Raw genomic sequence first — 115,343 nt, forward strand, 5'->3', positions numbered from 1 at the left:
CGCCAACCTTCTTCACCACCAAATACGCCTGCACAAATTGCAGCTACTGTCGGTAATGTGAATGCTGCAGCGGCAGAACCAAAATTCCCCCAACCGCCGTATATCCCTTCTGCAGTACCTAATTCATTATGCGGAAACCATTCAGAAACAAGACGAATACCCACAACAAAACCGGCACCAATAAGACCTAAAGCAAAACGAGCAATCGCAGCTTGAGTAAATGTATCGGCCATAGCAAAGGCAAAACAAGGAATAGAACATATCGCTAACAAGCCAGTATAAATTAACCTTGGCCCATATTTGTCAGTCAACATACCAACAATGACTCGTGCGGGAATAGTGAACGCAACGTTTAAAATAAGTAGAGTTTTGACTTCTGCAGTTGTTAATCCTAACGATTCTTTCACTGCCATTAACATAGGGGCAAAGTTAAACCACACCATAAAGGTAATAAAAAAAGCAATCCAACTTAGGTGTAATATTTTCATTTTCCCTTGAAAGGAAAAGATATTGAATTTCTCTGGGGTTGCATTTGTAGTCATGGAATTTCTCGTCTCATTGTTAGTCTTGTTTTTTTTAGACATAAAAAAAGCCACCAAGACAAAGTGATTCACTTTTTCTTGGTGGCTTCTTTGCCGTACTTTCAACTTTAAACATAAACACATAGGTTTAATGCATTGAAAACTGCACCTTTAATGCCACCTATACTAAATCCATGTATAACAACAAGTTAAATTAAACATGCATCATATTTTAATCAATTATTTATAACGTATGCACAACAATGATCCAAACTCGCACTGAAAAAGCGCAGTTAATTTGTGCCAAACAGTAATTCAATATTTATTATTAATTTTTCTTGTTCTTTTATTGTTAAATGCTGAGTACACTTCATGCTTACGCTAATTTAAATACTCATACAGGATTAATAATGAGAAACGTCCTTATCATTTTGGCACACCCCAATTTGGCAAATTCCCAAATAAACCAAGCCTTATTAAATGCCGTTAACAAGAATGACAAGGTAACGATTCACGATTTGTATTCCATTTATCCTGACGGTGTTATTGATATCGACGCCGAACAACAGAAACTAACAGATGCTGATGCAGTGATATTTCAACATCCATTTTATTGGTATAGCGCCCCTGCAATCCTCAAAGAATGGCTTGATCTAGTTTTACAATTTAATTATGCCTATGGCCCAAAAGGTGAAGCATTAAAAGGTAAACAATGGTTAACCGTACTCACCACAGGTGGAAGTAAGAATGCTTATTCTACGGAAGGACATAACCGATTCACTATCAGAGAGTTATTAACTCCATTTGATCAAACTGCACATTTATGTGGAATGGAATTTTTACCTCCTTTGGTTGCTCACGGCGCTAGAAATTTAGGTAAATCCCCTGAGAGACTCAAACAATTATGCGACCAATACCAATCATTTATAACTGAGTTACAAAGTGATGATTTTGATAGTAATACCGTTAACCATTTAGAAATATTAAACCAACGTTGGGAGCAATAACATGGAACATGGAAATCTGTTATTTGATGCCTTTATCTATTTGTGTGCAGCGGTTATATCAGTACCAATTGCCAAGCGATTAGGTTTAGGTTCAGTACTCGGCTATCTAGTGGCTGGCGTATTAATTGGGCCATTTGTTCTTGGCTTTGTTGGTGACCAAACAGATGTAATGCATTTTGCTGAATTTGGCGTTGTTATGATGCTGTTTTTAGTCGGATTAGAGTTAAAACCTAGTTTACTATGGAAAATGCGCGGTCCTATTGTTGGTACTGGTGGCTTGCAAGTTTTATTAAGTACCGCTGCAATAACCTTATTTGGTATGTACTTAGGCTTAATTTGGCAGCAAGCATTAGCCATAGGTATGGTATTAGCCTTGTCTTCAACCGCTATTGTTTTACAAAGCTTACAAGAAAAAGGCTTAATGAAAACATCTGCCGGACAAAGTGCCTTTGCCGTATTGTTATTTCAAGATATTGCGGTTATTCCTATGTTAGCCATTTTGCCTTTATTAGCGGTATCTTCACCAGAACTATTAGTTAACTCTAACTCACCTCATCTTGGCGAAACTGGCTGGGTTCAAGGCCTTATTGTTGTCAGTGTTATTGCTGCCATAATATTTGGTGGTAAATATTTAATGAATCCAATTTTTGGTTTTATTGCTAAATCTAAACTTCGTGAAATTTTCACAGCGTCTGCTTTGTTATTAGTAATTGGTGTTGCCCTTGCAATGCAAGCTATTGGTTTATCACCAGCATTAGGGACGTTTATCGCAGGTGTGGTTTTAGCAGAAAGTGACTTCCGCCACGAATTAGAAAGTAATATTGAGCCGTTTAAAGGTTTACTACTTGGTTTGTTCTTTATCAGTGTTGGCGCAGGCATAAACTTTGCGCTGCTATTTGATGATCCTTTAGTAATAATCGGCCTTACCGCGGCTCTAATCGTCGGCAAGTTTTTAGTATTATTTATCTTGGCAAAAACCAACAAACTTGCCAAACCTGACGCTTGGTTATTTTCAGTTGCACTTGCTCAAGGTGGTGAATTTGCTTTTGTATTATTTGCCTTTGCAAGCACCAGCGGCGTATTACCCACTGGATTAATTGGGTTATTAACCTTAGTGGTTGCCACTTCAATGTTATTAACGCCATTAATGCTAATAGCCAATGAAAAGTACATATCGCCACGGTTTGCTACGCACAAAAAACCGCACAGAGATGCCGACGTCATCGACGAAGATAATCCAATAATTGTCATTGGATTTGGTCGCTTTGGACAATCAGTTGGTCGTTTATTATTAGCTAATAATATAAGCGCAACGGTACTTGATCATGACGCCAGCCAAATTGAAATGGTAAAAAAGTTTGGTTTTAAAGTGTATTACGGTGAAGGGGAAAGTGCCGAGCTATTACACAGTGCAGGTGCTGACACAGCCAAAGCGATTGTGGTTGCAGTGGACGACCAAGAAAGCAGCTTAAATATAGTGCACATGGTGCAAAAGCATTTCCCGCATTTAAAAATCTTAGTGCGCGCTATTAATAGATTACACGCTGTTGAGTTACACCGTTTAGGTGTGAACGACATTGAACGTGAAACCATGGCATCGGGTGCAGAACTTGGAGCAAAAGCTTTGGTAGCATTAGGTTGGCAAAGTAATATTGCTTATCGCAAGAGTCGTTTATTCAAAAAACACGATGATAAAAGTGTAATGGAACTGGCTGCTTATGATGGTGATGAAAATGAATACATCTCAAAAGCAAATGAAGCGAAACGGCTACTAGAAGAAACATTAAAACAAGATACTCATTGGCCACATGAAGCCGATGAACATGCATGGGAAAAGCCGGGAAAACTAAAATAAGGCAGGAATTATCATGGTTGGAGAAACAAACTTAACAAAACTACTGCAATCTATGTCGCCGCAGTTAATGCCAGAGCAATACGTTTTTTGTTGTGTTCAAGGAGGTTTTGCTGATTATCAAAACTTATCTCCGCTGGCTATGTTTAGAGAGACAGAAGGTCTGACTTTAGTGGTGACTAAAGCGCAAGCACAAGCAAACGGCTTTGTATTTGAGTCTGTCTTTAGTGGCATAACATTAACCGTGCATTCAAGTTTGGACGCGGTTGGTTTAACCGCAGCAGTAGCCACAAAATTAGCTGAGTACGATATTAGCGCTAACGTTATTGCAGCGTATTATCATGATCATATTTTTGTGCAGACAGAAAAAGCGGAATTGGCATTGAGGGCATTAAGAGAATTTAATGTCGCTTAATCTATGCTTTTCTTTATCGTAAGCTGGCTATTTTTGCACGCCATACATTAGACTTTGCTAATGTAGAGGTGTAACCTAAAGATAATAAATTTAAGTCTCTAATTTTACTAACTCACAACTGAGGAAATAAAGATGAATGATATCGATATAGGTATAAGTAAAGAAAATAGAACTGAGATTTCAGAAGGACTAAAAAGGCTTTTAGCTGACTCTTACACTTTGTATTTACAAACACATAACTTCCATTGGAATGTTACAGGTATGCAATTTCGTGAGTTACATTTAATGTTTGAAGAGCATTACACTGAACTTGCCCTTGCTGTAGATGAAATCGCAGAGCGTATTAGAACTCTTGATGTTCCAGCACCTGGAACTTACAAAGAATTCGCAAAATTAAGTTCAATTAAAGAAGTTGACGGTGTACCAAGTTCAGCTGAAATGGTTTCGTTATTAACCAAAGGTCATGAGCAAGTGATCAGAACTGCGCGTCAAGTTTTGAAAGTAGCTCAAGAAGCTGATGATGAATCAACTGCAGCTTTAGTGTCAGACCGTATGCGTTTGCACGAAAAAACTGCATGGATGTTACGCGCTACACAAAAACGCTAAGCACTTATTTACAGTATAAAAAAGACGACAAATGTCGTCTTTTTTTATTGTTTTCGATATATCCGTTTAAATTATTTACGCCCCAGTATTCTTAAAATACGTAGGAATAAATTGATGATATCCATATATAACGCAGCTGCACTATCAATCGCATTATCTATCGTTTTTGGTATTTGATTGGCTCTAGACCAGTCATAACCGATATAACCACAGAAAATTAACACCACAATCCAATCTAGTATTCCGTGATGAATGCCAAATACAAATATCTCAATCATTTCTACGACGATGACCAATAACAAAGCAATCGTAAGAGCGCCCGATATTTTTTGGAAAAACTTAGGATACATAGAACCTAAAAACATCATTCCCACTGTCACTAGCCCAGTAATTTTAATAGCCTCTGTTACTAAAGCAGCATCATAGTTACTCACCACCAAGTTGATAATGAAGCCAAATGGTACAACAACAAAATTGTAACCAATAAAACTAACAAGCGGTTTATTTGACTTATTAAACAGATAAATACCAAAGAAACATGAAGCAAAATAACCAATGAAAAATATCCATGGATTCACATTAGCAATAGATTGAGGTTCTATACTGGTCACCATTAACCAGTTAATAAAAAAGCCCCAACATAAGGTTAACCCGATGACAAAGTTATAAGCTGAATCACTAATTATTTGATCTGTTGTGCTGCGCCTTTCAAATACATTTGACTTCATACGACTGCCTTTTTATTTTTCTTTCTTTAGTGCTTTAGCGCACCTTTATTAATACTCTAGTGTAGCCAAGTTGGCTTACACACTTACTATGTAAAAAGTGATAGTTAATCCACTTTACAACTGTTCTAGCCCCACAGCTTTAAATTAAGCTATGGTTAGTTACTTGCCTCAACCAGTGAAACTAGCAAAACCATATCATCATACAGCTCGCCCACTATGCTTGAATTTACAAAACTAGGGGGGATATCGCCGCCCAAATCAGTATGAATAAGCATAGTGAACTTGGTAGATAATTTATCAATAGCTTCTATCGTGTATAGAACATTTGATTTAGCTCTCACCAAATCTGATTTTATAACCACTTCAGTGCTGGGACTTAAAGCTAAAGTCGTCACATTCGTTTTAGCATCGACATTAAATAACGAATGGAAAATAAAATCACGACTAGTTAACGGCCACGGCATATCAATACTGGTGTACACCAAGTTTTCATTTTCATTCACTTTTTTAACTACTTTTGATGACAAGCAGCGCGATTGCCACTTTAAACACTCACTTCCATCACCAAAGACAGAAACTACGTCAGCGAGATTTGCTGCCAAAGTTACTTCCACTTTTATTTGTAAGAAATCAGAACCCGCTTTATCTTGGCTATAAATATAAATGTGATCTTTTTGTTTTTCCAAATGCCAATTGGTCGCTGTATTTGCGTAAGTTACGCAGCTTAGCGAGCAAATAACTAACCAGGTGAGCTTGCACCAGCCTTTACATATTCTTTCACCCAGTACTTTTATATATCGGCTTTTCATCTTAATCACATCTTTGGTTAGTTTTAATTTAAGCATATTTAATCAACACCTAAACCCGTCTGTTTAGGTTGATTTTAGGCGGCATTATCATTTTCTTTACACTACGGGAAATTTGTCTGAACGCAAATAAAACAGTTAATTGAAATAGCAAAAATTAATGTATAGGATATTAAGCTAACCTCAAGATTTTAAAAGGACTTTTAATGAGTGCCTCCTCTATTTTTTCGTATCTAGCATTAGCTAGAAAAACACTAGGCTTTAGATTTCTAAATAACACGCTATTAACCTTAGGGTTATTGGTTGGCCTTGGTTATACAAGCACAGCCTATAGTGCAATAAGTATCGTTACTGAAGCTAAGTGGACGGTATTTGAAACCGACAGTTTCCGCATTCATTACACCGCAGAATATAGAGATTGGGCTATTTCAGCAGCTCACGACATGGAAGCCGCAGCTAAAACAGTGAAAGACCACCAAAACAGAGACTTAAAAATGAAAGTCGATGTTGTTGTTTTTGACCCTTTCAATGACTCTAACGGCTTTGCGATTCCATTTAGTAACAAACCAATTATGGCGCTGTTTGCCACACCTCCTCAGTCAGATTCCATCATTTCAAACTCTAGTAGCTGGCAACAATTATTAAGCTTGCATGAATATGTTCATTTGGTTCATATAGGCCAGCCTTCTCGTCAAAGTTTTAAACAATCTTTATCTAAGTATTGGGATTTATACGATATTTATAAATCGTCAGGCATGCCGCGCTGGGTAACAGAGGGTTACGCAACTTTACTTGAGTCTAAACTTACCGGCAGGGGGCGTTTATTCGATGTGCAAGTCGAAGCCATGTTATTACAATTTGCCCGTGAAGGTGCATTACCTAAATACAGTGAGTTAAGTAATACCAGCGGACGTTACCAAATAGGCAGCATGGCTTACTTAGTTGGTGTGCGTTATTTATCTTGGTTAGAAAAAAACTACTCAGAAGAAACACTAGATTCAGTATGGACACGTTTACGCGGTAAAAAAAGTCGTTCATTTAACGATGCATTTAAAGGCGTATTTTTAGAGACGCCTGAATATTTATACCAACGCTTTGTTGCTGAATTTACATTTAACGCGCTTGCAATGCAGAAGCAACTAGAACAAACCAAACCTACTAATTCTTCTATTTGGTTAAATGCCGAATACGATATGACCGCCCCAGCTTTAAGCCCAAACAACAAATACCTAGCTGTTATAGAATCAGATGAAGATAAAAGCATTGTATTAAATGTTTACCAAACGGCTGATAACAAAGAAGCTCAAGACGATTTTGAAAAAGAAAAAGTTGAACTGCTAGAAAATGATCCTGTAGATATTGGAGACAGTGCTCCAAGCGTATTTAAACGAAAAGTAGAACATACTCTGCAACAAACTAACTTCTCAGGCATAAGAAATCCAAGATGGCTAGACGATGACCATATTTTATATGGTGCAAAAACTATCGACAGCAACGGCATGCAGCATCAAGATTTATTTCAATGGCAATTAAGCACAGGTGATGTCAGCCAATTAACTCGTCATGCTAATTTACGCCGTTTTGATGTTACTCCGACGGGTAAAGTAATCGCCGAGCAAACTCGTGGAGGTTATTCAGGTTTAATCTCTTTTGAATTATCACAAATAGATGGTTCCACTCTGGGAGAGGCAGAGTTAACTAAACTGAGTGAGTTTTCATTAGCTCATATATATGACTTTCCAAGAATTAATCCAAGTGATGCCACCCAACTGGCCTATTTAAAAAGCACACATAACCAACCGTGGAGCCTTTACATTACCTCCTTGTCAAATGGCACAGATAGCGCATTAAAAGCAATGCAGGTAAACATGCCAAAGGGTTACCAATTTTTATCATTCCCAGAATGGGCAGCTGATGGCAAGTCTCTATATTTTGTTGCTGGAGTAAAAGACACATTAAAAGTTTATGAATTTACACTAGCTACAGGTCAGCTTATGGCGGTAACTCATGGGCAAACAACTGTGTCTTGGCCAATTGAGCTTGTGCAAAAACCTGAAACAGACCCAGATACAAATCAAGAGCAACAAGAAACAACACGTTTACTTAATATATCTGTGCAAAGCCGTGGGCCAGATATATTTACTCAGCCGTTAATCGCTAAAAACTTCTCTAATATCACAGAGTTTGCTGATGTAAAAACATTAAGTACAGCATCCAATAATTCAGACTCACCAATACAAATGCCAGCAGCTAAATTAAGCGCAGACACCTCAATTGGTAAAGAATATGACTACCATGTAAAAGATCAAGATATCACTTTTGTTTGGATTGGTTCTGAATCAAGTGCATCAATAGGAACGAGTGAGATTGGCATTAAAGGCAGCGACTTATTGCAAAAAACAAATTGGGATATTAATTTTCTAGCCAGTAGCAGAGGTGGATTAACCAAGGGCGTATCAGCTAATTTTACTTACAGTAGCTTGCCAGTTAAATTTTCGGCCCATGTATATGACTTTGAATTAGACGCTAGCGAACAAAAAAACTCATCTGCACTTAGTGCTGAATCTTATACCGGTTATAGTGTCAGCGCTAACCTTCCGTATTTGCTCACTCATGGCTTGTTGGCTTCATACCAAGGTGAATTAAGCGCCAGTTACAATGCACAAGAACAAACCTTAATTGAAACTACAATAACAGAGCTCCGTCATCAACAGTCTTGGTATTTAGACAAGCAAACATGGGGATTAACTCAATCTTCCGACTTTACCTATTTGGAAGGTGAGACTGATATTGCAAGCTTAACGACAACTGAACAATGGAATGGCTCTCAAGGTGCATTGTCATTTGGTGGCCATATTTTCGGTATAAAATTAACTGTCTCAGAGCAATTTGCAAAACGTAATGACAGCAGTTTAAACCTACTAAGTTTAGGTGGTGTTGAAACCAATATCATTAACGCTAAAGCCCATTCAAACTGGCTATTTTCACCCGAATTACCGTTTCATTTCCAGACAGGTAACGACTATAAAAATACAACCGTTAGCTTAAACGGGCGCTCCTCATCTTGGGAATTATATTATTCAGCCCCTGAAATGGATGATGTTAATCGCGCTAAAATCATAGGATTCAAAGACAGTGCATCAATAGATATGTTCCGCTCAGGTATCACTAATTTAGAAATTAAATACGGCATTGCCGATGTACAGCTAGATGAAGACGGCCATAAAATCCAAGCCTGGTTACTAGGACTATATCGCTTTTAAAGCTATATCCCGCTTAAATAGCGGGTTCAATTACCTTTTATTTAGCGCATAAAAAAACACAATATTTACCAGCAGAGTTTTGCTCTTGCCGGTAAATATTGTGCCTTACTCTCCTATAGCGGAGTTTATTTAAGTCTTTTAATTAAAACGTATAACCCGTCCAAATCCATAATTTATCTGTATCTACTTTACCGGCATCTTGATCGCCTGCTGTATACATAGCGTATTTAACCCCAACAGGAAAATCAGCTATTTTAGTGGTGTAAATCACATTAAGCTCAGTACCCAAATCATCAACCGTTGCAGACGCTTCATCTGCAGCATAACTATGGAAAGTAGCTGACCATTTGCCACCACCCGCTTTTCCCGCAACCGTTGCATATAAATCATTTAAACCAACACCTGGCGTACCAAGGAATTGATCTGACCAACCATTAAATTTATGTAATGTGGCCAATGGCGTTGCAAAACCTACCGCTCCATCATCAGAGCCTAATGACTCATAACCGGCTTTTACGCTAACACCACCAAATTTTGTCCCTACTTCGCCAAGCATGTAACTTGTGTCGTATTCCATACCTGCACTTTCATTGGTTTGAGTAGCAAACTCTACCGTATAAGAAATATCACTTTTAGCACCGACTAAACGAGCACCAAAGGTGTTTAGTGAATTGTCTGTGCCATTATCCGTTTCTAATAAATAACCGTAACCTGTGACCGTGCCGAACTCTGTTTTTAAAGCCGCATTTAACAAGATATCACTTGAATCTATATCTGCTGCGTCTTCGAAAATACGATTACGTTTTGTGATATAAGCCGCTGAAACTTTTAATTTTTCAGACGCATTATAAGTAGCAGATAATGCATCAAACGTTTGTTTGTCGTTACGCCAACCTACGTGACCAACAAAACGATGGTTGTCCATAGTGATCACCTGACGACCCAGCTTTACACTAACTTTATCTTGGGTATACCCGATATAAGCTTGGTCTAACTCGGTGGTTGCTGGATCAGCAATGACTGAATAACCCGTCTCACCATTTTGCGTACTGTTATAATCTTCAATTAACGCCACTGAGTTTTCTAACTCAACAAAGCCATAAAAACCACTATAAGCATTGGTTTTAAAGTTGGCTTTGGTCCTTAACGTTAACGCATTTGCATCTTCAAGCGCGTTGTCTTGAGTAACTGATTCATAACGTAAACGTAAGTCGACATTAGCTGTACCTAGGTTCGTTTCAATAGCGGCATAAGACGCCGTAGATGCCAGTACCGGAATTAATGTCGCAAGTATTTTTTTGTTCATGATTATTCCCTAATAAGTTTTGTAGTTATTCTTTTATATTTTGGTTATTACTATTATTTTTGTTTTCTATTTTGTGCATTTTTAATGCATCTATTTGTTATGTTCTTGCCACTTGGGCAATCCCTGTTTTGTATTCGTGTTAGACAACGCCAGCTTGTTTAAACTTTGCGTTGTTTTTCATATAAGAAGGTTAACACTTCTGAACGGTACTGGTTGTACTGTGTGTCCTTAGCAAGCTCTAATCTACTACGAGGTCTTTCTAAATTTACATCGAGTATCTCGCCAATAGTGGCTGCGGGGCCGTTAGTCATCATCACAATACGGTCAGATAACAACACAGCTTCATCAACATCGTGGGTTATCATGATGACCGTATTGTTTAACTCATCTTGAATTTCCATTAACGAGTCTTGCATGTGGGCGCGAGTTAACGCATCTAATGCTCCAAACGGTTCATCCATTAACAGCACTTCTGGTTGCATAGCTAATGCTCTTGCAATACCTACGCGTTGCTTCATACCGCCAGATATTTCATCTGGACGTTTGTGCATGGCGTGATCCATATGCACTAGCTTTAAGTTGTATTCAATCCAGTCTTTCATTTCTGCTGCTGACTTAGTTTTTGCAAAAACCTGTTTAACCGCCAGCTCCACATTTTGATAGGTTGTTAACCAAGGTAATAAAGAATGGTTTTGAAATACCACAGCGCGTTCAGGGCCAGGTTCGTTCACTTCTTTACCCGCTAAAATCACGCCGCCACTGGTTGCTTGATACAAGCCAGCAACCACATTTAATACGGTAGATTTACCACAGCCAGAGTGACCAATTAACGATATAAACTCGCCTTTGTTTATCTTTAAATCCACGCCTTTTAACGCGGTAAAATCACCTTTTGGGGTAGGAAACACCATATCTATGTTACTAATATCGAGTAGTAATTCGTTTTTAACAGTCATATTCATCTCCTTAATTACCGAACTTCAGAGTTTTTGTCCCAAGACAAAATACGCTGTAGTTGCATCATAGTGCGGTCTAATAAAAACCCGATTAAGCCAATAACGATAACAGCCGTCATGATCCGACTTAGAGACTCAGAGCTACCGTTTTGAAATTCATCCCAAACAAATTTTCCCAAACCTGGATTTTGTGCCAGCATTTCTGCGGCGATTAATACCATCCAAGCTATGCCTAATGACAAACGCATTCCGGTAAAAATGGCAGGAACTGAAGCAGGTAAAACAATTTTTTGAATATGCGTAAACGCAGACAATCTTAATACTTTACTCACATTCACCCAGTCACTGTTTAGTGAAGCGACACCTACAGATGTGTTAATCACCATTGGCCAAATACAACACAAGGTGACGGTGATCATGGAAACAATAAATGACTTAGCAAACATAGGATCTGTCGAGGTATAAACCGCACTCACCACCATAGTGACCAAAGGCAGCCAAGCGAGTGGGGATACAGGTTTAAATATTTGAATAATCGGGTTTATAGCTGTGTTTAACGACTTACTTAAGCCAATGGCAATACCTAATGGAATGGCAACAATAGCCGCAACTACAAAGCCACTTAACACAGTAATTAAACTAGTAATAATTTGATCAATAAAGGTTTCTTTACCTGTGTAGGCACGAGTTTTAGGCTTATACATTGGATCTTTAGCTAACCGTGCTTGGTTTCTATTTTCTTGGCGCTCATAAAAAGCGGCTTCTTTTTCTCTGCTTTCAACATGCTCATTAAATAAATTGCCTACTTGCGTCATCACTTGTGAAGGTCCAGGGAACTTACCTAGCGATGTATCTATATTATTTGCACCTACAGTCCAAAACAGTAGGAAGATTAATATACCAATTGACGGTAACGTCACTGCCTTAAAAAAGTTAACTATAAAAGGAGGTAACTGTGCTTTTATCACAGATTCATTTTTACGAGTGATAAGCCGAGCAATTAAACTAGCCATTCTTAAATCCTTATACTTAAAAAAGGTGTGAGAAAACAAAGGTGTTTTCCCACATTAAGGTTGAAGGTGAGGTTAAAGCTTATCTTTGGCTTTTAAACCAATATCAAATTTATCAATGTATTCATTCGGTTTTGTACCGTCATACACTATGTTGTCGATGAAATGAGTTTGCGGAGAACGATAACCATCTTCACCTTTTAAACTTGAAAATTCAGACGCTGGTACTAATTTATCTGCAATTAACGATTTGACCGCAGCCATATAAATATCTGGGCGATATACTTTTTTAGCAACATCTGCATACCAAGCATCCGATTTTTGTTCGCTAATTTGTCCCCAACGGCGCATTTGCGTTAAGTACCAAATAGCGTCTGAGTAATACGGATAAGTCGCGTTGTAACGGAAGAACACATTGAAGTCAGGTACTGCTCGTTTATCACCTTTTTCATATTCAAAGGTGCCAGTCATGCTGTTTGCGATAACTTCATAGTCAGCACCAACATAGTTTGACTGAGATAATATTTTTACTGCAGCAGGACGGTTAGCATTGTTGTTTTCATCCAACCACATGGCTGCACGAATAAGCGCACGAGTTAAACGAATTGTGGTATTTGGATATTTTTCAGAAAATTCTTTAGTGATACCAAATACTTTCTCTGGATTGTCTTTCCAAATTTCATAGTCAGTCACAACAGGAACACCAATTCCTTTAAATACAGCTTGTTGATTCCACGGTTCACCAACGCAATAACCATATATAGTTCCCGCTTCTAACGTGGAAGGCATTTGTGGTGGTGGAGTAACTGACAATAAGGCTTGAGCATCAATTTTTCCCGACGTATCACCTTTATGTGGAGCATAAAAACCAGGGTGAATTCCACCAGCGGCTAACCAATAACGTAATTCGTAGTTATGAGTAGAAACGGGAAACACCATGCCCATATTAAACGGCTTACCTGCATCTATATATTTTTCTACTACAGGTTTTAATGCATCAGCTTTGATTGGGTGAACGGGACGTCCGTCGGCCATTTTAGGAATGTTTGGCTTCATTTGCTCCCAAATTTCGTTGGATACCGTAATTGCATTACCATTTAAGTCCATTGAAAAGGGGGTGATGATCTCGGCTTTGGTACCGTAACCTATGGTTGCTGCAATTGGCTGGCCAGCCAACATATGCGCGCCATCCAATCTGCCGTCAATAACGCCATCTAACAGGACTTTCCAGTTAGCTTGGGCTTCAATAGTGACGTACAAACCTTCGTCTTCAAAATAACCATTTTCATAAGCGACCGCGATTGGCGCCATGTCAGTTAATTTAATAAAACCAAATTTAAGCTCTTCCTTTTCTGGATAACCTAACTCAGCACTGGCACCAAAACTGATTGATGTAGCAATTAACCCCGTTGCGACGATCATTGTCTTCATCTTACTCATTGCGCTTGTTAACGGCTTCATTGCCTTTATAAGCTTTGTTGTTTTTATTTGTGTTTCCATTGTCATGCTTCCCGTATTATTTTTATTAATGACCATCGACAAATACGTTTGCAATCAGGAGCGTTAAACAGCTAATTAAAATTATTAAGTTCCAGAAAGCAAAAAACCACCGCCCATCATTCCCTAAAGAATGTTGAAACGGTGGCTTCTTTGCCGAACTCACTTGCCTCTCCGAAAGTGAGTTACTGGCTGTGTAATTGCATTTACAATGCCATTGTAAATTTTCTGTTTAATAACATAGCATTAACTTTTATTGCTGAGTTTAAAAACACATATCGAATGATAATTGCACTATTTTAGTTTGTAACATGCACAACTTTGATACAAAATAACCTTTATAATCAACGGGTTAATTTAATTCACTTAACGAATTAACTTTACTAACTTATAAACTTATTTTTACTTGCTGGCGCAGTAATTTATTAGCTGTTAGCCAATGGCAAACTAAAACTAAAACAGGTTCCTTTGCCTAATTCGCTTTCTACTTTCAATTCTGAATTCAATAATGCCACCAGCTTTTGACTAATCGCTAAACCCAAACCTACATGGGTACTTTTATCTTCTTGGGCATTACTTGCTCTGTAACGGGCATCAAAAATATGAGCAATTTCATTACGGTTAATACCCGTTCCGGTATCTCGTATGTCTATCCGCAATTGATTTTTTTGTTCTTTTAACATGTTAACTGACAAGGTAATAACCCCATTTTCTTGAGTATGCCTAATCGCATTTTCAATTAAGTTAGTTAACACGCGTTCCAGTTTACCTATGTCAGCAAAAACTAAATAGTTAGCCACTAAAGGTTCTACTTCCAACCGAACTCCTTTTTTTGTCGCGTTAAGCTCAAATTTAGCCGTCACATCAAATAATAAATCCGCCAATGGGAAAGGTTCGTGATGAACGGTCACTTGGCCGCCATCTAAGTAAGCGAGTTCAAATATCTGGTCTATTAGTCGTTTTAAGTTATTGGCATTACGCATAGATATATCCACAAACTTTTGTCTTTCTTGCTCTGACAACTTACCGCCATGAATGGATAATGTTTCTATGTAACCTTGTAGATTAGCCAGTGGTGTTCTTAAGTCGTGGGAAAGATCAGCCAGTAAAACACGTCTGTGCTCATCAATATTTTCTAATTGCACTAACTGACTTTGCACTTGTTTTATTAATGAATTAAAGGCTGAGGCTAAAACGTTTATTTCATTGTTTGAGTCTTTGGATACACTGAAGTCTATTTCCACCTGACTAAGGTTATTTTGATCAATGGCTTTTATGGCCGTTGCCATTTTATTAAGTGGTGCAGTAAATGATTTAAACAGACCCAGCAGTAAAACAAGCAACACGCCTAAACTGGCAACAATCACAATAGAGACATCTTTTAAACTATGACTGTCTTGTACAGATTTAACGATGGAGTCGTGTATTTCACCGCCAATGATCATATACAAATAGCCTTGCAGCACTCCCTCTTTATAAACAGGAGAAGCTGAGAATATTTTTTGTTTTTCTAGATTTCTTGGGTCGTCGCCCAGCACAGGCAATTCAACCTGATTGGATAACAAAGACTGAATTGGCGCTACATTTACCAGCTCACGCTTAACTTTCCCCGGCTCAGCAGAATATGTGAGTACCTTGCCGTTTGGATCTAAATAATAGAACTCGAAACTAGGGCCTAACATCATCAAGGTATGGAATAGGTTTTTTAAGCCGTCGTAATCATAAACCCCCTCAGCCAATAAAGGATTGTCAGTCACTAAGTGCTCCGCCAGTCCCAGATGAAGTCTTTGTTCAGATTCCAACTGAGTACTTTGCTGAAGCTGACTGCTCCACAAAAATGACAAATAGAGTATGACTGAAAATGCCAATGTTAAAGACAAGGCAATACGTTGATAAAGAGATAATGACATTAGTTAATACCTTGAGAATTGAGTTTATAACCAACGCCCCAAACCGTTTGAATTATATTGGCTTGGGCAGGGTTTTGTTCTAATTTGGCACGCAAGCGATTGATATGAGAATTCACTGTATGTTCGTAACCACTGTGGTGATAACCCCATACGTTTTCCAATAACTGAGCACGGCTGAATACTTGGTCTGGGTGTTTGGCAAAATGCTTTAATAAGTCAAATTCAGTCGCGGTGAGATCCAATGTCTGGTCGGATAATTTAGCGCTGTGTTGTTGCTGATTGATGATCAATTTGCCAACAATCAATAAATCATCTTGAGGCATGACCGCAGACGGTCTTTGTTGCAGTAAGTTAGCTCTTCTTAACTGCACCCGAACTCTAGCTTGGAGTTCACGAACACTAAAAGGCTTGGTCATGTAATCATCTGCACCTAGCTCTAAACCTAATACTTGGTCGGTTTCAGAGTTTTTTGCGGTAAGCATGATAATAGCTTGTTCTGGTTTTGCCTGTCTTACCTGTCTGCATATATCTAAGCCAGACATATTAGGCAGCATAACGTCCAGTAGTAACAAGCTATAATCATTTTCCAATGCGGATTTTAGTCCCATTTGACCATCACACTGGTGCTCAGTGTTTACGCCTAATTCATCTAAGTTAACTCGAATTAGGTCCGCGATATCTTTATCGTCTTCTACAATGAGCACAGTGTCGGTCAAAAGTTTTACTCCATTCGTGTAATCACTACATAAGTTGCTGGATTATCAAATTTATGGGCTTGGGTTAACACAGAAGTAGCTAAACCATCATCCATTGATACAACACCAGAGTGCATACCAACAAAATCAACATCGTCTCTTTCAGCTTCAAATCCGGTACCACCATCAGCAGGACCAGGAATGGTTCCTTGTGCTTCACTGTTACCTTCTGTGCCAGCATCGTAAACCGATGTATAGGTAGACCAAGTGTCTCCAACAGACAATCCAGATAAATCTATATTACTAAGACCCGTAAAACCGTCATTTGTATTCACCAACATAGTGGCTAATGACAACATAGAGTCAGTTTGCTCTTCAATAGTCACAGTTAACGTCTCTGTAGCGCCCGAACCTAAAGGTGCTGAGCCACTTACACTGGCGTTAACTATTTCTAGTGCTAATAACTCTGAGTTATCACCACCTTCCGCCATTGTTTCAAGTGCCGTTGATGCCGACTCGCCAATGGTCCACAAAGAACCCGTGTCATGTAAAATAACAGCAACAGGTGATAATGGTTGTGCATTAGTAAGGTTAGTAATAGTTACTTCATAACTTACATTGACCGGAGTCACTACCTCAGGTGCTATAACTTCTTCATCTTTATCGTTGTCACTATCACAACCCGCAAGAATAAGTGAAGACATAATTGCCAGTGCTGGAATATATTTTGATTTAAAGTTTTTCATATTGCCCCCTTACTTAACGGTAACGGTAAACATAGCAACAGGGTTTAACCAACGATGAACTGTGCTGTCTAAATCACTATCGCCACCTGCCACATCCGTATCGCCAATAACACCACGATGTACATGCACCATAGTATTATCTTCAACATCAGTAACACCTAAAGCGCCCGTACCATTTGCAGCACCGGGATCAGCTGGAATTCCTGCAACACCAGGTGCGCCGCCGCCATTTAAAATTTCGTCATTAGCTTCTGTGCCAGCATCATAACCATTAAGGTAAACTGTATAAGTACCGGCTTCTGTTGGGATCATCCAGCTGTCTAGGCCAACAAAACCGTCGTTAGTTGGAAGCAACATTGAACCAACCGATAAATACATATTGGTATCAGCGGTAGAAAGCGAACCTTCTGCCGACGCGCCAGGTGCTAGTAAGCCTGCTGCTGGGTTTTCTAATACATCAGCACTTGCTGCCGTTAATGCAGTTGATAGTCCAGAAATGTCGCCACCTTCAGCCATCATTTGTAATTCGTCAGAGGCTGCGGTACCAAGTGTATAAATGCTAGCGTCACTTGTGTGAGCAGCAATAATGACAGGAGTGAAATAAATACCTTGTGTAAGGTTAGTGATTTTAACGTCTATTTCAGCAGCAAAGGCAGATTGACTAAGTAAAGCGCCACCTAAAATGGCTAGTGTTGTTGCAGTTTTTCTCATTGTTTTAGTTTTTGTGATCATGTTCTTTCTCTTGTTATTAATCTGATAACAAGAATGAACGTCAATTATCCCAAAAGTATCACAGAGGTTTCACAAAATGATAAAGAAGCCATTTCATTTGTGTAACAAGGTTTGGTTGAAATAGGAATTGGGTGAATTGGGAATTGGTTGAAAAACGTTAATCCAATTTCTATGAACTCCAGAGCTAGTAACAAGTAAAATAATCTGATACTAATAAGTCATCTGTGAAAGTGAGAACGTTTTGGGTAGAAAAATACCCCCAATCGCTCACTATTAATTGTTATGCTTTTCTACCGTAATTTTTTTACGGCAAGTCTGTATTGGTATGCTAGAATGCTTTTGTGGCCTAATAAAGTGTTATGTAAGAGAGGATAATAGAAATGTTGCAAGATTTCTCTGTAAGAGGGTTCAGAAACTTTAAGGATTGGTATAATTTTAGTCTTAGAACTAAAAAAAGCTATGAATTTAATTGTAAATCCATTGTAAATGGACTCGTAAACGATGCTGTAATTTATGGTCAGAATGGTTGTGGCAAGTCTAATTTAGGCTTAGCAATGTTAGATATAACATGTCATATTAACGATATTCCTATCATGCAATCACTTACAAAAAACTATTTAAATGGTTACATTGACGAAGAAGGTTTTGCTGAATTTAATTATAAATTTCAATTTGGAACAGATATTGTTGAGTATTTATATGGGAAATCTTCAGCTACAAATACTATTTATGAAAGATTAACCATTAATAAAGATGTTATTGTTGAAATTGACCGAAGAAAATCTAATAAACTTAATGTAAGGCTCTCTGGAACAGAAACTCTAAATCGAGACCTATCTTCCTCGACTATATCCGCAATTAAATACATAAAATCTAATTCAGTTTTAGATTTGTCTGATAAAAACTCAATAACATTTAATAAGTTTACTGAATTTGTTTCTGGGATGGTTTTCTTTAGGACATTGACTCAAAATGCAGATTATTATGGGCAACAACTTGATACAAGTAGATTATCAAAAGAAATAATAGATGCTGGAAAGTTAAGTGATTTTGAGATTTTTCTAAATGAAGCGGGAGTTGAGTGTAGTCTTGATGTTAGAGGAGAAGGAGCTGAAGAAAGAATCGTTTTTAAATATAATGACTCTTATGTCGATTTTGGTATCGCTGCTTCTACGGGAACTATGTCACTCGGAATATTCTATTTTTGGTGGCTTAAACTAGATAGCAATAAACTTTCGTTTGCATATATCGATGAATTTGATGCTTATTATCATTATTCACTTTCGAAGTTAGTAGTAAAAAAATTAATTAATGTTAATTGCCAAACATTATTGACTACACACAATTTAAGTATAATGACAAATGACCTTCTTAGACCAGATTGTTATTTTATTTTAGGTGATAAGCAATATCCATTTTATGAGCTTGTAGATAAAGATTTAAGAAAAGCTCATAACTTAGAGAAAATTTACAAAGGCTTAAAATATGAATCCAAAGAGTAATATTCTTTGTATATTTGAAGGTGAGAAAAGAGAAGTTCAATACTTTAAGACACTAAAAAATATATATTTTAGTGAATTAAGTATTCTCGTCTGCAGCTATGGGAATGATATTTATGAGTTATTTAAAGAGTTAAAAGAAGATGTAGATCTGGATATAATTGAGTTGCTTCGTGAATCTAAAAATGTTCCTGAAAATGAAAAAATATTAGAGGGATATGAAAGAGATGACTTTAGCCAAGTGTTTTTATTTTTTGACATAGAGTGTCAAGATGAACAGTTCAATACTGATAACCTTCTTTCATTAATAGATATTTTCAGCGAAGAAACTGACAATGGTAAAGTATTTATTAGTTACCCTATGATAGAAGCTATACGTGATATTCCTACGTATGAAGAGTATTTGTCTCACAAAGTAACAGTTGAAAATTGCACTGGTAAAAAATACAAATCTCTGTCCGTAAATGGGTTGCAAAAATTTAATGATCCTAGGCACAACAACAAAGCTGATTGGAATCAACTAGTAAAAATAAATGTGGAAAAAGGGAACTATATATCTCTAGGCACCAAAGGTGAATTTACTAAAATACCAGAACAAAAAGAAATAGCTGTAAAGCAAATAATTTCTATTTCAGAGGAAAATAACATATTCGTCCTTAGCTCTTATCCACTTTTTGTTTTTCATCAAAAACCTTCATATTTTTCTTTTTAATCCGAAACCTAACAAGCACTAACAGAAACAGACACTTAATTTCATATCCTTTCAGATTAAGCCCATAAAAAACCACCAAATGATTAAACATCACTGGTGGTTTTTAATATCAATTCAACAAGGTTTCACCCTTATATTTTATGCTTTGAGCACACAATTAATGCGGTAAAAATACGGTGAATTTTGCACCAGATAAACGTTCGTCTTGGCCAATCTCTAAACGCCCATCATGCCAATGTAATATACGAGTGACTATGGCTAAGCCAATACCAAAGCCTTTTACTGCGCTTCTGGTTTTGTCGCCACGGATAAAAGGTTTAAGTATATTTTCACGTTCAGATTCTGGTATTCCTGCGCCATCATCGGCAATAATAATTTCACAACCATCATCATGTTGTTTAATGGTTACTGTTACTTGTGATGTGGCATATTGCAGCGCATTTTGAATTAAGTTATTCAGTAACATTAGCAAATAACCTCTGTCTGCAAACACCTCTAATTCCGCTGTGCTAGTACTAATATCAGTGCCAATACCTGTATCAGTGCCAATATCTGTACTAGTGCCAACATCCGTAATCAGGCTGAGTGTTTTGGTATCGCTTTTTTTACTATCAAATATTTGGTTTATTAAAGGTATTAAAGAAACCTTAGATTTATCAATATTAAGCATGGCTTGGTCTAGCCGTGCGTAATTCAATAAGGTTTCCACCAACTCAATCATAGAGTCTACGTCTTTGCTGATCAGTTGTTCAAACCGCTTTCTTAGTTCTGGTTCTTCAACTTCTTGCAAGGTGTCTATACCAAAACGAATGGATGACAAAGGCGTTCTTAAGTCGTGGGAAACCGCACTGCTGAGCAGTTTGACGTCAGAAACTAAGTCATCAATACGCTGAGCCATACGGTTGAACTCAAACTCTAAGTCTCTGATGTATGATACTGATCCTAATTTAACTCGCTGCTCCAGGTTACCTTCACCAAACGCTTTTGCAGTTTTTCTGAGAATTAGTAAGCGTTTTATTAATGGGTTTAGCCATAACAGCATTAACATTAATAACGTAAAATAAAACAATCCGGTAAACAAGTATGCACTGGAACGAGGTTCGTTTACGGCATGTGAAATAGGCGCGGTAAGGACTAAACGTTGATGATGGCTGGGTAAATAAAAACTAATTTCTATGTGCTCTTTGGTTTCTAGCACTAAACGGTTTTCATCAAAGAACTGCTTTAATAATGGCTTTGGTAAAGGCATGTTATCCACCGACTGCAACGTCAGTTGGTAGTCACTAACGTTTGGCCAATTAGCTAACAATTCATCTGGTGTGTTGGAAGAGTTAATAAGCTGGCTCACATTGCCACCAAGTTGCTCCATTACGCTTACAACATCACTTTGTTTGTTGGATTTGTCGTCTATGTATTGCAAATAAATAGTGTCGAACAGCCATCCCAAACCTACAGTTGCAAATAAAATAGCGGCAAATAAAGACGCGACTAACCAGCGCATTACCAAACATCCTTAACAAACAAATAACCTTTTCCCCAAATAGTTTTAATACGGTCTATTTGGTTATCTGAGCTTTTATCGGCTGAGCTAGTTGTTGGACTGCCATTCAGTTTTTTACGTAACCGTGAAACTTGTAAGTCAATTGAACGGTCAAAGCCGTCGTATTCAAAACCACGTAAATCCGCTACCAATTGTTCCCGAGACACAACCTGACCTGCATTTTTAGCAATGAGCCACAACACATCAAACTCTTTGGTAGACAGGTTTATTTGCTCACCTGCCAAAGTGACTTGCCGAGTAGATGCATTAATTATTAGTTGATTAAAGCGCAATTCACTTTCATTTGATGGGACATTTCCCTGCGGTTCTTCACTTTGATCTACTGACGTTTGATTTTGTTTATGCAGTAAAATTTTAATACGACTTAACAAAGCGCGCGCTCGTATGGGTTTTACTAAAAAATCATCTGCACCCATTTCTAGGCCTAAGACTTCGTCGGCTTCTTCATCACGGGCGGTGATCATAATAATGGCGTTGGTAAATTCAGGACGCACGGTTTTACAAACATCCACACCGTCCATGCCCGGTAACATACCGTCTAACAAAACCAAGTCAGGATTAAGAGACTGAATAAGAGTAACGGCTTCATCACCTCTTGCGGTTTGCGTGACTTTAAACCCGCGCATAGTAAGGTATTCTGCAATCCAATCTGACAGGGACTGTTCATCTTCTACTAATAAAATATGTTGTTGATTTTCCATAAGCCCTTAACGATTTAATTACTCTTGCTAATTACTCTTGCTAATTACTTTCACTAATTACTATTACTTTCTCTATCACCGGTGACTCTTTCATACTGATAAAAGGATCCTAAAATAAGCGCCACCAGGTTGTCGGCTTGCCGCGTCTTTTGTGTACCCACGCCATTTCTAGCTTACTTTGGGCTAATCGCACATTGGTTTGTTGTTTACGTAATGTATAAATAACATTTTGCTTTGACGCAACTTCCTGCTGAAAGCTGCCTCTTGAAGTATTTGACCAACACTTTAGTGCTTTTTCCTGCCCAGAACTAAACAAACAATATTCACCAATATTTGATGTTTGCCATTGCAACTCAATATCCACATAACAAGTTTGTCCCTCTGTCATTGCAACGCACTGATCTGGTGATATTGTCATTTTTGCTGAAAATTGTTGCTCTGTTTGTTTGTTATCTGCCCATACAGAAGGGTGAGTAAATAACAGCATTAACAATATAACGGCAATGCACCAACGCCATAACTGGACTAATTGTTGGTGCTTACTTGGCTGAACCCAAACTTGTAGATCTGGTTGTAAATTAGCTTGAACAGCGACTAAGTTCATGTTCATCACCTTACAACACAAAACTTAACAATAAACCTGAGCGAGCACCTGAGTATGAATCATCGCTAGCGTCTTTATAAGTTATAGCACCTGGTAATGCGCTGTCTGACTCGCTATAGGCAAAGAATCCACCAAGCACCCAGCTTTTACTAAGAGGATATTCAAAACCAATTTCTAGGTCCTGATTCAATCTACTTTTTCGTTCAGTAAAGTCGACCGGAGCGTCCTCATAATAACTCACTACCTGCTTTGGCTGATACTGCACACCTAAGCTGCCGTAAAAACTCCAATTTCTAACTTGCCAATAACGGGTATACGATAACGATCCTGCAATGCCGTCATCTTCTTGATTTGAACGACTGTATGGACTCATATTTATTTGAAGTTGAGACGAATCCCAAAATCCCGTTAAGCGTATACCGGCACGTTTTTCTTTGGTTCTAGATTTAATGCCCTGTAAATCACGAATAGCACCTGTATCACGTTCTTTGTATAAGTCTAAGCGCCAGTTATCCGTGTTGTAAAAGTTAATCCCCCAAGATTTACCAGCATATAAACCATGAATGCGGCGTGTCGCCATGCCCGGAGACTCTATAAATAAACTCGCAATTTGGATTCGATAAGATGCATAAGTGTTTATGTCGGTAGACTCACCAGACGCTTGGTAAATATCATCTCCGCCGCTGCTAACAAAACTAAAGGCGTAATGAAAACCATCTTGTGGATTACAAATAGAGCTAGAAAATGTCCAGCAATCTCTCTCGTCTTCTTCTTCAGCGTTGTCAAAATCAACTTCTATATTGAACCTATTTTGTTTCTTCTGAACCGGTCGCTTAATGTAGAACTCGTCTGCTTCTGTAACCGCAATACTTTCAGCTTCTGACTGCTCACTTAAATTTTCATCTTCATCTACGCTAGGCAGCAAGGTATATGACGTAAAATCTTCATTGAATTTCACTTGCTGAAAATTATTAGGTTCAACAATTTTGAATACTTTATTCTTTTTGTCTTTTTTGTCATCTTCAGCATTTATTTTAGTATCAGGCTCAGTGGCGTCTGTTAACTCTTTTGTGGCTGAAGCTTCTCTAGCCTGTAACGATTGTTTTTTATCAGTCAGTTTTTTTTGCTCCAAAGGAGCATTTTCAACTAGAGTCTTTGCAATCACATTGGTTGCAAATAAACATGCTGCAATAACTAGTGAAGTATAAGTGTGTTTTAAATTAATGATTTTTTCCATGAGGTCACTCTCTATTTATATTGGACTAAACGAATAAATAGATATTAATGGGGATTGATTGAAATAGTCGTATCATGATTTTTAAGAGTGTATCAAATTGTATCAGCACAATCATTAGAGCTACATAACAGAGACACCCACTCGTATTTGACCGTGATTTAAAGTCTAACTTAGTTAACTCTTCGCATTAGATGCTTTCTTGATGGTGGAGTTTTGGTTCCTTGGCGCTAAAATGTTATAACTCTAAATTTTTAGTGAGTTTATAATATGAGTAATTTAACAAAGCGCTCAACGGTTTATTTTGAGCCAAGTACCCATCAAGCTTTAAAAATTCGCGCGGCCTCTTCTGAGACTTCTATGTCAGAGTTAATAAACGATGCTGTACGATTACTCATGTACGAAGATCAAGAAGATTTAGCAGCCATTTCAGAGCGCTCAGATGAGCTGGTAGTCATTTATGAAGATTTCATCAATAGGCTGAGAGTTGATGGAAAAATAAAATAAACATCCTACAAATTGACAGTCATTTAAGATCGGTAGAAATGGTTTACTTCATTATATTCCGGTGATTAAAAAATCCAGCGCTGCGATGATTTCGTTTCTGAATGTACTTAAGTCGCGTACTTCTTCTTTAAGGACTTTGGTCGGAACACTTGTCATTTGTTGAGTTAGAATGACAAAACTGCCTTCTTCTAACTGAATAACTGGGCATAAATGAGTTGGCGCTTTTGTATCAAGTAGTGCTAACGGTGTTAATGGAATAACCATTCTAGACTCAAGACCACTCAATAAGTCTGACTGCACATCAATTAAATACGGATATGCTCTAGACGAAGATTTATCTTTATTTATATAGAGTGAAAACTGAGCCATTAAAACTTCCTATATGAATCCGAGAATAATCCAAATTCTTCGGTTAGTTTATTGCAGGCATCTACCGCTTCTGTGTTGTTTTTAACCCACTCTTCTTTTAACTTTTTACTTACTTCTTGCTCCAATGCTTTCTCCATTGTGGCTGATAAGTTTATATTAAGCCTTTTCGCCTCTGCTAATAACTCAGTACTTAAACTTAAATTAGCTGCTTTCTTTGTTGTTTTCTGTATCTGTGCGTTTCTCATTTTATCAATCCTGCGCATGCTTTATGCGTATAACTTTAGTGCATTACAGAACATATAACAAGTTTGTAAATAATGATCTTACTTTATTCAAACAAAACATCTACCAACATTCCTAACAGAGACACCCATCTTAATTTTCACATTCCTAACAGAGACACCCATCTTAATTTTCACATTCCTAACAGAGACACCCGCTTTAATTTTTATACCCTTTTAAATTAAGCCCATAAAAAAAACCACCAAATGATTAAACGTCACTGGTGGTTTTTAGTATTCATTACAACAAGCTTGTAATTAACAAGCTATTAGCTTTGCCTTTATAGCTGCAGCGCTTCTTTTAACTCTACAACTTATGCTGCAACTTACGCCTGCAACTGAACTAAACCGTCTTGTTGGCGCACCATGTAGGTTTTTAAAATCACGCTGTCATCTTCCAAACACTTACCAGACTCTAATGAGAACTGTTGTTTATACAGTGGTGATGCCAAAACCAATTGGCCGTCAACATCGCCAATGATGCCACGTGATAACACGTTTGCTTCACCAAATGGGTCGTAGTTTTGTAGAGCAAATAATTGTTCTTCTTTCCCTACTTTAAAAATCGCGACTTGTTCACCGTTATGCAGTGCACAAACACCTGTGTTTTTATTGATATCTGATACGTTACAGATGGTTTCCCAATTTATATTACTCATATTCTTTTCCTCTACTCTTTTATCTGTAACTTAAACTTCCAATGCCGGGATCTCTTCACCTTTGGCTTTACTTTCTCTTACCGAAGGTTGCGCAATACGCGCTTTACTTTGACCACGGTCAGCTTCATACGCCAAACGATCGTCCGTTGCATCAGAGTTAATAAAGTGAGCAAAACGTTTTAGTCTTTCTGGATTGTTAAGTGTTTTCTTCCATTCACATTCGTAAGTGTCGATAACGCGGTTCATATCAGTTTCAAAGTCTTCACAAAGACCAAGTTTGTCATCAATAACCACTGATTTAAGGTAGTCTAGGCCGCCTTCCATATTATCCATCCAAACCGACGTACGTTGTAAACGGTCTGCTGTACGGCAATAGAACATAAGAATGCGGTCAATGTATTTAATTAATGTGGCGTCATCCAAATCAGAGGCGAATAAGTCACCGTGACGAGGTTTCATACCGCCGTTACCGCACACGTATAAGTTCCAACCTTTGTCCGTGGCAATAACTCCAAAATCTTTACTTTGTGCTTCAGCACATTCACGAGTACAGCCAGACACACCTAATTTAAATTTATGTGGTGAACGTAGACCTTTGTAACGCATCTCTAAATTAATCGCCATGGACACAGAATCCATCATGCCGTAACGACACCAAGTACTACCAACACAAGACTTAACGGTACGCAAAGACTTACCATAGGCGTGGCCTGTTTCAAAACCAGCTTGAATCAATTCATCCCAAATTAATGGTAATTCGTGTAATTGCGCGCCAAAGAAGTCGATACGCTGACCGCCTGTAATTTTGGTGTATAAGTCATACTTAACACCAATTTGGCCTAAGTCGATTAAACCTTGTGCTGAAATTTCACCAGCTGCAATACGTGGTACAACGGAATAAGTCCCGTCTTTTTGCATGTTACCTAGGAAGATGTCGTTAGTGTCTTGTAACTGAATATTATCATCGGACAATACGTATTCATTCCAATACGTTGCTAACATAGAGCCAACTGCAGGTTTACATGTCATGCAACCATGACCGCTGCCGTATTGCTCTAACAACTCATCAAAGGTTTTGATTTTTTTAGTGCGGATAACATCAAATAATTCTTGGCGAGTGTACTCAAAATGTTCACAAAGGTTATTATTAACCTCCATGCCCATGTTTTCTAACTCAGCATTTAATACCTGTCCAACCATGGCTGAACAGCCACCACAACCAGTACCCGCTTTGGTACATGATTTAAGCTCACTAAGCTCTGTTGCACCAGCATGAATAGCTTCTATCAAGTCACCTTTTGTTACGTCATGACAAGAACAAATTAAAGCAGAATCTGGTAGTGCAGCTACGCCAAATGCACTTGCACCGCCCTCAACTTGCGGCAATATTAATACTTCAGGAGCATCTGGCAGTTGCATTTTCTCTAACATCATAGGTAACAAAGTACCGTATGCGTCGGTGTCGCCAACAAGAACCACACCTAATAATGTTGATTTGTCAGCAGAGACGATTAAACGTTTATAAATACCTTCTGCGTCATTTATATAAGTATAGGTTTGTGCGCCTTCCGTGCGTGCATGTGCATCACCAATACTAGCAACGTCAACACCCATTAATTTAAGTTTGGTACTCATATCCGCACCAGTGAATTGTTCACTACCGCCAGTAATATGCGAAACCGCGGCTTTTGCCATGGTGTAACCAGGGGCAACTAGACCAAATATTTTGCCATCCCACAATGCACATTCGCCAATGGCGTAAATGTCTTTGTCAGAGGTAAGGCAATTGTCATCAATGGTAATACCGCCACGTTCACCAATTGCGATGTCGAACTGACGAGCAAGTTCATCCTGTGGACGAATACCAGCAGAGAATACAATCATGTCTGTTTCAATATGACTGCCATCCGCAAAGTTCATACGGTAACGACAGGTTTCACCCGCTACGATTTCTTTGGTATTTTTTTCTGTGTGAACGTGTACGCCCAAATCTTCAATTTTAGTACGTAATAAAGCACCGCCGCCTTCATCTAATTGCACCGCCATTAAGCGTGGCGCAAATTCAACAACATGGGCTTCTAGGTTTAAGTTATGTAGTGCTTTTGCACATTCAAGACCCAACAAACCGCCACCGATAACAACACCCACTTTACTGCCTTTGGCAGATGCAGTAATACGCTCTAAATCTTCAATAGTACGGTAAACCAAACAATGTTCAGCGTCGCCACCAGGAATGGGTGGAACAAATGGGAATGAACCTGTGGCTAGAATAAGTTTGTCGTAGCTTTCTACTCGGCCACTTTCTGTGGTGATAGTTTTTGCTGCTCGGTCAATAGTAGACACTTTGTCTTTGATTATGTATTTAACGCCATGTTGGTCGTAATAATCTTCCGACGTTAGCATTAAGTCATCGGCTGTTTTGCCAGAGAAATATGCCGACAGTTGAACGCGGTCATACGCTAAACGAGGTTCTTCAGAAAAAGTAATAACTTGATAGTTTTCATGATCTGGGTGATTAACCACGTTTTCAATGAATTTGTGACCAACCATACCGTTACCGACAACGATAAGTTTTAATGGTTTTACTGTTTGTAGATCTGTTGTATCTGGCATGGGGTAACCCTCAGAATAATTGAATTGAATTTATTTCAACCTGAGCAGCAATTTCAACTTTGAAATTACGAATCTTGTGGGACCACCGTCGTTGGTGTCAGAAACTTAACTGTTTCTGGCTTCTGGCGAAGCTGGCTTAACGCCTAATCTATTAAACCGCTGCATTGCACTTTTTATAAAATATGCTGATAAATAAAATATATTGATAAATAAAGTCTATTTATTAACAAAAATTGAATTAGTAAAGTACGGATTAATAGCTTTGTATTTTTTATAACTTATCTACAAGGTAGCAATATGAATACCAAACCCATGTTATTTATAATGAAAATCAAAAACTTGTTATTTTTTAATGAGTAACAAACTTAGTTACGTTAACTGCGGAAAAATAGACAAGTAAAATCAGAGGAGGGATGCACGTGTGTGGTGCACAATTTAAAAAATAATCACTAATTTGTAGCACTGAGGTTGATTCGCCTAAAAAGGCATATTCACAAACATTTATATCTTATCTTCTTTAGTTGTTGTTATAACGCCAACCATTTTCTATAGTCCCATCATTATCGTGTCTTTAAACACATGAATTAGCTTTTGGCTTCTCTTTATTTGGATCATCATGAATACATTACCTATTTTTGTTAAGTTAGAAAACAAGCCTGTTTTAGTTGTTGGCGGCGGCACCGTTGCCCTTAGAAAAATCCAAACTCTGTGTAAAACAGGCGCAAAGCTGACTGTAGTTTCTCACGAGATATGCCAAGAAGTGCAAAATTTGGCTCAAACATATTCTATAAAGTTAATCGTCGGCGATTACGATAAATCTTTGTTGCCTGACAAATGGTTAGTAATAGCCGCAACGGACGACAACGCCTTAAACAGACAAGTACAAGCCGAAGCATTAGCACAAAAAATATTTGTAAACGTGGTGGACGATCCTGAATATTGTCATTTTATAACGCCTGCGATAATTGACCGTTCGCCAATTGTAGTGGCTATTTCATCTGGTGGTGAAGCGCCAGTATTAGCGCGTTTGTGGAAAGAAAAGTTTGAGTCATTAATGCCGCAATGGACAGGCAAGTTAGCTTCATTAGCAGGTTCTTATCGCCAACAAGTAAAAGCCACCATTACCGACTTTACTTCTCGCCGTCATTTTTGGGAGCGTTTTTTCCGTGGTGATATCGCCGCCAAAGCAGGCCAACAAGATTGGGATGGCGTAACACAGTTAATAGAACAAACCCTGTCTGCGGATAACCAATTAGCAGGGTCCGTTTTTTATGTAGGCATTGGTAATAACAATCCAGAAAACCTAACATTAAAAGCCTTACAAGCCATGCAATTAGCCGACTTAATTGTGCACGACAACAAGGTTTCAAACGAAATAATAGAGCTAACACGTAAAGACAGTGACAAGGTAATACCCGCACAAAACGCTATTGTATCAACTATTCAAGACGCGTTAGACAGAGGCGAAATTGTAGTAAGGTTAGTCCACGGCTGCCCTGAAAAAAGCCTAGAAAGCCAACAAGAATTAAAACAAGCCACGTTCAACGCCACAAAAATCCAAGGCATATGTTCAGGGTGTTTGGTTTAACAAGCAGCTTGCTACATTTGTAGCATGACGCATCAGCCTAAACTAATTTATTAACGGAGAAATAATATGACAACAGTAAATATTAAACTCGATAAAGATTTAATAAATCGGGCTGATAATGTAGCAAATAAATTAAACCGAACAACAGCCAAGCAAATTGAACATTGGGCGAAAATTGGTGAAATGATGGAAGATAATCCTGATTTACCTTATGAATTTGTTAAACAAGCCATCATTGCAAAAGCAGAAAAAGAAGCTAGGAAACTAGAGGAATATAGTTTTGGCTAATATTAAGCAGGTTTTACAAACTCCTAGCTTTAAAAGGGCTGTTAAAAAGCTGCACAATAATCAAAAACTAGAACTCGACAAAGAGATTAAAAAAGCAATAACCGATCCTTTATTAGGAGAGCCTAAAAAAGGAGATCTTGCATTTATGAGGGTTTATAAGTTCAAAATGATCAAACAGCTAACACTCTTAGGTTATAGCTATGAAGACGGAGCAATAATTTTAGAGCTGGTTGCTTTAGGAACTCATGAGAACTTTTACCGCGATGTCAAAAAGCTGTTTTGAATCCCCCTATATCCAGATAAAACGTTATTTTCGCGTACTCAAAAAACTATCGTTACTTACTCCATCTTTTTAATAAAGCGTCTTTAATAAAGAGTGTTTAATAGTTTTTCATCCAGCATATTCACAGAAAAAGAATCACCTTGAGCTGATCGGCTACTATTTATTCCTCTGAATTTAGAAATTAATGCAGGGTCAGCAGAGTAAGTTTGACCATTAACAGTCATAAAATCGTCGGAAAAATAAACCTTCAATATCTTATCCAAGTTTGAAGGAGCCAACAATAATACATCTGCATTTTTCAAGTTAGTTGCTCTTTTGCGAACGCCATCTTTTAATGTGGTTGTTTTTATAAAGTCTTTTAACAACTCAAAACTCCCCCAATTACCATAAGCTATTGCTTTATTTTTTTCTTGATTCAGCCAATAGATGGCTTTGGTGTCCTCAACGGTATTACGAACGTCAACCCCTGCACTAGAAGCAAACACTCCATTTGAGAGTAAACATAAACACAAAAATAAATACTTAGTCATTGTCTAACATCCTTAGTTATTGAATAGAATTAGGGTGGCTGTCCAAGTTATCAGCATCGTCCAAGTTATCAGGAGCATTTTGCTTATCAGTTATGTCTTTATATATTAAAGACAATACGCCTATTTCTATTATTGCAACGGCTCCCCAGATTAATGCGACACCTACAGAATAAATATAGGAATCATAGCTAGGTATAAAGCTTATTATCGTATCAGTGATAACTGGCAATAGACCTACACCAACAAAAAGCTTACCTGAATAGTCATCTGAAACCTGCCAAGCACCATGAATTGATAAGCTATGATCTAGTGCAGCTGAAGGTAAAACAATCGCTAACCTAGACCAAAAAAATGCAATTATTAAGGTTGTTATCAAACCTATACCGAAAAGAATATATTCATTCTCAGTACTTTCAGTAATCCCTATTAAATACCCCCCAATAACAAGCATAATAGCGATACCAATCAATAGCATAACTAGGTTCAGCACTATAAAATTTTTAACAAAACGAAAGTCTCTTCTCGTTAGTTTAAACAATTCTTTTATCGTGGCATGTTCATTTAAAATAAACGTTCTATGAGTATGAACAATCGACTTACCTAAAATGATAAAAAAAGTGATGATGCTAATAAAAATCAGAGATACATAAGAGAATGTTAATTTTGCTGAAGGTTGTTGTATTCCAATGTTTAAGGTGTATAAAACAATGCTTATTGCTCCCAACATAATAAAGGTTGGGATAAAGTTTTTAAGGAACAATATTTTATTTTGACTAAATATATAAAAAGCCTTAATGATTATTTTTTTAATTTCCATATTTAAATTCACTCTAGTTATTTTATTTTATAAGACTCACGCAATAAGTTAGCGTCTTAAGCTTCAATTGCAATACAAAACTCAACAAGCGCTTTGGTTAATAGATTCGCCAACTCTTCATTTTTAGTAATACCGATACTATCTAATTCACTACCTAATAAAGGGATAGAAACACAGGCTTGTTCAATTATATTTCCAGACATAGTGACAAGAACCTCCCGTAGAGACTCTTGAGCATGCGATGCTCTAGGCGAGGTATTGATCAGCATAATTGGCGTATTGGGGAACTCTGCGCTACTGACTAACCAGTCAAGGGCATTTTTTAACGGGCCGCTAATACCATGAGCATATTCAGGCGTTGCCAGTATTAATCCGGCGCAGTCATTTAGAGATGACTTTAGCTTTTCTAACGCGGGAATATGTTCATTTTCACGGTCAGGATTAAATAGCGGTAACTCACTAATATCGCCTACAACTATATCTACACTTACACCTGCATTTACACCTGCACCTACATGACTAGACGCCAATGATTTTAGTGCATGTATTGCAGCGGTATTGTACGACACCTTACGAAGGCTTCCCGACAACGCCAAAATCTTTAACTTTTCCATTTACTACGTAACTTCCCAGTGGTGGCATTGAACCATTCGACTTTAACCATTAGATCATGCACAGCGATAAGTTTTATTCTTATGTGATTTTTAACAAATTATATAACCTATTACTAGGCATAAAAGTTATTTAAACATAGAGGTAGCATTGGTGAAGTTGAAGTATAGGGATTAGGTTTTTTGTTCTGCTTTTTGGCTGAATATCACTTTGGGTTTTGCCGGCAACGCAAGATTAATAGAGGAAACATTTACAGCAGAGCTTAGCGGCGTAAAAACTAATGAGCAAAATAGAAAAGTAGTTAACAGCATTAATTTCGATGGCTTAGGTAAATAGCTTTTTCCCTCAAGACCAATGGCTAACATGTCTAATGCGGTTTGGTATTCTTCTTTTTTGCTTTTATAGCGTTTCATACAGCCATCCTATTGCAATAAACCCCAGTTAGCGTGCTTTCCTTAATACCTTACTAACTGGGGCTAAATTTTCTATTTACAATATTCTGCTTTAATAAACGCTTTTACTTAAAGCTTACAGCTGTGGCGAAGCCATTCTTACAGCTCGCTCTACAGCTAGTGGCGAAGCCATTCTTACGGCTCGCTCTTGTCTTTCTTACTGCGATAATAAGCAATAGGAATAACAATCAGTGTCAGCACTGAAGACACTGCCATACCAAATATTAACGAGACCGCTAAGCCTTTAAATATTGGATCTGACAAGATAAACAAGGCACCTATCATGGCAGCGAGTGCCGTTAATATAATTGGTCTGGCACGCATTTTAGCCGAGGCAACCACTGCCTCTTTTAAATCCACACCTTGGGCTAATTGTTGCTCAATAAAGTCCACCAGCAAAATAGAGTTACGCACTATTATTCCAGCGAGTGCAATCATACCTATCATAGACGGTGCGGTAAATTTAGCGTCCATAATCCAATGTCCTGGGAATATACCAATCATAGTTAACGGAATTGGCGCCATAATAATTAACGGCAAACGGTAGTTTTTAAACTGACCAACAATTAACAAATAAATAAGTAACAAACCCACACCATAAGCTATGCCCATATCGCGGAATGTTTCATAGGTTATTTGCCATTCACCATCCCACTTTATTGCATTGGTATAAGGTTGATCTGGCGCTTGAGTATAGAATATTTCCACCTCTGGATTTTGCTCTGAAAACGAACCACCAGCTTCAAACATGCCGTACAAAGGACTGTCCGTGTCGCCAGCCATATCAGCCATAACGTAAATCACAGGACGTAAGTTTTTATGATAAATAGGTTGGTCTTGTGTGACTTGCACTATCTCAACAAATTCACTTAATGGTACTAATAACCCTTGGTCATTTGCCATTTTGGTATTCAACCAAGCCTGCATATTTGCCTTATAAGTAACATCACCAGACACAATAATTGGCGTTGGTGTATTGCCCAATCTGTCATGTAAATAGCCAATTGGCTCGACTGATAACAACTGATACAACATGCTTTGAGCTTGCGCTTTTACAATACCAAGCTGCTGCGCTCTTTGTTGATTAATCACCACTTGCCATTTAACTTGTTGCGCTGCAATTGTGGTGTCGGTATCAACTATTTCATTGGTTGTATTAAATGCATTTAACAGAGCACTTGCCGTTTGTTCTCGACTCGCCTGGTCTGGGCCATAAATCTCAGCCACAATTGGCGCTAACGTTGGTGGGCCAGAAGGCTCTTCCACCATTTTAAAGTTAGCATTAAGTTTATTGGCTATCGGCAATAACAACGAACGCATTTGTTTGGCTAAGTCATGGCTGCCTTCGTCACGATCTTTGTTGCCAACAATAGTTAACGTGATCTCACCTTGGTGCGACATAGCACGCATATAATACTGACGTACTAAACCGTTAAAGGTAATTGGCGCATTGGTGCCAGCATATAACTGATAATTCACCACGTAATCTTGTTTAGCCAACTCAGACGACATTTCTTGCAACACAGCTAACGTTGTTTCAACCGTTGTGCCCTCTGGCATATCAACGGCAATTTCCATGGTCGCCTTGTTATCAAACGGCAGCATTTTTAATAACACTAACCCAGTTACGGGCAATACCATGACGGCGATCATTAATGTCACTATGCCAACAAACAACTTCCACTGATTAGTCAGCGAGTCTTTTGCTGTAATAAATTTACTTAAGAAATTACCCGCAATACGGCCAATAACATCGGCTGACTCTTTATGCTGTGTATTTTTATCATCGACTACAGCTTTACCATCAGTATTATCGTCTTTGTGTTCGCCTTTTAATAAACGCACAGCCAACCAAGGTGTAATGGTGAAAGCAATAACCAGAGACAACAACATGCCAGTACTGGCATTAATGGGAATAGGGCTCATGTACGGCCCCATTAAACCAGACACAAACGCCATAGGTAACAAAGCCGCGATAACGGTAAAGGTAGCCAGAATAGTTGAGCCACCCACTTCATCAACCGCTTTAGGAATTAACTCAACTAACGACTCTTCAGGATGAGAGTGTTGGCGGCGATGGATATTTTCCACCACGACAATAGCGTCATCCACCAAAATACCAATTGAGAAGATGAGCGCGAACAAGGAGATCCTATTTAAGGTAAAGCCCCAAGCCCAAGAGGAAAACAAGGTAATTAATAACGTAAGGCCAACCGCCAATCCAACAATAATCGCCGCGCGTTTACCCAGAAAAAACAACACTAAAATAACTACAGCCATAGTTGCAAACAGCAGTTTTTGAATAAGTTTATTGGCTTTTTGTTGTGCGGTTAAACCGCTATTACGAGTCACACTATATTGAATATTATCGGGTATAACTTTGCCTTTTAATGCCTCTGCGGTGTCCAGCACTGCATTAGCAACATCAATCGCGTTTCTACCTTCTTGCTTGGCCACACTTAAAGTAACCCCTGAATGTAAACCTGTGCTTTCAACCGATGCTTGGCCAAAACCCATTTGTACATAACTGGTTGGTTTTATGCTGGACAAACTAATGTCAGCAATATCGCGTAAATAAACTAATTTAGTACCTTGGCTAACGCCTTGTTCAGACGAGGGCTTTGCAAAGACAACTAAGTCTTTTACATCTTGTTCATTGGTTAAAAACTGGCCTATTGCCACCACCACATCTTTATTATCAGTTTGAATAGGTAGCTCTGGTGAATGTCCACCAAATTGCTGCAAAGCACTTAACACCGCTCTAACATCAACACCAAATGCTGCTGCTTTTACCGGGTCAATTGTCACGTTTACTGCATTTTGTGCGTAGCCGGTCACTTCAATATTTCGGCTACCCTCAACACGTTGTAATACCTGGCTTACCGAAGTCGCAACCTGGCCAATTTGTGTTTGGCTAACGGAAGCATCGTCGCTCCAAAAAGTAAGACTCACAATTGGAACGTCATTTATTCCTCTTGCTCTAACCGCCGTCTGACCCACACCATATTGCTGCGGCCAATACAGCTCTGTCATCACCTGATTCCAGGTTTTCACTAACGCTTCTTGACGTTTAATACCCACGGTAAATTGCACAGTAACAACCGAACGACCTTGCATAGACACACTGTAAACGTCTTCTACACCAGCCATTTGTGACATGGCATTTTCAGCTTTTATCGAAATCTGTTGTTCTACTTCACCACTGCTTAACCCCGGAGCCGAGATAAACACATCAACCATAGTCACGTTGATTTGTGGGTCTTCTTCTTTTGGGGTAATTAAAATCGCAATTAAGCCTAAAATCACAATCATAATTGCAAACAAAGGTGTAATTGGATTGTTTAGCGATAACTTCGCAATACGTCCTGAAATGCCCATATTATTCACCTTTATTCAGATTCTGACGAAAGCAGTTTTGCACCGTTAGCCGCCACTTGTTCTCTAACCGACAAACCAGACAAAATCTCTATCACCTGATTATTTTTATCTGCCATAAACTTCTCACCCAACAGCACCTGACGTAACGCATAAGTCTCATCTAACTTTACATAAACCGCAGACAAGTCACCCTGGTTAAACACCGCACTGATTGGTACTACTAATGCAGAACGCGGGTCGGTTTTAACCGCCACTTTAATAAAACTACCTGGGCGTTGGTTAAAGTCATCTTTGTTAATATTGGCTCTTACTAAAATGGTATGGGTTTGAGTATCTAAATTTGGCGCTATGGTTAAATTGCTTAATGTTTTCCAGCTACCATTACTGGTTTGTGCCAATAACGTTTTTGTGGTTTCTACATCTTTGATCAGAGAATTTGGCACATGCACAATCAGACGGTTTTGGTTTAATGCAAACCCCGTTAACAGCGCTTGACCAAAGTTTGCAGTTTCCCCCACTTCAATATGACGCGCAGTGACCACACCAGAATATGGTGCAATAATCGTTGTATAGCTGAGTTGTTGTTTTACTTCTGAGATTTGAGCTTTCGCTAAACTAATATTGGCACTAGCAACATCTACGGCGCTAGACGCTTTGGTGATATCGTTTTGACTAACAAAGCTGTCTGCCGCCAAACCTTTTAATCTTTTAAATTCACTTTTGGCTTGTGCCTCATTTGCCTGAGCCACTTTAAGTGATGCATTCGCCTTAGCCAATTGTGCTTTTAATTCAGTGTCGTCCAGTTCAATAAGCACTTTGCCTACGGCCACCTGATCATCCACATCTACATAAATCTTTTTAACTTTGGCATTGACTTGAGCAGACACCGTTGACTCATTAATCGCCTCAACATGGCCATTTAACACAACTTTAGAATCTAATTGAATACGCTTAGCCGCAACAAATTCAATCTCTTGTGTCTGTGCTGAACTCGCTATTGCGCTGCTTGCTGTTAAAGAGCTAAGTAAACTGATAGCTAAGGTGAATAAGTGTCTAATTTTCATAATAATTCTGCTTTTAATTAAGTTACTTTGACTGCCTGCCAAAATAATAGACCAATATTGATTAAATAATAGAAGTTATAATATATTAGAAATTACTAATACACAAAATAAAAGTGACCCCAAAAGTTAACGCCATTAGGCACAAACAACAAATCACCACAAAAATCACAGCCCAAACTAGCTTCACCGCACATATTAATTTCACTGATTTTTTAATATAGGGAAAACCCTTAAATAACTAAAAAATTGTATTTAACTGCTTGAATATAATCCAAAGTCACTTAATATACGCCGCAACTAAACATTGTTTTTTACGGACAATACTTTCAATATCAATAAGGATAATCAATGACTTCTTATAAATTATACAAACCTCTATTTTTATCACTAAGCTTAGCGCTTGCAGGTTGTGGCGGCGGCGGTGACGACGATGAAACTCCTGAAGTAACAACTCCTGAAGTAACAACTCCTGAAAGCACGCTTTCAGTTGCTAACCCAATTGCTGACATAGAGTTGATTTTTGGTGAAAAATTAGAGTTCAGTATCGCAGACGACACGTGTGTTGACAGTAACGGTGCCGATATTACTTATAACTTAACTCTTAGCAATAATGTTGGTCTTTCATTAGTTGGCTCTACAATAACTAGCTTTACAAGGTTAGAGGGTGTTGCAGATGAGATTGGTGTCGTTAGTGTAACTGCTACTTGTAGCACAGCTACTGACACGTTGACGGATGCATTTACCGTTACCGTTGTTGAATCTGAATTCTCGCCAACTGTTTCATTATCATTCCCATTAGCGGTTGGTAAATATAACGAAGACTCACTTGATATGTTTGGTAACGTTGAAGCCGCTACAGGTACTACGTTAAATTCAGTAACTGTTTTTGTTGACGATGTTGAAACTGCAACCACATTAAACGCAGATAAAACGGCATGGCGTGTTAGTGATGTGACAATTGATGCCAGCTCTATAATTGATCAAAAGATCACTGTAGTGGCAGATGCAACCATAACGGCAACTAGCGCAAGTATTCAAAAATATGAAGAAGTCTCTCTGACTAATGACTTATTTAAAACGACTATCTACGAAAATATTTCTGATATCGCAGTAAATGACGCAACTGATGATATTTATGTACATTCAGATGGGAAGTACTTAAATCTTAATAAATTTAATTTAACTTCAGGATCTAACAGTGCATTCAATTACACACGTGATGCAACTTATGGAAACTCAGCCATTACAAGTATTGCAACAGACTCTGAAAACTTATATTTAAGTACTGCCACTGCAGTTACAAAAATTGATTTATCAACCAATATTGAAACTATTCTTTCTGATATTAATAACGGTACAAGTAGCTCTGCTGATCCAGAATTTATTTTTGATATCAATTTTACAGCTCTAAATGGTTTATTATATGCAGCTGATAATACTGCGAACGAAATATATACAATTGATCTTACAACAGGGGATCGTAATACTATATTTACACAACTTTCTTTACTTTCTATAAAGGTTAATTCGGCAACAAACACACTATATGCAGCTGTAAATTCTCCAATTGATGACACAACAACGATAGGTTCTTTAAATGCAACGTCAGGTGTTTATAAAGAAGACTTGGCTACAATAGATGCTAAAGGCCCAATAACTGATTTTGCAATTAATGAAGTTAATAATGAATTATTTTTTGTTGACAGTACTGGTAACCTTATAAAAGTTGCATTAGACACTAATACTCAAACTACAATCGTTACTGCTTTATTTAGTGTGGAAGCTGCTTTCAATACTACATCACCTTTAACTGGTCTTCATTACAACACTGAACGTAATGTAATCATTGCCGCAGGTAGAGATGCTGACGGTACTAACAAGCTATTAGTGATTGACCCAGTATCTGGTGATTACGCTAAAGTAGCGGCTGGTACAGTTGATGCTGATTAAGCTATAGCACTAAATGTGAGATGCTGAATAAAAGCTAGAAGCAATTTGCTACTAGCTTTTTACAAGCTATCAGTTACGAGATTTTTATTACAAAATAATAAAGCCGCTGTTTACATTAATTCAAGATAAAGTACTTAGATTGATGTAAACAGCGGCCTTTTTTTTTTACGGACAATACTTTCAATATCAATAAGGATAATCAATGACTTCTTATAAATTATACAAACCTTTATTTTTATCACTAAGCTTAGCGCTTGCAGGTTGTGGCGGCGGCGGTGACGACGATGAAACCCCTGAAGTAACAACTCCAGAAAGCGCTCTTTCAGTTGCTAACCCAATTGCTGATATAGAATTAATTTTTGGTACACCGTTAGATTTCAGTATCGCAGACGACACGTGTGTTGACAGTAACGGTGCCGATATTACTTATTCAATGAACTATAGTAATAACCTTGGTTTTACATTATCTGGCACTTCAACCACTAGCTTGACGAATTTAAAGGGGTTAGCAAACTCAACTGGTGTCGTTAATGTAACTGCTACCTGTAGCACAGCGACTGAAAGCTTAACGGATGCATTTACCGTTACCGTTGTTGAATCTGAATTCTCGCCAACTGTTTCATTATCATTCCCATTAGCGGTTGGTAAATATAACGAAGACGCTATTGATATGTTTGGTACCGTTGAAGCAGCTACGGGTACTACGTTAAATTCAGTAACTGTTTTTGTTGACGATGTTGAAACTGCAACCATATTCATATTAAACACTGCTAAAACAGCATGGCGTTTAGAAGATGTGACACTTACTGACGATTCGAAGGTCACAATAGTAGCAGATGCAACCATAACGGAAACTAGCGAAAGTATTCAACAATATGAAGAAATTTCTCTGACTAATGATTTATTTGCAACGACTATCGACGAAAATATTTCTGATATCGCAGTAAATGACGCAACTGATGATATTTATGTACATTCAGATGGGAAGTACTTAAATCTTAATAAATTTAATTTAACTTCAGGATCTAACAGTGCATTCAATTACACACGTGATGCAACTTATGGAAACTCAGCCATTACAAGTATTGCCACAGACTCTGAAAACTTATATTTAAGTACTACCGCTGCAGTTACAAAAATTGATTTATCAACCAATATTGAAACTATTCTTTCTGATATTAATAACGGTACAAGTAGCGATGCTGATCCAGAATTTATTTTTGATATCAATTTTACAGCTCTAAATGGTTTATTATATGCAGCTGATAATACTGCGAACGAAATATATACAATTGATCTTACAACAGGGGATCGTAATACTATATCTACACAACCTTCTTTACTTTCTATAAAGGTTAATTCGGCAACAAACACATTATATGCAGCTGTAAATTCTTCAGTTGATGACAGAATAAGGATAGTTTCTTTAAATGCAACGACAGGTGTTTTTATATATGAATTGGCTTTAATAGATTCTAAAGGCCCAATAGCTGATTTTGCAATTAATGAAGTTAATAATGAATTATTTTTTGTTGACAGCACAGGCAACCTTATTAAAGTTGAATTAGACACTTACACGCAAACTACAATCGTTACTGCATTATTTAGTGTAGAAAATGCTGAGACTGCTATATCACCTTTAACTGGCCTTCATTACCACACTGAACGTAATGTAATTATTGCCGCAGGTAGAGATGCTGACGGTACTAACAAATTATTAGTGATTGACCCAGTATCTGGTGATTACGCTAAAGTAGCGACTGGTACAGTTGATTAAGCTATAAGCTATAAGCTATAAGCTATAAGCTATAAGCTATAAGCTATAAGCTATAAGCTATAAAAATAGTTTTTAGCGAAAAGTACCACTTACAAGCTTTTTATTACAAAAGCATAAGGCCGCTGTTTACATTAATTCAAGATAAAGTACTTGGATTGATGTAAACAGCGGCCTTTTTTGTCTTGTTGCTTTGTTCTTTTCTCCTTTGCTTCTTTGCTCCCTTGTTCCCTTGTTCCTTTGCTCCCTTGTTCCTTTGCTTCATTGTTTTTTTATTCTTTGCCAAGAGCTAAGTGTGATTTGTTAAGTGCTTTTGTGTGCTTAATAACCTAGCCAGTCACTTTCTACAAAATCACCTCATAAAACACACTTTTATTCGCTTGCTGTAATAACGTGAAATATTAATATTTTTAGCTTATCTCTATAATCACGCAGAAGAAATACAACAATAATGGATAACCAATGACTTCTTATAAACTGTATAACACTTTACTCTTATCGCTTAGCTTAACTCTAACTGGTTGCGGAAGTGATAATGACGATGCAGAAATACCAACTGAGACTACAGCCGAAACGGTCACAGAAACAGATAACGGCACTACTCCTCCAGAAGCTACTCCAGAAACGACGACGCCTGAAGGGACGCTTTCACTGGCTAACCCAATTGCAGATATGACGTTAATAGCCGACACAGCTTTAAACTTTTCTATCCCGGAAAATACCTGTGTCCACACAACAGGCGAGAGTATTAATTACTCTATGAGCCTGGCTAATAACGCTGGCTTTACATTAACTAACTTTACACAGCTAACAGGCAAACCGACTGAATTAGGTGTGGTCACTGTAACGGTTACTTGTAGTACAACTGCTGCAACTTTCACTGATGAATTTACAATTACCGTTGTAGACTTTGAAGCAGCGCCTGCTGTTGAAATAGATGCACCTAGCTTTGCTAGAGCTAATGAAACGTTCACGTTAAAAGCAGTAGCAGAAGACGTTAATTTATCTGGCTCAATTGTCTCTTATTCATGGGAAGTAACAACTGACGAGACCATTGTTTTAATAGGTAATGACACCTCAACTGTCTCATTTACTACTCCAGACACTTCAGTACAAACAACAGCTACGCTTGAAGTAACCGTCACTGACAATGATGGCGATACCACAACACAAGCCGTTACCATTGACTTAATATCGATCAATGCTCCAGAGATATCACTGTCTTTTCCATTCTCGTTAGGTACATACAATGAAGATGAAATTGATATGTTTGGTTATGCTGGTTTCAATGACCCACATAACCCTGTTACTGTGACGACTGTGTCTCTAACAGTTGACGACACGCCTTACACAGCAACTGTTACAGACACAACATGGCGGGTTAAAGATGTAATAATTACTGACACTTCAAAAATCACAATATTAGCAACAGCATCGGATGGCTTCATTAATTATGAAGAGGTCACTCTAACCAATGAGTTATATGAAACCACTATCAACAATAATATTGCTGATATTGCAGTAAATGAATCAACGGATGAAGTGTATGTGCAAGTTAGCGGTGCAAACCCTGGAGACAATCAACTTACGCGCTTTAACTTAACTTCTGCGGTTAATAGTCTTTTCACGGTTAATCAACCAGATAATTATGCCTACAGCGACTCAGCTGCAACAAGTATCGCACTTGATTCTGAATCGGATACCTTATTCGTTAGTTACTCTAATGCTATAAGTAAAATAGACTTAAGCACTGGGAATGAAACTATTTTATCGGATGCAGACATAGGTACAAATCATTCAACTGAAACACCAAACCTTGCTATTGATCTTAGTTATGATTCCACTAGTTCATATCTATATTACGCTAACCTAAGCACTGTCATACTAGACCAGAAAATTAACTATGTTATTACCGAAGATGCCCAATACCCAGATCAAAATGGCGGCTTAGTAACTGAAGTGGTTGGCGACCGACACTGGTATTTGACAGTAAGAAAACCTACATCGATTATCACCTATGGTGATCAGATTTATTTTACATATGGTTATAGCAACTCTGATTCAGGGACTATAGGGGCATATACTAATGGTTCAACTGGTCTAACAAAAACACTCCATACAGTTGAAAGCCCTGCTAACGGTGGTAATGGAGGCGCTATTTCTGACCTGACAATAAATGGAGGTGGCGATGAACTCTACTTTATAGATGGCTCTGGTGATTTAGTTAAACTTACACTAGAGCTTTCACGCAATCCACCAGACTATGAAGAAGAATCCGCTGTAACGGCGGTAACTACAGTAGTTGAAAATTTATTTAGTGTGGAATCAATTGCTGATGACACTTCACCATTAATCGGCCTTCATTACGACACGACACGTAATGTAATTATTGCGGCTGGTAGAGATGCTGACGGTACTAACAAGCTATTAGTGATTGACCCAGTATCTGGTGATTACGCTAAAGTAGCGACTGGTACAGTTGATTAAGCTGTAAGCTATAAGCTATAAGCTATAAGCTATAAGCTATAAGCTTTTTATTACAAAATATTTATTACAAAAGCATAAGGCCGCTGTTTACATTAATTCAAGATAAAGTACTTGGATTGATGTAAACAGCGGCCTTTTTTGTCTTGTTGCTTTGTTCTTTGCCAAGTGCTATTTGTTAAGTGCAGCTGTAATAACGTGAAATATTAATATTTTTAGCTTATCTCTATAATCATTCCGAAAAAATACAATAATAATGGATAACCAATGACTTCTTATAAGCTGTATAGCACTTTACTCTTATCGCTTAGCTTAACTCTCACCGGTTGTGCAAAAAGTGGTGATGACGAAACGGTCACAGAAACTGATGGTGGCACTACTACAGAAGTTACTACGCCTGAAGCAACACTTTCAGTTGCTAACCCTATTACTGACATAGAGTTAATTTTTGGTACACCGTTAAATTTCACTGTCGCAGACAATACATGTGTTGACAGCAGTGGTGCCGATATCACTTATTCAATGAGCTTTAGTAATAACGTTGGCTTTACATTAACTAACTTTACACAGTTAACAGGTGAGGCGACTGAATTAGGAGTGGTAAATGTAACTGCTACTTGTAAAACTGATGCAGAAGAAGTTACTGATGAATTTACAATTACGGTTGTAGACCAAAAAGTGGATCCTACGGTTAACATTGAAGCGCTTACTTCTACCACGTTTAAATCTGGTGTTTCAGTCGCATTAAAAGCCATTGCTCAAGATGAAAATGTATGGGGTTCAATTGTTTCTTATGAATGGAAACAAACATCTGGAATTGCCGTTACGTTAAGTGGTACAAACACAGATGAAGTCACATTTACAGCACCAGACACTGACGACAAAGTAAAGTTAGTTTTTGCAGTTACCGTAACTGACAATGATGGCGCAACCGATACAGATACAGTAGAAATCTTTGCAAGACACCCTCTTTCACCAGATGTATCAATATCATTCCCATTAACTGTAGGTGTATATGATAAAGAAAAAGTTGATATATTTGGTAATGTTCAGGAATCAACTGGCGACAGTCTAGATACCTTTGTTGTAACTGTTGATGACGTGGAACATACACCAACGATTACTGGTAACACATGGCGCGTTGCAGATGTAACACTTACTGACACAACGGATATTAACGTACTAGCAACAAGCACTAACGGACTTACGAATTTTGATGAAGTTAATTTAGTTAACAATGATGTATATGCCACTACCATTAACAATGACATTGTTGATATTGCAGTAGATGAATCGACCGATGAAATTTATGTGCAGCTATCAGGAGATGATCCTAATGATATTAAAATTCAAAAATTCAATCTAATATCTAGTAATAATAGTACGTTAACGGTAACTCAACCTACTGAATTTGGATACACAACAGCAAGCCCAACAGGTATAACGTTTGATAGTACTTCTGGTGATTTGTTTGTTAGTCACAAAGTGGCAGTAACAAAAATAGATTTAGAAACGGGAGCACAAAGTGTTGTATCAGATTCACTAGTAGGTGACGGCACTGACTTTGGTTTCATTACAGATTTACATTACGACTCTGCCAGTGATGCTTTATTTGTGGCGGATAATAGTATTGGTCAAGGAGTAGAAATTAATAAAACAACTGGCGACCGAACATCAGTAACATTCTTTGCTGACACTTCCATATTGTCCATGACAATAGATTCAACCACCTCTGAACTCTATATGGTTCTAAACAATACGGTAGGAGAGTCTGCACGTATTTACATAGTTACAAGTAATGGGTCAAGTATTGCAGGGCAAATTTTTGCGGATTCAGACGCACCACTGACTGATCTTGCTCTGGATGAGGCTGGTAAAACAATATATTTTGTTGATGCTACTGGTGACTTAATTAAAGCTGATTTAGCGAATAGCACAAAAACCACAGTAATAAGCAATTTCTTTTCAGTAGAGAGTATTGATGATGAAACGTCACCTATGATTGGCCTTCATTACCATAGTGGACGTAATGTAATCATTGCTGCTGGTAGAGGTGTAGATGGTACTAACAAGATATTAGTGATTGACCCTGAATCTGGTGATTACGCTAAAGTAGCGACTGGTACAGTTGATTAAGCTATAAGCTATAAGCTATAAGCTGTAAGCTGTAAGCTGTAAGCTGTAAGCTGTAAGCTGTAAGCTGTAAGCTGTAAGCGTGATGTGACCTCGTAAAAGTACCACTTACAAGCTTTTTATTACAAAAGCATAAGGCCGCTGTTTACATTAATTCAAGATAAAGTACTTGGATTGATGTAAACAGCGGCCTTTTTTGTCTTGTCCCTTTTCTTCTTTTCTCCTTTGCTCCCTTGTTATTTACTTCTTTGTTTCTTTTCTTCCTTGTTTTTTTATTCTTTGCCAAGAGCTAAGTGTGATTTGTTAAGTGCTGTTGTGTGCTTAATTGTTTAGCGAGTCGCTTTCTATACGGCCATCCACTAAGTTAATGGTGCGGTCGCAAGCTGCGGATAAACGAGGGTCGTGCGTAACTAAAAGTATTGCACAACCACGTTCTTTGTTCACTTTACGAAATAGCTCAAACACTTCTGCTGCGGTTCGGGTGTCTAGGTTTCCGGTGGGTTCGTCCGCGAGTAACAAAGGCGGATCGGTAATAAGTGCTCTGGCAATAGCCACTCGCTGTTGTTGACCACCAGATAATTGACCGGGTTTACTGTTTATAAACTTTTCTAACCCCACTGCAACTAACAACTCTCGCGCTTTCTCTATCGCTAATTTATTCGGCTTACCTTGATTTAACATTAATGGCATTAGCACATTGTCTAATACGCTAAAGGCAGAAATCAGATGATGAAACTGGAATACAAAACCAATATTACTGCCACGCATTGCGGTGAGTTGGTTGTCGCTCATTGCGCTGGTAGGTTTACCTTGTAGATAGAGTTCTCCACTGGTGGGTTTATCTAACAAGCCGAGCAAGTTCAGCAAGGTACTTTTTCCCGAGCCAGACGGGCCAATTAGCGCCGCAAAGTCACTGCGGCCAATCGTTAGGTCGATACCATGTAAGACTTCTATCTCGTTGGGTTGATCAATATTGTAAGATTTACGTAACGCCTCTAGGCGCAGGACTTGTTGGGATTTATCAAACATAACGAATTGCCACCACAGGATCTAAAGCGGCTGCACGTCTTGACGGTATCGCTGCGGCTAATACGCCAGTGAATGTTGCTAATAATAAGGCCATAAACACAAGATTTCCTGACACTGGAATATAAAATAAATCAGGGCCAAAAGTATTAAACACCCAAACTAATGCGTAACTCGCTACACTGCCAAAGCCAGATCCTAATAAACCGAAGAAAGCGCCCTGAAACAGAAATATGTTTAAAATCTGCTGCTGCGTTGCGCCTGTTGCCCGTAAAATACCAATTTCTCGGGTTCGTTGTACAACACTCACAGACAAGACGCTGGCAATACCAAAGGCGACGGAAATAGCGACAAAAACGATGATCATATTGGTGGATAAACTCTGTGCGGAAAGGGCGTTCATTAACTGTGCATTGGTGACAATCCAGCTTTCGGCTTTTAATGAGGTTAATCGTGCTACTTGCGCGGCTATTTTTTCTGCGGCAAAAATATCTTCTACCGTTAAATCAATTACGGTGACACCGCCGGGTAAACTGAGCAATGACTGTGCTTGTTTTAAGTCTAAATAAACATAACGTGAATCTAGCTCACGAACACCTAATTCAAAGATGCCAGATATGTTCACCACAGTACTGTTTTGTTGGCCGGTTTCTAACCGTAATTTGCTGCCCAACTGCACGCCTAAGTCTTTGGCTAACTGGCTGCCAATTAACACATCATTAGCCCCCACGCGTAATTGACCACTAACGAGATATTGCGCGAGAGGAATAATTTTTTGATAACGCTCAAGGTCAATACCAACTAAAGCTACAGACTCTAACGCATCACCACGACGAACAAATGCAGGGCCAGATACGGTAGGTGATACTGCGGTTAATAATGGTAATTGGTCTAACGTAGCTGCAACTTGCTGCCAGTTATTAATTGAGCGTAAGCGCTGCGCTCGTTTATCTTCCAACACTAGCTGTAATGTGCCAGCTGCTACAGGGGCAATCTTGTTCACTTCATCGGGTGACAATAAACGTATATGCGCTTGCGTGCCTAAAGTGCGTTCTATGATATTGGCTTGAAGGCCTTGAATTAATGCGGTTATAAACACAATCACTGCCACGCCAACGGCGACACCAATTGTGATCATGAGCGACTGCACTCGACCTTCTCGCAAAAAACTAATGGCGATATTGGCCTCTATCCAGCGTTTGGCAAAAAAACTTATCAATTTAGTTTTACCGGTAATTCGTTTTTAGTATTCATCTCTGTATTTTTTTGAGTGAACAGTGTGTGTTGTAATTCAACACGAACCTTAGTTCCGTCAGCTAATGTAGATGACGCATCGGCCAGTACTTTATCGCCAATACTTAAGCCTGTAAGTATTTCTGACATAGCTAAACCTCGTAATCCAAGTGTTACGGTTTGACGTTTTAGCTTGCCGTCTTTGACTAATACAACCTGTGCTTTACCTCTGTTTATATTCGACAACGCATCGTTTGGCAGCACTAAAGTTTTGTCACGTCGGCCGGTTTCAATATTGACCGACACTGTCATATCTTGACGTAAAAAGTCAGGAACAGGATCAACCGTTAATTTCACTTCTACAGTGCCACTTTGAGGGTTAATACTTGGCGCTATAAAATTAATACGCGCGGCAAAAGGGTTGTCTGGGTAAGAGTCTGCAATCGCAACCGCGCTTTGATCTAATGCCAACAAAGATAAATTCCGTTCATCTAAAGGCACATGAATTTCGGTTCTACCATCAAGCGCTATGGTGAATAACACACGCCCAGGTTGAATTAAATCGCCTGGCTCTGCATTACGAGTGAGTACCGTACCCGCCACTTCTGCACGTAAAATGGTTTTAGCTAGCTGAGCCTGTAAGGCGGCGAGGCGTTCCTGCAAAACGGTTTCTTCAACATTACCAGGCGCTGCGGCTGCAACCTTTAAACTGGCAGATTCAACCGTATTACGCGCTAGGTTTTCAGCTTGTAATGCTTGTTCTAATAACTCGGCTGATATAAGTGAGCGATTGGCTAAGTCTTGGCGACGTACAACTTCACGAGTTGCTTGTTCCAACTGAATTTTTGCATTGGCTAAAGCCACTTTAGCTTGAGGACGGGTGCTTGTTTCAAGTTCAATTAACGCAGACTTTGCTTGCCTAACTTGCGCCGCAATATCATCGGCTTTGAGTACCAGTAAAATATCGCCTTTTACAACTCGGTCACCTTCCTGCACATGACGCTCAAGTACAACGCCTGTGATTTCACTACCAACTTGAGTACGCGAAACCGTAACTAATCGCCCTGTGGCAACCACAGTTTGCACCAAAGGCATGGACACAACACGATAAGCTGACAGAGTTGGTCCCTGTAACCAACGGAATAAAATAAAACCACATAACAGAATTAGAGAGGCAGTGATAACTATGGGTTTATAACGAATAGTACGCAAAAAGTTTCTCCGGATAGGATGATAAATGAGGCTAGTTCAATCTTAAGTATAAAAAGGGGGAGTGTAAAACTTAATATTTGTTAGTACTGTGTTTTATTGTTTTACATCAACCCTTCTTACAGAGACACCCACTCTAAGTTCTCTTACAGGAGTCCTCTTATAGAGACACCCACTTTAAGTTAGAAGTTATTATAGAGCTCTTACAGAGACACCCACTCAAAGTTAGAAGTTCTTATAGAGAGTTCTTACAGAGACAGCCACTTTAAGTTAGAGGTTCTGGATCAATCTTAAGTATAAAAAAGTCCTCTTACAGAGACACCCACTTTAAGTTAGAGGTTCTTATAGAGACCGGATCAATCTTAAGTATAAAAAAAGGGAGGGGGAAAACCTAATCTCTGTTTTATTGTTGTACATCAATTTAAAATGCCAACGAGCTTAAATTTGTTGGCATTTAATGGAGATCAGTTTATTTGAGTTCCGAAAGCTGTTTTTCGGCTCTTTCTGAAATGTCTCTATGTGGGCCCTGTAAACAAGATAAAACTTCTTCTGGCTTCATAGTACGACAAATAGCTTCTCTGTCAGCTCCACTTTTACAAGCCGATAATAAGAAAACAACGACAAGCGTTAAACAAAGGTATAAATTGGATTTAGACATAAACTTTATTAATCCTTTAAAACTAAAATAAGATAATACTCATCTAGAGTATTACTGTTCCCCTCTATCATCCTAGAGAAGTCCTCTTTATGTCAACGTATTTTACGTATGTGGCATTCCTTTAAATAGATATCGCATATCTTTAAATAAAAGAAACCAAAAAGTCCGAACCTTCTTATAGAGACAGCCACTTTAAGTTAAATCAATTGAATCCCCTTATAAAGACAGTCACTTTAAATTAACCGACCTACGTTTATGAGATTAAGTATGAGTTATCACTTTTATTGAGCTTACATTATGGGATTTGGATTTAACCGTGTGTATGAGTTAAGTTTTGAGGTGACTTTTAGCTGCTAGTTAAAACGTTAGATATACAGTTACCTCAGAGTATTCTGATTTAGGTTTGATGTTTTATTATGGGATATTTAAGATGTTGTTTTAAGCCAACAGCCTTTTACAACTCGATACGTTTGGTCGCCGTTTTCGTTGTTGGTTATCGCTAAAATTTTGTAATACATGCTCATGACCTACCGCACCATGAAATACCTTAGTGAATTGTTTTGTGATTATGAGCCAGTTGTCTTCATTTATGTTTAAACGCGACAGTATGTTAGGTAAGTTTTCACTTATATGGCCAGCTTTATCTTCTCGTATACATTTGCCTGTTATGTCTACCAACTCAAGGTAATCTTTTAATTCAAATGGCACTCCTTTTAATGGTTCTTTTCCTGTATCGCCGACAAAGGGCATTAATCTGTTTGGTTGTTTTTTGTTGAGCGCATACTGAATACGTTGTTTTATACTAGTAAAGTCTGAGGTTTCTGGCGTACTTGCCGCTTTTGCTCTTACTGGGTTTAAATCTACATAAGCCATGCAAGAGAGTAATGCAGCTTCATCTAGAAGCGCTTGGCTTTTAAATCGACCTTCCCAGAAATGCCCTGTACATTCATCTTCTTTGTTCGCTTCTCTGGCTATGCCTTCATTTAATACACGCATAAACCAACTTATGTTCATTAAGCGTTGTCGATATACTTGAGCGGTTCGCTCTATGGTTAACAACTCTGACTCGTTGAAGTCTGTTGATTTTATCGAAGTAGGGGGATTTGAACTTTGAGCGTTAATAAAAGATAAGTATTTTTGAGTCAATAACGTGCCTTTAAACAATTTATGCCAACGAGTTAATACTTCATCAGTTGTCCACGCGTTATTAGTTTCTTCATCAACAAACAGCACTATATGAGTATGATTACTCATTACAGAAAAGGCACAGACATCAATAGCAAAAACTTGTGTTAAAAATAGCAACCTATCTTCAACCCATTGCCTCCTGTGCTCATAGGACATACCTGTTTTTTCATCTACTCCGCATAAGAATGCTCTGCGGACACAACGAGAGATGCAGTGGTAATAAGGTGTATCTATTAAACTGATTTGGCTTTTTCTTGGTTGAGGCATAGTTAAACTCGCTTGTATTGATATGGGTACAATTGAGTTTAGTACAGGTTAAATAACTGTCAAATTGGGGTGGGTGTCTCTGTTATTCAGATGATGGAACTGGAAAACAATACTGATATTATTGCGCTACATTGCGGTAAGTTGGTTGTCTTCCATTGAGCCTGTTTTATTGTTGTACATAACGTAATAAAAAATTACCAAGCATGATCGATATATTTATAGAAATGATGCTGTATTGTTAAAGTCTTTCTTTTATATTCTTTTTTGCTAATAGTTTCATCTTCTAAATATACGAACTGTCTACATTCATTTTGTATACTCTGTTTGAATATAGGTTTAGTGAGTTCCATAAACCTATTCAGAGTTAAAGTTTGATCAACTAACTTATCAAGATTTGGAATGTCTTTAGACAGCTGCGCTACTTGCTCTTGCCAGCCAAGTTGTACATGGATATTATCGTCCCTCAAAAACAATTTAAATATATAGATTGCAGTACCAGTATCATCAAGCATACATGGCAAATGAACGGTTCCATTTTTTTCTACCTTCTTTTGCAGATATTTTATTTTGTTTCTAAGACCTTCCAACTCCTTGTTTGAGGCAATATTAGAATCTTTTTCAGTATCATTACCTTTTGCAAAAGTATTATTATACTTTTCTAGGGTGTCATTAATATATTTTACTTGATTCTCTAAATCACTTTGATCTTTCAATCTATTAATAACAAAATTTAATTCAGAAACATTTACATCATCAATAGGTGCAGAATATAAATTTAAATATAAATTACTTAGTTGTTCTGGGGTTGCTTTATCTTTGATATTAAACTCATTAAGAATTACCTGGACATCATCATTTGGTTTGAGTCTAGGGTCTTTGTTCTTATCTTCTAAGTATTTTATAGTCTCTTCTATATTTTTATTTATTATCGGCTTCGAATCTTTATTATTTGCAAGCTCATCTTTAATTACTTTTATTCTATTAATACCGTCTAATACATCTTTCAGTTGATCTACATAAGCCGGGTCCTCAACATAATTTATATTTTGTGAAGGTTTATTTTTAATTTTCTGTAGATTATCTAAGGCTTTTTGCAGATTTTCATCATTGATATCTTGATTCTTAAATTCATTTTCCTGTGCATTTTTTAAAGCTTCAATTTGTTTAGCTAAAGGCTCTTTGTCTTGTTTGAGTTGTTTTAATAACTCTTTTGTAATTGGATCATAGTCAGCCTGATTATCCGTTTTAATCGAATTTAAATTATCTATGGCTTGTTGCAGTTTTTCAGTGTTGATATCTGGATTCTTTGATGCTTTTTCCAGCTCAGTTTTTAAACCTTCTATTTGTTGATCCAAAGGTTGCTTGTCTTGGTTGAGTTGTTTTAATAACTCTTCTGTAATTGGGTCGTAGTTAGCCTGATTATCCGTTTTAATCTTATTTAAATTATCTAGGGCTTTTTGCAGTTTTTCAGTGTTGATATCTGGATTCTTTGATGCTTTTTCCAGCTCAGTTTTTAAACCTTCTATTTGTTGATCCAAAGGTTGTTTATCTTGGTTTAGTTGTTTTAATAACTCTTTTGTAATTGGGTCGTAGTTAGACTGACTATCCGTTTTAATCTTATTTAAATTATCTAAGGCTTTTTGCAGTTTTTCATCATTGATATCTGGATTCTTTGATGCTTTTTCCAGCTCAGTTTTTAAACCTTCTATTTGTTTAGCTAAAGGCTCATTATCTTGATTGAGTTGTTTTAATAACTCTTCTGTAATTGGGTCGTAGTTAGACTGACTATCCGTTTTAATCTTATTTAAATTATCTAAGGCTTTTTGCAGTTTTTCAGTGTTGATATCTGGATTCTTTGATGCTTTTTCCAGCTCAGTTTTCAAACCTTCTATTTGTGTATCCAAAGGTTGTTTATCTTGGTTAAGTTGTTTTAATAACTCTTCTGTAATTGGGTCGTAGTTAGACTGACTATCCGTTTTAATCTTATTTAAATTATCTACGGCTTTTTGCAGTTTTTCAGTGTTGATATCTGGATTATTTAATGCTTTTTCCAGCTCAGTTTTCAAACCTTCTATTTGTGTATCCAAAGGTTGTTTATCTTGGTTGAGTTGTTTTAATAACTCTTCTGTAATTGGGTCGTAGTTAGACTGACTATCCGTTTTAATCTTATTTAAATTATCTAAGGCTTTTTGCAGTTTTTCAGTGTTGATATCTGGATTCTTTGATGCTTTTTCCAGCTCAGTTTTTAAACCTTCTATTTGTGTATCCAAAGGTTGTTTATCTTGGTTGAGTTGTTTTAATAATTCTTTTGTAATTGGATCGTAGTTAGCCTGATTATCCGTTTTAATCTTATTTAAATTATCTAAGGCCTCTTTCAACTTTGAATTTCTTGATACTGCATCAAGCTCTTTCTGTAAGTTTTCAATTTGTTTAGCTAAAGGTTGTTTATCTTGTTTGAGTTGTTTTAATAACTCTTTGGTAGTTTGGTCATAGTTAGCCTGATTATCCGTTTTAATTTTATTTAAATTATCTAAGGCCTCTTTCAACTTTGAATTTCTTGATACTGCATCAAGCTCTTTCTGTAAGTTTTCAATTTGTTTAGCTAAAGGTTGTTTATCTTGGTTGAGTTGTTTTAATAACTCTTTGGTAGTTTGGTCATAGTTAGCCTGATTATCGGTTTCAATCGTATTTAAATTATCTAAGGCCTCTTTCAACTTTGAATTTCTTGATACGGTATCAAGCTCTTTTTCTAAGTTTTCAATTTGTTTAGCTAAAGGTTGTTTATCTTGGTTGAGTTGTTTTAATAACTCTTTTGTAGTTGGATCATAGTTAGCCCGATTATCGGTTTCAATCGTATTTAAATTATTTAAGGCTTTTTGCAACTTTGAATTTCTTGATACGGTATCAAGCTCTTTTTCTAAGTTTTCAATTTGTTTAGCTAAAGGTCGTTTATCTTGCTTGAGTTGTTTTAATAACTCTTTTGTATTTGGATCATAGTTAGCCTGATTATTAATTTTAATCGTATTTAAATTATCTAAGGCTTTTTGCAACTTTGAATTTCTTGATACGGTATCAAGCTCTTTTTGTAAGTTTTCAATTTGTTTGCTTAAAGGTAACTTCCCTTGTTCAAGTCTATTTAACATATCTTTTGTATTAGACTCGTACTTTCTTTGATTGTTTGTCTGAATACGATTTAAGTTGTTAATAGCTTTTTGTAACCTTGGGTTCTTTGACACTCTATTTTCACTCAATTGTTTTTTAAGTTCATTGAGTTTTCTATTGAATTCTTTGCTATCTAATTCTTTTCTTTCCAAACTGTATTTTGAATTCTTAGGAATATTTGCTAGTTTATTTTCTAACCTTTTAATTTCTAGTAATAATTTTTTATTTTTTAACGTTTGTTCTAAAAGCTCAATTTGTTTGTCAATGGGTCTATTTTTTTGATCCAATTTTTGTAGTATATCTTTTGTATTATCATCATAATCTGTAGCAAGCTTATAGTTTTTGTCCAAAAGACTATTATCAAATCTTTTTAATTCGCCATTAAGGGTATCTAATTGTTTTTGTATTGGGGCATCATGAACATCGAGTTTTTGAAGTATATATTTTACTGTTTCATTACCTTTTAACTGCTGTAATTTATTAGTTAAAGCCATTCTATTTTGGTAATTACTTTTTATTCTTTTTTCTAAAGATTGGATTTGTTGATGCAGTGGTTTGTTTTCTAATTGTAAGTTTTTCAAAGTACCGACGGTAAGTGTATGGTTTTGTAAATCTTTTAGTTGCCCATATAATTGGGTTTTATTTTTTAATAAATCTTTATAATTACCATAATCTTTCTGTTTATCAGCATTTATTACATTATTTATGATTTTATTTTCAATAAATATTGTTCCTGAATTATTGTTTTTCAGCTGATTATTTAACTTTTTGTACTTTTCAAGATTAACAAGATCATGAATTTTATTTTCTAAAACCGGATAGTTTTTACTTACAACGTCTTCTGTTATTTCTCTTTGCGATTCAACAACTTTGTTCAATTCATTTATATGCTCTGTTTTATAAGATAACTGGTATACCGTAATAACCATAAACATAGCAAATAGCACTATTATTAATTCAATAATGCTTAAGTTGAAAATTGATTTATTATTCATCTGATTCTTTTTAGTTATTTAAGACTATTTTCAATCTGAGTCCCAAAAACAGTAATAACTTTTTTTTGTTCCCACACAGCGGTTTTATACTTTTATTTATTATTTTTTATCTTCTTTAAGCTCTTCAGATATTAAAGCGGATTGTTTTTTATTTGAAGTTTCCATACTTTTAGTTATGCTCTTTATAGAATCATTGAAAGTATCGATACTCGCTTTAAAATCTTTATCGAGTAATTTGGTAAACTTTCCTAATGATCTTTCAGTTGAGACTACAAGTACTTCCATCCTCTCATCGATCATTTGAGAAAACGCTTTATTTTTTTGCATATTATCTAGCAAAATATCATTCATGATACGTATTTTATGTGAGACTGATTCATTAAGAATTTCATTGTTTACTTCTTCATTTGGTATGAAGTTAGCCAAATAAATTCTAGCAAGAAGTCCTATTATAGTAGTCACAATCGACACACCAAAATTACTTACTATATTGTCTATATTATATGAATTAGAAATCACACTGGTTAAAGAAACCAATATAGATACTAAAGTAAACATAAAACCTAAATAGTAATTACTATTCGCTAGCTGCTCTACTGATATCTGTTTCTTTATAGTGTTTAAATAAAGAGTGGTGAAAAAATACACCACCATAATTAGTATAGAAAGACTTACAGTGATTAAATATAAACCACTGTAAGCACCGTATAGGCTCAGGCAAGCTCCAAGAATAAAAGCGACTATAAATACATTTTTTATTTCGGAGAACACAGTATTACCTAACCTTCTATTCTTTTGATTATTACATTTTCACTTCCAGCTTTAGTAAAATATTCTTTCCAAAAATCTAAATATATTTTACCTAAGTATTTTTCACGTCCATTTCTACGAACAAATAGCAACTGCATCTCAACATCTTTCAATTCAGTATATACTTTATGCTGGTAATTTGAGCGCCAAAAGTTTTCTATATTATTTTTGAAAAAAGAATAATCATCAGAGTGTTGTATGAAGTCTGAGATGATTGTAAATCTAGTTTTCGTCCCTTCTGCACTTCTTTTAATAGACTGATTGTTTATCATTTGTATAGTTTCAAAAATCGGAGATTTTGCAGCTACCGTATTAGCACTATCAAATTCTGTTAAAATTTCATTTAATGGTCTAAAAAGTTTCTGTTCCCATTTTTTCTTTATCATATTGGCATTGCCAAAAAATGCATCTACATCTTCACCTTGCCCAGGATTACAAACTTTCATCAAGGGTTGAACTACATCACTTACACTGCTTGTAATAAAATGAAGTTGAAGTTGCTCATCAACCGCTAAATCAGCTACATTATTTTCAATAGCTTGTCTTATGGTTTTATGCTGAATAAGGCTATATACACCTGTGACATCTAATAATATTATATGTTTATTATACTGCCCATCTATTCGACATAACGTTTCTTTATCTCTTGGTATTATTTCAGCAGAAACAGTTACAAATGTATAAATAATCAGACCAAATAACACAGCAACCGTAGACATAATTACAACAGCTAATAAATTACCACTCTTCTTTTTACCTCTTTTACTAGAAGAGCTCTTTTTATCTCTATTTATTCTAGCCATCTATATGTTCTCACTTTCACTAGTATCATTATCTAATAATTCAGCAGAGTCTTTTAGTTCTTGCACAACTTTATTAAGATTATCTTTTGCTTCACGTTCATATACTGGCAAGTTTTCAATCGCAGATTCCAATAAAGCTGTTTTTTCTTTGTTATCAGCATATTCAAATTCTATGCGTATTGGATTGAATTCTATTTCATGCTCAAAATACTCAGGACTTGGAGTTGTTCGCATATCACTATTCATTGATCTATAACGTCGTATAGCAGCCACTGCTAGACTTTGCATTGAATTTAAATAGCCATTATATTTGTTTTCTAATTTTTGCATTACAATATGAATATCTTGTATCTCTTCATACGTATCAGTAGCTTCTAGTTTTATCATCTCTATTTTTTTATTCATATCACTTAACATTGCATTTTCATCGTCAAGCAAGATCATATTTAAAGAATCAAATTCATCTTTTATTTTGTAATATTTTTTACTAATTTCGCTATATCCAGGATATGGGTCTTTTATCTTATACAAATCGATTATCAATAGAGCAAAGAACAAAAGCCCCATAAAAACAAGTATATACGACTCAAAATCAATCAAAGCAAAAGGACTTGAACTAAAATTTAATACAGAAAAGGCATAAGCGTTGTCAAAATCTATTCTTAAAGCATCTCTATAATGCCCAACGAGAAAGTGAAAACATATAGTTGTAAAAACCATGGCTCCAGTTATAAACGTATAACCTGTCTTCTTGACGCTACTTAAGCTGGAAATATTTCGTCTTCTAATTAGAAGCACAACTAAATTGGCCACTAGCACATTAATCATTACAATAACGAAAGCTTGTATAACGCCACCTAATAAACCTAAATCGCTACCTTTAGCAAAGAAACTAGCATTTAAAATTGATTCAGCGAAAACAATGGCAATTACAAGCGCCCAGTTAAGTAGGGGCTTAGTTGAAGACTGTTCTTGTCTAATTAAATTGTGTTCAGTTTTAAAATTATACAAATCTTTCTTTGCAAGATTAAACTCACCTTGAATGATTTTTGATTCACTTGAGTTCTTACGAATATTGTATTGATACTCACTTCTAAAAACTTCAGGTATTGATTTTATCGTTTGAATACTTGAAATGGCTTTAGTAGCTTTTGTCATCATCCTTTTGAAAACTGAAAACTTGTCATAAACAAGGTCATTTGCTTGTTGTACTTCGCTTTCACAATAAGAGATAATATTTCTTTCAGTTTCATCCAAATTCATTGAGTCACTATTAGGCTTCTCCTCCATTGCAGCTTGTTTAGCTGCAGAAGAAATCCTCTGAATTTGATCCAATTCATTAATCGTTTTAAGCTTAAAATCAGCCATTGAATACTTATCTGTCATTACTACAATCTTCCTAAGTTTAATTCTTGTTTCAATTTTTTATACAATCTAATAGAAACTTGTCATACGATAAAATGAAGTGAAATAAAGTCTAAGTTTTTATTTCTTTCATTACCTTTTAGTCCATTAATATTTTTCAAGCCGTTCTAACTTGTAATCATCAATATTATGGAACCTGACAATTGATTAGTAGGAACTAGTTAACTATTTTTTAAATACACACCCACATTATTTATAACCACCTTTAACTCTTTATCTTCGGTAGTTACACTTTTTTATGTACTAAGTTCTTAGCATAAAAAATGGATGGGAATTTTTATAATATAAAGTCACCTAGCCTATTTTGGAATAATATCAAGCGGCATCATAATTGAACTTTGGTATAACTGCAATATGTTAGAAAGAGAATAAAGCTGGACATACCACGGCGGGATTATAATTTCAACTCATCCGAACAGTTACTCCGCTCTAACCTTGTCTTTCCGAGCGATAACACTTACCTGCCAGACTACCTTTAAGTTTATGATTTTAAAGTAGAACTAATGGGATCAGAGCGGTAATTTAAGTCATTCCATTTTCCATCGGCATATCCAATTCTGCTCATGATTTATTCTTACTAATTTATTTAACGGGCGTACTTTACCAGTTAATACCGATTGGTACAAGCGACTATCCAAAGAGCTAATGGGTGACTCCGTTGCTTTTATGATTTTAGATTTTAAATGAATGGCTGACCAAGTTTATTCCCTTCTTCATGAAATGTTTTTAACTTTTTATGCACATCAAAAAAAACTTGCTCAGCTGCTTCATCATCATCGCCATAGTCATCCCAAAACGTATCTGAAAATTCTATTGGCTCTAAACAAAAGGTAGCTGGCCGCGTAGTTAAATTCCACTCTAAAGGGACTCTAGAGTCTACAACACTAAAACAATTTATATAAAATTTACCCAAACTCCCATCTCTATCTATTGGAACTGCTATTGATGTAGGGTGACCATCAGTTCTAAACTCAACTCTAAAAACAATATACTCTTTATTTAATGTTAATAACGGATCTGCTCCATTTCCTTCATAACCTCTTTCTTTCACATATTTAACAATCATATCTTATCCGCCTGGTGTTACTTTAGGTTCTATTTGAAATTGCAGTTAAAGCCGAGTTCATCTAAGTGTTGTTGCAGTTTTTCATCGTCTGCTTCTGTGGCTTTAAAATCGGCTAGTACTTGGCCAAATGCGGCGCCGTGGTTACGATAATGCAAATCAAGTGTTTTCAAAACAAGTGTTCTGACCCCATTGATTGCTCGCTGGACAACATGTTGAGGTATATTGGGTAAGTTTAAACGGGGAAGCCTTGCCATCTAAATAACATCCTAATTAAATATATGGATTTAATCAAAAATAGCAGGCTATTTACTCAAATCAAATATTCTGACCCCATTGGTTCGTTAGCATTAATAAATTACTTAAGTACTTAATACGAGTGCGATAATGAGATTTCATACAAGGAGAAAGTGTATATGGATCAAGCACAGAACAACTGCGGCGCAAATCTTTTAACCAAATACGTTGTAACGCTTTAATATTTGAGTCTTTAATATTTGTTCTGACCGCTTTATATAATTGGCTCATCTGTTTGTCATAAACAGCTAACCCCTTTTTGGCACAAATTACTTTTTCTTGTGCACTTGATGCCAACTTACAATTAAAGCTAGGTTTTATTTCTATCGCAGGCATAGCTGCAATTTCTTTGATGCTTTTATTTACTAGAGTGTTTTTAGCCAAATAATAATCAAGATCGTTCCCTTTTGAATCTTTGATATTAATATCTGAACCTGCTTTTATTAACGCTTGTATAACAGGTAAAGTTGCATTTTCTGCCGCATAGGTTAATGCTGAACGGTTAAGGTATTGCACTGAAGCATACTCATCATTAGAAGAAGTTACAGAAAACAATGCTTGGTGTGGAAAGTTAGGATTTGTTTTGTCGTCTTTTTTTAATAATCGCTGGATTGCATCATAATCATTAAAGTGGGCAGCCCACATTAGCTCAGTCTTACCAAACCAATTGGTGGCAATTGAGCTCTTATAATAATCCAACGTATATAAATCTATTTCTCTTCCTATATTTTTAAGTTTTTTACGATAAGAACTAGTGGCATTATTAATACGAACTGTTTTACCAAGGAAACTATATACAGCTTGCTTTGCCATACCTTGAGCAATAAGTGGGGAGATTTTTAAGTTTTTTATATAAAAGTTACTTAAATCATATTCTGTCGCTTGCATATGCTGGCGAATAACTTGAACTTCTCTATAACTCCATGGGTCTTGTGATGCAAAATCTTTTAACATATTTTCAATGGATATATTGAAACCACAATTATGTATGTGATCATTGTTAAAGCACATTCCATCTTCATCTACCAGGGTCAACCAAGGCTTTTCAATCGCATCTTTAAAACCATTTTCGACTTTAATAAATGAACTTCCCATTGTTCCATAATAACCTGGTATATGAGTAATGCCTTCGGTCATTAAGGTTGCGTTCCCAGCATTTTCAAGTGCTTGTATTTGTGGAGATTTAAGAGGGAATGAGTAACCAAGTTTACAAACGGTTTTTAACTCACCATTATCTAATTTATATGCACCGTCTTTATCTACAGTATAAAAACCACCATTAAATTGAAAAATATTTCTTGGCGTTGATATCAAATCAAGTTCTGCATCTGGCAACATAAAAACTGCACTACTTGCTTCAATTCCTACAGGTACATCTTGATCAATGCTTTCCATATTTTGCACAATAGTCTTAAGCTCACTGTCTTCAATTATCCATACTCCATAAAAAGGGCCTCTCCAGCCTATGGTATTGATTTGCAGTACAAAGCTTTTGTTAGGTGCTGGTTTTATTGAGCTTACCGCTGTTAAACGAGATGCAGAACCATATCCTGAAAGCTTATGCTGTACACCTGTCAATGGCTGCCACTCAAACCAAGTGATATCGTCATGAATTATTGGCTTTAAAAATTTAACACGGATATCTGAGGTCTCATCTGGTGTGAATAACTTTGACTTTCCACCTTTATGAATAGGGATGTAATTTGTTTGAAAACTTGGAGTCTTTCCTTGAGCTAGTTGCCCGTTATAAGACTGTTCAAAAATGGAGCAGACAGGATCTTCATTTACCGAAAAAACAGGTTTAACATGAGAATAAGCAAAGCTAGAAAATAAACTTAATCCAATTATTAACATTTTTAATTTCATCACGACATTGCTCATATTTTGATTTGAATTCAAGTAACACACATTGATGTTTTACCCGTATTTTTTGGGTTATAACAGCTCTTGTTATAACAAGCAGCTTATAATTACCACTGCAACAATACTTTTTAAACTTTAATATTCAATAAGATAAAACCTTAACTTTCACTTTATTTTGTGATCACAAGTTCACTACTTTTCCTTGTAAGGCAGGTATATTCTGAACACATTGCTCTATCGAATTAATTAAAAACGATGCCAATTCTGTTGGTTTGGGTTTATTCGGCCACAACACATAAACTGGACGGGTAAAAATAATTGAAGATTCATATTGAAATTGTTCTTGAAAACTTTGTTGTAACTCATTTACCTCAGTCATTGGTAACAAGCCAACTCCCGCGCCAGATGTCACTAACTTACGCACTAAAGTTATGTCATTCACTATACTTTTTTGCTCGTACTGTTTTTCTATTTGGCTAAATTCAATGCCATGTAATTGCGAGTCTGAGTAAGGGACAATCAACCTATTTTTGTTACTGCAATTAATTTTAGAAACAAGACAAACCGCTACTTCTGCAATACGTTTTTGATAAAAGCTAGAGTCTTTTTGTTGACCCAAGCGCACCGCTAAATCAAACGACGTTTGGCTCAATAAAACATTACTATTAGCAGCTTCAATCACCATATTCACATTGCTTTTCTCTAGAGCAAACTTTTCAATGGCTGGATAAAGAAGCCCCATCATTAAATTTTGAGGACAGTGAAGTACAAATGAAGCACTGTCTTGTTGTCGGCTTTGTGTGACGGCTGAGTGTAAATCCAGTGTTGTTTCTGCAAGTTGATCAAATAAACCTTTACCAAAACTGGTTAGTGTGACTCCTCTAGCTGAACGAATAAATAAAGGATTTCCTAGTTGATCTTCCAGCGCTTTAATACGCTTTGACAGTGTTGGTGCACTAATATTAAGTGCCAAAGCCGTTTTTGCGTAACTGCCACGGCGTGCTACTTCAATAAATAATAGAAAATCATCCAGCATGTAAATTCCTGCAATCTTAGTGTTCTAAATCTGACATAGTCAGACGAAAGATATCCTCATAATATACAAAACGAGGAGAAAATTATGACTAAATTTGTTTTTACTGCCCTGTTTTCATGTTGTTTGTCTTGCATCATGTCGGCATGGGTTACTTACATAAATATTGGGCTTACCAATGACTTCATTAGCAGATGGGCTGTTGCTTTTATAAATGCGTGGCCAGCTGCTTTTATTGCTGCTTATTTACTTAACGCCAACGTTATGAGGGTAACGTTATTTTTAATCAATACATTTTCAAAAGGAAAAAATATAAATGATTAACATTGTTGCTTTTATTACCCCAAAACCTGAGTTTTACCAACAGTGCCGTCAAAAAATTAAAGATGTGGTACCCATTACCAGAGCCGAAGATGGTTGTATTCGTTTTGAAATATATGAAGATGACAGCACCAAACAGCTTGTCTTCGTAGAAACGTTCTCAGATCAACAAGCATTAGACGAGCATTACGCTAAACCTTACGTTTTACCAATTTTTGAATTTTATAAAGTGGCATTACAAAGAGAGCCTGAAATTCATAAATTGAGCTTAATTAGTTAGTAATTACTTAAAAAAGGTCAGTGATTAATTCACTGACCTTTTAATAAACTCAAGTAATAAGTAACCACTAACTACTTTGTAGAAACAGCTTAAAGCTTGGGTTTTCGGTTTCGTCTTTCCAGTTAAAGCCAAGTTCATCTAAGTGTTGTTGCAGTTTTTCATCGTCTGCTTTTGTGGTTTCAAAAGCGGCTAGTACTTGGCCAAATGCGGCGCCGTGGTTACGGTAATGAAATAATGTTATGTTCCAGTTTTGCCCTAACGTATTTAAAAACTTAGACAAGGCTCCTGGGTATTCTGGGAATTCAAAGCTGAATATTCGCTCATTTACCGCTTCAATTGGTTTGCCGCCGACCATGTGGCGTACGTGTAATTTTGCCAGTTCGTTGTCGGTTAAGTTGATCACCTGATAACCGGCGTTTGTGAGCTGTTGGATGATCTGATCCAATTCTTCTTGGCCGTTAGTTAACTTCACACCAACAAAAATTTGCGCTTGGCTTTTGTCTTGAAAACGATAGTTAAACTCTGTGATGGCTTTGCCGCCGATTACGTCACAAAACTCAATAAAGGCACCTTGGCGCTCTGGGATAGTCACGGCTATTACTGCTTCTTTTTTCTCGCCTAGCTCGGTTCTTTCTGCCACGTAACGTAACTTGTCAAAGTTAAGGTTAGCGCCTGACAATACACAGGATAAACGTTTACCTGTGATGCCATTTTGTTTTACGTATTTTTTTAATCCAGCCAAGCTTAATGCGCCAGCTGGCTCGGCAACTGCACGTAAATCGTCGAACAAATCTTTTATCGCCGCACACATTTCATCTGAATTGACTGTAACCACTTCATCACAATATTGTTGTGCCAGCTCAAAGGTTTTTTCACCAATGCGTTTAACTGCAACACCGTCAGCAAAAATATCAACTTGCTCTAAATCTACAGGTTTGCCCGCTTCAAGTGCCGCTTTTAAACAAGCTGCACCTTCTGGCTCTACACCAATGACGTTGATTTCTGGCTTAAGTTGTTTGATATAAACCGCCATGCCCGCAAGCAAACCACCACCGCCTACAGGAATAAAAATAGCGTCTAAGTCTCTGACTTGTTGCAATAGCTCTTTGGCTACTGTGCCTTGTCCGGCAATAACATAATGATCGTCAAATGGGTGGATGTAACTCATTGACTTCTCTGTCGCTAAGTTAAGAGCAAACTTATTGGCTTCATCAAAACTTTTGCCTACTAACACCACATTAGCACCGTGACCACGTACCGCATTTACTTTAATCTCTGGTGTGGTTTCTGGCATCACAATAGTGGCGTTTACCCCTAATGTTTTTGCTGACAAGGCTAAACCTTGTGCATGATTCCCCGCTGACGCCGCAACGACACCGCAATCCAGTTGTGCTTGGGTTAAATGCGCTAACTTGTTATAAGCACCACGGAGTTTGAAAGAATGCACGGGCTGCTCGTCTTCGCGTTTTACAAAAACGTCGTTTTGTAATCTGGCAGACATGCTTTTTAATCTATCGACATTAGTTTGAACCGCAATATCATAAATAGGAGCCAACAAAATATCGTGAACAAATCCCTGTGCTATTTTCAGTTTATTTAGTTGGTCTGTTGGTGACATAGTCATTCTCTTTTTGTCTTATTTTATAAACATTTGAGTTCATAATCTGAACTCAAATAATTCGTTATATATTGATGCTAATGCCATTTAAAACCTTGGCATTATCAAAAGCTTGGCCGCGATTAAAAGTTATCTAATAACTCTCGGTTACGCACTGCACCTTTGTCAGCACTGGTTGCTAACATTGCATAGTTTTTAAGGGCGTAGCTAATTGGACGTACACGATTAACTGGTTTCCAGGCATCTTTTCCTTTGGCTTCCATCGCTTTACGGCGAGTTGCAAGTTCAGCTTCCGATACTTGTAATGTAATTTCACGCGTAGGGATATCAATATGGATAATATCGCCTTGCTCTACTAGGGCAATAGTACCGCCACTTCCCGCTTCTGGAGATACGTGACCAATGGATAAACCAGATGTTCCGCCAGAGAAACGACCGTCAGTCAATAACGCACAAGCTTTACCTAATCCCATAGATTTTAAATAGGTCGTTGGGTACAACATTTCTTGCATACCCGGGCCGCCTTTAGGGCCTTCATAACGGATAACAACCACTTCACCGGCAACAACTTTACCATCCAAAATACCTGCAACGGCATCATCTTGGCTTTCAAATATATGCGCAGGGCCGGTAAATACTAAGTTGTCGTCAGACACACCTGCCGTTTTAACAACACAACCATCAAGGGCAATATTGCCAGAAAGTACCGCTAAGCCACCTTCTAGAGAAAACGCATTTTCAATACTACGAATACAACCGTTTTCACGGTCATCATCCAATGTATCCCAGCGGCAATCTTGACTAAAGGCTTTAGTGGTACGAATACCAGCAGGGCCTGCACGGTAGAATTTTTTAACGTCTTCGTCGTCGGTTACTTTTATATCGTACTTAGCAATCACATCTGCCAGGGTTGTACCTAATACATTTGGCACGTCGGTTTTAAGTAAACCGGCGCGAGAAAGCTCACCTAAAATAGCAATAACACCACCAGCACGATGAACATCTTCCATGTGATATTTTGGCGTTGACGGCGCAACTTTACATAATTGCGGGACTATTCTAGATAACTTGTCCATGTCTTCCATGGTGTAGTCTATGTCAGCTTCTTGTGCAGTTGCTAATAAATGTAAGATGGTATTAGTTGACCCACCCATAGCAATGTCTAAGCACATAGCATTAGAGAATGAATCTTTGTTAGCAATATTGCGCGGCAGTGCAGACTCGTCGTTATCTTGATAATAACGTTTAGTTAGCTCAACGATTTGCTTGCCCGCTTGTAAGAATAATTGTTCACGGTCAGCATGCGTTGCCAACATAGAACCATTGCCCGGAAGTGCCAAACCTAATGCTTCTGCTAAACAGTTCATTGAGTTTGCTGTGAACATACCAGAACATGAGCCACATGTTGGACAAGCAGAACGTTCTACTTGGTCTGATTGTTCGTTTGATACTTTTGGATCTGCACCTTGGATCATGGCATCAACCAAATCTAGTTTGATGATTTGATCAGAAAGCTTAGTTTTACCCGCTTCCATTGGGCCACCAGATACAAAAATAACCGGAATATTTAAGCGCATCGCTGCCATTAACATGCCCGGAGTGATTTTGTCACAGTTTGAAATACACACCATGGCATCGGCACAATGCGCATTAACCATGTATTCAACCGAGTCTGCAATTAAGTCGCGCGACGGTAAGCTATAAAGCATGCCGCTATGACCCATAGCAATACCATCATCTACTGCGATAGTATTAAATTCTTTTGCCACGCCACCAGCGTCTTCAATAGCGCCTGCCACTAATTGCCCCATATCTTTTAAATGCACATGCCCCGGTACAAACTGAGTAAACGAGTTAACGACGGCAATAATAGGTTTACCAAAATCTCCGTCTGTCATTCCGGTTGCTCGCCATAAAGCGCGAGCGCCAGCCATATTGCGACCTTGTGTAGACGTTGCTGAACGTAATTTTGGCATCCTAAAATTTCCTTTATCTAATCTTAAATTTATTATTGATCAATTTTTGAGAGGCATAAAAAAAGCCCCTGATCTCTTTGTATTTTTAATAATTTACAAAGAACAACAGAAGCTTTTATCTTTCTATTTTATGAAGACGCTTAATTACTAATATCTGCCGTTGTATAACGCCAGAACAAAGAGAAAACACGGAGTTTGCTTTAGCAAATGAGTATTTTCGATGCAGCACTGATGCTATACAGCAAAGAGTCCATAGTTATAATTGCTGATATCTGTAGCTGTATAACGCCAGAACAAAGAGAAAACACGGAGTTTGCTTTAGCAAATGAGTATTTTCGATGCCGTTATGGCGTTCTACAGCAAAGAGATAAGTAATTAAGTTATTTTACTGGCGTTAACCAGTTATGCTTATCTTCTGTTGTTCCGTTAAACAAACCAAAGAATACATCTTGGATTTGTTTAGTGATTGGTCCACGTTTGCCTGAACCAACTGGTATTCCGTCTACGCTGCGAACAGGTGTTATTTCTGCTGCAGTTCCGCACATTAATACTTCGTCCGCTAGGTACAAAGCTTCACGTGGGATATTTTGTTCTTTTACTGTGTAACCTAAATCTTTTAATAATTTGATAATAGTGTCACGGGTTAAGCCAGGTAAAATTGCCGCTGAAATTGGTGTTGTTGTTATTATGCCGTCACGGATAATAAATAAATTTTCACCAGCGCCTTCTGATACATAACCGTGGATATCAAGTGCAATACCTTCACCGTAACCGTGGCGACGAGCTTCCATAGAAATTAGTTGTGAAGACAAGTAGTTACCACCAGCTTTTGCGCCAGTAGGCATAGTATTAGCAGCTAAACGATTCCAGCTTGAAACACCGGCATCAACACCGTTTTCTAGTGCTTCTTCACCTAAGTATGCGCCCCATTCCATTGCAGCAACCATAACGTCAGTTTCTGTGTTAAATGGAACGGCTAGTCCTAAACCAATTTCGCCATAAAATGCTGCTGGGCGTAAGTATGCTGATTTAAAACCATTTTCTACTACTACGTCTTTTTGCGCTTGGTTTAGTTGCTCTGGTGTAAATGGAATTGCCATACGATAGATTTTGGCAGAATCATATAAACGGCGAGTGTGATCGTCTAAGCGGAAAATACAGGTTCCTTTATCTGGTGTATCGTAGGCACGAACACCTTCAAATACTGATGAACCATAATGAATTGCATGGCTAAGCACATGAACTTTTGCGTCTGCAAAAGGAATTAATTTACCGTTAAACCAAATTGTTTCTGCTGATGATGGAAGTGCCATTGTTATTTTTCCTCTGCGAGCCTAACCAACTGCTTGTTGTTGGGCTGAGTTGCCTATAAAGGGATTATTCATGCTAGAAAACCCCATTTCTAATAAAGTCGCCAATTTTGCCTTATCGTCGGTCAAATAGCACTGTTGAACATCAATTAACGTTTCTAAACTTTTCTTAAGAGTTGTCAGCTTTGCTTGACCTTTTACTAAAAAGTTCACTTCTGTGTCACCATTATCTAAGTCGTTTGAACTCATGTTCAGTACTTGAAAACCACGATAACGAACAATTTGTAATAGACGTTCCAACAAAATTGAATTGCTCGTACAGATTAACGATAAGTGGGCTACTGGTGTTTCGTTGTGTTTATTGTTTGTCATAATTTATTCCTAACCCACATCTTCAATTGGTTGATTCTCTGCTGATCCATTACCGATCATATCTTGATTAGCCGCACCTGGTGGTACTAAAGGCCATACATTATCTTGTGCATCAATTTTAACATGCAAGATAAACGCCCCATCAAACTCAACAAACTCTTTTATTGCTTGTTCAACTTCACTTGTCTTAGAGATCATTTTACCCGGTATATCAAACGCAGACGCTAACTTTACAAAGTCTGGATTGTCAGACAAATCGGTTTCGCTTAAACGTTTATCAAAAAACAGTTCTTGCCACTGCTTCACCATACCGAGCTTGGCATTGTCTATAAGTAAAATTTTAACGCCTAAATTAAAACGTTTAATTGTCCCTAGCTCTTGGATATTCATCATGATTGAGCCATCACCACAAACGGCGATAACTTGATCGTTTGGTCGTGCTACTTTGGCACCAACAGCAACTGGCAAACCAAATCCCATAGTACCTGCGCCGCCTGAGCTTAAATGATTTTTTGAGCTATCAAACTTCATGTGCTGTGCCACCCACATTTGGTGTTGGCCCACATCACAAGTGATCACAGTGGAACTTGGCATAACATTGGATAATTGATTTAACAAAGCCGGAGCGTATATACCTTGAGCGGGACAGTCGTACTGCCATTGATGCTGCTGTTTTAACTTGGCACATTCGTCGCGCCATGCTTGCCATTGCTGTTTATCATTAGAGTCTATTAATGAGAACTGCTGCTCTAACGCTGGCAATGCTGCTTCTAGTCCGCAAGTAATCGCTAACTCAACTTGGCGTAATTTATTTAATTCTGAGTTATCTACATCTATATGCAGTACTTTTGCTTTGGCGGCAAAGGTAGATAACTTGCCAGTAACTCGGTCATCAAAACGCGCACCTAAGGCAATCAATAAGTCACATTCTTGTACCGCTAAATTAGCAGCACCATTACCATGCATGCCTAACATTCCCATAAAGTGTGGGTAGCTAGATTTTATAGCGCCTATGCCTTTTAGCGTAGTAACGGCGGGTAATTGAGTATGTGATAACAATGCATTTAACTGCCTAGATACTTTTGCCATGTCTACGCCACCACCTATATAAAAAATAGGTTTCTTGGCATTTAAAATTAATGACTTGGCTAATTCAATTTGATCTAGCGTGATAGGTTGTACTTGCGGCGTAGGCAAATTAAGCGGCATTTGTTTAATAACGGCATTCATTTGTACGTCTTTAGGGATATCAATCAACACTGGACCTGGGCGGCCTTCATTGGCAATACGAAATGCTTGATTAATTGTATCTTCCAACTCCGACTGATCCATTACCTGAAAGCTATGTTTGCAGCTCGCTAACGACAAACCAAATACATCCACTTCTTGGAACGCATTAGTGCCCATAAGTGGTCTTGGTACTTGACCCGTAATGGCAACAACTGGAACTGAGTCTAATTTAGCATCGGCTAAAGCCGTAATTAAGTTTGTTGCACCAGGCCCTGATGTAGCAATACAGACTCCAGTTTTCCCAGTAGAACGAGCAAAACCAACAGCTGCAAAACCGGCACCTTGTTCGTGGCGGCACAAATAGTGTTTGATAGGGACATTACGTTCGTAGCTGCGGAATAGGGCATCATAGACCGGCATTATGGTTCCACCTGGATAACCAAACACCTCAGTAGCCCCTTGCTTATAAAGGGTATCTATAATTAAATCTGCGCCTATTTTCATCGTCGTTCCAACCGTTAGTTTGCATACCAATTTTGGTATTGTCTAACCCGGTTATAAGTTCAGGCGTAGTAACAAAAAACCCCGAACTTGGTAGCCGGGGTTTTGAACATTTTGAATTTAGCTCAACAAAAACCCCGACGTGAAATAATCACGACGACGTTAATAATTAGAAGAGATAAGTTTAAATTCATAATGCCAATAATTAGTAGTTTGTTACTTCGTCATTCATTAAAATTGAACAATGAAGAAAGTGTTATTCATTAATACTTGTTGAGCGATTTTATGTCAATCAATAAGCTAAATAACACTTAGTCCATTTAGTTATAATAAAATTACTTTCAGCTATTAAACTGTTTGGATCTTTTTCATGTCCGTCATGTAGCCACGTAACTCTTGTCCAGTCCATTCAACTGGGTGATTACGTAATGCGTCATTAATTTCCACTAATAACTTGTTATCAACCGCATTGTCTTCAACTGTTATGCCTTTACCTATGTATTCGGTAGTGATGCTTGGCATTACTTTTTCACGTAACAATGGAATTGCTGCGTTCGCAAATAAGTAGTTACCATATTCAGCAGTGTCTGAAATAACTACGTTCATTTCGTATAAACGTTTACGAGCAATGGTATTAGAGATTAATGGCGTTTCATGCAGAGACTCGTAATATGCCGATTCTGGTAAAATGCCAGACTCAACCATCACTTCAAATGCCAATTCAACACCCGCTCTGATACAAGCAACTAAGAAGATACCCTTGTCGAAAAACTCTTGTTCTGTAATTGTATTAGGAACCTGAGGAGATTGCTCAAACGCAGTCTGGCCTGTTTCTTCACGCCATCTTAATAAGTTAGCGTCGTTGTTGTCCCAATCTGCCATCATAGTTTTAGAAAATTCACCGCTGATGATGTCATCTTGATGTTTTTCAAATAATGGACGCATTAATTCTTTTAATTCTTCAGAAAGACCAAAGGCTTTTACTTTAGCTTGGTTAGACAAGCGGTCTAACATGTGGCTTACACCACCTACTTTCATCGCTTCTGTAATAACTTCTAAACCGTATTGGATTAAGTTAGCTGCGTAACCGGCATCAATACCTTCTGCAACCATCTTTTCATAAGCAACTACTGCAGCAGCTTGTTGCATACCACATAAAATTGTTTGTTCGCCCATAAGATCAGACTTAACTTCAGCAACAAATGAAGACTCAAGAACACCCGCTCTATCGCCACCCGTTGCAGATGCTAATGCTTTTGCAATATCCCAACCTTTATCTTCTGGGTCGTTTGCAGCATGAACCGCGATTAGTGTTGGCACACCAAATCCACGTTTGTATTCTTCACGTACTTCAGTACCTGGACATTTTGGTGCACACATCACAACAGTGATGTCTTCACGTATTTGCTTGCCTTCTTCAACGATATTAAAACCGTGTGAATAACCTAAAGTAGACCCTTTTTGCATTAATGGCATAACTGCATCAACAACTGCTGAATGCTGTTTGTCTGGCGTTAAGTTATAAACCAAATCTGCAGAAGGGATTAAATCTTGGTAAGTGCCAACCACAAAACCATTTTCTGATGCACGTAAAAATGAGTCACGTTTTTCATCAATAGCGGCTTGGCGTAATGCGTAAGATACATCTAAACCAGAATCGCGCATGTTTAAACCTTGGTTTAAACCCTGAGCGCCACAACCAACAATGACAATCTTTTTCCCTTTTAGGACTTCACATCCTGCGTCAAATTCTTCGCGTTCCATAAAACGACAAACGCCTAATTGAGCTAGTTGCTCACGTAAAGGTAAAGTATTGAAATAATTAGCCATGGGTATTCCTTAATATTTGCGCTATTCGCAAGAGTTTTTCTGTTGAACTGACTATATGTGTTATCAATAATTGCGTAAATTGATATATACTCAACCTTGTATTGCAATTAATGAAAGCTCAAAAAATATAAGAGCGGATCAAAGCTTAGGAAACGTTAACTCGTCATGGACTTAAAAGAACTAAAAGCGTTTTTACACTTATGCCAAAGTAAACATTTTGCCACTACTGCAGAGGCGATGTACTTAAGCCCATCTACATTAAGTCGACTTGTTCAGCGTTTGGAAGTAGAGATTGGCGAGCCTTTGTTTATTCGTGATAACAGAAAGGTTGAATTGACTCAGGCGGGTATTAAAACTCGTGAGTTTGCAGCCTCTACAATTACGGAATGGCATAACTTACAGCAAGATTTAAAACAAAAGAGTGAACAACTTAACGGTAGCCTTAGAATATTCTGCACCGTGACGGCTGCTTATGAGTTTTTACCCCCTCTTATCGAGAAGTTTTCTGCTTTACATCCCTCGGTCGATTTAAAGATCATTACCGGTAATGCTTCAAAAGCACTGCCGTCAATTGATAACAACGAAGTTGATGTTGCGATTGCCTCGTTAAATGATGTTCATTCAAGCAAATATTTTTTCCAGTCGTTAGCCGAAATATCACTAAAAATAATTGGTCCTAACGATAACAGTGAGCTGTCTTTGTTATGTCAAAATCCTCAAGTGAACTGGAACGAATTACCAGTAGTGATGCCTGAGTCTGGGCCAATTAGACACAAGTTTGAGAAGTGGTTAAAGTCCATGTCTATTAAACCAAATATTTATGCCAGTGTTGCAGGTCATGAGGCTTTGGTTAGTATGGCGGCTCTAGGCTGTGGCATTACCATAGCGCCACAGTTAGTCATTGATGCCAGTCCGGTTAAAAACAAGATTTTGATATTAAAACCGAATATTAATCCTGAACCGTTTAACCTTGGTATTTGTTGTCAGAGCAGCAAAAAGGCAGATCCAATTGTCTCTGCCTTTATTTTATCTTCACAGTAGAAGATTGTTATCCGCTATTTATATAGACCAGGTAGTTAACTGGTTTATTTAGCTTTCGCTTTAATTAGCTCAAATTTCTCTGGCATTAAACTTGGTAATCCGTCTTCACCGGCGAAGTGTAACGCGCCAACCGCTAAGAATACCTTTTGTTTTGCAAACATAGATTCTAACGGCGTTAACCATTTATGATTACGCTCTACAATTAACACTTCCTCAGCGGCTTCATCAAATTTACTTGTACCTAGTGTTTCTTTATAAATATTTTCAAAAGCTTGTAAGTCAGAATTTATCCAGGCTGTGATCATTTGCTTTGGTAAGTCTGAATATTGTTCAATTTCTTTTAACGTATCTAAGATTAAATCGTCACCTGTGAACTCTGGATATTTATCCGTTATTGCATTAAAAAAACTCATTTGCTCAGCATACGTTTCTAATCCAATTACTTTCTTACCTTGCTTCAGAGCATACTCTTGCACTTGTTTATCAATGCCATATTCTTCTTTTAACTCTAGTTTTGCATAAGCCATTTGCACCATAGCTAACCCAACTAGCCAAGGTTTAAAGTTTGCCAAGGTTTCGATACTCAAGTCGTTATCCACTAAATACTCTCGAGCTTTTTCGTATACAGCAGGAGATAGCACATGACTTAATCTTTTCCCTTGCGGCAAAGTTGCAGCTTGTAATAATAACCTTTGTTGTTCTTCCATACTCACTAACGATACGTCAGTTTCAATAACCACAACATCAACACTGTCTATTGCTGCTTTAATGGAATCTGGCAGGGTAGATAAACGCTCATCCCCTAAGTGAATGGTGCCTAACATCCAATCATCACCACCTGATTTTTTATTACTCCATAATAAATCTGCATGGGCTTGGTTGATTGTTAAAACCAATAAAACCAAAGTACTTAAAATTGAGCGCATAACTTATATCCTTCTAATGTGTCTTTTAAATGTTTGCTAATGCTTGGCTAAAGTCAGCGATCAAATCATCAACTTCCTCAATCCCCACTGACATGCGGATCATGTTTTCATTAATTCCCGCTTTTTGACGATTCTCTAACCCCATTTCAAAGTAAATAGTTTGAGCTACCGGTAAAGCAAGTGTGCGGTTATCACCTAGGTGAGTGGCCGATATAACTAAGTTTAATTCTGTTAACAGTGCAACAGGGTCTATCGAGTCGACTGGGTCAAAGCTAACAATCGCACCAAATTGCTTAAAGTATGTTTTAGCTTGTTGATGCTGAGGATGATCTTGCAATCCTGGGTAATATACTTTGGCAATTTTATCATGAGCATCTAAAAACTCGGCAAGTGCTTGCGCATTAGCACAAGCTCTGTCGATTCTTAACGCCATGGTTTCTGCGCCAACGGCAATCATTTGTGCCGAGTCAGAAGACAAACACCCGCCTAAATCGCGCAGCCCTTTTTTCTTAATTTGAGTTAAGGCTTGGGCATGTGGAGCTTGTGAGCGAAAGCTCGGTAATATATTGTCGTAATCACGCCAATCATAGTTACCTGTATCCACTACAGCACCAGCAGTTACTGTGCCATGACCGCCTACATATTTAGTCAAAGAGGTTGTAATTAAACTCGCACCAACCGCTTTTGCATTAAATATATAACTTGGCGTCATTGTATTGTCGATGATGTAAACCAGATTATTCTGCTTACATAACTCACCAATTCCGTTTAAGTCGGCAATTTGAGTCACTGGGTTAGCTATGGTTTCAGTGAAAATAATTTTTGTGTTTGGCTGAACCGCCGCTTTGACCAATTCAATATTGGTGGCATCAACTTGAGTTACTTCAACACCAAAGCGTTGCAACGTACCTAACACACTTGGGGTATTGCCAAATAAAAACTGGCTCGCAATGATATGGTCGCCCGCCTTTAACAGAGTGAAAAATGTGGTTGTGATCGCAGCCATACCTGAAGCAAAAACCAAACACCCAACTCCGCCTTCCATGTCATTGACCATCGACTGTAACGCATCTGTTGTTGGTGTAGATTGTCTAGCGTAAGCATGTCCTGCTTGTTTACCCTGAAATATATCCACCAAATCTTGTGGATTTTCATAACCAAACAATACCGAATTAACTACTGGGTAATGCACAGCACCGCTGTCTGGATTAAGTTTCCGGTCTGCGTGGACAACCGTAGTGGTAAATTGTGTTTTGCTCATGGATAACTACCTTGCTTAGTACAAATACAGTGGCTTATTTATTGGGGAATACTATTTATTAGCTTTAAATTTTTGTTCTAACGCTTGTGCAACTAAAGGCGGTACAAACGAAGAGACATCGCCATGATGGGCTGCAACATCTCTTACTATGGTAGAAGATATATGGGCATTTTCATGACTTGGCGTTAACAGCACACTTTCTAATTCTGAATATAACGTTCTATTTACACTGGCCAATTGATATTCATATTCAAAGTCAGCAACCGCACGCACGCCCCGAATTAACACTTTAGCGTCTTTTTGTTTTGCGTAGTCGGCAAGTAAGCCAGTAAAACCTTCTACCGTCACATTTGGTACATCGATTAATGAAGCCTTAGCCATTCCAACTCTCTGCTCAAGAGTGAACAGAGGCTTTTTTCGTGAGCTAGTCGCGATTGCTACTACTACATGTTCAAACAATTTAGCTGAACGTCTGACTAAATCTATATGGCCATTTGTGATTGGATCGAACGTGCCCGGATAAATAGCTTTTACCATTTTATTTTGCTCTTCTTTATCTTATTAAATATGTTACTGAAACCTAAACTGAGACAATAACATGACTAATCTAATTTGTGATGTGGAATTACACTCTCCGCCAAATAGGCAGAGCTTTAATAGCTATACATGTACTTTAAATGTACTCTAATTTGAAAATGCATAAGCAACTAAATCATCCTATCCGAATTATCAAAGGTACGCTTAGCTGCTGATTTATATAGATAAGTTGCTTACTGTTAAATAATAAATACAATTAAATATTAATTAGCTCTAAAGAATATTTATAGAGCTATTGATCTAAATTCACTAAACAGACACAATGCTGTGATAACCAAAATATGCGGTTTAGTGACTGTGCAGTATTATTAAATGCGGTATCACTAAATGGAACTTGATGATCAAGTGTGTCCTGTACGAGTAACAGAGTTTGAAAATGAAAACTAAAGACCGAATAATTGAAGCAAGCATTGAGCTATTTAATAGCCAAGGCGAACGTAATGTCACGACAAATCACATTGCCTCCCACTTAAATATCAGTCCAGGAAATTTGTATTACCACTTTAGTAATAAAGAAGAGATCATTCGTCATATTTTTACTAAATATGCCGATCATATGGCGATTTCTTTTGAACCGGTAAAACCAAGCCAAGATGCAGTTAAAATATTAACTAACTATTTTGATGCGGTATTTAGTGCCTTATATCACTTCAATTTTTTGTACGACAACCTACCAGTTATCATGGCACGTGACCCAGAACTGAGAGCTCAATTTGGTGTAATTCATAATAAGATGATGGAAAAAATCCATCATTTAATTGTTAGTTTACAAGTTGCTAACGTCATCAATATGGATACTAACGATATTGACGACTTGGCCAACATTATTAAACAGCAAGTTACTTTCTGGATCAGTTATTGTAAAACCAGTTCAGAAAATGCCGATGTAACCGACGAATTAATTTACAATGGCCTATTAAAAGTAATATTGTTATTTAAGCCGTATATCACCTCAGAATATAAAGACACTATCAATGACATTTCAACTCGATATCGAGCACTTGCTGCAGGCAAAACAGTTGAAGAATAGGAGCTCCCATGTTTGATTTAAAACAGTGTTACGCAGACAACCTTAAACAACATTTAGACTTGTTTAATTCGATGGAAAAATATCTACCTGTTGCTGAAACCTTAGCAACTCAATGTTTTGATGCATTAGAAAAAGGCGGTAAAATCGTATTTTTTGGTAATGGCGGCAGCGCTGCCGACAGCCAACATTTAGCCGCTGAATTTGTGGTTCGTTTCAAAAAAGAGCGTCGTGCTCTTGCGTCTATGGCTTTAACCACAGACACATCAATCTTAACAGCTCACGCTAATGACTATCATTTTGATACTGTGTTTGCTCGTCAAGTTGAAGCCTTAGTAAAACCACAAGATGTTGTTATTGGTTTAACCACATCTGGTACCAGTGCCAACATCAATTTAGCACTAGAAGCCGCTAATGAAATAGGTGCATATACAGTTGCATTTACTGGCCGTGACGGCGGAAAAGTAAAAGACATCGCTAAACTGCCTATTATCATAGAAAACAATATTACAGCCCGTATCCAAGAAGCTCACATGTTTATTGGCCACTGGTTATGTGAAGCAATCGACGAATTGGTAACGCAATAATTGAAATCAATTTTTAGCCTTATATCAGGTTTGGTATTATGAAGATCCCTCAGCGTCTACAACCTTTAGTGGAAGATGGTTTGGTTGATGAAGTTATCAGTCAACTTATGAGCGGAAAAGAAGCCACTGTTTACATGGTAAGCACTGGCGATCATATTCAATGCGCCAAAGTCTATAAAGAAGCCAACAAACGTAGCTTCAAAAAAGCAGCTCAATATCAAGAAGGCCGTAAAGGCAGAAACAGTCGTCGCTCACGCGCTATGGAAAAAGGTTCTAAATTTGGCCGTAGCCAACAAGAAGAGTCCTGGCACAATGCCGAAGTTGATGCCTTATTCAAACTTGCCGATGCTGGCGTACGAGTACCAAAACCTTACGGTTGTTACGACGGCGTATTGTTAATGGAATTAGTTGTTGATGCCGACGGTGATGTTGCACCACGTTTAAACGACATAACCATGACAGCCGAAGAAGCTGTTAAACAACACACCGAATTAATGGTGCATGTAAAACGTATGTTATGTGCCGGTATTGTTCATGGTGATTTATCTGAATTCAATATTTTGGTTGATGCTCATGGTCCTGTGATCATAGATTTACCGCAAGCGGTAGATGCTGCAGCCAATAACAATGCGAAGAAAATGTTAATTCGTGATGTACAGAACGTCACTAATTATTATGCTCAATACGAACCAAGTCTCAGCGAAACACGTTTTGCCCTAGAAATGTGGGCATTATATGAAGCGGGTGAATTATTACCAGATACACCATTAACTGGTGAATTTATTGATTCCTCTGGTGAAGCCGACGTTGATTCTGTTTTACAGGAAATATCTGCAGCGTTTGAAGAAGAACAAGAACGTTTAGATCGTATCTCCTCAGCAGACGCGCCAGAAGAATAAACCGCGTCCATAACATATTAACAGCACATTTGTTAATACCTTAACGATGAAAACCACATGCCTAGCGTGTGGTTTTTCGTTATCAAGGTGTTCGACAATTAATAATTAATGTATGCTTACCCCATCTAGCTTTTAGTGAATTTTCTTATGTTTGACTTGTCTATTTTTAACCACCTTTCTGATGTAAAAATTTTAGTTGTTGGCGACGTAATGTTGGACCGATACTGGACGGGTGACTCTAAACGTATTTCTCCCGAAGCCCCAGTTCCTGTTGTTAAAATTAGTGGGTTAGACGACAAAGTCGGTGGCGCCGCTAACGTAGCCTTAAATATTGCCCGTTTAGACGGACAAGTTACCTTATTAGGCATTATTGGCGACGACGAAAATGGCGACCGTTTAGAACAGTTATTAACGGACGAAAACATTAATTCAGCCTTAATCCGCCAAACTGAACAACCTACAATCACCAAGTTGCGCGTCATTAGCCGTCAACAGCAAGTTGTACGCTTAGATTTTGAAGAGCAATTTTCTATTGAACACGCTAAATCTCTGCAGCAAAAATTTGAACACGAATTAGATAACTTTGATTTCATCTTGTTTTCTGATTATGCCAAAGGGTCGCTAGCTTGTATTAAAGACATGATCGCAACTGCGAGAGCCGCTGGTAAAACCGTATTAATCGACCCTAAATCAAAAGACTTATCTGATTACGCCGGTGCCAACGTTATTACACCAAACAAAGACGAGTTTATTGCTGCAGGCGGCCAGGTTCATAGCGAAGACGCTATATGGCAGTCAGCACAAGATGTCATGACCAACTGCAACATTGAATCTATTTTGTTAACGCGTAGCGAACAGGGCATGTCTGCCATCACGCGTACCAAAAAAGTAGATATGCCAGCACAAGTGCTTGAAGTATCTGATGTAACCGGTGCAGGTGATACGGTTATTGCCACGCTAGCCATGATGATGGCTGCAGGTTTAGAACTTGCTGATGCCGCTAAAATTGCTAATTTAGCCGCTGGCGTTGTGGTTGCTAAACTAGGTGCTGCCACGGTTTCACCAGAAGAGTTATACCGTGTTGTGAACAAAAACATGTTTGAATCTAAACAAGCGCATTACCAAACCCCATTTGATGAAGTGCTAAAACACATTGAGTTTGCCCGTCAAAGTGGTGAGAAAATTGTATTTACCAATGGCTGCTTTGATATTTTACACGCAGGCCACGTACATTATTTAGAACAGGCAAAAGCCTTAGGCGACCGCTTAGTTGTGGGTTTAAATAACGATGACTCTATAACTCGTTTAAAAGGACCAACGCGTCCTGTTAACCCTTTAAAAGATAGAGCAACCGTTATTTCTGGCCTAGCCAGTGTCGATTGGGTAATTCCATTTGGTGAGCTAAACGGCAACCAATACGACGACACACCGTTTGATATTATTCAAAAAGTGAATCCTGATATCTTAGTAAAAGGTGGCGACTACACGCCAGAAACCATAGTAGGCGCTGACTTTGTACAAGCCCAAGGCGGACAGGTTGCCGTGATTGAATTTGTGGATGGATGTTCAACAACTAAGATCATAGAGAAAATTCAACAAAAATAAAAGCAGGCTTTTTTTATAAAAAGAATCGAGTAGGCCAAAGTAAAATTTAATAATCACTCTATTTAATTTTACTTTGGCCTCTTTTATATTTATTGAATACGAGTCACTCGGATAGTGCTATTTTTCCCTTCTTTTGCTAGCAAGAATGAATTAAATACACCGCGAGCAATAACAATTTTATCACCTTCTTTTAAAAACATACGGTCTGACCCAACCTGACGCCATTGCTGATTATTATTTAAAGTAATAATTAACTTACCATAATGTGTTTTTTTTATAGAACCAACAACCGATCTAATCTCTTGCGCTCTATCTCCATTTATATCTTTATGCTCTAAACCAAAATCTTCAGATGTTACTGGAACCTCAGTAGTAAGGTCATCTTTTAACGGTTTTTCAGCTATAGCCTTGTCATAACAAAGTAAACGATTTTGATCATTTTTAATCGTGCTACATGCTTGCAACGCTTGTGTATTAATTTTTGCTTGGGCTGTAAATGTCGCTGCACTTAATAGTGTTAATATTAGGAATGTTTTCTGTTTCATTTTAATTCTCAGATCCTTATTGTGATTTAGCAGTATAACGATGCGAAACAATTGTTCTAGGGATAAATAGTAAGATTGTGAAATTAATTTAGTAAATAAATAGACAAAAAAGCCCCGATGTTTTTTAGCATAGGGGCTTTGTTATTTTAGAGCTAGATAAGGAAACTAATTCTCCTTATCTAATTTGAAATAGTGATAGCTTAAAAAGTTACACTAAGTCAAAACGGTCCGCGTTCATTACTTTAGTCCATGCGGCAACAAAGTCTTTGATGAATTTCTCTTTGTTATCGTCTTGCGCATACACTTCTGCGTAAGAGCGCAGGATAGAGTTTGAACCAAACACAAGATCCACTCTTGTTGCTGTCCATTTCACTGTATCCGTTGCACGGTCACGAATTTCATATAGGTTTTCACCGCTCGGTTTCCACGAATAATTCATGTCGGTAAGGTTTACAAAGAAGTCGTTTGTTAATGCACCTTCATTCTCAGTAAATACACCGTGTTTACTATCACCGTAGTTAGTACCAATTACTCGCATGCCACCAATAAGTACAGTCATTTCTGGTGCCGTCAAGCCCATTAATTGACTACGGTCTAACAACAACTCTTCTGCGCTGACATTGTAATCGCGCTTAAGGAAATTACGGAAACCGTCATGTACTGGTTCAAGCACCTCAAACGATTCAACATCTGTCATTTCTGCCGTTGCATCACCACGCCCTGGTGAGAATGGAACGCTAACATTTGAACCCGCCGCTTTTATCGCTTGCTCAATACCTACATTACCTGCCAGTACGATGACATCAGCAAGGCTTGCACTATTTTCGTTGGCAATCGCTTCAAGTACATTTAGTACTTTGGCTAAGCGAGTCGGCTCATTACCTTGCCAATCTTTTAATGGCGCAAGGCGAATACGAGCACCGTTTGCACCACCACGTTTATCTGAACCTCGGTAAGTTCTTGCGCTGTCCCATGCTGTAGAAACCATTTCGCTTACACTTAATCCACTAGCCGCTATTTTAGCTTTTACTGCTTCTACGTCGAAGTCAGTAGAACCGGCTGGGATTGGGTCTTGCCAAATTAACTCTTCTTTTGGCACGTCTGGTCCGATATAACGAACTTTTGGCCCTAAGTCACGGTGAGTTAATTTAAACCATGCTCTGGCAAAAACTTCTGAGAAGTAAGCTTGGTCGTTTTGGAATTTTTCAGAGATCTTACGGTACTCAGGATCTATTTTTAACGCCATATCCGCATCTGTCATAATTGGATTATAACGAGTTGTTAAATCTTCAACGTCGACAGGCTTATCTTCTTCTTTTATGTTAATTGGTTCCCACTGCCACGCACCCGCAGGGCTTTTTTTCAGTTCCCAATCGTAGTTAAGTAACAATTTGAAGAATCCGTTATCCCATTTAGTAGGCTCAGTCGTCCATGCACCTTCAATACCACTTGTAACAGTGTTACGGCCAATGCCACGCTTGGTTTTATTTAACCAACCAAAACCTTGGTCTTCTAATTCTGCCCCTTCAGGATCGGCTTCTAATAACTCAGCGTCACCGTTACCGTGAGTTTTACCAACAGTGTGACCACCAGCAGTAAGAGCCACGGTTTCTTCATCATTCATTGCCATACGCTCAAACGTAACACGCATATCGTGAGCGGTTTTAAGCGGATCTGGGTTACCGTCTACACCTTCTGGATTAACGTAGATAAGTCCCATCATTACTGCTGCTAGTGGGTTTTCTAAGTCGCGTTCACCTGAGTAACGACTGCCTTCGCTACCACTTGGTGCAAGCCATTCTTTTTCTGCGCCCCAATAAATATCTTTTTCTGGATGCCAAATATCTTCACGACCAAAGGCAAAACCAAAGGTTTTTAAGCCCATAGATTCATAAGCCATAGTGCCGGCATACGCAATTAAGTCAGCCCAGCTAAGTTTGTTACCGTATTTTTTCTTGATTGGCCAAAGCAAACGACGCGCTTTATCTAAATTTGCATTATCCGGCCACGAATTAAGTGGGGCAAAACGTTGATTCCCGGTACTAGCACCACCACGACCGTCAGCAATACGATAAGTACCCGCGGCATGCCAAGACATACGGATCATTAAACCACCGTAATGTCCCCAATCTGCAGGCCACCACTTTTGGCTGTCCGTCATTACTGCATGCATATCTTTTTTCAGAGCCGCAACGTCTAGGGTTTTAACGGTTTCTCTATAGTCAAAATCCTCGCCCATTGGGTTAGTTTTACTATCGTGTTGATGCAAAATATCTAGGTTAAGCGCCTTAGGCCACCACTCCATAGTATTCATACTGGTTTCTGTTGCGCCGCCATGCATTACTGGACATTTATTACTAGACATATGTAAATCCTCTATCTTTCGAATGAAAAAACTTATTATTTGCACAAGCTTATGATGTGCTCTGACACCACTATCGACGATTCGTTTAATCAAATAAAGCTGCTAATATCGATTTCTGTAACAGTTTTTACCTATCAACTTGGTTTGTAACTATAAATCCATAAGTATTTATAAATAATTGATGTGTAAATAAACGCCCGATGATGGAGTAAATGTGTTCTTAATGTATTAGCTAATATATATAGCAGGTAGAAGAAATATTGAATGGTATAGTTAGTAATAACTACTAGAGAGTTGATTCATATCAGGTTAAAACAAATGACGCCATTCCATGCTCTTGTCCATTTAACATCACTGAGCATTTATGTTCACCTGCGTAATATTTTCTGGTACTGATTGGCTTTATGTTGTGATTTTTTGTCAGCGTAATCGTTTGCCCAGCCTTAATTACAAACTCTTTAAATTTGAATACTTTTGGCGTGAGCTTGCCATTGGCTTTTTGATGGTAAATCACATAATCCATTAACACAGGCTGTGCTATGTTATTTTGGTTGTTTAACGTCACTGTAATGATGAAACTGTCGCCCATATTCACCACCGTTTTCGACAAACTTATCTCTACCAATACACCTTCCGGTTTAGCATAACCAAAAACCGACAATGTATTAGCGTGACCTTGTTTGATTAGCGTTCTACAAGCGTGTTTAACCAAACGTTGTCGGTTTTTATCTACGCTTGTTACTGCATCGCTACCTGTGTTCGCCTGTGTACCCGCTAACCATTTTTTTGCAATCTCGGCCACTAAGTCTGGATGATTTTTGGCAATGTCATTTAAATGATTAGCCACACTTCTACGAACGTATTCTGTACTGTCTGACTTCAGCTTTTCTAACAGAGGGAGAGCGCATTGAGGGTTATCTTTAAATTCAGGTAATTGCATAGCCCAAGGCAATAATGGGCGAGTGCCTTCACTCACTAAACGGCGTACGTGGTAACAATCGTCATCACACCAAGCATCCATAATAGTTAAACATTCTGCAGGTTGCGCTAATAATAAATAACGAATACCAAACTCACTAGTAAAACGTTTAGTCATGAGCCTTAATGCATCCATAGATTCAACTAAATAATCTTGTCCTAGCTCACCAACATATTGAGTAAATGGCATGATCATCCAACCCGCCACGCCATTCTCGTCCGTAGTGATTTCAGTTAAATCTTGGTTATCTTGTACCGGTGTCAGGGTATTTAACAAAATAGATAATGAAGTTAAATAGTCAGCTGGAAGGTAATATTTAAGTGCTATATAAATTTGATTAGCACGGTCTTTTAATTCCCGATTTTCAATATCATCTATGGCAACTTGTATAAACCCTGCTTGATCAAACCCAATAAAATTAGCACTAACATGCTGGGCTGTTAATCTAATAAGCTCAGTGTTGAACAAGTTTTTCATGCGTTATGCTGCCTATTCCTTAGCATTAGAGTTCTTAGCATTAAGAGTTCGTAACAATTCAGTACTTAGAGTATTAATGATCCCTGCATTATTCTGCAACGTGGCGAGGGCTTTTTTGCCTGTGTTACTGGTTAATTCAGAGTCTGACAGCCACAAATTTATTTGTGTAATAAATTCAAAATGCGTATTGGCTATGACTAACCCGCCACCATTGGCCAGCGTGTTACAAATTTCTGGATTGTTGTAAACATGTGGTCCCATGATGATAGGTTTAGCAAATGCGGCAGCTTCTATTGGATTGTGGCCACCACGTTCTGCAAACGAACCGCCAACAAATGCAATATCACAAACACCATATAATTTACTTAACTGTCCCATTTGGTCACCCAATAATACGTCGGTTGTGGTTTCAGCCGACTCAGACTCACTCATTTTAACTACGCTGAGTTGTTGTGAAGTTAAGTATTCAAAAACAGGTATAAAACGTTCTGGATGTCTTGGACATATTATTAGGATTAAATCTGGATATTGGCTTTTAAATTGTTGGTAGGCTTCTACCAATAAGCTTTCTTCACCTTCATGGCTGCTGCCAACAATGATCACCTTACGCTTAGTTAAATTTAAAGCGTCTCTTAATTCTTGTGCTGCACTCATGTCAGCAGGCTCAATATCAAATTTAATATTGCCTAATAAAGATAACTTATCTGGATTGATGCCCATGGCGAGGTAGTTATCAAAGTCGGTCTGATTACGTGCATACACTTGATGTAATTGCTGGATCATAGGCTCTGACAATGACGTCAATTTTTGATAACCACGTCTGGTTTTGTCGGTTAATCTCGCGTTAACAATACACACAGGCAGCTGTATTTTATGACCTTGTTTATTTTTGTACTTGTAACACTGATTAATTAAATTTGGCCACAACTCTACTTCCATAATAATCACTAAGTCAGGTTGAACCTGTTTTAATAATGATGACATTAGCCAAGGCAAATCTACCGGTAAATAGGTGTGGCTGACTTTAACTTTAAGCGCTTTATCTAGCAGACGGAATAGTTGTTCTTTGCCGGTTTTGGTATTTGTGGTGACGACAAAACTTAATTCTGTGTCACTGCTGTTATCCACGTCATTTGACGCTAATAGTTTTTTTATCAGGGGAATTGCGGCAACCACTTCACCCACTGATGCACAGTGGATCATGACTCGTTTATTTTGTGTGTTTTTATCTAGCGTTAAGCTTTTACCGACTAAACCGTATTTTTGTCCCCAAAACCAATCGCGCTTTTCGTTCCCTTTAAGTGGCTTGCGCACCAAAAAAAACGTGGCCTGTTTGACTAACGCGGCAACCCACTTTGTTAAGTCAACTAACAGGAATATTACTAATAGGAAGTTATAAAGCAGCAGAGTTAACTGTCGTTTAATTGGACTTGTTTTTCTGCCGTTTATTAACAAATTCATTTAGCGTAACCCAGTAACAGCTGTTGCCATTTGGCATCGCTGAAGTGGAATTTTTTATTTATGGTTGGATTTTCTGCTTTGTCTTTTTCTTTACGTAACGAGCGCAATAAACGATTTAGGTTAGCCTGTTGCCAAAATATCGCTGGCGCATTAAATTCCGGCTCTCTGAATTCACAGCGATCAAAATCAATTAAAAATACCTTACCGCTATTATCTATCATGATGTTATGAATATTAAGGTCACTATGGCAAACACGCGCTTGATGAAAACGTTTAATGGTTGCACCAATATTTTGCCAGACATCATCTGACAAGTCTTCAGCTAGTAACCAATGAAAACCATCTTTAGCATCGGCAATTTTTTCAATTAAAATATCGTTTCGACACCATAAACCCGCTACTTTCGTTACCATTGCGGCAATAGGGTTTGGCACAGGTAACCCTAGGTCGACCATTTTTTGTAGCATAGTGAGTTCGGCAATACTGCGGGTCTTGTTTAATTCTGTGTATAAAAACTCATCATGTAATATTTTACTGACTAAGCCACCGCGATAATAATGGCGTAAAACAAAATGTCGTTCTGGCGAAGATGACCCGGAGTCGGCATTGTATTTAATAAAATAAGTGGTGTTGCGGCCTTTAGATTCACCAGTTATTGCTCTTTTACCCGACCAGTAGTCAGCATTAAACCAATCACTAGTTACTGTGTCTTCCAAGCTTGGGTGAGCGAAAATAGTTTGATTTTTTTCGATAGTTTGACGCCATAATATAGCGGTTGAATCTGATAACAAAACGACTTCTTACAAGTTTTAAGTTGGAATAGTGCAAATCATACATTAGCATGACCGTCTTAAGCCAATTTGATTTGATTTTTGTTGTTTGTTTTTTGATAGGAGTTGCTGTGTCTTTACAATCTATATGTGTATTAAGGTTATCCGCCATTGGTGACGTATGTCACGCTGTTGCTGCGGTACAGGCTATTCAAAGAAAACATCCTCAAGCTAAAATCACTTGGATAATTGGCAAAATTGAAAAAATGCTATTGGATGGTTTACCAAACGTTGAGTTTGTCGTTTTTGACAAATCAAAAGGTAGAGGCGCTTTTAAACAACTCCAACAAGATTTAGCTGGCAAAGAATTTGATGTGTTATTGCACATGCAAGTTGCCCTTAGAGCAAACTGGGCAGCAAAGTATATTAACGCAAAACGCAAAATTGGTTTTGATCGTGACCGAGCTAAAGAACTACATACATTGTTCACTAAAGAACGTATTGCGCCGCAAATCGAACCGCACGTTTTAGAGGGCTTTTTTGGCTTTGCGCAAAAATTAGGTGTGTCGCTTTCTGAACTAGACCACTTAAGCTGGAACATTCCAGTTTCTGATGACGATATTACATTCGCCAATAGCCACATTGCTCCAAAATCTAAAACCTTTGTGATATCTCCAGCTGCCAGCAAAAAAGAACGTAACTGGTTACCAGAGCGTTACGCTGCACTTGCCGATTACGCAGCAGATAAAGGTTTTAAGGTTGTTTTATGTGGTGGTCCAGCACCAATTGACCGAGAGTTAGGTGATGCAATTCAAGAATACGCTGAAACTGAAATAGTAGATTTGATTGGCAAGACTAGCTTAAAACAAATGTTGGTTTGCTTAAAAAATGCATCGTTAGTATTAGCACCAGATACCGGCCCTGCGCATATGGCCGTGACACAAGGTACGCCTGTGCTGGGTATTTATGCCCATTCAAATCCAAAACGTACTGGCCCTTATTTATATCAAGATTATGTTACTGAGGTTTACCACAGAAATTTATTCCTGCAAAAAGGTGACAGCGCCGAAAATTTAAAATGGGGAGTGCGTGTTAAAGGTGCTGAATTGATGGGACAGATCATGGTAGATCAAGTGAAAATTCAGTTTGATCGATTAGTACAGGACTTTGAACTTTAATGTCTCAGCCTCAGCCTCAAACTCAAACTCAAAAAAAATCAACCCCTGCAACTCAAGCTAAAAAGCATGAAACTCAAAATAATGAACCTAGCAAAACATTATTTTTAGACCGTGATGGTGTAGTTAATGTTGATCATGGTTATGTGTCACAACCAAAAGATTTTGAGTTTATTGATGGTGTTTTTACTGCCTGCAAACAGTTTCAAGACGCAGGTTATAAAATTGTGATCATCACCAATCAGTCTGGAATTGGCCGAGGTTATTATTCAGAACAAGACTTTCATGCTCTAACTGACTGGATGGTGGCTGAATTTAAAAAGAATAATGTAGATATTTTAGCAGTTTATTACTGTCCGCATCATCCTGTTAAAGCCAATGCACCATATTTACAAGAATGTGACTGCAGAAAACCACAACCAGGCATGTTATTACAGGCAATTAACCAGCATAACCTAAGCCCAAACAATTCTATTATGATTGGCGATAAAGCGTCAGACATGCAAGCGGCAAGTGCAGCAGGCATAAAACACAAGTACCTAGTTAACTCTGGCCAGTCCTTTTCGTCAGAAGTTGAAGAATTGGCAGATGCTGTTTTTGCTGACTTACCAGCAGCAGCAAACTCAATATTGTTATAGCCCAAGTAACGTTATCAGAGCCTAGTTTTGCTCATTCCAAAAATTCATTAATGCCAGATGACTATTAATAATAACGCCTAACACTAAACACATTTGCAAAATGGGATGTTAATAGTAACTATTATCATTTAACACTTTGGTTAAAAAGGTATATTATGGCCTTTCTTCTTTTGAATTGAGGTTTTTATGACATTGTGGGAATTAAACAAAGGCGAAACTGCAAATGTTTCACACCTTTGGGAACATTTAGATGATTCTGTCAGTACTCGCCTAGTAGAAATGGGGTTTGAAACTGACCAAAACATTACATGTTTACGTAGAAGCGTGTTTGCTGGCCCTTTAGTTATTCAAATTGGTGATTGTGTTTACTCATTAGAGCAAAAAATCGCTGAACAAATATTCATCTCGACTCAAGAAACTATCTCATAATGAAAAAAATTCTCCTTGTAGGTAAACCTAACTGTGGCAAAAGCCTATTATTCAATCAACTTACTGGGTTACGACAAAAAGTCGCTAACTACCCGGGTGTAACCGTTGAAATCAAAAGCGGAAGAATGGCTGAATATGAAATCATCGACTTTCCTGGTACATATTCTTTAAACACCTTATCAATCGACGAAAAAGTGGCTGTTGAGCAGTTAACCTCGCGCGTAAAAGATGAAGAAACTGAGCTGGTAGTTTGTGTATTAGACGCGACCCGTTTAGAACGTAGTTTAGTGTTTGCTTTACAAGCACAACAATTAGCCATTAAAGAAAATAAACAGATAGTGTTTGTTTTAAACTTTATTGATGAAGTAAAACGTTTTGGCCACAACATTGACCTTGACGGTTTATCCAGAGAATTAGGTGCGCCAGTTTACGCTTTGTCGGCTCGCTCTCTTGATGGTATTGCTGAATTTAAAGACGCGTTACTAACTGCAGAATATAAAAACTTTCCTGTTCAAGCGCCAAGAGCCCCTTTAGAGACCACCAAGCAGTTTGTTGATTTTAGCCGTTCATTAGCTAAAACCTATGCTATGAATAAAGATGTGGTACTAAGAAATCAAAACAGAGTAGACACCTTTTTACTTAATAGCTTTTTAGGCGGCTTTGCCTTTTTAGCGATTATGTTTGTGCTGTTCCAGAGTATCTTTACCTGGGCAACGCCACTTATGGATGGTGTAGAAACCATTATTGCTAGCTTTGCTGGATTTGTAACTCAGTTTACTGGCGAAGGCGTAGTCACCGACTTTTTGAATGACGCTATATTTGGTGGTGTGGGTTCATTTTTAGTTTTTGTTCCACAAATCATGGTACTTACTTTTGTTATTGGCTTGTTAGAAGACAGTGGTTATTTGGCGAGAGCTGCATTAATTTGTCATAAACCATTAAGTTATTTTGGTTTGTCTGGCCGTAGTTTCATTCCTTATTTATCGGGTCACGCCTGTGCAATACCTGCAATTATGGCAGCAAGAACCATAGAATCTCCGCGTAAGCGTTTGATCACTATGTTAACAATCCCATTAATGTCTTGTTCTGCGCGTTTGCCTGTTTATGCATTATTAGTGTCGGTCTTTATTCCGTCTGATCAATACTTTTTAGGCTTCTTTAACATGCAAGGTTTGACGTTCTTTGGCTTGTATATGTTTGGCATAGTCACTGCGCTTATTATCAGTGCGCTGTTAAGCCACTCAAAATCTACTGAGCAAGAACAGTCTGAAATGCCATTTATTATTGAATTACCAAGTTACCGTTTACCGCATTGGAAACCGCTTTATCACCGAGTGATAAACAGTGGTCAGCAATTTATTAAACGCGCTGCGCCAGTTATTTTTATGGTTGCCGTTGGTATTTGGGTGTTGGGTTATTTCCCACTAAACGCAAGTTTAGAAGAGTCTTGGTTAGGCAGCATTGGTCACTTTATTGAACCTGTATTTGCTCCACTTGGATTAGATTGGCGTTACGGTATTGCGATATTAATGTCTTTCTTAGCCCGCGAAGTATTTGTAGGCGCCCTTGGTACCTTATACGGAATGGAAGGCGCTGATGAAAACATTGCAGGCCTTGCACAAAACATAATGAACGACGGTTTACCGTTAGGCACAGGCATAGGTTTGTTATTGTTTTATGTGGTGGCATTACAATGTGTAGCGACCGTAGCAACATTAAAAGCAGAAACAGGTAATGCTAAATTATCTTGGGGTTTATATGCCGCATACGGCATCCTAGCTTACATTTTAGCTTTCTTAGCCAATACCTTTATCTAAGACTTCATATAATTATCAAAGTCATAAATCAAAGGAGTCAGAGTAAATTAAATTTTACTCTGACTTTTTAATGTCTAAAATAAACTCTCTCATACAAAGACAAATACAAAAGTTTAATAAGGATCTAATAAATGGAAAAGAGACTCAGTGCATTCAACTGGATAACCCTTGGTGTGTGCTTTATTGTTGCATTATTTGGTTTGGCTCAGTTAGGCTTTTTAATTGGTTATATGGCATTTGCACAAGAGCTAAGCCTAGATAAAATTGGCTACACACCAATTGCTTCTGTTTTTGCTGGAGTGGCTGCGGTTTACCTATTTATTCGCACCATAAAAAATACCAATTCAAGTACCGACATTAAAAGCCAAGACTAAACCTGAAATAGCCGATGAAATAGAAGCTTCAATAAAGGCTAAGCACCAAAATCAACACGCGTAGCAATCGCTCACTATTAAATTGTTATTTGTATAAGGATAGTATGAAGTATTTATCAAGCATTTTGGTGTTGTTAATCGCCGTTCAACTTAACGCTCAAGAGATCAAAGTTAACCCGGGTAAGTATTCTGATTATTATCATATGAAATACGAACTTACCTCAGGCAATTATTCGGTAAACACTGAGTACGGATTTAACCAAGGCGGTCAATTCGAAGTCTTTGTCCCAAAAAAGTATTTTCCAATTGCAGCTCCAGCTTGCAATGAAAACATCATAATTCGTATGTCTTACTCTAACTCCGAAGAACGTAAACGTGCTCTTTACAATGAATTATTATTGTCAAAAACGATTACCGTTACATTAGAGTTAAACCCTTATATTAAAGTCCTAAACAAAGATCCGTTAGAACTTGAGTTACAGCATTGTAATGTATTTTTCAGACATAAAGCGGGTGACTACTTCGACCAGCTTTAGTGGTTCTCACTTAAAGTGGATGACTTAGTTATTTATGAGAGGTGACATATGAGAGTTGTTTCATTTACAGAAGCTAGAAATGAGCTTAAATCGGTATTAGATCAAGTTGTTGATGATGCCGATTATACCGTCATCACTCGAAGGGATGCTGAAGATGCCGTCGTCATGTCTATGGATCATTACAATAGCTTAATGGAAACGGTTCATTTACTGAAATCGCCAGCTAATGCAGCTCATTTAGCAAAGTCGATTGAGCAATACATGTCAGACAAAACAAATGAACGAGATATCATTGATGTCTAGAAAGTTGGCATGGACTGATGAAGCTTGGAACGATTATATCTATTGGCAAGGCCTAGATAAGAAAATACTAAAGCGAATTAATAAGCTAATTAGTGATACCAAACGCTCACCATTTGAGGGTATTGGAAAGCCTGAACCGTTAAAAGAAAGTTTATCTGGCTTTTGGTCTAGACGTATCGACGAAACAAATCGTTTAGTCTGTGCAGTAACAGACTCTCACCTAACCGTACTTTCATGCCGATATCATTATTGAGTGTTCGATAGCTAATAATCATGCTTAAGTTAAATCAGTCTTGGTCATATAAGCACAGCCTTCCATTGGCATCTCTTGGGGATAAATAGCTTCAACAAAGCCTAATTTTTCATATGCGCTTTTAGCTTTATGGTTGTCGTTAAACACAAATAAAGATAGCTCGTTTACCTTTAAATCTGCACAGCCTTTGTCGGCTAACAACGAAATCAAATCCGCTATTTTGTTTTGTCCTCTGCAATCAGGATTGATGACTAAACGGCCAAAATGACAGCGTCCTGCACGTAAATAATACTGACCAAAACCCACCAATAAATTTCGTTCAACATCAGTCGCTGGCTCTGAATATTTTAAACAGAAAGACGGTAAACGCTCCATGCTTAAATCAGCTTTAAATGTGGCTTGGTCAAATGGATACCGGAATTTAGGGCCTGACCAAATTCTTAAGTTTTTTTCATCCACAAACCACTGACTCATTTGCGCTAATTCTTGATCCGTTGGCGTTGTTAATTTCATTTAACACCCTCCAGTTACATCAATTATTGAGCCAGTGGAAAAAGAAGATTTGTCACTGGCTAGCCAGTATATGGCTTCTGCTACCTCTTCAACTTCTCCGCCTCTGCCTAACGGGATATTGGTTTTTAATCTGTCTACTCGGTTTGGATCGCCGCCATCTGCATGCATGTCGGTATAAATTAATCCAGGGCGTACACCGTTCACTCTAATACCTTGTGCTGCCAGCTCTTTTGATAAACCAACCGTTAACGTGTCTATGGCACCTTTGGATGCAGCATAATCAACATATTCGTTGGGTGAGCCTGTTCTTGCTGCGCCAGAAGATACATTTACTATAGTGCCGCCACTGCCGCCAAACTCTAAAGACATACGCTTAATTGCCTGTTTGCTACATAAAAAATAGCTGGTGATATTGGTAGTTAATATGTTGTTAATACGCTCCGCGCTCATATCTTGCACGCGCATTTGAGATTGTAAAATCCCAACGTTATTTACTAGCGTCGTTATGGCTCCAAGCTGCTGATCCACTTGTGTAAATAAGTGCTCAACCTCCTCTTCTTTGGAGACATCAGCTTGAACACATATACACTTTACGCCAAACGCTCTAACATCTTTGGCGACTTTTTCAGCGGATTCATGATCATTATGGTAGTTAATACATATGTCATAACCTTGCTCAGCAAAAAGCTTGGCTGTGGCAGCGCCAATCCCTCTGCCAGCACCGGTAATAACCACAACTTTGTTAACATTCATCTACTTACACCTAGTTAATATTGAGCTAATTAATTTACTATCTCATTTAATCTGAATTAGTTATAACCCTTATGGATGTAAATTAACATTACAGATAAAATACGCGCACTTATTCATGGTATGTGTTTAAGCTATTGTGATTGTGCAGTTAACTGCACAAAATCTAATAATCATGATTAGCAAAATTAGGTCTAGAACAGCCTGTTTTACTGTACTGGATGAATTTATCCGATACAATCCATGGCATTGTAGAATAGTCATCTATTCTTGGACTAATCCCTAAAATAATTGTTAAAAGAGTTGATGAAATAATTTCAAAATCAACTCAAATTGGAGAGACTAATATGCGTGCAGCCGGTTTTTTTAAACACCTTCAACAAGAAATTGAACAAGTAAAACTTGATGGTTTGTATAAGTCTGAACGTATTATTACGTCACAACAAAAAGCCAGTATTGATGTTAATGGCGAACAGGTTTTAAACTTTTGTGCCAACAACTATTTGGGATTAGCGAATCACCCAGACCTAATTAAAGCCGCTCAAGAAGGCTTAGATGCGCACGGTTTTGGTGTTGCCTCTGTTCGTTTTATTTGTGGTACGCAAGATATTCATAAAACATTAGAAGCTAAAATTAGTGAATTTTTACAAACTGAAGACACGATTTTATATGGTTCATGTTTTGATGCTAACGGCGGTTTGTTTGAAACTATTTTAGGTGCAGAAGACGCAATTATCTCTGACTCGTTAAACCATGCTTCTATCATCGACGGTGTACGTTTATCTAAAACCAAACGTTACCGTTATGCCAATAACGATATGGCAGACCTAGAAAAACAATTACAACAAGCCGTTGCTGATGGCGCACGTTTTAAATTAATTGCTACTGACGGCGTATTCTCAATGGATGGCGTTATTTGTGATCTTAAAACAGTATGTGACTTAGCAGACAAATACGATGCACTCGTCATGGTAGATGACTCACACGCAGTTGGTTTTGTTGGTGAAAATGGTCGTGGTACACCTGAATATTGTGGCGTGATGGACCGTGTTGATATCATCACAGGTACATTAGGTAAAGCATTAGGCGGTGCGTCTGGTGGTTATACAACGGGCAAAAAAGAAGTGGTTGAATGGTTACGTCAACGCTCTCGTCCTTATTTATTCTCTAACTCTGTTGCACCTTCAATTGTTAACGCGTCGATTAAAGTGTTAGAAATGTTAGCAACTGGTTCTGAGCAACGCGACCAACTTTGGTCAAACGCGGCTTACTTCCGTGAGCAAATGGAAGCCGCTGGCTTTACCTTAGCAGGTAAAGATCATGCCATTATTCCAGTTATGTTAGGTGACGCTCAACTAGCGTCAGATATGGCAGACAAGATGCTACAAGAAGGCATTTATGTTGTTGGTTTCAGTTTCCCAGTTGTACCAAAAGGCCAAGCGCGCATACGCACGCAAATCTCCGCTGCACATAGTAAAGAGCAACTTGATAAAGCCATTGCTGCCTTTATCAAAGTAGGCAAAGAATTAAAGATTATTAAGTAAGATGACGATGATAAATAACATGACAATGAAAGCATTAGCAAAAACAAAGTCTAAAGTTGGTATTTGGATGACTCAGGCTGAAAAGCCAGTCATGGGTCACAATGACTTATTAATTAAAATCCGTAAAACCGCAATTTGCGGAACTGACATGCATATATATAACTGGGATGATTGGGCAAAAGCGACCATTCCAGTACCTATGGTTGTTGGCCATGAATACGTTGGTGAAGTGGTAGACATGGGCCAAGAAGTTCGTGGTTTTACAGTTGGTGACCGTGTATCTGGTGAAGGCCATATCACTTGTGGTCATTGCCGTAACTGCCGCGCGGGTCGTGTGCATTTATGCCGAAATACTGTTGGTGTGGGTGTTAACCGTGAAGGCTCTTTTGCTGAATATTTGGTTATTCCTGCGTTTAACGCATTTAAAATCCCTGACAATATCTCTGATGAATTAGCCTCTATCTTTGACCCGTTTGGAAACGCAGTTCATACCGCGTTATCTTTTGACTTAGTGGGTGAAGATGTATTAATTACGGGTGCAGGTCCAATTGGTATTATGGCCGCGGCGGTAGCTAAACATGTTGGCGCACGTCATGTTGTGATCACTGACGTAAATCCATACCGTTTAGAATTGGCTAAAAAAATGGGTGCCACTCGCGCAGTTGATGTGTCCAAACAAAAGCTAAAAGACGTAATGAATGAGCTAGGCATGACAGAAGGCTTTGACGTTGGTTTAGAAATGTCTGGCGTACCTACTGCTTTTAACGACATGTTAAATAACATGAACAATGGCGGAAAGATTGCCATGTTAGGTATTCCTCCGTCAGATATGGCGGTAGATTGGAATCAAGTGATCTTTAAAGGCTTGGTTATTAAAGGTATTTACGGCCGTGAAATGTTTGAGACTTGGTACAAAATGGCCAGTTTAATTCAATCTGGTTTGGATATATCGCCTATCATTACTCACCAATTCCCAATAGACAAATTCCAAGACGGTTTTGACACTATGGGTTCTGGTCAGTCTGGTAAAGTCATCTTAAACTGGGACTAGCCCTTGTCTTGTCCTTAAAGATAAAAAGTGCAAAGTAATTAACTTTGCACTTACCCTCCAACTTTCCTTAATCAACAGCTCCAGCTCCATTGATTTTTTATTCTAGTTATAAAACATTTCAAATAGTTAGGTATATCCCCTATTGATACTAATGCACAATAAACTTAATGTTTGGTTTGTTAAAAATTTCGTATCATACCTACTAATAAAAAGTGAATAGTCACATACTTTCCTTATTCCCTAAGTAGCTATGGCAGTAAAAGTAAAAAAGGGTTTAACATTCAATGGATAGTATCGCTTTTATCTTAAAAATCATCGTTCTGATCATCTCAATTTTTGCCTTGTTTTCTTATTTCACTTCCTACAAAACGACTTCAAAAAACGCCACTAATTTAGCCAAACAAATTAATGCGTTGGAAGATGATGAGCAAGAATTTGAATTAACCGATGAACAAGAAATCGCAGCGCTTAATAAACTTTTTGGTTTAAAGTTGGAAGAACCCGTTAAAGCATTTGAAATGCCTATCGTGGGTGAAATTTCCATTCAGAGTATGTCTACATCTTCTGGTACAAGCAGCCTGTTAGTGTCTATTTCGCACATTAATATTCAAGTTCCTAATATTTTGTCGGTAGAGCAATTACAAAGCTTTTTTGAAACCAGTGTTCAAAATCAAGCCCCTGCTAAATTGGCACTTATTAATAATAAATTTTACTTAATGTCACTTGGCGATTTTAGTTTAGTGGGTGAATTGTTAACGGGTGAGTTAGAAAAACAAACCCAAGCTGCAATAGAAAGCGGGCAAATAGGTAAAATTGATAGCTTGCCGCTTGAAGTGTTAAGCAATAGAAAAGGCTCTGATAACGAACGACTGTATTTTGATCCACTAACTAGAGGTATAGGTTATTCCTTTTTGTTAATGATCAGCTTTGTGATTGCAGGGTTTATGATTGATGAGAGCTCGTCTTATCTTGTTTGGGCTGTGACTTATGGCATTATTTTATTTATTGGATTTGGTCTATGGCATCGTTCTAGAACAAGGGCTCGTTATGCATGTGAAGTAACCAGAATGAGTGGCCAATTTAGTCAAATAACAAATGAATATGAACAACATCATGTCCAAGTGTATGACGAAAACGGTCTAGGAAAAGTTAGCTTTTTACTTCCCCAAATTTGGCAAGATAAATTAGACCGTATTCCACTTGATCAAAAAGTGTCGTTTGAAGTGTTAAGTGGTACCTCCAACATTGTCAGTATTGAAAACACCCATTCAGTCCAGCGTGATTTTAAAGAAGAGAAAAACAATAAGAATTCCTTTTGGTTGGCGGTGACCTTTGTATTTCTGATCTTTCACACATCACTGTATATGGATTTTAATAAAGCACCACTTGCCTTAAAAATGTTAGAAACTTCTGGAATGAAAGAGATCAATTCTTTAGATGATTGGAAATCTATCGAGGAAGTTGGTCAGAGAATTTATACCAATTCACTGAATAGACAATGCTTATTAATCTATGGAGATTTCTTAGAAGGTGAGTCGTATAATTATTGTGACTATTTTAATGTATTAGATACAGAGCAAAACCTTGACCTGTTGGGCAGTGTTTCTAAGCAATTAGAAACTATTAAACAGATTGATGAGCAGCTAACATTTCCTAGCATAAGCGATTCTATTTACTCAGTGTTAAAAATGAAAGCCATGTTCTCTAACCAACAATTGGTCGCGCAAAAAAACGTATCCCAATATGATTACTCTATCTTGCACTCATGGGCTAAATGGTTAACAAAATCCAACCAGGATGATGCTCTATTTAAAGAAAAAATCATGACTATGTGGGATGACATTACTCCATCTACACCATGTAAAAAAGACTGTTGGCAGCAAATACTTAATTTTAAGCCCAAAAGCACAAAAATCAATGACAGTGATTATGGGTTTATAAAAAAAGGTGAGCTTTCGATATTCTTTTTTACCCAAAGAGAATTAAAGGAAGAGCAAGCTAAATCAGTTATCTCTACCTGGAGTAAAGAGTTTATTTCTACAAGTGTTAATCCAAAGCCAGAAGTAAATGTTGTGTTAATAGCTGATTCAATACCAGATAATGGGTGGCAGTCATTCGCTTCAACTGTAGGGCCACAATATTCATGGAGAAATAGCCGTAAAGACACCGGCCCTGATTACATAACGCTGATCAAAAATGCAGCTCAATCAATAAAAGTTATGCAACAAGAAGATATTGACTACGGCGTTGTCAGCTTTATTACAACAGAAGATAACATAAAAACAATCGTTATTGATTTAACCATGGACGAACATATATACCTATTAACACTAGCGCATTTAGCGCTTGTTTTATTTGGTGTTGGCGGACTTGGACTAGCGTTATTTTTAACCTACAAACAAAAGCAAGAACCTACAAAACGATATTAATGAGTCATTAAAAAAGGACAAAGTGATTAACTTTGCCCTTTTTATTTAACGTGTCCCGTCCTGAAATGTGTTTACACTTTAGGACTTAATTAAGTAAGTAAATGTCCGTTATATAAGCGATAATTCAACTTCAATATTGCCGCGTGTTGCATTTGAATATGGGCATACTAAATGTGCCGCATCAACTAATTCTTGTGCTTGCGCTTTGTCTAAATCGCCAAGTGATACTGCTAGTTTAACTGCGATACCAAAACCACCTTCAATTGCGCCAATTGACACTTCTGAGTTGATGTATGTTTCTTTTGGTAGAGCTACTTTAGTTTGGCCTGATACAAATTGCAGCGCACCAATAAAACATGCGGCATAACCGGCTGCAAACAACTGCTCTGGATTTGTACCTTGACCGTCATCACCGCCTAGTCCTTTTGGCGTAGACAAGTTTACTTGTAAACGACCATCATCACTTTTAGCAGAACCTGTACGGCCGCCAGTTGCAGTTGCTTTTGCTGTGTATGCTACTTCTTTTAATACATTCATTCTGTTCTCCAAAAACGTGTTTTATATAAAATATTGCCCAGTTAATAACTAACTAGAGTCATTCGGTAATTAACTTAATTAATTTGCATGCAAAACAATAACGCGTAATGACAAACATTGCAAATGTTTTGTGTGCAAATTATAATCCTGCCATTAGCGCACTCAATAGCCAAAGGTAACGTAATGGAATATCCACAACTTAAATTAGAAAACCAACTATGCCATCGGCTATATATGGCTTCAAACCGCATTATTAGGAATTATCGTGAACCGTTGGAATTATTAGATCTGACTTACCCACAATACATAGTCATGATGGCGTTATGGGAAAACGATGGGATCAGCATAGCTGAGTTGTTAGAAAAAACGTCAATTGATGGCGGCGCCATGACACAAATCCTAAAAAAAATGACCGACAAGTCTTTGCTCTCAATTGTTAAAGATGAAGACGACAAACGTAAACGCATCATCAAGCTTGAAACTCACGGCGCTGAGTTGCGCCATAAAGCTGCAGACATTCCAGATAAAATAAAATGCTCTTTTGCCCACATGACAGAGCAAGAAGCCCAGCAATTGATTGAGTTATTGGATAAAGTGAATCAAGGTTAAAAGAGTCAAATCAAAAATTCGCTGGTAACTTAATGTCCATTTCTTGGTTTGTTACTGGGTGAGTAAAACCTAACCGACTTGCGTGTAGCATTAATCTGTCGGCCTTAAAGTAAGACTGGTTTAGGTCGTATAAGTCACAACCTATAATGGGATGGCCTATTTCTCGGCTATGAATACGTAACTGGTGAGTGCGGCCTGTGATGGGTTGAAATAATACTTTTGTGGTATTGTTGGCTTTGTTGTAACTGACTATTTGGTATTGGCTAGTCGCTTGTTTTCCCGTTTGATGACAGACTTTTTGCAGGGGAAAGTTATCTGCATCTTTAATAATAGGAATGTTAATTTCACCGTGCTTTTCATACTTTCCCTTTTGAGCGCTGCTTTTTTTTACAATATCTAGCTCTGCTATCTCTTGATCTGCTATTTCAAAATCGCCACCTGATAACGGCGCTTGTACTAAAAGCTCTCCATCTAAAATTGCCTCATAATATTTGGTGACAGTACGCTGGCTAAACTGCTCACAGATTTGTTTATTAATGTCTTTATTCAGCGCTACCAGCATTAAGCCTGATGTACCAAAATCTAATCGGTGAATTAGAGTTGCCGTTGGGAAGTCTTGCACCAAACGCCAATGTACTGAGTCTTTATTAAGTGGATGTTTGCCCGACAAGCTTAATAAACCAGAGGGTTTATTAATCACCAATAAATGTTCATCTTGATAGACAATGGTTATTTGCTCAAGGCATTTGGGAACAATAAATGGGGCGGCTTGTGGTTGCATGTTTAGTCAACCTGCTTGTTTTTATTTTTGCTAGCGTGGTTGCTTTTACTAGCATGGCTTTGATTAACATTACTTTTGCCGCTGTGGCTTTGACTGCTATTTTTTTTGCTAGCGTGCTCAAGCAAGGTTAAATATACCCGAGTATCAAATTCTATTTGGTGGTATTCCGGCAACATGTGACAGCATAATTTATAAAATGCCTTGTTGTGGTCCAGCTCTTTAACATGAGCAAGTTCATGCACCACTATCATCCTCAAAAACGCTTCTGGTGCTTCTTTAAAGATTGAGCTAACCCGTAACTCATTTTTACTTTTAAGCTTGTTGCCTTGGACTCTGGACACATAAGTGTGAGTGCCAAGTGCGTTTTTAACCACGTGCAACTTACTATCAAATTGTATTTTGTTAATGGGCGCAGACTTTTTAAGGTACTGGTTTTTAATGTCCATCACGTAATCGCGTAATTGCTTGTCGTTATTACAGTTATGTTTTTCTGGATATTTGGCGTCAAGGTACGTTTGTACCTTGCCTTGGTGCAACATAGTTTGAATTTTCTCAACTAATGACGCTGAATAGTGATTTAAATAGGGTAATCCAGACATAAACTGATTAATTTTCTCTAGTTGTTTTTACGCGTACGTTTTATGAAAATATGCGCTTAGACCAACGGGTTAAACCAGACGCTACACTACCAAAATGATCACCAATAATGACAGGTATATTATTAAACTGTTGCTGTAAAAACTGATTTATTACTGGAGACTTTGCCGTACCACCCGTCACAAAAATAACATCTGGCTGACAACCTGCCGACTCAACGGCTTCTTCCATTAACTGCGCAATACTGTTTAATTGATTTTCACTGGCTTGTAAAAACAAGTCGCGGTCAACGTCTTGCGTTAAACCGCTGTCTAAATAGCTCAAATCAATTAAGTTTTGATGATTGTCGGTTAAGTTGATTTTGGCTTGTTCTGCACTATTAACTAACTGATAACTTAGTTTTTGCTCGTACACTTTTAACAAACGCGCTAACAGCTCAGGCTGTTTTGAGTCACGTTTTAATTGGGCTAAAAAGCGGCCGTTTTTGGCATTATAAAATTCGGTTTGGGCGTTCACATCATTAATGGCGACCGCTTCATGGTAACTATTCACAGGCATAGGTTTGCCTGTTAATAATTCGCTGGTCATGCCCAAATTAGGCATTATGCCTTTTAACGCTAATTGGATGTCAAAGTCATTTCCGCCAATACGTTTACCGCTGTGACTTAATAATTCTGCACTACGGTCTAACTTATTAATAAATTGTGGCCCCATTAACAACATGGAGCAATCGGTAGTACCACCGCCAATATCCACAACCAATACTCGAGTTTCTTTGGTTAACTTAGCTTCATATTCAAACCCTGCCGCTACTGGCTCAAACTGAAATTCTACGTCTTGATAACCCACGTGCTTTGCGGCATTGGTTAATACTTCAATCGCTTGTTTGTTGCTTTCTTCGCTGTTACGACCCTGGAAGTTGATAGGGCGGCCAATCACGACTTGAGTGACCTCTCTTTGTAATTCGTTTTCTGTTAACTGTTTAACATGCGCCATCATGGACGCAACTATGTGCTCAAAAAAGGCAATTTGTGGTGGTAACAAACCGCTGGTACCCAAAAATGATTTTGGCGATTTAATATAATAGCCTTCACTAGGATCTTCTAAATATCTGGAAAGGGCGTCTTTACCAAAAGACAAATGCTCGGCAATGCCGTCATAACGTAAGTCTTCTAACGCTTCCTGGCCTTTTGATAACTGGTATTGTCTAAGCTGAGTAAACTTATCTCTGTGCGGCTGATTAATGTTTTTTTGTAACCAGTTAACAATCACATCTCTACTTGGAGAATACAAAGATGACGCCATGAATCGGCCATGCTCACCTAAATTTATTAACTTAGGTTGGTCATTATCCATAATACCAACAGCACAATTTGAGGTGCCATAATCAAAACCAATCATAAAATATTTCCAAATCTAAATTAAAAACTAACATCAAGAGCTAACATTCAAAAGCGAACATTGAAGAGCCAAAAAGGTCGCGTAGGATACTGAGGTTAGTACTATAGATGCAAGCCAATATCGAAATACACAGCAATTATTTCTGCTTTGTATTTGTGTATTCAGCAGATCTTCTTTACCGAGCTAGTTCTTTGGCTATCTTTTTATCTTCTGAGCTTTTTATTTCTTGAGCTTTTATTTCTTGAGCTTTTATCTTCCAAGTCTAAACCTGAAATAACTGAGTAAATAAAATCTAATGGTTAATTTCAAAAACTCTTTGATCAATATACGGTAGAATCAAATTAACCTAGTTATAAAAATGCAAAGTCTATAAAGAACACCATGAATTTAGAAAAGCTGCAAATTGCCCAACAAGATTTTTTACGCTTCTACCCTCAAGGCTTTCAAGATGAGAAAATGGTGGAGCTAGGTAAAAAACACCAAGTAGACAAGATGACAGACTTTGTTTTAGATGTATTTTCACGTGATCAATTTAACTTACCAGATCGTATTTTAGAAAACTGGGCTAAAACCGTAAGCCGCTCGTCTATGGTGTCTACCTTTGAAAAGCCTAAATTCAAAAACATGCTGCATGATTTATCCGCGCACGAAAAAGAACTGATGATCAATGCCTTGTACGAACAATTACATGGTGATGCAGAAGTTGGATTTAACGCCCAGTTAGATATTTTAAAGCAGTACAAATTGGCCAAGTGGTCATTAATCTCTGTGGTGCCAGCGTACTTTAAACCGCAACAAGAGATATTCATAAAACCAACCACAGCAAAAAGCGTGATCAAACACTTTGAATTACCAAACTTAACTTACAAGGCAACACCAAGTTGGGAATTTTACTGCGAATACCGCCAACAAGTATTGTCTATGATGAACTTTGTGGATAAACAACTCGCACCAAACACCCCAGCATTTTGCGGTTTTTTAATGATGAGCCTGCCAAACTCGTAAGTGATAATGTCACAAAGGTCATTCAAAAAATGAAAAAAACTATCCACATTGTAAATAAGTTAGCTACCGATCTAACTGCATTTTATATTGATAAAAAGAACATTTTCATGTGCCCTAGTTGTTTTAATGAATTTAATTTTAATGATCGAAAAAATATTACGGCAGCTCATATAATTCCAAATGTCTCAGGTGGTAAAGAAATAACAGTATTATGCAAAAAATGTAATAGCAAGTTTGGAACGAAACAGGATAAGTGGTTTGGAGAGTATTTAAATGTCTATCTGAACGAAACCGCAACCATCTTAGCTGCAAAAACTAAAGGGAAATACCTTAAAGTTAATGGAATTAAAGTTCGTGGTGAAATAGATCAAGCAACGGATGGCGCAATAGAAGTAAAAATTTATGAAAAATATAATCAACCAGGTATTTTGAATCAAATTAAACTTGGCCCTATTAGGAATATAGAAACATCTATTTCTTTAGCTGATAAAGATCTTGAGATTCAAGTCGGATTTCTGACTGCTGCTTATCTAATGTGGTTTAAAGAGTTTGGATATTCTTGGGCTTTTCAAGATCAACTAAGTATTGTCAGGCAACAAATGCACAATCCAGAACAACTAATAATAAAAAAATCTTTCCTGATTGATATCCAAGATTCATTAAGTCCATCCATAGGAATACTGGAAGTCGATAATACAGCATTCCCTTGTGCATCAATTTTCGATCAACTAGTCGTCTTCCCAAATGCAAAAAAAGAGAGTACTTATGAACAAGTTGCAGATTCATTAAATAACTCAAAAACTAGACGTTTCAACACAATACAGATTTTTCCAGAGCACCAACATCCATCATCTATGAATTTACTTTTTAAGGAAACACTCTTAATGATGCCAGAGCATGTAAAAAGAGGGATTTTGAGTCCAGAAAACATGCTGTATTTTAGTAGTATTGATCGACCGGCTGAATGGCTTCACCCAATAAGTAATAAAGATGACAATTATTAATACAAAAAAGGCCAGCATTGCTGACCTTTATTTCTAGCCTTATAGCTTATAGCTTATAGCTTATAGCTTATAGCTTACAGCTTACAGCTTTAAAACCTTACAGCCCTAAAGCCCTAAAGCCTTACCGCTTTTTATGCTAACTTACTCAAACACTGCATCAATTTTTAACAATTCAATATTCTTAGCTGGAATGGCTAGTTTGTAATCTTGAATTATTACGTCTTCGTCAGTTAACACTTTTGGTTTCTCTGAGTTGTATAACAAAGGAGAAGTCTGTTCTTGGCTTAGACGCTTAACCATATCTTTACCGTCGCCAGTAATGAATACGTAATGCATGTTTTCGCTTTGTAAGTTTTCAGTAATTACGCGGTTAACATCTTCAACCGTTAATTCGTTTAACTGACTTGTTACATACGCGCCAAATTCACCAATGCCGTAAAATGCACTGTCCATAGCATAACCAAGTTGTTTGTCTTGGCTTGCAACTAACTGCGGTACATAGTTGATTAAGAAGTTACGAGTCGCTTCAAAGTCTTCTTTGCTTAGTCCGTTTTTAATAAGTTGGTCTAATTCATATTGTGCAACACGAGTAGCAAAATGCGCGTCGTTATTTGAACGTAGAGGTCGGATCCAAATTTGGAAAATCTGTTCGCTACGTGCCAAGTTTGCGCTTGGCTTAGTGATAAACATGCCGCTTGGGAAATATTCAATATATGAATAATCACCGTAGTTCATGCCACGCACTTCACGGATACGTTTAAATAAGTGTGCATTACTGCTTCTGTGTTCACCAAAGTAAGAACGTACTAACCAAAGCGCAGCCCAATCTTTACTGCTACGAGTAATGTCGATTGGAAAACCAAAGCTTACTGCTGTTGATTTTGCAGACTTTTCAATAACCGTTGCGTGACGGCCTTTTAGTGTTGGTGCATCAGCAATAGTTAAACGTTTTGATTCGCCTGCGTTTAGCTTAGTTAAGTCCGTTAACAGTGTTGCTTTAACGTCTTCTGGTAACGCACCAGAAATACCCACATTTAAGTTAGACTGAGTAAATTGTGCAGCATAAAACTGTTTTACGTCATCAAGGGTAATTGACTCAAGATCTGACAAGTCACCGTAGTTATAATTACCGTAAACGTGGTTTTTATATAGTTCTTCGTATAATACTTCTTTACCTAGTTCTTCGTCGTTAGACGCTTTAAGGCCAGATTTAATACCGTCGATTTGTTCTTTTTTGATGCGTTTAAAGTCGTCTTCTTTCCAACCTGGATTTAACAATTGTTCGCTCACAATGTCGTACCAAATTTGAGCGTTGTCTTTATGTACTCGGCCTTGGAAAGAGATCATTTCTTTGTCTATCTGCACACCAAAACTGCCGGCTATTGGATATAACGCCGTTTTGATTTCTTTATAAGAACGAGAAACACTGCCGCCGTTGGCGATCATATTAGCCGTTAATGCTGCTAGTCCTTTTTTGCCTTCAGGATCTGCTGCTGCACCGGTATAAAACAGTAAGTTAACGTCTACTAATGGTGACTTGCTTGATTTATCTAATACAGTAAATACGCCTGCTGCTTTTGGTTTCTTCAGTTCGGCTACTGCATTTTCTAAACTTACTTCTTGCTCAAAGCCGGTTACTTTTTCTAAAGCAGACATAGTCACTGTAGTACGTGCGTTATCTACAAAATATTTATTAGCAATGTCACGAATATCTTCAGCCGTTACTTTATCTAACGAGGCATAAAGTTGGTTTAACAATTCAGGGTCACGCTCAAAGTGCATGTATCTTGCTAATGTATCAGCGATAGATTTTGACGAATCTAACCCTTTAGCAAAGCTGTATTTAATGTTTGATTTAAGATCCGCTAGTTTTTTAGCATCCACCAGCTCAACTCTTGCTTTAGCGTACGTATTGTTAATGGCATCACGTACAACAGATAAATTTTCTTGTTTATCTACTTTAATAAATACGTGTAACAAACCTGGATCTTTAGTTTCTGCGTTGTAAGTAAACATTTGGCTAGCAATTTGTTTATCTACAACCAACTCTTGGTAAATTTCTGAGTTGCTAGAGAAGTAAAGCTCAGAGATTAAATCTAATGTCGCTCTGTCTTTTTTAGTTGGTTCAAAAGCAGTACCTTTATAAGACACCAATAACCAATGTCCTGGTAAGCCTTCTGTTACTTTATGTGCGTATAACGCTTTTTTTTGTTTAGGTTCAGCTGGAACGTTAGAAACGTAATCGCCTTTTTTCCACATGCCCCAGTATTTTTCAACTAGCGCTAAGGTTTCTTCTGCGTTTACATCACCTGTGATGATCAAAGATACGTATTCTGGTTTATAAAAATGCTCAAAGAATTTTTGTCCGTAAGCCATTTGGTCTGGCATAGCTTCAATGTCTTCAAAAAAGCCCATGGTTGTGTGGCTATAAGTATGAGTATCAAACGCGGTATTACGTACAGTTGATAGTAATTGGCCAACTGGGCTGGCGTTATTTTTTAAATATTCGCCTTTAACCGTTAACGCTTCTGTGCGGAATTCCGCTTCTGTGTAACTTAGATTTTGAAAGATATCAGCTTGGATTTCTAATACTTTTTCTAAATGTTGTTTAGAAAAGTTTAGGTTGTAGTTAGTGTAATCGTTAGTGGTATACGCACGATTATCCACACCTGAGTTTTTGTAGATGTCACTGTAAACATCTTGTGGGAATTTTTCAGAGCCCTTAAACATCATGTGTTCAAAGAAATGAGCAAAGCCAGTTTTACCAACCTCAACTTCATCACGAGCACCAACAGAAACAGGGATTTGTAATGACACAACATCTGGGTAATCCGTTGGCACTATCATGACTTTTAAGCCATTTGGTAATGTTTCTAACACATAGTCTTGCGAGAAAATTTTATCGTCGCTTTTATTGTCACTTTGGCCAGTCGCAGCGTCTTGTCCAGAACAACCAGTTAACGCTACTAAAAACGTTAAGCCAGCGGTTAATAATCGAAATGTCATCTTGTTTCCTTTGAATATTATAGTTTTTATTTTTGACTGATCTTTTTTAAATGGTTTCAAATTAGACCCAAGCAAAAATCTACCCGCAATAATGCCTATAACCAAAGCATTTGGCGAGTATTTACGACCAATAAACGGGATTTTGGTTTTAGTTTCAGAGATATATGAACTTCATTTTGATTATTTTTAATATTCATAATAAGGTAATTGCCTTAAGTTAAGGGAAATATTGCAAACCCTATACTGTAAAATATAAATAATCCGATAAAACAAGGATGCGTTCTATGTCAAATATACCTCTATATCCATCTAGCCCAGATAATGTTCCTGAAAGCTTAACCCGAGCTAAAATAAGCTATAAACGACAAGCTTGGTTGGCCATGATTGGTTTAACGGTTTTTATGTTGTTCTATCTGAGTCTAGCTACATGCTTTGGCTGGATTGTTTATGTCAATATAATTGAAATGATAAATGGCAATATTACGTTTCCTAATATTTTGGTTACCTTGATTTCCTCTTTATTAACAATATTCATGACCAAATCATTATTCTCAGTCCGAAAATCAGGGAATGTTAGAGGTGAAGAAGTCACTCCAAAACAAGAACCTAAATTATTTGAGTTTCTGCATACCTTAGCAGATGAAATTGGTGCTCCGAGACCGCACAGAGTATTTATTACTGCTGATGTCAATGCCGCTGTATTTTACGACTTATCATTAATTAATATGTTTTTCCCTTCTAAAAAGAATTTAATTATTGGTTTAGGCCTTGTCAATGTTGTTAATTTAGGTGAGCTTAAAGCTATACTTGCACATGAGTTTGGTCATTTTTCTCAAGGCTCAATGATGGTTGGTAGATGGGTTTATATTGCACAACAAATTATTGGTCACATGGTTGTTACCAGAGATTGGCTTGATTCTGCTGTTCGTTTTATATCTAAGATTGATATACGTATTGCTTGGTTAGGTTGGCTACTTGGTTTAGTGATTTGGTCTATTCGCTCACTAATGGATAGTCTATTTCGTCTTGTTGTTATTGCAGAACGAGCATTAAGCCGAGAAATGGAATTTAATGCCGATTTAGTTGCGGTATCTGTAACCGGTAGCGATGCTCTCATTAATGCATTATATAAGCTACAATCTGCGGATGCTGCTTGGCAAGCTACTATTGACGTAGTTAATATTGAAGCGCGTAAGGGTAATTTGATTAATGATTTATTTAGAGCACAAAAATCTGCAATTAACTCTCTTGCCCAAGTACTAAATGATGATGGTTTTGGTGTCGTTCCTGAAGCAGAAGGGGATAATATTAGTCAACATCGTATCTTCTCTAAAAACATGGCTCGTCCTCCACAAATGTGGTCAACGCACCCACAAAATAGTGACCGTGAAGATAACGCTAAAAAAGTATATATCTCAAGTAAAATAGATCAGCGAGAGTCTTGGTTAGTTTTTTCTGATCCTGAACAACTACGCAAAACAATTAGCCATGGTTTTTACCATTCTGACAAAATATCTCAAATGACTGTAGTACCTGCAGAACAAGTAGTTAGCCAATCTTATAGCCAAGCGTCTTATCTACCCAAATATCGAGGTATCTACTTAAATCGAAGCCCTGTTCGACTGTTCAATAACGTTGATGAAATATTAAATACTGCAAATTTAACTGTACCTCCTAATGAATCTATACTGTCACTTTATCCAGAATCACTTACCGAACAACTTAAATTAGCAAGAAATTTAGATCTAGAGAGAAGTACATTAAAAGACTTAGCATCAAGCAAACTTAAACCATCTGGTGGTGTTATCCGTCATCGTGGAAACGAACTAAATAAAGCAGATATTCCTGATGCAATACAAGAGATTGAAATTGAAAGAGCCGCTATTGCAGACATATTAAAAGTACATGATGCTCGTTGTCGCGTAGCCCACTTACAAGCTGCAAAAGAATGCAGTGAAGGCTGGGAAAGTTACTTAAAGTCTTTAATTCATTTACTTCATTGTACTGAGCACCTGCACGCAAAAATAAATAATGAATTAGCTTTGTTAGTTAATACTTGGCAAGTTATTACTGCTGATAAAAAAATTGGCTATTTTGAAAAGCGCCGTATTATTAAAGTATGTGAGCATGCCCAGAAAGAACTTCGCCAAATATCAAGCTGTGCGGGGAAAATTGTACTGCCTGATGCTGTTATTAGCGCTACGGGATATGACGATTGGGCTAACAAATACCCTAATTTCTCAATATTGGATGTAAGTAAAAAAAATTGGAAATCATGGTGTGAAAACGCTAGCAAGCAGATGAATAACTTAATTTACACTTTAGGTGCAATAAAGTCTGCAACATTAGAAGAGCTAATTATTAGCGAGGATAAAATAGCACAACACTTACTCTGTAGTACTGAACTCCATGCTGCTCCAGTAGCTGGAAATAATCCTAATGAATATCCAACTTTATTAATCGGTGATGAACATAAACTTCAACGAAAGTTGGATTTATGGAATCGATTTCAATTGGCTCATGGTTTGTTTCCTTCAACTCTTCGCTTGATGGTCTCATTAGGTGTGGTAGCGGGAACTGTTTATAGTGGCCTTATCGGCCTCTGAAAAGGAAACAACTCATTCATGATGAACCTTTGCTTATCAAGAGGGATTGCACTTGACACTGCCTATAACCTTGCTTCAGTTACAGACTCTCACTTAAACGCTTTGGTGGCGATTGATCTTGCCACAGGCGAGCGAGCAATAAGCAGCAGATAGAATAAATACGATAGAAATATTAGGATAATATCATTTCAGGTTGTTTACTTTTCAGCCTGATATGATTTAACCGCTATTAATCTAGTTAGCATCACGGCGTAGAGACAATTGAGTTTGTAACTTTGGAGTGATAGCTTCCCCCTTAACTTTATTGTACTTACCTAAACTCAAACACTCTGCCCTGCGGCCCAGCCGCATGCCCATGCCCATTGGAAGTTGTAGCCGCCTAACCAGCCCGTCACGTCTGTAACTTCACCGATAAAATACAAGCCTTTTACGTCTTTGCATTCCATGGTTTTTGATGACAGTTGATCTGTGTCTACACCGCCTAATGTTACTTCTGCAGTTCGGTAACCTTCTGTGCCGTTTGGTTTTACTTGCCAGTGGTTAATGGTGTGGATTAAACCGTCGAACTCTTTATGATCTAATTGCTTTAATGGTTTGTCGGTTATCTGTTTTGACTCTATTAAGGCTTCTACAAAACGTTTTGGCAGCCATAATGCTAAGGTATTTTTAACACTTTGGTTTGGGTGGCTTTCTCTTTGTTGAGTCAGCTCTGCGGTTAAGTCTATATTGGGTAGTAAGTCTATACTTACGGCTTCTCCCGCTAACCAGTAGTTTGATATTTGCAATACTACAGGGCCTGATAATCCACGATGGGTAAATAGCATGTCGGCGGCAAAGCTGGTTCCGTCTTTTGACTCTATTCTGGTTGGGATACTTACGCCGGATAAATCTTGGTATTTTTCTTTGTCGTGATCATGCAAGGTAAATGGTACTAATCCGGCACGTGTTGGTAATACAGACAAACCAAACTGTTCAGCTACTTTATAACCAAAAGGCGTTGCGCCAAGTTTAGGCATAGACAAACCGCCGCTGGCAATGACTAATGATTCACAAGTGTAGCTAAGTAGATTGGTGTTGACGTTATAGCCATTATCCGTTTTTTCTATGCCGAGTATCTCGGTGCGTAATTGAATTTTTGCGCCTGCTTCTTGGCACTCACTAACGAGTATATTAACGATCTCTTTGGCACTGTCGTCACAAAATAACTGACCAAAGTCACGTTCATGATATGCCACATTATATTTGGCAATTAAGCCTAAAAAGTCCCATTGGGTGTATCTTGATAGTGCTGACTTTACAAAGTGGGGATTACTACAAAGGTAGTTATTAGGCTCAACGTCCATATTGGTAAAATTACAACGACCACCGCCTGAGATAAGTATTTTTTTACCCGCCTGTTTGGCGTGATCTAATAACAGAACTTTTCTGCCACGCAAGCCTGCTTGTGCCGCACACATTAATCCTGCGGCACCTGCGCCAATAATAATTACATCAAAATGTGTGTTAGCCATAAAAAGAGATACCGATTGTAAAAAGTCAGCGGCAATTTTCCCTTATATCAGAGCGCTTAACAACGAATACTTGTGCTAATGATTGATAACAGCAAATAAATGGCAACAAAAGGAAATCAACAATTTATTAATATCCTTTTTATACTCATTTAAGGGTTTTAACTAATTGCACTCACCTTGTACTTGTATGTAAAATGCACGCCCTGACTTGTTTGTTATCTGATTAAAAATGAAATCTATTAGTTACCTTGTTTTATTTATTTTGTTGTTTAATGTGCATTCATCATTCGCACGTTTAGTAGATGAAAATGGTTTATACGAATTAGAGCCATTACTTACTGATTCCACATTAAATATCAATGCTGAATTTGGTGCTTTATTTACCACAGGTAATACTCAGTCGACCTCTATCCTAAGTAAGTTAGAGCTCGATTACGAAATGGACAATTGGCGCCATAAGTACACATTTGAGTCTCTGTTTATACGAAACGATCAAATAGATAGCACAACCAATATACGCTCCACCGTAACCTCGGACGAAAAATACACGATTAATGCCGAAGGCTATTACAAGATAACTGACACCAAATCAGCCTTAGTATTTTGGGGTAATGAATTTGACCGATTTGGTCAATACCGATCTATTTCATCACTGGTTTTTGGTTATAGCTTTAGAGCTATTGATGGCAGTTTAATAAAATTAGATCTGAACATAGCGCCAGGTTATACCTTCATTGAATCTGAAGATGGATCAACTGAGAGTGCTCCAGTAATACGTGGTTCTGCTATTTACAATTGGATAATAAGTAGTAATGCTCGTTTCACTCAAGATTTCACCCTTGAAAGCTCTAGCATCAATACACGTGTTGTGATGGAAAGTTCATTAACAGCTAAACTTCATGGTTCTATGCAAATGAAAGTTAGCTTTCAAGCAACATCGGATGATGATGTTGACGATAGTGTGGCCAATTTTAATACCCAAACATCGGTAACTTTAGTAGTGAATTTCTAATTCAAATACACTTTTTTACTTATTGTTAGAAACAATTTATTAATTTTTTGCCTTTTTCTCAACTTTTTAAAATAACCATCTATACTCTCCGCTGAACAAACATATATTTTTTTAATATCATTACATATACATAGGTACATTCATGAAATCTCAATTGTTGTGCACTGCACTAACATCGTCTTTATTATCATTTACTGCATTCGCTGACGAAACTAAACCAGCGGTCGATACGTGGAAAGTATCTGCTGAGCTTGGTGCATTGATCACTACAGGTAACACAGAATCATCATCTTTATTCACTAAAATTTCAGCAGCCCACAACATTAACAATTGGAAAAACAAATATACTTTCAATACGTTAATGAAAGAAGACGACGTAACCGACGCTGAAGGTAATAAAGAATCTCAAAGAACCGCTGATCAATACTCTTTAACCGCTCAAGGTGACTACCTTTTAGGTGAGTATTCATCTGCATTTATTTTTGGTAGTTATAAAAACACTAAATTTAGTAGCTATAAGCAATATACTACAGTAGCTGCTGGTTATAGTTTTAGAGCTATACATGCAGACACAGTAACTTTAGATGCGAATATTGGTCCGGGTTTTACAGAAACGGAAACTCAAGACGGTGTTGTTGAAAGTGGTGCAATTATTAGGGGATCACTTGCTTTAGTATGGGATATCTCTGAAACAGCATCATTTGAACAGTCATTAAGTGTTGAGTCTGGTGAAGCGAATACTCGAACAATTGCAGAATCTGCATTAGTTTCAAGTCTTAACAGCACAATAAAAATGAAATTTGGTTTTGGTCTAATCACGGATACTGACGTTCCTGAAGGTCTAGAGAAAACAGATACAGAAACATCTGCAACTATCATTGTAAGTTTCTAATTTAGCTGAGGCTATTTAAAGCCTTAACTAGAAATAATGAGTAAGCTCTATGTCCAAGATATTTGAGCTTACTTACCTTTTTACTTTTACCGCGTTTTCAATCACAGATATGGAACATGGTGACTGACCGATATACTCCCCATCAGCTTGTAAATCTAATCCCACAGTATCAATCAATGACGTAGACCTAATTGTTCTATATTGCACTTGTTTAGCGGACATATGCCTGCCAACGCATAATGCGATAATTAGCTTTAATTTTGTTAATAACGGGTGTCGTGCAACTTGCACTATATCCAAATCAGCAGATAGCGGATTTGCTTTTGGAGCAACCTTTAAGCCGCCACCAAAATAACGGCCATTGGCAAACGCAGTAATTAAGTTTTCATACTGCTGTTTTTCATCATCAATTATAAAGCTCGATGTTTTCTCTTGATAAAAAGGGACTTTTTTTACCGCCGCCATTAAATAACTTAAGCTCGGAAACCTACCTTTATTATGGCGTAGATCTTTGGCTAATTTACTATCAAAACCGGTTCCCATAACATTATGAAACCTTCGCTTTATTTGATATTGATTTTCGTTGTTTGCTTCATTAAATATGCACTCACCTAAACTAATTTGTTGAGTACTAATACCCGTGACAATATCCAGTATTGCATTTAAATTACGATCTCGGCCGTACCACATTCTGGCAAAATCATTGCCAGTTCCAGCGGGAACTAATCCCAAGCGAATTTGACTATTGTCAGGTAAGCAATTGATCACACAATTGAGAGTGCCATCTCCACCAATTACAATCACATCTGAATATTGGCTAATACGTTGTTTGAAATAAGTCTGATTAATCACTAACTCTGCCGCGGTTGGATAAAGCTCAAATTGGATGTTGTTCTGCTGCAGTCGCTGTTGCACTGTGTTAACTATCTGTTGTCTTTTTTTATTTGCTACTGGATTAAATACAATTAAGTAGTTATTTAATGAATTGGTATTGTTCAAACTGAATGGTTCGCTCTTATCGTTTGTGGTTTGTTTTTAGGCTTAAAACAGAATAAACCTAAAAAGATCTATCTCATAGTAAAAAGTCATATCCAAGTTACCTAGCAGATAACCCTTATTTTAAAGGGGGCTAAGCCTTATATAACAAAATGGAATAAATATAAGCATTTAGATACTTTATCGTATATGCCTAGACTTCTACAATCCCATCTAATTTATAAATAGATGGTTTAATAACATGAGTCCGGTTCAACTCGTACAACAACTCAGTCAAGGTGCATCTCCGTTATCAGCACAGCAAATAACGGATCTACAAACTTTGGTCGCACAACTTAACCCAATTCAACAATCTTGGGTTAGTGGCTATTTGGCTGCTAGTGCTAATGCAGCGATGCCAGGTCAAGCGGCGAGTTTAGCT

The 115,343-nt window shown here is 37.7% G+C and carries 101 protein-coding genes and 1 pseudogene (2 of these 102 cut by a window edge); 41 read left to right on the top strand and 61 right to left on the bottom strand.

Annotation, left to right across the window (positions count from 1 at the left end):
- Positions 1 to 542 carry the start of a NarK family nitrate/nitrite MFS transporter gene (locus BTO11_RS02605; protein WP_105051119.1) on the bottom strand. It extends 949 nt beyond the left edge of the window, so only the first 542 of its 1,491 coding nucleotides appear in the window; the start codon lies at positions 540 to 542; the stop codon falls past the left edge of the window.
- 389 nt (positions 543 to 931) lie between these two features.
- Between BTO11_RS02605 and BTO11_RS02610 the strand changes: the two genes are divergently transcribed.
- The 4 genes from BTO11_RS02610 to BTO11_RS02625 all read left to right on the top strand — a co-directional run bounded on the left by BTO11_RS02610 (position 932) and on the right by BTO11_RS02625 (position 4,401).
- The gene (locus BTO11_RS02610) at positions 932 to 1,528 is read left to right on the top strand and encodes an NAD(P)H-dependent oxidoreductase (protein WP_105051120.1); all 597 of its coding nucleotides are present in this window, start codon (positions 932 to 934) and stop codon (positions 1,526 to 1,528) included.
- A gap of 1 nt (position 1,529) precedes the next feature.
- Positions 1,530 to 3,383: a monovalent cation:proton antiporter-2 (CPA2) family protein gene (locus BTO11_RS02615; protein WP_105051121.1), complete on the top strand. Its 1,854-nt coding sequence runs from the start codon at positions 1,530 to 1,532 to the stop codon at positions 3,381 to 3,383.
- Between the two features lie 13 nt (positions 3,384 to 3,396).
- Positions 3,397 to 3,795 carry an ACT domain-containing protein gene (locus tag BTO11_RS02620; protein ID WP_105051122.1) on the top strand — a complete coding sequence of 133 codons (399 nt, stop codon included), beginning with the start codon at positions 3,397 to 3,399 and terminating at the stop codon, positions 3,793 to 3,795.
- A 132-nt stretch (positions 3,796 to 3,927) separates the two neighbouring features.
- Positions 3,928 to 4,401, top strand: a complete 474-nt coding sequence (locus BTO11_RS02625) for a Dps family protein (protein WP_105051123.1) — start codon at positions 3,928 to 3,930, stop codon at positions 4,399 to 4,401.
- A gap of 71 nt (positions 4,402 to 4,472) precedes the next feature.
- Here the strand turns inward: BTO11_RS02625 and BTO11_RS02630 are convergent, their stop codons facing one another.
- Together BTO11_RS02630 and BTO11_RS02635 are read right to left on the bottom strand one after the other, a co-directional pair.
- A complete protein-coding gene (locus tag BTO11_RS02630) occupies positions 4,473 to 5,129 on the bottom strand; it encodes a Bax inhibitor-1 family protein (protein WP_105051124.1) in 657 nt (218 codons plus the stop codon).
- 155 nt (positions 5,130 to 5,284) lie between these two features.
- Complete coding sequence (locus BTO11_RS02635; RefSeq protein WP_105051125.1) at positions 5,285 to 5,974, bottom strand: START domain-containing protein; 690 nt, start codon at positions 5,972 to 5,974, stop codon at positions 5,285 to 5,287.
- A 167-nt stretch (positions 5,975 to 6,141) separates the two neighbouring features.
- Here BTO11_RS02635 and BTO11_RS02640 point away from each other — a divergent pair, with 167 nt between their 5' ends.
- The gene (locus BTO11_RS02640) at positions 6,142 to 9,198 is read left to right on the top strand and encodes a TolB family protein (RefSeq protein WP_105051126.1); all 3,057 of its coding nucleotides are present in this window, start codon (positions 6,142 to 6,144) and stop codon (positions 9,196 to 9,198) included.
- Between the two features lie 142 nt (positions 9,199 to 9,340).
- On the opposite strand, the gene BTO11_RS02645 is transcribed toward BTO11_RS02640, so the two are convergent.
- From BTO11_RS02645 to BTO11_RS02680, 8 genes are all read right to left on the bottom strand, one after another.
- On the bottom strand, positions 9,341 to 10,504 hold the full coding sequence (locus BTO11_RS02645; protein WP_105051127.1) for an alginate export family protein: 1,164 nt from the start codon (positions 10,502 to 10,504) through the stop codon (positions 9,341 to 9,343).
- Positions 10,505 to 10,662: 158 nt separating this feature from the next.
- A complete protein-coding gene (locus BTO11_RS02650; protein WP_105051128.1) occupies positions 10,663 to 11,460 on the bottom strand; it encodes an ABC transporter ATP-binding protein in 798 nt (265 codons plus the stop codon).
- A 14-nt stretch (positions 11,461 to 11,474) separates the two neighbouring features.
- Positions 11,475 to 12,473: an ABC transporter permease gene (locus BTO11_RS02655; RefSeq protein ID WP_105051129.1), complete on the bottom strand. Its 999-nt coding sequence runs from the start codon at positions 12,471 to 12,473 to the stop codon at positions 11,475 to 11,477.
- Positions 12,474 to 12,545: 72 nt separating this feature from the next.
- Positions 12,546 to 13,892 carry a CmpA/NrtA family ABC transporter substrate-binding protein gene (locus tag BTO11_RS02660; RefSeq protein WP_373295201.1) on the bottom strand — a complete coding sequence of 449 codons (1,347 nt, stop codon included), beginning with the start codon at positions 13,890 to 13,892 and terminating at the stop codon, positions 12,546 to 12,548.
- 500 nt (positions 13,893 to 14,392) lie between these two features.
- Positions 14,393 to 15,877, bottom strand: a complete 1,485-nt coding sequence (locus BTO11_RS02665; protein WP_105051130.1) for a sensor histidine kinase — start codon at positions 15,875 to 15,877, stop codon at positions 14,393 to 14,395.
- The gene (locus BTO11_RS02670; protein WP_105051131.1) at positions 15,877 to 16,593 is read right to left on the bottom strand and encodes a response regulator transcription factor; all 717 of its coding nucleotides are present in this window, start codon (positions 16,591 to 16,593) and stop codon (positions 15,877 to 15,879) included. Before BTO11_RS02670 ends, BTO11_RS02665 begins: the two co-directional genes overlap by 1 nt.
- 5 nt (positions 16,594 to 16,598) lie before the next feature.
- On the bottom strand, positions 16,599 to 17,318 hold the full coding sequence (locus BTO11_RS02675) for a spondin domain-containing protein (RefSeq protein ID WP_105051132.1): 720 nt from the start codon (positions 17,316 to 17,318) through the stop codon (positions 16,599 to 16,601).
- A gap of 9 nt (positions 17,319 to 17,327) precedes the next feature.
- A complete protein-coding gene (locus BTO11_RS02680; RefSeq protein ID WP_105053642.1) occupies positions 17,328 to 18,029 on the bottom strand; it encodes a spondin domain-containing protein in 702 nt (233 codons plus the stop codon).
- Between the two features lie 401 nt (positions 18,030 to 18,430).
- Here BTO11_RS02680 and BTO11_RS02685 point away from each other — a divergent pair, with 401 nt between their 5' ends.
- Together BTO11_RS02685 and BTO11_RS02690 are read left to right on the top strand one after the other, a co-directional pair.
- Positions 18,431 to 19,552 (top strand): AAA family ATPase, encoded by a 1,122-nt coding sequence (locus BTO11_RS02685; protein ID WP_105051133.1) that lies wholly within the window; start codon positions 18,431 to 18,433, stop codon positions 19,550 to 19,552.
- On the top strand, positions 19,536 to 20,261 hold the full coding sequence (locus tag BTO11_RS02690) for a hypothetical protein (protein WP_105051134.1): 726 nt from the start codon (positions 19,536 to 19,538) through the stop codon (positions 20,259 to 20,261). The genes BTO11_RS02685 and BTO11_RS02690 overlap by 17 nt, the downstream gene beginning before the upstream one ends.
- 157 nt (positions 20,262 to 20,418) lie before the next feature.
- Here BTO11_RS02690 and BTO11_RS02695 read toward each other — a convergent pair whose 3' ends face one another.
- The 4 genes from BTO11_RS02695 to BTO11_RS02710 form a co-directional block, all read right to left on the bottom strand.
- Positions 20,419 to 21,762: a sensor histidine kinase gene (locus BTO11_RS02695; RefSeq protein ID WP_105051135.1), complete on the bottom strand. Its 1,344-nt coding sequence runs from the start codon at positions 21,760 to 21,762 to the stop codon at positions 20,419 to 20,421.
- A complete protein-coding gene (locus BTO11_RS02700; RefSeq protein ID WP_105051136.1) occupies positions 21,762 to 22,523 on the bottom strand; it encodes a response regulator in 762 nt (253 codons plus the stop codon). The genes BTO11_RS02695 and BTO11_RS02700 overlap by 1 nt, the downstream gene beginning before the upstream one ends.
- A gap of 109 nt (positions 22,524 to 22,632) precedes the next feature.
- The gene (locus BTO11_RS02705) at positions 22,633 to 23,127 is read right to left on the bottom strand and encodes a DUF3019 domain-containing protein (protein WP_181135822.1); all 495 of its coding nucleotides are present in this window, start codon (positions 23,125 to 23,127) and stop codon (positions 22,633 to 22,635) included.
- 10 nt (positions 23,128 to 23,137) lie between these two features.
- Entirely contained in the window at positions 23,138 to 24,364 is a 1,227-nt protein-coding gene (locus tag BTO11_RS02710; RefSeq protein WP_105051138.1) for a MipA/OmpV family protein, read from the bottom strand.
- 267 nt (positions 24,365 to 24,631) lie between these two features.
- Between BTO11_RS02710 and BTO11_RS02715 the strand changes: the two genes are divergently transcribed.
- Positions 24,632 to 24,868 (top strand): CopG family transcriptional regulator, encoded by a 237-nt coding sequence (locus tag BTO11_RS02715; RefSeq protein ID WP_105051139.1) that lies wholly within the window; start codon positions 24,632 to 24,634, stop codon positions 24,866 to 24,868.
- A 51-nt stretch (positions 24,869 to 24,919) separates the two neighbouring features.
- Here the strand turns inward: BTO11_RS02715 and BTO11_RS02720 are convergent, their stop codons facing one another.
- The 4 genes from BTO11_RS02720 to nirB form a co-directional block, all read right to left on the bottom strand.
- On the bottom strand, positions 24,920 to 25,237 hold the full coding sequence (locus BTO11_RS02720) for a CcdB family protein (protein ID WP_105051140.1): 318 nt from the start codon (positions 25,235 to 25,237) through the stop codon (positions 24,920 to 24,922).
- Positions 25,237 to 25,482, bottom strand: a complete 246-nt coding sequence (locus BTO11_RS02725) for a type II toxin-antitoxin system CcdA family antitoxin (protein WP_105051141.1) — start codon at positions 25,480 to 25,482, stop codon at positions 25,237 to 25,239. Before BTO11_RS02725 ends, BTO11_RS02720 begins: the two co-directional genes overlap by 1 nt.
- Before the next feature lie 362 nt (positions 25,483 to 25,844).
- Positions 25,845 to 26,177: a nitrite reductase small subunit NirD gene (nirD, locus tag BTO11_RS02730; RefSeq protein ID WP_105051142.1), complete on the bottom strand. Its 333-nt coding sequence runs from the start codon at positions 26,175 to 26,177 to the stop codon at positions 25,845 to 25,847.
- 30 nt (positions 26,178 to 26,207) lie between these two features.
- Entirely contained in the window at positions 26,208 to 28,790 is a 2,583-nt protein-coding gene (gene nirB, locus BTO11_RS02735; RefSeq protein WP_105051143.1) for a nitrite reductase large subunit NirB, read from the bottom strand.
- Between the two features lie 616 nt (positions 28,791 to 29,406).
- Between nirB and BTO11_RS02740 the strand changes: the two genes are divergently transcribed.
- The 3 genes from BTO11_RS02740 to BTO11_RS02750 all read left to right on the top strand — a co-directional run bounded on the left by BTO11_RS02740 (position 29,407) and on the right by BTO11_RS02750 (position 30,949).
- Positions 29,407 to 30,378, top strand: coding sequence for a siroheme synthase (locus BTO11_RS02740; RefSeq protein ID WP_105051144.1), 972 nt, complete (start codon positions 29,407 to 29,409; stop codon positions 30,376 to 30,378).
- Positions 30,379 to 30,444: 66 nt separating this feature from the next.
- Entirely contained in the window at positions 30,445 to 30,666 is a 222-nt protein-coding gene (locus tag BTO11_RS02745) for a TA system antitoxin ParD family protein (RefSeq protein WP_105051145.1), read from the top strand.
- Positions 30,659 to 30,949 (top strand): type II toxin-antitoxin system RelE/ParE family toxin, encoded by a 291-nt coding sequence (locus BTO11_RS02750; protein WP_105051146.1) that lies wholly within the window; start codon positions 30,659 to 30,661, stop codon positions 30,947 to 30,949. Before BTO11_RS02745 ends, BTO11_RS02750 begins: the two co-directional genes overlap by 8 nt.
- Before the next feature lie 83 nt (positions 30,950 to 31,032).
- Here BTO11_RS02750 and BTO11_RS02755 read toward each other — a convergent pair whose 3' ends face one another.
- The 6 genes from BTO11_RS02755 to BTO11_RS02780 form a co-directional block, all read right to left on the bottom strand.
- Entirely contained in the window at positions 31,033 to 31,479 is a 447-nt protein-coding gene (locus BTO11_RS02755; RefSeq protein ID WP_105051147.1) for a hypothetical protein, read from the bottom strand.
- Between the two features lie 16 nt (positions 31,480 to 31,495).
- Positions 31,496 to 32,296, bottom strand: coding sequence for a hypothetical protein (locus BTO11_RS02760; RefSeq protein ID WP_105051148.1), 801 nt, complete (start codon positions 32,294 to 32,296; stop codon positions 31,496 to 31,498).
- A gap of 56 nt (positions 32,297 to 32,352) precedes the next feature.
- Positions 32,353 to 32,910 (bottom strand): NADPH-dependent FMN reductase, encoded by a 558-nt coding sequence (locus tag BTO11_RS02765; protein WP_105051149.1) that lies wholly within the window; start codon positions 32,908 to 32,910, stop codon positions 32,353 to 32,355.
- A 171-nt stretch (positions 32,911 to 33,081) separates the two neighbouring features.
- The gene (locus tag BTO11_RS02770; protein ID WP_105051150.1) at positions 33,082 to 33,321 is read right to left on the bottom strand and encodes a hypothetical protein; all 240 of its coding nucleotides are present in this window, start codon (positions 33,319 to 33,321) and stop codon (positions 33,082 to 33,084) included.
- A 174-nt stretch (positions 33,322 to 33,495) separates the two neighbouring features.
- Positions 33,496 to 36,738 carry an efflux RND transporter permease subunit gene (locus BTO11_RS02775; RefSeq protein ID WP_181135823.1) on the bottom strand — a complete coding sequence of 1,081 codons (3,243 nt, stop codon included), beginning with the start codon at positions 36,736 to 36,738 and terminating at the stop codon, positions 33,496 to 33,498.
- A gap of 11 nt (positions 36,739 to 36,749) precedes the next feature.
- Positions 36,750 to 37,802: an efflux RND transporter periplasmic adaptor subunit gene (locus tag BTO11_RS02780; protein WP_146105452.1), complete on the bottom strand. Its 1,053-nt coding sequence runs from the start codon at positions 37,800 to 37,802 to the stop codon at positions 36,750 to 36,752.
- A gap of 348 nt (positions 37,803 to 38,150) precedes the next feature.
- On the opposite strand from BTO11_RS02780, the gene BTO11_RS02785 reads away from it, so the two are divergent.
- The 4 genes from BTO11_RS02785 (at position 38,151) to BTO11_RS02800 (ending at position 46,146) form a co-directional block, all read left to right on the top strand.
- Positions 38,151 to 39,752, top strand: a complete 1,602-nt coding sequence (locus BTO11_RS02785; protein WP_105051153.1) for a hypothetical protein — start codon at positions 38,151 to 38,153, stop codon at positions 39,750 to 39,752.
- A gap of 202 nt (positions 39,753 to 39,954) precedes the next feature.
- Positions 39,955 to 41,529 (top strand): hypothetical protein, encoded by a 1,575-nt coding sequence (locus tag BTO11_RS02790; RefSeq protein ID WP_105051154.1) that lies wholly within the window; start codon positions 39,955 to 39,957, stop codon positions 41,527 to 41,529.
- A gap of 459 nt (positions 41,530 to 41,988) precedes the next feature.
- Positions 41,989 to 44,013: a PKD domain-containing protein gene (locus tag BTO11_RS02795; RefSeq protein WP_105051155.1), complete on the top strand. Its 2,025-nt coding sequence runs from the start codon at positions 41,989 to 41,991 to the stop codon at positions 44,011 to 44,013.
- 264 nt (positions 44,014 to 44,277) lie between these two features.
- Positions 44,278 to 46,146, top strand: coding sequence for a PKD domain-containing protein (locus BTO11_RS02800; protein ID WP_105051156.1), 1,869 nt, complete (start codon positions 44,278 to 44,280; stop codon positions 46,144 to 46,146).
- 318 nt (positions 46,147 to 46,464) lie between these two features.
- Here the strand turns inward: BTO11_RS02800 and BTO11_RS02805 are convergent, their stop codons facing one another.
- From BTO11_RS02805 to BTO11_RS02865, 13 genes are all read right to left on the bottom strand, one after another.
- Positions 46,465 to 47,172 (bottom strand): ABC transporter ATP-binding protein, encoded by a 708-nt coding sequence (locus tag BTO11_RS02805; protein ID WP_105051157.1) that lies wholly within the window; start codon positions 47,170 to 47,172, stop codon positions 46,465 to 46,467.
- Complete coding sequence (locus tag BTO11_RS02810) at positions 47,165 to 48,388, bottom strand: ABC transporter permease (protein WP_219846452.1); 1,224 nt, start codon at positions 48,386 to 48,388, stop codon at positions 47,165 to 47,167. Before BTO11_RS02810 ends, BTO11_RS02805 begins: the two co-directional genes overlap by 8 nt.
- Entirely contained in the window at positions 48,385 to 49,614 is a 1,230-nt protein-coding gene (locus BTO11_RS02815) for an efflux RND transporter periplasmic adaptor subunit (RefSeq protein ID WP_105051158.1), read from the bottom strand. The genes BTO11_RS02810 and BTO11_RS02815 overlap by 4 nt, the downstream gene beginning before the upstream one ends.
- Positions 49,615 to 50,080: 466 nt before the next feature.
- A complete protein-coding gene (locus BTO11_RS02820) occupies positions 50,081 to 50,269 on the bottom strand; it encodes a hypothetical protein (RefSeq protein WP_105051159.1) in 189 nt (62 codons plus the stop codon).
- A gap of 438 nt (positions 50,270 to 50,707) precedes the next feature.
- Positions 50,708 to 51,724 carry a transposase gene (locus BTO11_RS02825; RefSeq protein ID WP_105051160.1) on the bottom strand — a complete coding sequence of 339 codons (1,017 nt, stop codon included), beginning with the start codon at positions 51,722 to 51,724 and terminating at the stop codon, positions 50,708 to 50,710.
- 194 nt (positions 51,725 to 51,918) lie between these two features.
- Entirely contained in the window at positions 51,919 to 55,881 is a 3,963-nt protein-coding gene (locus BTO11_RS02830) for a coiled-coil domain-containing protein (protein ID WP_105051161.1), read from the bottom strand.
- A 99-nt stretch (positions 55,882 to 55,980) separates the two neighbouring features.
- The gene (locus BTO11_RS02835; RefSeq protein ID WP_105051162.1) at positions 55,981 to 56,652 is read right to left on the bottom strand and encodes a hypothetical protein; all 672 of its coding nucleotides are present in this window, start codon (positions 56,650 to 56,652) and stop codon (positions 55,981 to 55,983) included.
- A gap of 8 nt (positions 56,653 to 56,660) precedes the next feature.
- The gene (locus BTO11_RS02840; protein WP_105051163.1) at positions 56,661 to 57,494 is read right to left on the bottom strand and encodes a hypothetical protein; all 834 of its coding nucleotides are present in this window, start codon (positions 57,492 to 57,494) and stop codon (positions 56,661 to 56,663) included.
- Positions 57,495 to 58,880, bottom strand: a complete 1,386-nt coding sequence (locus BTO11_RS02845; protein ID WP_105051164.1) for a hypothetical protein — start codon at positions 58,878 to 58,880, stop codon at positions 57,495 to 57,497.
- 718 nt (positions 58,881 to 59,598) lie between these two features.
- Positions 59,599 to 59,985 (bottom strand): hypothetical protein, encoded by a 387-nt coding sequence (locus tag BTO11_RS02850; RefSeq protein ID WP_105051165.1) that lies wholly within the window; start codon positions 59,983 to 59,985, stop codon positions 59,599 to 59,601.
- Between the two features lie 29 nt (positions 59,986 to 60,014).
- On the bottom strand, positions 60,015 to 60,155 hold the full coding sequence (locus tag BTO11_RS16575) for a hypothetical protein (RefSeq protein WP_229793365.1): 141 nt from the start codon (positions 60,153 to 60,155) through the stop codon (positions 60,015 to 60,017).
- Between the two features lie 145 nt (positions 60,156 to 60,300).
- Positions 60,301 to 62,145, bottom strand: coding sequence for an ankyrin repeat domain-containing protein (locus BTO11_RS02860; protein ID WP_105051167.1), 1,845 nt, complete (start codon positions 62,143 to 62,145; stop codon positions 60,301 to 60,303).
- Positions 62,146 to 62,323: 178 nt separating this feature from the next.
- Positions 62,324 to 63,178, bottom strand: a complete 855-nt coding sequence (locus BTO11_RS02865; RefSeq protein ID WP_105051168.1) for a LysR family transcriptional regulator — start codon at positions 63,176 to 63,178, stop codon at positions 62,324 to 62,326.
- 84 nt (positions 63,179 to 63,262) lie between these two features.
- Here BTO11_RS02865 and BTO11_RS02870 point away from each other — a divergent pair, with 84 nt between their 5' ends.
- Both BTO11_RS02870 and BTO11_RS02875 read left to right on the top strand, forming a co-directional pair.
- On the top strand, positions 63,263 to 63,499 hold the full coding sequence (locus BTO11_RS02870; protein WP_105051169.1) for a DUF2798 domain-containing protein: 237 nt from the start codon (positions 63,263 to 63,265) through the stop codon (positions 63,497 to 63,499).
- Positions 63,492 to 63,776, top strand: coding sequence for a putative quinol monooxygenase (locus tag BTO11_RS02875; protein ID WP_105051170.1), 285 nt, complete (start codon positions 63,492 to 63,494; stop codon positions 63,774 to 63,776). Before BTO11_RS02870 ends, BTO11_RS02875 begins: the two co-directional genes overlap by 8 nt.
- A 67-nt stretch (positions 63,777 to 63,843) precedes the next feature.
- Here BTO11_RS02875 and ilvA read toward each other — a convergent pair whose 3' ends face one another.
- Both ilvA and ilvD read right to left on the bottom strand, forming a co-directional pair.
- The gene (gene ilvA, locus BTO11_RS02880) at positions 63,844 to 65,394 is read right to left on the bottom strand and encodes a threonine ammonia-lyase, biosynthetic (RefSeq protein WP_105051171.1); all 1,551 of its coding nucleotides are present in this window, start codon (positions 65,392 to 65,394) and stop codon (positions 63,844 to 63,846) included.
- 122 nt (positions 65,395 to 65,516) lie between these two features.
- On the bottom strand, positions 65,517 to 67,370 hold the full coding sequence (ilvD, locus tag BTO11_RS02885) for a dihydroxy-acid dehydratase (protein WP_105051172.1): 1,854 nt from the start codon (positions 67,368 to 67,370) through the stop codon (positions 65,517 to 65,519).
- A 207-nt stretch (positions 67,371 to 67,577) separates the two neighbouring features.
- Between ilvD and BTO11_RS16440 the strand changes: the two genes are divergently transcribed.
- Positions 67,578 to 67,745: a hypothetical protein gene (locus tag BTO11_RS16440; protein WP_181135824.1), complete on the top strand. Its 168-nt coding sequence runs from the start codon at positions 67,578 to 67,580 to the stop codon at positions 67,743 to 67,745.
- Positions 67,746 to 67,750: 5 nt separating this feature from the next.
- Here BTO11_RS16440 and BTO11_RS02890 read toward each other — a convergent pair whose 3' ends face one another.
- From BTO11_RS02890 to ilvC, 4 genes are all read right to left on the bottom strand, one after another.
- On the bottom strand, positions 67,751 to 68,683 hold the full coding sequence (locus tag BTO11_RS02890) for a branched-chain amino acid transaminase (protein ID WP_105051173.1): 933 nt from the start codon (positions 68,681 to 68,683) through the stop codon (positions 67,751 to 67,753).
- Between the two features lie 21 nt (positions 68,684 to 68,704).
- Positions 68,705 to 69,052, bottom strand: a complete 348-nt coding sequence (locus BTO11_RS02895) for an ACT domain-containing protein (protein WP_105051174.1) — start codon at positions 69,050 to 69,052, stop codon at positions 68,705 to 68,707.
- Positions 69,053 to 69,061: 9 nt separating this feature from the next.
- Positions 69,062 to 70,786 carry an acetolactate synthase 2 catalytic subunit gene (gene ilvG / locus BTO11_RS02900; RefSeq protein WP_105051175.1) on the bottom strand — a complete coding sequence of 575 codons (1,725 nt, stop codon included), beginning with the start codon at positions 70,784 to 70,786 and terminating at the stop codon, positions 69,062 to 69,064.
- A gap of 345 nt (positions 70,787 to 71,131) precedes the next feature.
- Positions 71,132 to 72,613, bottom strand: a complete 1,482-nt coding sequence (ilvC, locus tag BTO11_RS02905; protein WP_105051176.1) for a ketol-acid reductoisomerase — start codon at positions 72,611 to 72,613, stop codon at positions 71,132 to 71,134.
- A 165-nt stretch (positions 72,614 to 72,778) separates the two neighbouring features.
- Here ilvC and ilvY point away from each other — a divergent pair, with 165 nt between their 5' ends.
- On the top strand, positions 72,779 to 73,654 hold the full coding sequence (gene ilvY, locus BTO11_RS02910; RefSeq protein ID WP_105051177.1) for an HTH-type transcriptional activator IlvY: 876 nt from the start codon (positions 72,779 to 72,781) through the stop codon (positions 73,652 to 73,654).
- A 44-nt stretch (positions 73,655 to 73,698) separates the two neighbouring features.
- Here the strand turns inward: ilvY and BTO11_RS02915 are convergent, their stop codons facing one another.
- Genes BTO11_RS02915 through coaD form a run of 3 tightly spaced genes read right to left on the bottom strand, consistent with a single transcriptional unit; the run spans position 73,699 to position 76,378 of the window.
- Complete coding sequence (locus BTO11_RS02915) at positions 73,699 to 74,580, bottom strand: TraB/GumN family protein (protein ID WP_105051178.1); 882 nt, start codon at positions 74,578 to 74,580, stop codon at positions 73,699 to 73,701.
- 25 nt (positions 74,581 to 74,605) lie between these two features.
- Entirely contained in the window at positions 74,606 to 75,841 is a 1,236-nt protein-coding gene (locus BTO11_RS02920; RefSeq protein ID WP_105051179.1) for a cystathionine gamma-synthase family protein, read from the bottom strand.
- Positions 75,842 to 75,892: 51 nt separating this feature from the next.
- The gene (gene coaD, locus BTO11_RS02925) at positions 75,893 to 76,378 is read right to left on the bottom strand and encodes a pantetheine-phosphate adenylyltransferase (RefSeq protein WP_105051180.1); all 486 of its coding nucleotides are present in this window, start codon (positions 76,376 to 76,378) and stop codon (positions 75,893 to 75,895) included.
- 436 nt (positions 76,379 to 76,814) lie between these two features.
- Between coaD and BTO11_RS02930 the strand changes: the two genes are divergently transcribed.
- The 4 genes from BTO11_RS02930 to hldE all read left to right on the top strand — a co-directional run bounded on the left by BTO11_RS02930 (position 76,815) and on the right by hldE (position 80,556).
- Positions 76,815 to 77,468, top strand: a complete 654-nt coding sequence (locus BTO11_RS02930; protein ID WP_105051181.1) for a TetR/AcrR family transcriptional regulator — start codon at positions 76,815 to 76,817, stop codon at positions 77,466 to 77,468.
- 8 nt (positions 77,469 to 77,476) lie between these two features.
- Entirely contained in the window at positions 77,477 to 78,052 is a 576-nt protein-coding gene (locus BTO11_RS02935) for a D-sedoheptulose-7-phosphate isomerase (protein WP_105051182.1), read from the top strand.
- 38 nt (positions 78,053 to 78,090) lie between these two features.
- On the top strand, positions 78,091 to 78,951 hold the full coding sequence (locus BTO11_RS02940; RefSeq protein ID WP_105051183.1) for a PA4780 family RIO1-like protein kinase: 861 nt from the start codon (positions 78,091 to 78,093) through the stop codon (positions 78,949 to 78,951).
- 147 nt (positions 78,952 to 79,098) lie between these two features.
- Positions 79,099 to 80,556: a bifunctional D-glycero-beta-D-manno-heptose-7-phosphate kinase/D-glycero-beta-D-manno-heptose 1-phosphate adenylyltransferase HldE gene (gene hldE / locus BTO11_RS02945; protein WP_105051184.1), complete on the top strand. Its 1,458-nt coding sequence runs from the start codon at positions 79,099 to 79,101 to the stop codon at positions 80,554 to 80,556.
- A gap of 89 nt (positions 80,557 to 80,645) precedes the next feature.
- Here hldE and BTO11_RS02950 read toward each other — a convergent pair whose 3' ends face one another.
- The 5 genes from BTO11_RS02950 to BTO11_RS02970 all read right to left on the bottom strand — a co-directional run bounded on the left by BTO11_RS02950 (position 80,646) and on the right by BTO11_RS02970 (position 87,174).
- Positions 80,646 to 81,101: a hypothetical protein gene (locus tag BTO11_RS02950; protein WP_105051185.1), complete on the bottom strand. Its 456-nt coding sequence runs from the start codon at positions 81,099 to 81,101 to the stop codon at positions 80,646 to 80,648.
- A 208-nt stretch (positions 81,102 to 81,309) separates the two neighbouring features.
- Positions 81,310 to 83,466, bottom strand: coding sequence for a catalase/peroxidase HPI (gene katG / locus BTO11_RS02955; RefSeq protein WP_105051186.1), 2,157 nt, complete (start codon positions 83,464 to 83,466; stop codon positions 81,310 to 81,312).
- Between the two features lie 304 nt (positions 83,467 to 83,770).
- Entirely contained in the window at positions 83,771 to 84,922 is a 1,152-nt protein-coding gene (locus BTO11_RS02960) for a DNA alkylation repair protein (protein ID WP_105051187.1), read from the bottom strand.
- A 12-nt stretch (positions 84,923 to 84,934) separates the two neighbouring features.
- On the bottom strand, positions 84,935 to 86,383 hold the full coding sequence (locus tag BTO11_RS02965) for a 3-deoxy-D-manno-octulosonic acid transferase (protein ID WP_105051188.1): 1,449 nt from the start codon (positions 86,381 to 86,383) through the stop codon (positions 84,935 to 84,937).
- Positions 86,380 to 87,174 carry a 3-deoxy-D-manno-octulosonic acid kinase gene (locus BTO11_RS02970; RefSeq protein WP_105051189.1) on the bottom strand — a complete coding sequence of 265 codons (795 nt, stop codon included), beginning with the start codon at positions 87,172 to 87,174 and terminating at the stop codon, positions 86,380 to 86,382. Before BTO11_RS02970 ends, BTO11_RS02965 begins: the two co-directional genes overlap by 4 nt.
- Before the next feature lie 98 nt (positions 87,175 to 87,272).
- Between BTO11_RS02970 and BTO11_RS02975 the strand changes: the two genes are divergently transcribed.
- The 8 genes from BTO11_RS02975 to BTO11_RS03010 all read left to right on the top strand — a co-directional run bounded on the left by BTO11_RS02975 (position 87,273) and on the right by BTO11_RS03010 (position 92,678).
- Positions 87,273 to 88,331 carry a glycosyltransferase family 9 protein gene (locus BTO11_RS02975; RefSeq protein ID WP_373295202.1) on the top strand — a complete coding sequence of 353 codons (1,059 nt, stop codon included), beginning with the start codon at positions 87,273 to 87,275 and terminating at the stop codon, positions 88,329 to 88,331.
- A complete protein-coding gene (gmhB, locus tag BTO11_RS02980; RefSeq protein ID WP_105051191.1) occupies positions 88,331 to 88,966 on the top strand; it encodes a D-glycero-beta-D-manno-heptose 1,7-bisphosphate 7-phosphatase in 636 nt (211 codons plus the stop codon). The genes BTO11_RS02975 and gmhB overlap by 1 nt, the downstream gene beginning before the upstream one ends.
- A gap of 186 nt (positions 88,967 to 89,152) precedes the next feature.
- Positions 89,153 to 89,395: a FeoA family protein gene (locus BTO11_RS02985; RefSeq protein ID WP_105051192.1), complete on the top strand. Its 243-nt coding sequence runs from the start codon at positions 89,153 to 89,155 to the stop codon at positions 89,393 to 89,395.
- A complete protein-coding gene (gene feoB / locus BTO11_RS02990; protein WP_105051193.1) occupies positions 89,395 to 91,212 on the top strand; it encodes a ferrous iron transporter B in 1,818 nt (605 codons plus the stop codon). Before BTO11_RS02985 ends, feoB begins: the two co-directional genes overlap by 1 nt.
- A 131-nt stretch (positions 91,213 to 91,343) precedes the next feature.
- Positions 91,344 to 91,586 (top strand): hypothetical protein, encoded by a 243-nt coding sequence (locus BTO11_RS02995; protein ID WP_105051194.1) that lies wholly within the window; start codon positions 91,344 to 91,346, stop codon positions 91,584 to 91,586.
- Between the two features lie 104 nt (positions 91,587 to 91,690).
- Positions 91,691 to 92,122, top strand: a complete 432-nt coding sequence (locus BTO11_RS03000) for a hypothetical protein (RefSeq protein WP_105051195.1) — start codon at positions 91,691 to 91,693, stop codon at positions 92,120 to 92,122.
- A 48-nt stretch (positions 92,123 to 92,170) separates the two neighbouring features.
- Entirely contained in the window at positions 92,171 to 92,425 is a 255-nt protein-coding gene (locus BTO11_RS03005; RefSeq protein WP_105051196.1) for a type II toxin-antitoxin system Phd/YefM family antitoxin, read from the top strand.
- Complete coding sequence (locus BTO11_RS03010) at positions 92,418 to 92,678, top strand: Txe/YoeB family addiction module toxin (RefSeq protein ID WP_105051197.1); 261 nt, start codon at positions 92,418 to 92,420, stop codon at positions 92,676 to 92,678. The genes BTO11_RS03005 and BTO11_RS03010 overlap by 8 nt, the downstream gene beginning before the upstream one ends.
- A 24-nt stretch (positions 92,679 to 92,702) precedes the next feature.
- On the opposite strand, the gene BTO11_RS03015 is transcribed toward BTO11_RS03010, so the two are convergent.
- Together BTO11_RS03015 and BTO11_RS03020 are read right to left on the bottom strand one after the other, a co-directional pair.
- Positions 92,703 to 93,191, bottom strand: a complete 489-nt coding sequence (locus BTO11_RS03015; protein ID WP_105051198.1) for a GNAT family N-acetyltransferase — start codon at positions 93,189 to 93,191, stop codon at positions 92,703 to 92,705.
- The gene (locus tag BTO11_RS03020) at positions 93,192 to 93,944 is read right to left on the bottom strand and encodes an SDR family oxidoreductase (protein ID WP_105051199.1); all 753 of its coding nucleotides are present in this window, start codon (positions 93,942 to 93,944) and stop codon (positions 93,192 to 93,194) included.
- A gap of 344 nt (positions 93,945 to 94,288) precedes the next feature.
- On the opposite strand from BTO11_RS03020, the gene BTO11_RS03025 reads away from it, so the two are divergent.
- The 3 genes from BTO11_RS03025 to BTO11_RS03035 all read left to right on the top strand — a co-directional run bounded on the left by BTO11_RS03025 (position 94,289) and on the right by BTO11_RS03035 (position 98,965).
- On the top strand, positions 94,289 to 95,485 hold the full coding sequence (locus BTO11_RS03025) for a glycine C-acetyltransferase (protein WP_105051200.1): 1,197 nt from the start codon (positions 94,289 to 94,291) through the stop codon (positions 95,483 to 95,485).
- 25 nt (positions 95,486 to 95,510) lie between these two features.
- Positions 95,511 to 96,536: an L-threonine 3-dehydrogenase gene (gene tdh, locus BTO11_RS03030; protein ID WP_105053644.1), complete on the top strand. Its 1,026-nt coding sequence runs from the start codon at positions 95,511 to 95,513 to the stop codon at positions 96,534 to 96,536.
- Between the two features lie 284 nt (positions 96,537 to 96,820).
- Positions 96,821 to 98,965: a hypothetical protein gene (locus tag BTO11_RS03035; RefSeq protein ID WP_105051201.1), complete on the top strand. Its 2,145-nt coding sequence runs from the start codon at positions 96,821 to 96,823 to the stop codon at positions 98,963 to 98,965.
- Between the two features lie 108 nt (positions 98,966 to 99,073).
- Here the strand turns inward: BTO11_RS03035 and BTO11_RS03040 are convergent, their stop codons facing one another.
- A complete protein-coding gene (locus tag BTO11_RS03040) occupies positions 99,074 to 99,502 on the bottom strand; it encodes an organic hydroperoxide resistance protein (protein ID WP_105051202.1) in 429 nt (142 codons plus the stop codon).
- A gap of 183 nt (positions 99,503 to 99,685) precedes the next feature.
- Between BTO11_RS03040 and BTO11_RS03045 the strand changes: the two genes are divergently transcribed.
- Positions 99,686 to 100,111: a MarR family winged helix-turn-helix transcriptional regulator gene (locus tag BTO11_RS03045; RefSeq protein WP_105051203.1), complete on the top strand. Its 426-nt coding sequence runs from the start codon at positions 99,686 to 99,688 to the stop codon at positions 100,109 to 100,111.
- 10 nt (positions 100,112 to 100,121) lie between these two features.
- Here the strand turns inward: BTO11_RS03045 and BTO11_RS03050 are convergent, their stop codons facing one another.
- From BTO11_RS03050 to yegD, 3 genes and pseudogenes are all read right to left on the bottom strand, one after another.
- The gene (locus BTO11_RS03050; protein ID WP_105051204.1) at positions 100,122 to 100,892 is read right to left on the bottom strand and encodes an RluA family pseudouridine synthase; all 771 of its coding nucleotides are present in this window, start codon (positions 100,890 to 100,892) and stop codon (positions 100,122 to 100,124) included.
- Positions 100,893 to 101,008: 116 nt separating this feature from the next.
- Positions 101,009 to 101,491 (bottom strand): annotated as a pseudogene (locus BTO11_RS03055) (YgjP-like metallopeptidase domain-containing protein); the annotation flags it as partial.
- Between the two features lie 40 nt (positions 101,492 to 101,531).
- Positions 101,532 to 102,890 carry a molecular chaperone gene (yegD, locus tag BTO11_RS03060; protein ID WP_105051206.1) on the bottom strand — a complete coding sequence of 453 codons (1,359 nt, stop codon included), beginning with the start codon at positions 102,888 to 102,890 and terminating at the stop codon, positions 101,532 to 101,534.
- A 381-nt stretch (positions 102,891 to 103,271) separates the two neighbouring features.
- Between yegD and BTO11_RS03065 the strand changes: the two genes are divergently transcribed.
- Complete coding sequence (locus tag BTO11_RS03065; protein WP_105051207.1) at positions 103,272 to 103,895, top strand: hypothetical protein; 624 nt, start codon at positions 103,272 to 103,274, stop codon at positions 103,893 to 103,895.
- A gap of 29 nt (positions 103,896 to 103,924) precedes the next feature.
- The gene (locus BTO11_RS03070; RefSeq protein WP_105051208.1) at positions 103,925 to 104,899 is read left to right on the top strand and encodes an HNH endonuclease; all 975 of its coding nucleotides are present in this window, start codon (positions 103,925 to 103,927) and stop codon (positions 104,897 to 104,899) included.
- Positions 104,900 to 105,040: 141 nt separating this feature from the next.
- Here BTO11_RS03070 and BTO11_RS03075 read toward each other — a convergent pair whose 3' ends face one another.
- Entirely contained in the window at positions 105,041 to 107,905 is a 2,865-nt protein-coding gene (locus BTO11_RS03075) for a M16 family metallopeptidase (protein ID WP_105051209.1), read from the bottom strand.
- A 284-nt stretch (positions 107,906 to 108,189) separates the two neighbouring features.
- On the opposite strand from BTO11_RS03075, the gene BTO11_RS03080 reads away from it, so the two are divergent.
- On the top strand, positions 108,190 to 110,511 hold the full coding sequence (locus BTO11_RS03080) for a M48 family metallopeptidase (protein WP_105051210.1): 2,322 nt from the start codon (positions 108,190 to 108,192) through the stop codon (positions 110,509 to 110,511).
- 320 nt (positions 110,512 to 110,831) lie between these two features.
- Here the strand turns inward: BTO11_RS03080 and BTO11_RS03085 are convergent, their stop codons facing one another.
- A complete protein-coding gene (locus BTO11_RS03085; protein ID WP_105051211.1) occupies positions 110,832 to 112,022 on the bottom strand; it encodes a BaiN/RdsA family NAD(P)/FAD-dependent oxidoreductase in 1,191 nt (396 codons plus the stop codon).
- A gap of 229 nt (positions 112,023 to 112,251) precedes the next feature.
- On the opposite strand from BTO11_RS03085, the gene BTO11_RS03090 reads away from it, so the two are divergent.
- Both BTO11_RS03090 and BTO11_RS03095 read left to right on the top strand, forming a co-directional pair.
- Positions 112,252 to 113,034, top strand: coding sequence for a DUF481 domain-containing protein (locus tag BTO11_RS03090; RefSeq protein ID WP_105051212.1), 783 nt, complete (start codon positions 112,252 to 112,254; stop codon positions 113,032 to 113,034).
- 142 nt (positions 113,035 to 113,176) lie between these two features.
- The gene (locus BTO11_RS03095) at positions 113,177 to 113,926 is read left to right on the top strand and encodes a DUF481 domain-containing protein (RefSeq protein ID WP_105051213.1); all 750 of its coding nucleotides are present in this window, start codon (positions 113,177 to 113,179) and stop codon (positions 113,924 to 113,926) included.
- 72 nt (positions 113,927 to 113,998) lie between these two features.
- Here BTO11_RS03095 and BTO11_RS03100 read toward each other — a convergent pair whose 3' ends face one another.
- On the bottom strand, positions 113,999 to 114,925 hold the full coding sequence (locus BTO11_RS03100) for a diacylglycerol/lipid kinase family protein (RefSeq protein ID WP_105051214.1): 927 nt from the start codon (positions 114,923 to 114,925) through the stop codon (positions 113,999 to 114,001).
- A 238-nt stretch (positions 114,926 to 115,163) separates the two neighbouring features.
- Between BTO11_RS03100 and BTO11_RS03105 the strand changes: the two genes are divergently transcribed.
- Positions 115,164 to 115,343, top strand: the 5' portion of a protein-coding gene (locus BTO11_RS03105; RefSeq protein ID WP_105051215.1) for an assimilatory sulfite reductase (NADPH) flavoprotein subunit. It continues 1,647 nt past the right edge of the window; 180 of the gene's 1,827 nt are visible here — the first part of the coding sequence; its start codon is at positions 115,164 to 115,166; its stop codon lies beyond the right edge, outside the window.

The sequence above is a fragment of the Psychrosphaera saromensis genome, from assembly GCF_002954545.1.
GTDB classification, from domain to species: Bacteria; Pseudomonadota; Gammaproteobacteria; order Enterobacterales; family Alteromonadaceae; genus Psychrosphaera; species Psychrosphaera saromensis.

Bases quoted from the DNA above. Each gene is read 5' to 3' on its own strand.
- BTO11_RS02610 (WP_105051120.1), top strand. From the start codon at position 932: ATGAGAAACGTCCTTATCATTTTGGCACACCCCAATTTGGCAAATTCC.
- BTO11_RS02615 (WP_105051121.1), top strand. From the start codon at position 1,530: ATGGAACATGGAAATCTGTTATTTGATGCCTTTATCTATTTGTGTGCA.
- BTO11_RS02620 (WP_105051122.1), top strand. From the start codon at position 3,397: ATGGTTGGAGAAACAAACTTAACAAAACTACTGCAATCTATGTCGCCG.
- BTO11_RS02625 (WP_105051123.1), top strand. From the start codon at position 3,928: ATGAATGATATCGATATAGGTATAAGTAAAGAAAATAGAACTGAGATT.
- BTO11_RS02630 (WP_105051124.1), bottom strand. From the start codon at position 5,129: ATGAAGTCAAATGTATTTGAAAGGCGCAGCACAACAGATCAAATAATT.
- BTO11_RS02635 (WP_105051125.1), bottom strand. From the start codon at position 5,974: ATGCTTAAATTAAAACTAACCAAAGATGTGATTAAGATGAAAAGCCGA.
- BTO11_RS02640 (WP_105051126.1), top strand. From the start codon at position 6,142: ATGAGTGCCTCCTCTATTTTTTCGTATCTAGCATTAGCTAGAAAAACA.
- BTO11_RS02645 (WP_105051127.1), bottom strand. From the start codon at position 10,504: ATGAACAAAAAAATACTTGCGACATTAATTCCGGTACTGGCATCTACG.
- BTO11_RS02650 (WP_105051128.1), bottom strand. From the start codon at position 11,460: ATGACTGTTAAAAACGAATTACTACTCGATATTAGTAACATAGATATG.
- BTO11_RS02655 (WP_105051129.1), bottom strand. From the start codon at position 12,473: ATGGCTAGTTTAATTGCTCGGCTTATCACTCGTAAAAATGAATCTGTG.
- BTO11_RS02660 (WP_373295201.1), bottom strand. From the start codon at position 13,892: ATGATCGTCGCAACGGGGTTAATTGCTACATCAATCAGTTTTGGTGCC.
- BTO11_RS02665 (WP_105051130.1), bottom strand. From the start codon at position 15,877: ATGTCATTATCTCTTTATCAACGTATTGCCTTGTCTTTAACATTGGCA.
- BTO11_RS02675 (WP_105051132.1), bottom strand. From the start codon at position 17,318: ATGAAAAACTTTAAATCAAAATATATTCCAGCACTGGCAATTATGTCT.
- BTO11_RS02680 (WP_105053642.1), bottom strand. From the start codon at position 18,029: ATGAGAAAAACTGCAACAACACTAGCCATTTTAGGTGGCGCTTTACTT.
- BTO11_RS02685 (WP_105051133.1), top strand. From the start codon at position 18,431: ATGTTGCAAGATTTCTCTGTAAGAGGGTTCAGAAACTTTAAGGATTGG.
- BTO11_RS02690 (WP_105051134.1), top strand. From the start codon at position 19,536: ATGAATCCAAAGAGTAATATTCTTTGTATATTTGAAGGTGAGAAAAGA.
- BTO11_RS02695 (WP_105051135.1), bottom strand. From the start codon at position 21,762: ATGCGCTGGTTAGTCGCGTCTTTATTTGCCGCTATTTTATTTGCAACT.
- BTO11_RS02700 (WP_105051136.1), bottom strand. From the start codon at position 22,523: ATGGAAAATCAACAACATATTTTATTAGTAGAAGATGAACAGTCCCTG.
- BTO11_RS02705 (WP_181135822.1), bottom strand. From the start codon at position 23,127: ATGAACTTAGTCGCTGTTCAAGCTAATTTACAACCAGATCTACAAGTT.
- BTO11_RS02710 (WP_105051138.1), bottom strand. From the start codon at position 24,364: ATGGAAAAAATCATTAATTTAAAACACACTTATACTTCACTAGTTATT.
- BTO11_RS02715 (WP_105051139.1), top strand. From the start codon at position 24,632: ATGAGTAATTTAACAAAGCGCTCAACGGTTTATTTTGAGCCAAGTACC.
- BTO11_RS02720 (WP_105051140.1), bottom strand. From the start codon at position 25,237: ATGGCTCAGTTTTCACTCTATATAAATAAAGATAAATCTTCGTCTAGA.
- BTO11_RS02725 (WP_105051141.1), bottom strand. From the start codon at position 25,482: ATGAGAAACGCACAGATACAGAAAACAACAAAGAAAGCAGCTAATTTA.
- nirD (WP_105051142.1), bottom strand. From the start codon at position 26,177: ATGAGTAATATAAATTGGGAAACCATCTGTAACGTATCAGATATCAAT.
- nirB (WP_105051143.1), bottom strand. From the start codon at position 28,790: ATGCCAGATACAACAGATCTACAAACAGTAAAACCATTAAAACTTATC.
- BTO11_RS02740 (WP_105051144.1), top strand. From the start codon at position 29,407: ATGAATACATTACCTATTTTTGTTAAGTTAGAAAACAAGCCTGTTTTA.
- BTO11_RS02745 (WP_105051145.1), top strand. From the start codon at position 30,445: ATGACAACAGTAAATATTAAACTCGATAAAGATTTAATAAATCGGGCT.
- BTO11_RS02755 (WP_105051147.1), bottom strand. From the start codon at position 31,479: ATGACTAAGTATTTATTTTTGTGTTTATGTTTACTCTCAAATGGAGTG.
- BTO11_RS02760 (WP_105051148.1), bottom strand. From the start codon at position 32,296: ATGGAAATTAAAAAAATAATCATTAAGGCTTTTTATATATTTAGTCAA.
- BTO11_RS02765 (WP_105051149.1), bottom strand. From the start codon at position 32,910: ATGGAAAAGTTAAAGATTTTGGCGTTGTCGGGAAGCCTTCGTAAGGTG.
- BTO11_RS02770 (WP_105051150.1), bottom strand. From the start codon at position 33,321: ATGAAACGCTATAAAAGCAAAAAAGAAGAATACCAAACCGCATTAGAC.
- BTO11_RS02775 (WP_181135823.1), bottom strand. From the start codon at position 36,738: ATGGGCATTTCAGGACGTATTGCGAAGTTATCGCTAAACAATCCAATT.
- BTO11_RS02780 (WP_146105452.1), bottom strand. From the start codon at position 37,802: ATGAAAATTAGACACTTATTCACCTTAGCTATCAGTTTACTTAGCTCT.
- BTO11_RS02785 (WP_105051153.1), top strand. From the start codon at position 38,151: ATGACTTCTTATAAATTATACAAACCTCTATTTTTATCACTAAGCTTA.
- BTO11_RS02790 (WP_105051154.1), top strand. From the start codon at position 39,955: ATGACTTCTTATAAATTATACAAACCTTTATTTTTATCACTAAGCTTA.
- BTO11_RS02795 (WP_105051155.1), top strand. From the start codon at position 41,989: ATGACTTCTTATAAACTGTATAACACTTTACTCTTATCGCTTAGCTTA.
- BTO11_RS02800 (WP_105051156.1), top strand. From the start codon at position 44,278: ATGACTTCTTATAAGCTGTATAGCACTTTACTCTTATCGCTTAGCTTA.
- BTO11_RS02805 (WP_105051157.1), bottom strand. From the start codon at position 47,172: ATGTTTGATAAATCCCAACAAGTCCTGCGCCTAGAGGCGTTACGTAAA.
- BTO11_RS02820 (WP_105051159.1), bottom strand. From the start codon at position 50,269: ATGTCTAAATCCAATTTATACCTTTGTTTAACGCTTGTCGTTGTTTTC.
- BTO11_RS02825 (WP_105051160.1), bottom strand. From the start codon at position 51,724: ATGCCTCAACCAAGAAAAAGCCAAATCAGTTTAATAGATACACCTTAT.
- BTO11_RS02830 (WP_105051161.1), bottom strand. From the start codon at position 55,881: ATGAATAATAAATCAATTTTCAACTTAAGCATTATTGAATTAATAATA.
- BTO11_RS02840 (WP_105051163.1), bottom strand. From the start codon at position 57,494: ATGGCTAGAATAAATAGAGATAAAAAGAGCTCTTCTAGTAAAAGAGGT.
- BTO11_RS02845 (WP_105051164.1), bottom strand. From the start codon at position 58,880: ATGACAGATAAGTATTCAATGGCTGATTTTAAGCTTAAAACGATTAAT.
- BTO11_RS02850 (WP_105051165.1), bottom strand. From the start codon at position 59,985: ATGATTGTTAAATATGTGAAAGAAAGAGGTTATGAAGGAAATGGAGCA.
- BTO11_RS02860 (WP_105051167.1), bottom strand. From the start codon at position 62,145: ATGAAATTAAAAATGTTAATAATTGGATTAAGTTTATTTTCTAGCTTT.
- BTO11_RS02865 (WP_105051168.1), bottom strand. From the start codon at position 63,178: ATGCTGGATGATTTTCTATTATTTATTGAAGTAGCACGCCGTGGCAGT.
- BTO11_RS02870 (WP_105051169.1), top strand. From the start codon at position 63,263: ATGACTAAATTTGTTTTTACTGCCCTGTTTTCATGTTGTTTGTCTTGC.
- BTO11_RS02875 (WP_105051170.1), top strand. From the start codon at position 63,492: ATGATTAACATTGTTGCTTTTATTACCCCAAAACCTGAGTTTTACCAA.
- ilvA (WP_105051171.1), bottom strand. From the start codon at position 65,394: ATGTCACCAACAGACCAACTAAATAAACTGAAAATAGCACAGGGATTT.
- ilvD (WP_105051172.1), bottom strand. From the start codon at position 67,370: ATGCCAAAATTACGTTCAGCAACGTCTACACAAGGTCGCAATATGGCT.
- BTO11_RS16440 (WP_181135824.1), top strand. From the start codon at position 67,578: ATGAGTATTTTCGATGCAGCACTGATGCTATACAGCAAAGAGTCCATA.
- BTO11_RS02890 (WP_105051173.1), bottom strand. From the start codon at position 68,683: ATGGCACTTCCATCATCAGCAGAAACAATTTGGTTTAACGGTAAATTA.
- BTO11_RS02895 (WP_105051174.1), bottom strand. From the start codon at position 69,052: ATGACAAACAATAAACACAACGAAACACCAGTAGCCCACTTATCGTTA.
- ilvG (WP_105051175.1), bottom strand. From the start codon at position 70,786: ATGAAAATAGGCGCAGATTTAATTATAGATACCCTTTATAAGCAAGGG.
- ilvC (WP_105051176.1), bottom strand. From the start codon at position 72,613: ATGGCTAATTATTTCAATACTTTACCTTTACGTGAGCAACTAGCTCAA.
- ilvY (WP_105051177.1), top strand. From the start codon at position 72,779: ATGGACTTAAAAGAACTAAAAGCGTTTTTACACTTATGCCAAAGTAAA.
- BTO11_RS02915 (WP_105051178.1), bottom strand. From the start codon at position 74,580: ATGCGCTCAATTTTAAGTACTTTGGTTTTATTGGTTTTAACAATCAAC.
- BTO11_RS02920 (WP_105051179.1), bottom strand. From the start codon at position 75,841: ATGAGCAAAACACAATTTACCACTACGGTTGTCCACGCAGACCGGAAA.
- coaD (WP_105051180.1), bottom strand. From the start codon at position 76,378: ATGGTAAAAGCTATTTATCCGGGCACGTTCGATCCAATCACAAATGGC.
- BTO11_RS02930 (WP_105051181.1), top strand. From the start codon at position 76,815: ATGAAAACTAAAGACCGAATAATTGAAGCAAGCATTGAGCTATTTAAT.
- BTO11_RS02935 (WP_105051182.1), top strand. From the start codon at position 77,477: ATGTTTGATTTAAAACAGTGTTACGCAGACAACCTTAAACAACATTTA.
- BTO11_RS02940 (WP_105051183.1), top strand. From the start codon at position 78,091: ATGAAGATCCCTCAGCGTCTACAACCTTTAGTGGAAGATGGTTTGGTT.
- hldE (WP_105051184.1), top strand. From the start codon at position 79,099: ATGTTTGACTTGTCTATTTTTAACCACCTTTCTGATGTAAAAATTTTA.
- BTO11_RS02950 (WP_105051185.1), bottom strand. From the start codon at position 81,101: ATGAAACAGAAAACATTCCTAATATTAACACTATTAAGTGCAGCGACA.
- katG (WP_105051186.1), bottom strand. From the start codon at position 83,466: ATGTCTAGTAATAAATGTCCAGTAATGCATGGCGGCGCAACAGAAACC.
- BTO11_RS02960 (WP_105051187.1), bottom strand. From the start codon at position 84,922: ATGAAAAACTTGTTCAACACTGAGCTTATTAGATTAACAGCCCAGCAT.
- BTO11_RS02965 (WP_105051188.1), bottom strand. From the start codon at position 86,383: ATGAATTTGTTAATAAACGGCAGAAAAACAAGTCCAATTAAACGACAG.
- gmhB (WP_105051191.1), top strand. From the start codon at position 88,331: ATGTCTCAGCCTCAGCCTCAAACTCAAACTCAAAAAAAATCAACCCCT.
- BTO11_RS02985 (WP_105051192.1), top strand. From the start codon at position 89,153: ATGACATTGTGGGAATTAAACAAAGGCGAAACTGCAAATGTTTCACAC.
- feoB (WP_105051193.1), top strand. From the start codon at position 89,395: ATGAAAAAAATTCTCCTTGTAGGTAAACCTAACTGTGGCAAAAGCCTA.
- BTO11_RS02995 (WP_105051194.1), top strand. From the start codon at position 91,344: ATGGAAAAGAGACTCAGTGCATTCAACTGGATAACCCTTGGTGTGTGC.
- BTO11_RS03000 (WP_105051195.1), top strand. From the start codon at position 91,691: ATGAAGTATTTATCAAGCATTTTGGTGTTGTTAATCGCCGTTCAACTT.
- BTO11_RS03005 (WP_105051196.1), top strand. From the start codon at position 92,171: ATGAGAGTTGTTTCATTTACAGAAGCTAGAAATGAGCTTAAATCGGTA.
- BTO11_RS03010 (WP_105051197.1), top strand. From the start codon at position 92,418: ATGTCTAGAAAGTTGGCATGGACTGATGAAGCTTGGAACGATTATATC.
- BTO11_RS03015 (WP_105051198.1), bottom strand. From the start codon at position 93,191: ATGAAATTAACAACGCCAACGGATCAAGAATTAGCGCAAATGAGTCAG.
- BTO11_RS03020 (WP_105051199.1), bottom strand. From the start codon at position 93,944: ATGAATGTTAACAAAGTTGTGGTTATTACCGGTGCTGGCAGAGGGATT.
- BTO11_RS03025 (WP_105051200.1), top strand. From the start codon at position 94,289: ATGCGTGCAGCCGGTTTTTTTAAACACCTTCAACAAGAAATTGAACAA.
- tdh (WP_105053644.1), top strand. From the start codon at position 95,511: ATGAAAGCATTAGCAAAAACAAAGTCTAAAGTTGGTATTTGGATGACT.
- BTO11_RS03035 (WP_105051201.1), top strand. From the start codon at position 96,821: ATGGATAGTATCGCTTTTATCTTAAAAATCATCGTTCTGATCATCTCA.
- BTO11_RS03040 (WP_105051202.1), bottom strand. From the start codon at position 99,502: ATGAATGTATTAAAAGAAGTAGCATACACAGCAAAAGCAACTGCAACT.
- BTO11_RS03045 (WP_105051203.1), top strand. From the start codon at position 99,686: ATGGAATATCCACAACTTAAATTAGAAAACCAACTATGCCATCGGCTA.
- BTO11_RS03050 (WP_105051204.1), bottom strand. From the start codon at position 100,892: ATGCAACCACAAGCCGCCCCATTTATTGTTCCCAAATGCCTTGAGCAA.
- yegD (WP_105051206.1), bottom strand. From the start codon at position 102,890: ATGATTGGTTTTGATTATGGCACCTCAAATTGTGCTGTTGGTATTATG.
- BTO11_RS03065 (WP_105051207.1), top strand. From the start codon at position 103,272: ATGAATTTAGAAAAGCTGCAAATTGCCCAACAAGATTTTTTACGCTTC.
- BTO11_RS03070 (WP_105051208.1), top strand. From the start codon at position 103,925: ATGAAAAAAACTATCCACATTGTAAATAAGTTAGCTACCGATCTAACT.
- BTO11_RS03075 (WP_105051209.1), bottom strand. From the start codon at position 107,905: ATGACATTTCGATTATTAACCGCTGGCTTAACGTTTTTAGTAGCGTTA.
- BTO11_RS03080 (WP_105051210.1), top strand. From the start codon at position 108,190: ATGTCAAATATACCTCTATATCCATCTAGCCCAGATAATGTTCCTGAA.
- BTO11_RS03085 (WP_105051211.1), bottom strand. From the start codon at position 112,022: ATGGCTAACACACATTTTGATGTAATTATTATTGGCGCAGGTGCCGCA.
- BTO11_RS03090 (WP_105051212.1), top strand. From the start codon at position 112,252: ATGAAATCTATTAGTTACCTTGTTTTATTTATTTTGTTGTTTAATGTG.
- BTO11_RS03095 (WP_105051213.1), top strand. From the start codon at position 113,177: ATGAAATCTCAATTGTTGTGCACTGCACTAACATCGTCTTTATTATCA.